At 34.9% G+C, this 115,343-nt stretch carries 110 protein-coding genes and 1 pseudogene (2 of these 111 cut by a window edge); 27 read left to right on the top strand and 84 right to left on the bottom strand.

The features are described 5' to 3' along the window. Positions 1–395 carry the 5' portion of a pyridoxamine 5'-phosphate oxidase family protein gene (locus HUW50_RS19025; RefSeq protein ID WP_066330528.1) on the bottom strand. The gene continues 64 nt to the left of window position 1, outside the view, so the window shows 395 of its 459 coding nt (coding positions 1–395); the start codon lies at positions 393–395; its stop codon lies beyond the left edge, outside the window. 298 nt (positions 396–693) lie between these two features. On the opposite strand from HUW50_RS19025, the gene HUW50_RS19020 reads away from it, so the two are divergent. After that, positions 694–894 (top strand): YlaI family protein, encoded by a 201-nt coding sequence (locus tag HUW50_RS19020; protein WP_066330531.1) that lies wholly within the window; start codon positions 694–696, stop codon positions 892–894. 450 nt (positions 895–1,344) lie between these two features. On the opposite strand, the gene HUW50_RS19015 is transcribed toward HUW50_RS19020, so the two are convergent. Together HUW50_RS19015 and typA are read right to left on the bottom strand one after the other, a co-directional pair. Beyond that, positions 1,345–1,662, bottom strand: a complete 318-nt coding sequence (locus HUW50_RS19015) for a YlaH-like family protein (RefSeq protein WP_066330534.1) — start codon at positions 1,660–1,662, stop codon at positions 1,345–1,347. 117 nt (positions 1,663–1,779) lie between these two features. Continuing rightward, on the bottom strand, positions 1,780–3,621 hold the full coding sequence (typA, locus tag HUW50_RS19010; protein ID WP_066330540.1) for a translational GTPase TypA: 1,842 nt from the start codon (positions 3,619–3,621) through the stop codon (positions 1,780–1,782). Between the two features lie 230 nt (positions 3,622–3,851). On the opposite strand from typA, the gene HUW50_RS19005 reads away from it, so the two are divergent. Then, positions 3,852–4,037: a YlaF family protein gene (locus tag HUW50_RS19005; protein WP_066330545.1), complete on the top strand. Its 186-nt coding sequence runs from the start codon at positions 3,852–3,854 to the stop codon at positions 4,035–4,037. A 108-nt stretch (positions 4,038–4,145) separates the two neighbouring features. Here HUW50_RS19005 and HUW50_RS19000 read toward each other — a convergent pair whose 3' ends face one another. The 3 genes from HUW50_RS19000 to HUW50_RS18990 form a co-directional block, all read right to left on the bottom strand. Continuing rightward, the gene (locus HUW50_RS19000; protein ID WP_185653117.1) at positions 4,146–4,610 is read right to left on the bottom strand and encodes a GNAT family N-acetyltransferase; all 465 of its coding nucleotides are present in this window, start codon (positions 4,608–4,610) and stop codon (positions 4,146–4,148) included. Further along, positions 4,610–5,398 carry an inositol monophosphatase family protein gene (locus HUW50_RS18995; RefSeq protein WP_066330551.1) on the bottom strand — a complete coding sequence of 263 codons (789 nt, stop codon included), beginning with the start codon at positions 5,396–5,398 and terminating at the stop codon, positions 4,610–4,612. The genes HUW50_RS19000 and HUW50_RS18995 overlap by 1 nt, the downstream gene beginning before the upstream one ends. A gap of 151 nt (positions 5,399–5,549) precedes the next feature. Then, a complete protein-coding gene (locus HUW50_RS18990) occupies positions 5,550–5,738 on the bottom strand; it encodes a hypothetical protein (RefSeq protein WP_066330558.1) in 189 nt (62 codons plus the stop codon). 352 nt (positions 5,739–6,090) lie between these two features. Between HUW50_RS18990 and HUW50_RS18985 the strand changes: the two genes are divergently transcribed. Beyond that, on the top strand, positions 6,091–6,729 hold the full coding sequence (locus tag HUW50_RS18985) for a YktB family protein (RefSeq protein WP_066330563.1): 639 nt from the start codon (positions 6,091–6,093) through the stop codon (positions 6,727–6,729). A 29-nt stretch (positions 6,730–6,758) separates the two neighbouring features. Here the strand turns inward: HUW50_RS18985 and HUW50_RS18980 are convergent, their stop codons facing one another. Together HUW50_RS18980 and HUW50_RS18975 are read right to left on the bottom strand one after the other, a co-directional pair. Beyond that, a complete protein-coding gene (locus HUW50_RS18980; RefSeq protein ID WP_066330567.1) occupies positions 6,759–7,028 on the bottom strand; it encodes a UPF0223 family protein in 270 nt (89 codons plus the stop codon). A gap of 54 nt (positions 7,029–7,082) precedes the next feature. After that, the gene (locus HUW50_RS18975; RefSeq protein WP_185653116.1) at positions 7,083–8,039 is read right to left on the bottom strand and encodes an NAD(P)H-dependent flavin oxidoreductase; all 957 of its coding nucleotides are present in this window, start codon (positions 8,037–8,039) and stop codon (positions 7,083–7,085) included. A 379-nt stretch (positions 8,040–8,418) separates the two neighbouring features. Here HUW50_RS18975 and HUW50_RS18970 point away from each other — a divergent pair, with 379 nt between their 5' ends. After that, positions 8,419–9,894: an aminotransferase class I/II-fold pyridoxal phosphate-dependent enzyme gene (locus HUW50_RS18970; protein WP_066331593.1), complete on the top strand. Its 1,476-nt coding sequence runs from the start codon at positions 8,419–8,421 to the stop codon at positions 9,892–9,894. Positions 9,895–10,043: 149 nt separating this feature from the next. Here HUW50_RS18970 and HUW50_RS18965 read toward each other — a convergent pair whose 3' ends face one another. Beyond that, positions 10,044–10,184: a GapA-binding peptide SR1P gene (locus HUW50_RS18965; protein WP_083964572.1), complete on the bottom strand. Its 141-nt coding sequence runs from the start codon at positions 10,182–10,184 to the stop codon at positions 10,044–10,046. Between the two features lie 274 nt (positions 10,185–10,458). Then, positions 10,459–11,277, bottom strand: coding sequence for a polysaccharide deacetylase family protein (locus tag HUW50_RS18960; protein WP_066330575.1), 819 nt, complete (start codon positions 11,275–11,277; stop codon positions 10,459–10,461). 130 nt (positions 11,278–11,407) lie between these two features. On the opposite strand from HUW50_RS18960, the gene HUW50_RS18955 reads away from it, so the two are divergent. Further along, a complete protein-coding gene (locus HUW50_RS18955; RefSeq protein WP_066330578.1) occupies positions 11,408–12,916 on the top strand; it encodes a glycine betaine uptake BCCT transporter in 1,509 nt (502 codons plus the stop codon). A 280-nt stretch (positions 12,917–13,196) separates the two neighbouring features. On the opposite strand, the gene HUW50_RS18950 is transcribed toward HUW50_RS18955, so the two are convergent. After that, a complete protein-coding gene (locus HUW50_RS18950; protein ID WP_066330580.1) occupies positions 13,197–13,439 on the bottom strand; it encodes a hypothetical protein in 243 nt (80 codons plus the stop codon). A 334-nt stretch (positions 13,440–13,773) separates the two neighbouring features. On the opposite strand from HUW50_RS18950, the gene HUW50_RS18945 reads away from it, so the two are divergent. Continuing rightward, entirely contained in the window at positions 13,774–14,154 is a 381-nt protein-coding gene (locus HUW50_RS18945) for a hypothetical protein (protein WP_083964573.1), read from the top strand. Between the two features lie 128 nt (positions 14,155–14,282). On the opposite strand, the gene lpdA is transcribed toward HUW50_RS18945, so the two are convergent. From lpdA to HUW50_RS18920, 5 genes are all read right to left on the bottom strand, one after another. Continuing rightward, complete coding sequence (lpdA, locus tag HUW50_RS18940) at positions 14,283–15,692, bottom strand: dihydrolipoyl dehydrogenase (RefSeq protein WP_066330585.1); 1,410 nt, start codon at positions 15,690–15,692, stop codon at positions 14,283–14,285. A 3-nt stretch (positions 15,693–15,695) separates the two neighbouring features. After that, positions 15,696–17,000, bottom strand: a complete 1,305-nt coding sequence (locus HUW50_RS18935; RefSeq protein ID WP_066330587.1) for a dihydrolipoamide acetyltransferase family protein — start codon at positions 16,998–17,000, stop codon at positions 15,696–15,698. A gap of 143 nt (positions 17,001–17,143) precedes the next feature. Further along, positions 17,144–18,121, bottom strand: a complete 978-nt coding sequence (locus HUW50_RS18930; protein ID WP_066330589.1) for an alpha-ketoacid dehydrogenase subunit beta — start codon at positions 18,119–18,121, stop codon at positions 17,144–17,146. A 3-nt stretch (positions 18,122–18,124) separates the two neighbouring features. Beyond that, complete coding sequence (gene pdhA, locus HUW50_RS18925) at positions 18,125–19,240, bottom strand: pyruvate dehydrogenase (acetyl-transferring) E1 component subunit alpha (RefSeq protein WP_066330592.1); 1,116 nt, start codon at positions 19,238–19,240, stop codon at positions 18,125–18,127. Between the two features lie 640 nt (positions 19,241–19,880). Next, positions 19,881–20,558, bottom strand: coding sequence for a YkyA family protein (locus HUW50_RS18920; RefSeq protein ID WP_232329010.1), 678 nt, complete (start codon positions 20,556–20,558; stop codon positions 19,881–19,883). A 306-nt stretch (positions 20,559–20,864) separates the two neighbouring features. On the opposite strand from HUW50_RS18920, the gene def reads away from it, so the two are divergent. After that, on the top strand, positions 20,865–21,419 hold the full coding sequence (def, locus tag HUW50_RS18915) for a peptide deformylase (protein ID WP_066330594.1): 555 nt from the start codon (positions 20,865–20,867) through the stop codon (positions 21,417–21,419). Between the two features lie 37 nt (positions 21,420–21,456). On the opposite strand, the gene HUW50_RS18910 is transcribed toward def, so the two are convergent. Then, the gene (locus HUW50_RS18910) at positions 21,457–22,233 is read right to left on the bottom strand and encodes a Cof-type HAD-IIB family hydrolase (protein WP_066330596.1); all 777 of its coding nucleotides are present in this window, start codon (positions 22,231–22,233) and stop codon (positions 21,457–21,459) included. A 12-nt stretch (positions 22,234–22,245) separates the two neighbouring features. Then, positions 22,246–23,163, bottom strand: coding sequence for a DMT family transporter (locus HUW50_RS18905; protein ID WP_083964574.1), 918 nt, complete (start codon positions 23,161–23,163; stop codon positions 22,246–22,248). 559 nt (positions 23,164–23,722) lie between these two features. Between HUW50_RS18905 and HUW50_RS18900 the strand changes: the two genes are divergently transcribed. Next, positions 23,723–23,932: a DNA-dependent RNA polymerase subunit epsilon gene (locus HUW50_RS18900; RefSeq protein ID WP_066330601.1), complete on the top strand. Its 210-nt coding sequence runs from the start codon at positions 23,723–23,725 to the stop codon at positions 23,930–23,932. A 5-nt stretch (positions 23,933–23,937) separates the two neighbouring features. Then, positions 23,938–25,605, top strand: coding sequence for a ribonuclease J1 (rnjA, locus tag HUW50_RS18895; RefSeq protein ID WP_066330603.1), 1,668 nt, complete (start codon positions 23,938–23,940; stop codon positions 25,603–25,605). A gap of 148 nt (positions 25,606–25,753) precedes the next feature. Here rnjA and HUW50_RS18890 read toward each other — a convergent pair whose 3' ends face one another. Further along, the gene (locus tag HUW50_RS18890) at positions 25,754–26,416 is read right to left on the bottom strand and encodes a potassium channel family protein (protein ID WP_066330605.1); all 663 of its coding nucleotides are present in this window, start codon (positions 26,414–26,416) and stop codon (positions 25,754–25,756) included. A gap of 291 nt (positions 26,417–26,707) precedes the next feature. Here HUW50_RS18890 and HUW50_RS18885 point away from each other — a divergent pair. Continuing rightward, positions 26,708–27,787: pseudogene (locus HUW50_RS18885) on the top strand (AbrB family transcriptional regulator). A 126-nt stretch (positions 27,788–27,913) separates the two neighbouring features. Here HUW50_RS18885 and recQ read toward each other — a convergent pair. Next, complete coding sequence (gene recQ, locus HUW50_RS18880; protein WP_066330607.1) at positions 27,914–30,052, bottom strand: DNA helicase RecQ; 2,139 nt, start codon at positions 30,050–30,052, stop codon at positions 27,914–27,916. 215 nt (positions 30,053–30,267) lie between these two features. Next, positions 30,268–32,610 (bottom strand): immune inhibitor A domain-containing protein, encoded by a 2,343-nt coding sequence (locus HUW50_RS18875; RefSeq protein ID WP_185654079.1) that lies wholly within the window; start codon positions 32,608–32,610, stop codon positions 30,268–30,270. Positions 32,611–33,173: 563 nt separating this feature from the next. On the opposite strand from HUW50_RS18875, the gene mreBH reads away from it, so the two are divergent. The 3 genes from mreBH (at position 33,174) to HUW50_RS18860 (ending at position 35,032) form a co-directional block, all read left to right on the top strand. After that, the gene (gene mreBH / locus HUW50_RS18870) at positions 33,174–34,181 is read left to right on the top strand and encodes a rod-share determining protein MreBH (protein ID WP_066330609.1); all 1,008 of its coding nucleotides are present in this window, start codon (positions 33,174–33,176) and stop codon (positions 34,179–34,181) included. 422 nt (positions 34,182–34,603) lie between these two features. Continuing rightward, a complete protein-coding gene (locus HUW50_RS18865) occupies positions 34,604–34,741 on the top strand; it encodes a protein YkpC (RefSeq protein WP_185653115.1) in 138 nt (45 codons plus the stop codon). 21 nt (positions 34,742–34,762) lie between these two features. After that, on the top strand, positions 34,763–35,032 hold the full coding sequence (locus tag HUW50_RS18860) for a hypothetical protein (RefSeq protein WP_066330610.1): 270 nt from the start codon (positions 34,763–34,765) through the stop codon (positions 35,030–35,032). Between the two features lie 136 nt (positions 35,033–35,168). Here the strand turns inward: HUW50_RS18860 and HUW50_RS18855 are convergent, their stop codons facing one another. Next, a complete protein-coding gene (locus tag HUW50_RS18855) occupies positions 35,169–36,332 on the bottom strand; it encodes an acyl-CoA dehydrogenase family protein (RefSeq protein WP_066330612.1) in 1,164 nt (387 codons plus the stop codon). A 169-nt stretch (positions 36,333–36,501) separates the two neighbouring features. Here HUW50_RS18855 and HUW50_RS18850 point away from each other — a divergent pair, with 169 nt between their 5' ends. From HUW50_RS18850 to HUW50_RS18835, 4 genes are all read left to right on the top strand, one after another. Continuing rightward, complete coding sequence (locus HUW50_RS18850) at positions 36,502–37,734, top strand: aminopeptidase (RefSeq protein WP_066330614.1); 1,233 nt, start codon at positions 36,502–36,504, stop codon at positions 37,732–37,734. A 98-nt stretch (positions 37,735–37,832) separates the two neighbouring features. Further along, positions 37,833–38,759, top strand: a complete 927-nt coding sequence (locus tag HUW50_RS18845; protein WP_066330615.1) for a CobW family GTP-binding protein — start codon at positions 37,833–37,835, stop codon at positions 38,757–38,759. Between the two features lie 147 nt (positions 38,760–38,906). After that, entirely contained in the window at positions 38,907–40,640 is a 1,734-nt protein-coding gene (locus tag HUW50_RS18840; RefSeq protein ID WP_066330618.1) for a sensor histidine kinase, read from the top strand. Further along, positions 40,641–41,369 carry a LytR/AlgR family response regulator transcription factor gene (locus HUW50_RS18835; RefSeq protein WP_066330620.1) on the top strand — a complete coding sequence of 243 codons (729 nt, stop codon included), beginning with the start codon at positions 40,641–40,643 and terminating at the stop codon, positions 41,367–41,369. Between the two features lie 20 nt (positions 41,370–41,389). Here HUW50_RS18835 and HUW50_RS18830 read toward each other — a convergent pair whose 3' ends face one another. Together HUW50_RS18830 and HUW50_RS18825 are read right to left on the bottom strand one after the other, a co-directional pair. Further along, positions 41,390–41,980 (bottom strand): OmpA family protein, encoded by a 591-nt coding sequence (locus HUW50_RS18830; RefSeq protein WP_066330621.1) that lies wholly within the window; start codon positions 41,978–41,980, stop codon positions 41,390–41,392. A gap of 211 nt (positions 41,981–42,191) precedes the next feature. Next, the gene (locus tag HUW50_RS18825; RefSeq protein WP_066330622.1) at positions 42,192–43,811 is read right to left on the bottom strand and encodes an ABC-F family ATP-binding cassette domain-containing protein; all 1,620 of its coding nucleotides are present in this window, start codon (positions 43,809–43,811) and stop codon (positions 42,192–42,194) included. 189 nt (positions 43,812–44,000) lie between these two features. Here HUW50_RS18825 and HUW50_RS18820 point away from each other — a divergent pair, with 189 nt between their 5' ends. Continuing rightward, positions 44,001–44,432 (top strand): hypothetical protein, encoded by a 432-nt coding sequence (locus tag HUW50_RS18820; RefSeq protein WP_066330623.1) that lies wholly within the window; start codon positions 44,001–44,003, stop codon positions 44,430–44,432. Between the two features lie 25 nt (positions 44,433–44,457). Here the strand turns inward: HUW50_RS18820 and HUW50_RS18815 are convergent, their stop codons facing one another. Then, positions 44,458–45,342, bottom strand: a complete 885-nt coding sequence (locus HUW50_RS18815) for a CPBP family intramembrane glutamic endopeptidase (protein ID WP_066330624.1) — start codon at positions 45,340–45,342, stop codon at positions 44,458–44,460. Between the two features lie 392 nt (positions 45,343–45,734). On the opposite strand from HUW50_RS18815, the gene HUW50_RS18810 reads away from it, so the two are divergent. Next, positions 45,735–47,177 carry a carbon starvation CstA family protein gene (locus HUW50_RS18810; RefSeq protein WP_066330630.1) on the top strand — a complete coding sequence of 481 codons (1,443 nt, stop codon included), beginning with the start codon at positions 45,735–45,737 and terminating at the stop codon, positions 47,175–47,177. 154 nt (positions 47,178–47,331) lie between these two features. Here HUW50_RS18810 and HUW50_RS18805 read toward each other — a convergent pair whose 3' ends face one another. Continuing rightward, positions 47,332–48,261, bottom strand: coding sequence for an aminoglycoside phosphotransferase family protein (locus tag HUW50_RS18805; protein WP_066330634.1), 930 nt, complete (start codon positions 48,259–48,261; stop codon positions 47,332–47,334). A 46-nt stretch (positions 48,262–48,307) separates the two neighbouring features. Further along, positions 48,308–48,799, bottom strand: a complete 492-nt coding sequence (locus HUW50_RS18800; protein WP_066330635.1) for a DinB family protein — start codon at positions 48,797–48,799, stop codon at positions 48,308–48,310. A gap of 272 nt (positions 48,800–49,071) precedes the next feature. On the opposite strand from HUW50_RS18800, the gene HUW50_RS18795 reads away from it, so the two are divergent. After that, a complete protein-coding gene (locus tag HUW50_RS18795; RefSeq protein WP_066330637.1) occupies positions 49,072–49,332 on the top strand; it encodes a hypothetical protein in 261 nt (86 codons plus the stop codon). A gap of 8 nt (positions 49,333–49,340) precedes the next feature. On the opposite strand, the gene HUW50_RS18790 is transcribed toward HUW50_RS18795, so the two are convergent. The 28 genes from HUW50_RS18790 to HUW50_RS18655 all read right to left on the bottom strand — a co-directional run bounded on the left by HUW50_RS18790 (position 49,341) and on the right by HUW50_RS18655 (position 82,828). Next, positions 49,341–50,288 carry a DUF4349 domain-containing protein gene (locus HUW50_RS18790; protein ID WP_185653114.1) on the bottom strand — a complete coding sequence of 316 codons (948 nt, stop codon included), beginning with the start codon at positions 50,286–50,288 and terminating at the stop codon, positions 49,341–49,343. A gap of 225 nt (positions 50,289–50,513) precedes the next feature. Beyond that, on the bottom strand, positions 50,514–51,074 hold the full coding sequence (gene lepB / locus HUW50_RS18785) for a signal peptidase I (RefSeq protein ID WP_066330643.1): 561 nt from the start codon (positions 51,072–51,074) through the stop codon (positions 50,514–50,516). Positions 51,075–51,573: 499 nt separating this feature from the next. Continuing rightward, positions 51,574–51,999, bottom strand: coding sequence for an organic hydroperoxide resistance protein (locus HUW50_RS18780; protein WP_066330648.1), 426 nt, complete (start codon positions 51,997–51,999; stop codon positions 51,574–51,576). A gap of 194 nt (positions 52,000–52,193) precedes the next feature. Beyond that, the gene (locus HUW50_RS18775; RefSeq protein WP_185653113.1) at positions 52,194–54,053 is read right to left on the bottom strand and encodes a PTS fructose transporter subunit IIABC; all 1,860 of its coding nucleotides are present in this window, start codon (positions 54,051–54,053) and stop codon (positions 52,194–52,196) included. Next, on the bottom strand, positions 54,050–54,976 hold the full coding sequence (gene pfkB, locus HUW50_RS18770) for a 1-phosphofructokinase (RefSeq protein ID WP_066330657.1): 927 nt from the start codon (positions 54,974–54,976) through the stop codon (positions 54,050–54,052). Before pfkB ends, HUW50_RS18775 begins: the two co-directional genes overlap by 4 nt. After that, positions 54,973–55,728: a DeoR/GlpR family DNA-binding transcription regulator gene (locus HUW50_RS18765; protein WP_066330658.1), complete on the bottom strand. Its 756-nt coding sequence runs from the start codon at positions 55,726–55,728 to the stop codon at positions 54,973–54,975. Before HUW50_RS18765 ends, pfkB begins: the two co-directional genes overlap by 4 nt. Before the next feature lie 293 nt (positions 55,729–56,021). Beyond that, positions 56,022–57,215 carry an ABC transporter permease gene (locus HUW50_RS18760; RefSeq protein WP_066330659.1) on the bottom strand — a complete coding sequence of 398 codons (1,194 nt, stop codon included), beginning with the start codon at positions 57,213–57,215 and terminating at the stop codon, positions 56,022–56,024. A gap of 3 nt (positions 57,216–57,218) precedes the next feature. After that, positions 57,219–57,899 (bottom strand): ABC transporter ATP-binding protein, encoded by a 681-nt coding sequence (locus HUW50_RS18755; protein ID WP_185653112.1) that lies wholly within the window; start codon positions 57,897–57,899, stop codon positions 57,219–57,221. Then, on the bottom strand, positions 57,896–59,014 hold the full coding sequence (locus HUW50_RS18750; protein WP_066330661.1) for an efflux RND transporter periplasmic adaptor subunit: 1,119 nt from the start codon (positions 59,012–59,014) through the stop codon (positions 57,896–57,898). The genes HUW50_RS18755 and HUW50_RS18750 overlap by 4 nt, the downstream gene beginning before the upstream one ends. After that, a complete protein-coding gene (locus HUW50_RS18745) occupies positions 59,014–59,682 on the bottom strand; it encodes a YknW family membrane protein (protein ID WP_066330662.1) in 669 nt (222 codons plus the stop codon). The genes HUW50_RS18750 and HUW50_RS18745 overlap by 1 nt, the downstream gene beginning before the upstream one ends. 125 nt (positions 59,683–59,807) lie before the next feature. Further along, a complete protein-coding gene (locus tag HUW50_RS18740; protein ID WP_066330663.1) occupies positions 59,808–60,731 on the bottom strand; it encodes an AEC family transporter in 924 nt (307 codons plus the stop codon). An 80-nt stretch (positions 60,732–60,811) separates the two neighbouring features. Further along, entirely contained in the window at positions 60,812–62,338 is a 1,527-nt protein-coding gene (locus HUW50_RS18735; RefSeq protein ID WP_066330664.1) for a tripartite tricarboxylate transporter permease, read from the bottom strand. Between the two features lie 16 nt (positions 62,339–62,354). Further along, positions 62,355–62,807 (bottom strand): tripartite tricarboxylate transporter TctB family protein, encoded by a 453-nt coding sequence (locus HUW50_RS18730; protein ID WP_185653111.1) that lies wholly within the window; start codon positions 62,805–62,807, stop codon positions 62,355–62,357. A gap of 57 nt (positions 62,808–62,864) precedes the next feature. Next, entirely contained in the window at positions 62,865–63,881 is a 1,017-nt protein-coding gene (locus HUW50_RS18725) for a tripartite tricarboxylate transporter substrate binding protein (protein WP_066330671.1), read from the bottom strand. Positions 63,882–64,047: 166 nt separating this feature from the next. Continuing rightward, positions 64,048–64,743 carry a response regulator gene (locus HUW50_RS18720; protein WP_066330673.1) on the bottom strand — a complete coding sequence of 232 codons (696 nt, stop codon included), beginning with the start codon at positions 64,741–64,743 and terminating at the stop codon, positions 64,048–64,050. Then, positions 64,733–66,349 carry an ATP-binding protein gene (locus tag HUW50_RS18715; protein ID WP_066330675.1) on the bottom strand — a complete coding sequence of 539 codons (1,617 nt, stop codon included), beginning with the start codon at positions 66,347–66,349 and terminating at the stop codon, positions 64,733–64,735. The genes HUW50_RS18720 and HUW50_RS18715 overlap by 11 nt, the downstream gene beginning before the upstream one ends. Positions 66,350–66,589: 240 nt before the next feature. Continuing rightward, entirely contained in the window at positions 66,590–68,035 is a 1,446-nt protein-coding gene (locus HUW50_RS18710) for an NAD-dependent malic enzyme (RefSeq protein WP_185653110.1), read from the bottom strand. Between the two features lie 275 nt (positions 68,036–68,310). Continuing rightward, on the bottom strand, positions 68,311–69,435 hold the full coding sequence (locus tag HUW50_RS18705; RefSeq protein WP_083964576.1) for an AbrB family transcriptional regulator: 1,125 nt from the start codon (positions 69,433–69,435) through the stop codon (positions 68,311–68,313). Positions 69,436–69,583: 148 nt separating this feature from the next. Further along, complete coding sequence (locus HUW50_RS18700) at positions 69,584–69,739, bottom strand: hypothetical protein (RefSeq protein ID WP_185653109.1); 156 nt, start codon at positions 69,737–69,739, stop codon at positions 69,584–69,586. Between the two features lie 201 nt (positions 69,740–69,940). Further along, positions 69,941–70,909: a tripartite tricarboxylate transporter substrate binding protein gene (locus HUW50_RS18695; RefSeq protein ID WP_185653108.1), complete on the bottom strand. Its 969-nt coding sequence runs from the start codon at positions 70,907–70,909 to the stop codon at positions 69,941–69,943. A gap of 39 nt (positions 70,910–70,948) precedes the next feature. Further along, on the bottom strand, positions 70,949–71,623 hold the full coding sequence (locus HUW50_RS18690) for a response regulator transcription factor (RefSeq protein WP_066330681.1): 675 nt from the start codon (positions 71,621–71,623) through the stop codon (positions 70,949–70,951). Positions 71,624–71,648: 25 nt separating this feature from the next. Beyond that, positions 71,649–73,244: an ATP-binding protein gene (locus HUW50_RS18685; RefSeq protein ID WP_066330684.1), complete on the bottom strand. Its 1,596-nt coding sequence runs from the start codon at positions 73,242–73,244 to the stop codon at positions 71,649–71,651. A 135-nt stretch (positions 73,245–73,379) separates the two neighbouring features. Then, positions 73,380–74,690 carry a CitMHS family transporter gene (locus HUW50_RS18680; RefSeq protein ID WP_066330686.1) on the bottom strand — a complete coding sequence of 437 codons (1,311 nt, stop codon included), beginning with the start codon at positions 74,688–74,690 and terminating at the stop codon, positions 73,380–73,382. A 295-nt stretch (positions 74,691–74,985) separates the two neighbouring features. Beyond that, complete coding sequence (locus HUW50_RS18675; RefSeq protein WP_066330688.1) at positions 74,986–76,923, bottom strand: glycoside hydrolase family 127 protein; 1,938 nt, start codon at positions 76,921–76,923, stop codon at positions 74,986–74,988. Between the two features lie 206 nt (positions 76,924–77,129). Continuing rightward, complete coding sequence (locus HUW50_RS18670) at positions 77,130–78,182, bottom strand: LacI family DNA-binding transcriptional regulator (RefSeq protein ID WP_232329011.1); 1,053 nt, start codon at positions 78,180–78,182, stop codon at positions 77,130–77,132. Between the two features lie 123 nt (positions 78,183–78,305). After that, positions 78,306–80,126, bottom strand: a complete 1,821-nt coding sequence (locus HUW50_RS18665; protein WP_066330691.1) for an ABC transporter ATP-binding protein — start codon at positions 80,124–80,126, stop codon at positions 78,306–78,308. Between the two features lie 8 nt (positions 80,127–80,134). Further along, positions 80,135–81,889: an ABC transporter ATP-binding protein gene (locus HUW50_RS18660; protein ID WP_066330692.1), complete on the bottom strand. Its 1,755-nt coding sequence runs from the start codon at positions 81,887–81,889 to the stop codon at positions 80,135–80,137. Between the two features lie 363 nt (positions 81,890–82,252). Continuing rightward, entirely contained in the window at positions 82,253–82,828 is a 576-nt protein-coding gene (locus tag HUW50_RS18655; protein ID WP_185653107.1) for a GrpB family protein, read from the bottom strand. A 165-nt stretch (positions 82,829–82,993) separates the two neighbouring features. Between HUW50_RS18655 and HUW50_RS18650 the strand changes: the two genes are divergently transcribed. Then, entirely contained in the window at positions 82,994–83,506 is a 513-nt protein-coding gene (locus tag HUW50_RS18650) for a CBO0543 family protein (RefSeq protein ID WP_066330699.1), read from the top strand. Positions 83,507–83,611: 105 nt separating this feature from the next. Here the strand turns inward: HUW50_RS18650 and HUW50_RS18645 are convergent, their stop codons facing one another. The 6 genes from HUW50_RS18645 to HUW50_RS18620 all read right to left on the bottom strand — a co-directional run bounded on the left by HUW50_RS18645 (position 83,612) and on the right by HUW50_RS18620 (position 93,422). Next, entirely contained in the window at positions 83,612–84,172 is a 561-nt protein-coding gene (locus HUW50_RS18645; RefSeq protein ID WP_066330704.1) for a hypothetical protein, read from the bottom strand. Positions 84,173–84,601: 429 nt separating this feature from the next. Further along, positions 84,602–88,408 carry a bifunctional 2',3'-cyclic-nucleotide 2'-phosphodiesterase/3'-nucleotidase gene (locus HUW50_RS18640; protein ID WP_260445542.1) on the bottom strand — a complete coding sequence of 1,269 codons (3,807 nt, stop codon included), beginning with the start codon at positions 88,406–88,408 and terminating at the stop codon, positions 84,602–84,604. Between the two features lie 242 nt (positions 88,409–88,650). Next, a complete protein-coding gene (locus HUW50_RS18635; RefSeq protein WP_066330706.1) occupies positions 88,651–89,364 on the bottom strand; it encodes an exonuclease domain-containing protein in 714 nt (237 codons plus the stop codon). Further along, positions 89,364–90,350, bottom strand: coding sequence for a DUF294 nucleotidyltransferase-like domain-containing protein (locus HUW50_RS18630; protein ID WP_066330707.1), 987 nt, complete (start codon positions 90,348–90,350; stop codon positions 89,364–89,366). Before HUW50_RS18630 ends, HUW50_RS18635 begins: the two co-directional genes overlap by 1 nt. Positions 90,351–90,405: 55 nt before the next feature. Continuing rightward, entirely contained in the window at positions 90,406–91,671 is a 1,266-nt protein-coding gene (locus HUW50_RS18625) for an ammonium transporter (protein WP_185653106.1), read from the bottom strand. Positions 91,672–91,919: 248 nt separating this feature from the next. After that, positions 91,920–93,422 (bottom strand): glycine betaine uptake BCCT transporter, encoded by a 1,503-nt coding sequence (locus HUW50_RS18620; protein ID WP_066330714.1) that lies wholly within the window; start codon positions 93,420–93,422, stop codon positions 91,920–91,922. A 283-nt stretch (positions 93,423–93,705) separates the two neighbouring features. Between HUW50_RS18620 and HUW50_RS18615 the strand changes: the two genes are divergently transcribed. Continuing rightward, the gene (locus tag HUW50_RS18615) at positions 93,706–93,993 is read left to right on the top strand and encodes a DUF6509 family protein (protein ID WP_066330715.1); all 288 of its coding nucleotides are present in this window, start codon (positions 93,706–93,708) and stop codon (positions 93,991–93,993) included. Between the two features lie 68 nt (positions 93,994–94,061). On the opposite strand, the gene HUW50_RS18610 is transcribed toward HUW50_RS18615, so the two are convergent. After that, positions 94,062–95,162 (bottom strand): phosphatidylglycerol lysyltransferase domain-containing protein, encoded by a 1,101-nt coding sequence (locus HUW50_RS18610; RefSeq protein WP_232329021.1) that lies wholly within the window; start codon positions 95,160–95,162, stop codon positions 94,062–94,064. 170 nt (positions 95,163–95,332) lie between these two features. On the opposite strand from HUW50_RS18610, the gene HUW50_RS18605 reads away from it, so the two are divergent. Further along, entirely contained in the window at positions 95,333–95,512 is a 180-nt protein-coding gene (locus tag HUW50_RS18605) for an H-type small acid-soluble spore protein (RefSeq protein ID WP_066330719.1), read from the top strand. Between the two features lie 243 nt (positions 95,513–95,755). Here the strand turns inward: HUW50_RS18605 and HUW50_RS18600 are convergent, their stop codons facing one another. From HUW50_RS18600 to HUW50_RS18555, 10 genes are all read right to left on the bottom strand, one after another. Then, positions 95,756–95,959: a cold-shock protein gene (locus HUW50_RS18600; protein WP_066330721.1), complete on the bottom strand. Its 204-nt coding sequence runs from the start codon at positions 95,957–95,959 to the stop codon at positions 95,756–95,758. 455 nt (positions 95,960–96,414) lie between these two features. Next, positions 96,415–97,080, bottom strand: a complete 666-nt coding sequence (gene modB / locus HUW50_RS18595; protein ID WP_066330723.1) for a molybdate ABC transporter permease subunit — start codon at positions 97,078–97,080, stop codon at positions 96,415–96,417. A 9-nt stretch (positions 97,081–97,089) separates the two neighbouring features. Further along, positions 97,090–97,845, bottom strand: coding sequence for a molybdate ABC transporter substrate-binding protein (gene modA / locus HUW50_RS18590; protein WP_185653105.1), 756 nt, complete (start codon positions 97,843–97,845; stop codon positions 97,090–97,092). A 4-nt stretch (positions 97,846–97,849) separates the two neighbouring features. Next, the gene (moaD, locus tag HUW50_RS18585) at positions 97,850–98,083 is read right to left on the bottom strand and encodes a molybdopterin converting factor subunit 1 (protein WP_066330730.1); all 234 of its coding nucleotides are present in this window, start codon (positions 98,081–98,083) and stop codon (positions 97,850–97,852) included. Positions 98,084–98,086: 3 nt separating this feature from the next. Further along, complete coding sequence (locus tag HUW50_RS18580) at positions 98,087–98,551, bottom strand: molybdenum cofactor biosynthesis protein MoaE (protein ID WP_066330732.1); 465 nt, start codon at positions 98,549–98,551, stop codon at positions 98,087–98,089. Further along, a complete protein-coding gene (gene mobB / locus HUW50_RS18575; RefSeq protein ID WP_083964577.1) occupies positions 98,544–99,056 on the bottom strand; it encodes a molybdopterin-guanine dinucleotide biosynthesis protein B in 513 nt (170 codons plus the stop codon). The genes HUW50_RS18580 and mobB overlap by 8 nt, the downstream gene beginning before the upstream one ends. Then, entirely contained in the window at positions 99,035–100,315 is a 1,281-nt protein-coding gene (locus HUW50_RS18570) for a molybdopterin molybdotransferase MoeA (protein WP_185653104.1), read from the bottom strand. Before HUW50_RS18570 ends, mobB begins: the two co-directional genes overlap by 22 nt. 18 nt (positions 100,316–100,333) lie before the next feature. After that, positions 100,334–100,966 (bottom strand): molybdenum cofactor guanylyltransferase, encoded by a 633-nt coding sequence (locus HUW50_RS18565; RefSeq protein ID WP_066330738.1) that lies wholly within the window; start codon positions 100,964–100,966, stop codon positions 100,334–100,336. Positions 100,967–101,130: 164 nt separating this feature from the next. Beyond that, positions 101,131–101,586 carry a TlpA family protein disulfide reductase gene (locus tag HUW50_RS18560; protein ID WP_066330750.1) on the bottom strand — a complete coding sequence of 152 codons (456 nt, stop codon included), beginning with the start codon at positions 101,584–101,586 and terminating at the stop codon, positions 101,131–101,133. A 156-nt stretch (positions 101,587–101,742) separates the two neighbouring features. Beyond that, the gene (locus HUW50_RS18555; RefSeq protein WP_066330753.1) at positions 101,743–102,285 is read right to left on the bottom strand and encodes a peroxiredoxin; all 543 of its coding nucleotides are present in this window, start codon (positions 102,283–102,285) and stop codon (positions 101,743–101,745) included. A gap of 382 nt (positions 102,286–102,667) precedes the next feature. Between HUW50_RS18555 and HUW50_RS18550 the strand changes: the two genes are divergently transcribed. Beyond that, positions 102,668–103,504: a mechanosensitive ion channel family protein gene (locus HUW50_RS18550; protein WP_185653103.1), complete on the top strand. Its 837-nt coding sequence runs from the start codon at positions 102,668–102,670 to the stop codon at positions 103,502–103,504. A 79-nt stretch (positions 103,505–103,583) separates the two neighbouring features. On the opposite strand, the gene HUW50_RS18545 is transcribed toward HUW50_RS18550, so the two are convergent. From HUW50_RS18545 to HUW50_RS18530, 4 genes are all read right to left on the bottom strand, one after another. Next, the gene (locus tag HUW50_RS18545; protein ID WP_066330760.1) at positions 103,584–103,829 is read right to left on the bottom strand and encodes a YkuS family protein; all 246 of its coding nucleotides are present in this window, start codon (positions 103,827–103,829) and stop codon (positions 103,584–103,586) included. Positions 103,830–104,140: 311 nt separating this feature from the next. Beyond that, complete coding sequence (locus tag HUW50_RS18540) at positions 104,141–105,271, bottom strand: N-acetyldiaminopimelate deacetylase (RefSeq protein ID WP_066330763.1); 1,131 nt, start codon at positions 105,269–105,271, stop codon at positions 104,141–104,143. Positions 105,272–105,322: 51 nt separating this feature from the next. Beyond that, entirely contained in the window at positions 105,323–106,033 is a 711-nt protein-coding gene (gene dapD, locus HUW50_RS18535; RefSeq protein WP_066330773.1) for a 2,3,4,5-tetrahydropyridine-2,6-dicarboxylate N-acetyltransferase, read from the bottom strand. 110 nt (positions 106,034–106,143) lie between these two features. Beyond that, on the bottom strand, positions 106,144–107,010 hold the full coding sequence (locus HUW50_RS18530; RefSeq protein ID WP_066330776.1) for a transcriptional regulator CcpC: 867 nt from the start codon (positions 107,008–107,010) through the stop codon (positions 106,144–106,146). A gap of 141 nt (positions 107,011–107,151) precedes the next feature. On the opposite strand from HUW50_RS18530, the gene HUW50_RS18525 reads away from it, so the two are divergent. After that, positions 107,152–107,520, top strand: a complete 369-nt coding sequence (locus HUW50_RS18525; protein WP_066330780.1) for a VOC family protein — start codon at positions 107,152–107,154, stop codon at positions 107,518–107,520. 61 nt (positions 107,521–107,581) lie between these two features. Here the strand turns inward: HUW50_RS18525 and HUW50_RS18520 are convergent, their stop codons facing one another. The 5 genes from HUW50_RS18520 to HUW50_RS18500 all read right to left on the bottom strand — a co-directional run bounded on the left by HUW50_RS18520 (position 107,582) and on the right by HUW50_RS18500 (position 111,518). Continuing rightward, positions 107,582–109,096 (bottom strand): MDR family MFS transporter, encoded by a 1,515-nt coding sequence (locus tag HUW50_RS18520; protein WP_185653102.1) that lies wholly within the window; start codon positions 109,094–109,096, stop codon positions 107,582–107,584. Positions 109,097–109,260: 164 nt separating this feature from the next. Beyond that, positions 109,261–109,707: a cyclic-di-AMP-binding protein CbpB gene (cbpB, locus tag HUW50_RS18515; protein WP_066330783.1), complete on the bottom strand. Its 447-nt coding sequence runs from the start codon at positions 109,705–109,707 to the stop codon at positions 109,261–109,263. A 351-nt stretch (positions 109,708–110,058) separates the two neighbouring features. After that, the gene (gene abbA, locus HUW50_RS18510; protein ID WP_066330784.1) at positions 110,059–110,247 is read right to left on the bottom strand and encodes an antirepressor AbbA; all 189 of its coding nucleotides are present in this window, start codon (positions 110,245–110,247) and stop codon (positions 110,059–110,061) included. Positions 110,248–110,320: 73 nt separating this feature from the next. After that, positions 110,321–110,839, bottom strand: a complete 519-nt coding sequence (locus HUW50_RS18505) for a ribonuclease H-like YkuK family protein (protein WP_066330787.1) — start codon at positions 110,837–110,839, stop codon at positions 110,321–110,323. 442 nt (positions 110,840–111,281) lie between these two features. Next, positions 111,282–111,518 carry a YkuJ family protein gene (locus HUW50_RS18500; protein ID WP_066330793.1) on the bottom strand — a complete coding sequence of 79 codons (237 nt, stop codon included), beginning with the start codon at positions 111,516–111,518 and terminating at the stop codon, positions 111,282–111,284. A gap of 326 nt (positions 111,519–111,844) precedes the next feature. On the opposite strand from HUW50_RS18500, the gene HUW50_RS18495 reads away from it, so the two are divergent. After that, positions 111,845–112,120: an MBL fold metallo-hydrolase gene (locus HUW50_RS18495; protein ID WP_066330796.1), complete on the top strand. Its 276-nt coding sequence runs from the start codon at positions 111,845–111,847 to the stop codon at positions 112,118–112,120. A 176-nt stretch (positions 112,121–112,296) separates the two neighbouring features. Further along, a complete protein-coding gene (locus tag HUW50_RS18490; RefSeq protein WP_185653101.1) occupies positions 112,297–112,539 on the top strand; it encodes a glutaredoxin family protein in 243 nt (80 codons plus the stop codon). 232 nt (positions 112,540–112,771) lie between these two features. Here the strand turns inward: HUW50_RS18490 and HUW50_RS18485 are convergent, their stop codons facing one another. From HUW50_RS18485 to HUW50_RS18475, 3 genes are all read right to left on the bottom strand, one after another. Further along, the gene (locus HUW50_RS18485) at positions 112,772–113,533 is read right to left on the bottom strand and encodes a DUF3993 domain-containing protein (RefSeq protein ID WP_066330808.1); all 762 of its coding nucleotides are present in this window, start codon (positions 113,531–113,533) and stop codon (positions 112,772–112,774) included. Between the two features lie 272 nt (positions 113,534–113,805). Further along, positions 113,806–114,045, bottom strand: coding sequence for a hypothetical protein (locus tag HUW50_RS18480; protein ID WP_066330811.1), 240 nt, complete (start codon positions 114,043–114,045; stop codon positions 113,806–113,808). Positions 114,046–114,130: 85 nt separating this feature from the next. Next, on the bottom strand, positions 114,131–115,343 hold the 3' portion of the coding sequence (locus tag HUW50_RS18475) for an EAL-associated domain-containing protein (RefSeq protein WP_185653100.1). Its footprint extends 5 nt past the window's final position; the window shows 1,213 of its 1,218 coding nt (coding positions 6–1,218); its start codon lies beyond the right edge, outside the window — the gene reads right to left on this strand; its stop codon occupies positions 114,131–114,133.

The raw sequence follows: 115,343 nt of genomic DNA, 5'->3' as shown, positions 1-115,343 counted from the left end.
TATGTTTTTTCATAAAGTGGTTCTGAAGATATTTTAGAACCGTAAAACATAACATCGCGAACTTCTGAAATTGTTAATTCAATTAATGCTAGTTTAAGCGGAACACCTTCAAGCCTTTCCTCTTTTATATGCGCATTTCCATTTATCGAATATGTAGATTCGTTTGCAATCATATTCAAAACAATTGCAGGATGTTGTTTGATATTTTCAACAATTCTTGAGCGTTGATCAATTGCGAAGAAAATTCGATCTCTATCGGGTGCATATACCCAAGAAATCGCACTTACATTTGGAGAATTTGTTTCATGGTCTATTGTTGCAATTGTCACGAAACGTTCTTTCTGTAGACCATTAAATAATGGTTCAATCAATTCTGTTTCAACCTTATTTGCCATTGGAATCCCTCCCTTTCCGCTTTATACTAATATCATACCCTTTTTTCTAAATTGTTCCAACTATAAGTCATTCTTGATGTGTGTTTTTCATGGAAATATGAAAGGTTACCAACTAACTTATTATTTTTATCCACTTTTGTCTTCTTAACGTATAATGTCCAAATAGGAGAAAACGCTTATATGTTCTACAAATTAGTCGGCGATTGAAAACGTCATATTTGTTTTTGTATAATACGTGATATACTAGTAAGAAAGAGCGCTATTATTAAGCTGCTACAATAATTGTTTGAGGTGAATAATGAGAGTAAAATGTGTTATTTGTGATAAGGTTGAGACGATTGAAGATGAAACGTTAATTGCGAAACGTCTAAGAAACCGTCCGATTCATACATATATGTGTAAACCATGTAATGAGAGAATTGAAGAAAAAACAAATGCTCGAATTGCTACAGGAAAATTCAGATTATATCAGGACAAAAAGTCTGAAGATTCTTGGTGAGCAAATCCATATGGAGAGGATTCTTAACTGGGGTGATTAGCGGAACTGTTTTAGGTTTGTTCTTAAAATTTATTCAATTTATTACAGAATTAAAAGTCTATACACTTTTGTTAAACATAGATTTTTTGTATAACAAACACTTACCAGAAACGCTAGAGTTCTCACTCCATTTAATTGTTTCCATTTTTATAAGCGTAGTATATTTTTACTTTTGCGAAAAGTTGAACCTTCATCTCAGGCAACAATTCGTTCTATCGTTTGTTTTTACAACCCCAACAGTTCTATTATATTTTCCACTTTCGATTTTTTCCATAAAAGAAACTCCAGCCTTAAGTAATGGACTAGCCATTTTATGGTGGATAATAGGTCATTTTCTATATGCACTACTTCTCCCACTAATGTTTAATCAAATAAAACAAAGGTTCTGACATTTGAATCAGAACCTTTGTTTTATTTAACCTCTTCTGCTTCTTGTTTCTTTGATTGATAGAGTCTTATCTTATAAATGATTAATATAAGCGAAGCAACAACCAATCCTTCTGCCACCGGTAAAAATATCCCTAAAAAGGTTAGAACTGTACAACCCAAAGCTAAAAACAAATAAATAACAGCTGATTTTAAAATAGGTAGTTTTTTCGCAAATCCCAGCTTAAAAACAAGGATGGATAAAAGGAGAATGGTTATATAAAGCATCCACATTCCTACCTTTGGGTATTCGACAACACGATATAAGCTTGGAAAAAACGAAAGCCTTTCTGTTACATCCAATTTTTCTCCTCCTAGCACAGTACCTTTCCTCAATACATGATTTTAGAATGTATAGAAAGAGGCTGAATCAAAGTGAATCAGCCCTCTTTTTTATTTTATAAAAATAATTTCTTAAGCTTAAATCCCTGCTAATTTTTTCTTTTTCGCTGATTTTTCACGCTCGTTTTTGTCAAGAATTTTCTTTCTAAGTCTGATTGATTCTGGTGTTAATTCACAATACTCATCTTCATTCAAGTATTCAAGCGCTTCTTCTAAAGACATGATACGTGGTTTTTTCATCGTGTTCGTTTGATCTTTGTTAGCTGAACGAATATTTGTTTGTTGTTTCATTTTGCAAATATTTACAACTAGATCATTTTCACGAGTATGTTCTCCAACAATCATACCTTCATAAACATCCACACCAGCTTCAATGAAGATAATACCGCGATCTTCGACTCCTTGAATACCATAAGTTGTGGATTTACCATTTTCCATGGAAACAAGTACACCTTGACGACGTCCTCCAACCTGACCCTTCTGCATTGGTTGGTAGCTATCAAAAGTATGATTAATAATACCAAAACCACGAGTTAAAGACATAAATTCTGTTGAATAACCTATTAATCCACGAGCAGGTACATTAAAGATTAATCTTACTTGACCGTTACCATTGTTGATCATATCGATCATTTCACCTTTACGGGCACCGATTGATTCCATTACTCCGCCAGTATGTTCTTCAGGTACATCGATTTGTACACGTTCAACCGGCTCACATTTTACACCATCAATTTCTTTTACGATAACCTCTGGTTTAGAAACTTGAAGTTCAAAACCTTCACGGCGCATATTTTCAATTAAGATTGAAAGATGAAGCTCTCCACGTCCAGAAACGATCCAAGCATCTGGAGAAGCAGTTGGGTCAACACGTAAGCTTACATCTGTTTGTAATTGAGACAATAAGCGTTCTTCTATTTTACGAGAAGTAACAAATTTACCTTCACGTCCTGCGAATGGACTGTTATTTACAGCAAAAGTCATTTGTAATGTTGGTTCATCAATACGAAGAATTGGTAAAGCTTCTTGATGTTCCACAGGACAAACCGTTTCACCAACGTTAATATCTTCCATTCCAGATACAGCGACTAGGTCCCCAGCTTCTGCTTGTTCAATTTCAACACGTCTTAAGCCTTGGAAGCCAAATAGTTTTGTTACACGGAAGTTCTTAATAGAACCATCGATTTTCATTAAGGATACTTGCTGGCCAACTTGCATTGTTCCACGGAATACACGTCCGATACCAATTCGTCCAACATAATCATTATAATCAAGTAACGCTACTTGGAATTGTAGTGGTTCCTCTCTATTATCGACTGGTGCTGGAATATGTTCAACAATCGAATCAAATATAGCGACCATGTTTTCCTCTTGATCTGCTGGATCTGGGCTTGTACTTGCAGTTCCATTTATTGCAGAAGCAAATACAACTGGGAAATCCAACTGATCTTCATTTGCATCAAGCTCAATAAATAAATCTAACACTTCATCAACTACTTCTGATGGACGTGCAAAATCACGGTCGATTTTATTTACCACTACAATTGGAGTTAAATTTTGCTCTAACGCTTTCTTTAAAACAAAACGCGTTTGTGGCATACAGCCTTCATAAGCATCTACAACAAGTAGAACTCCATCTACCATTTTCATGATACGTTCTACCTCTCCACCAAAGTCAGCATGGCCTGGTGTATCCATGATGTTAATACGAGTGTCTTTATAATTAATTGCTGTGTTTTTAGCTAAAATAGTAATCCCGCGTTCGCGCTCTAAATCATTTGAGTCCATTGCACGTTCTGCGACATTTTCGTTTGTACGGAATGTTCCTGATTGGTGCAAAAGTTGATCAACCAATGTTGTTTTACCATGGTCTACGTGGGCAATAATAGCTATGTTGCGAATATCGTTTCGTAATTTCACTCTTTCATCTCCTAAAAATGTATATTCAAATAGGCTCTACTAAAAGGTTTTCCATACTTTAAATAAGTAATACAGTATGACTTTTCGCAGTATTCTAATTGTTATCATTATAATTTCAAAATTACCTTCGATATTATACCATAAACAATGTAGAAAAGTGTTAAGATTTTAGTTAAACTAAAGGAAGTATAATAAAATATTTTTCTTTTCGGTTGGGAGAGGTCGGTTTTATGAGACTTGGTAAGTGGATTTTTGTCGTATTAGCTTTCTTAGCTGCAGCTTGTATGATAGGAATAGGAATTGCTGTAGGAGAGCGGAGTATACCTGGAATTCTACTAGCGATCATTGGATTAAATGCCGTTATGGCATCAGGCTTTATCATGAAAAAAAGAATGCGCGAAAAAGGACTTTTATAAGTCATCAACCATTAATAATATAGAAAGCGAAGGCTTATGCTTTGTATTAATAGCTAAAGCCTTCGTTTTTCTTATATTAAAATTCCATTTGAAAAAGAAAAGCAAAAATTATAAAGGCTTAACTGCTATCATAAACTCTTTTGATGAGTATTCATCGAACTCGACCTTAAATTGTTCAAATCCACACTTCCCCAAAAATTGAATCCATGTACCCTGTTGAATTGGACAACCAACGAATAACGCTTTATGTCCTTTTCGACTTAGTTCACTTCCAATTTCAGTTACGATACTTTTCCCAAAGCCTTTCATCCGTAATTGTGGATGAACAAGAATAGTTCCAATCCAAGGTTTCTCATTTGCTGGAGACCATTCCATTAAATAGGTCACGCCTACCTGTTTGTCACCTGATTTCCAAATTCTCCATTCACCATTGAACATTTTGTACGACAATAAATATGAATGCAAATCTTCTACTTTACATTCCTCACTTTGCCATTCGTTGCTTTCAAAAATGATTTCTTTAAAAAACTCATAATCATCTTTTTCTAAAGCACTTGAAGAGAGTGAAATCACTAGATTAAGTATTCCGTTAATATTAAGTTGTGAAGACTTTTTTCACCGACGAAGAAAGAATTCTTTGTAAGTAAATCAAGCTTCTCACCCGTAATCGTTGACATACTCCCTCCTACCTCTTCAATTAATACCAAGCCAGCTGCAAAGTCCCATGGAGCGAGTCTCATTGTCATATATGCGTCAAGACGACCTGAGGCAACATAGGCACACTCTAGGGCTGCAGAACCATATGAACGTGTCCCACGTACCTTTTTTACAATTTTGGTCATTAGATTATGATCAATCCGTGGATTTTCTAATAACCATGTAGCATTAACACTTACGATCGCTTCTTCTATCTTTACTTTGTCAAGCATCGGTAACGGGAGGTCATTCATAAATGCTCCTTCCCCTTTAAACGCATGATACAATTCATTATGTACAACATCATAAATCAACCCTATATATCCTATACCATCCCCGTATATACCTACTGAAATGGCAAAATTTCTTTGCTGGTGAACAAAGTTCATTGTTCCATCAATTGGATCAATAATCCACAATACTCCATCTAATGATGTTACTTCATCACCATAGCCTTCTTCCCCTAATATTCGATGTTCTGGGTAGGTTTCTTGAATTTTACCAATTAAAAATTGTTCAATTTCCTTATCCATATTCGTCACTAAATCGTTAGGATTAGACTTATATTGAATAGAAAGTGTGGAATCAAAGGAATTACGAATTTTTTCCCCTGCTTCTTTTACCCACTGTTTTGCCTTTTGATCAATGTCCTTCCAATTCGTCATAAAGTAACCTCATTTCTATGTAAAAAATTCACTCGTGCTATGTTAAGGATACTGTATTGAATTAAAGGAAAGCAAGTAAGATCAATCAATTATTGTTGCGCAGATAAAAACGAACCCAACGAGGTTCGTTTGTAGATTTCCTCATCTCCCGCTATGCTTGGAGCTTCATCCACTCTTTTCGTAATTTTTCTAACTTTAGCTTACATTCTGTTTTTTTCTTTGAATCTTTATTTTGCATAGCTTCATAAAGGGTGGCTAATTCGTAATCCAATTCAAGCCTTAACACCCCAATACGATTGTTAATGATTTTTTGTCCACTTGTTTTCACAATTTGTTTCATCTTTCTACCGCCCCTTTCTTCTCTTTTTCATTAAACAAGGTAACCATGAAACGATTTCAAAGATTCATTTAAGGTATTTAATAGTTTTTTTATATAATATGTGAGTCTAAAAAAAGTTGGAACTATCCGAATGAAATTGTGTATTTACCTAGTTTCTTGGCCAACTACAGCGATATACTTGCCAGAGTTTTGTTAAAGGATTACGCTATTCTAATACCACCTACACTTTATACCGAAACGTGTTATTCGTATTTCGAAAGCATATCATTGTGCTAACATGTGCTTATCCGTATATAATATAAGCTCAACATTTGAAATAGGAAATGTAGGAATAATAGGAGGATTTAGATCAATGAATTTTGATGGGTTTACTAGTAAAGATTTTGAAACATTTACTATAGATGGTTTAGAGGACCGAATGGACGCAATTCGGGAGCGTATACAGCCTAAATTTCAAATAATTGGCCAAACATTAACTGATGATTTATCATCTGTCTTACAAAATGAAATGTTTTTACATATTGCTAAGCATGCAAGAAGAACGATAAATCCACCAAAAGATACATGGTTAGCGATCGCTGCAAATAAACGCGGCTACAAACAACACCCCCATTTTCAAGTTGGTTTATTTGATGACCATCTCTTTATCTGGCTTGCCTTTATTTACGAATTACCTAATAAAGAAAACATAGCGTTAAATTTCTTAAACAATATGGATATTATTAAAAATTCAGTTCCAGATGATTTCTGTGTGTCATTAGATCATACAAAAAAAGATTCTATCCCATTCTATGTTATTGACTTAAAAAGTTCTCTAGAGCGGTTCAGAGACGTTAAGAAAGCTGAGTTTCTTATCGGTCGTCACATAAATGTGGAAAACCCAATATTGAATGACGGTGATAAGTTACTTAAAGTTATTCTTGAAACCTTTCAAACACTAATCCCTTTGTATAAACTGTCATTAGAATTAAAAAATGTCCAGTCTCTATGAGCCTGGACATTTTTTATTGATAACATTAGCTACATCTTTACAATATGTAGTTCTTCAGATGTCTTTGCTTTTTTTATAACTCGATAGGTTGAATATCCACTTACCTCTTCAAATTCATTACCAATCGATTTTTCTTCAGCTTTACTCGGAACAATCTCTTTAAACCTACGATATGCATTCATTAATTGTATACGATCAATCCCTTTTTCATATGCTTTCTCTATACACTCAAAAAAATTAATCACGTCAACAGTTTCTTCTGTACTCCAGTCCAAGGAGATCGGATATTGATAATCCATGATGTTACATTCCTCACTCTCTTTTTTAGAAGCAGCAGTCTACATAGTAACTACTTATTTCCATTCTCTACGAATAGCTTCAGCTTCTATGATCATTTTTGCTATTAGGTCATTTACAGATGGTACGTCTGAGATAAGTCCTATTACTTGACCCGCCCATGCAAAACCTTCATCTATTTTACCATCATAAATATATCTTTTGTTAGCAACACCACTAATATAATTCTTAAGATCCTCATATCCACCTGAATCTTTTTCTATTTCAAGAATTTGATCTGTCCATTTATTCGCAATCGCCCTTGCTGGAGCACCTATTGATTTTTTGATGACGACCGTATCATTTTCATCACATTCTACTAGTGCTTGCTTATAGACTTGGTGTGCATGTACACATTCCTTGGTTGCGATAAATCGTGTACCCATTTCGATTCCTTCAGCACCAAGACTTAGTGCTGCCATTAAACCTCGTCCATCACCAATACCACCAGATGCTATGACAGGTATAGATACAGCATCTACAACTTGAGGAATTAACACCAACGTCCCGACATCGCTTCTTCCTAAGTGACCCCCACCTTCCTGACCGACAACCATTACAGCATCTGCACCTAGCTCTTCAGCCTTTATAGCTTGCCGCTTTGCAGCAACTAAGACAAGTTTCATTACATCCACACCTTTTAACATATCAAAAATTGGTGCAGGATTGCCACCCGTCATTGAGATGACTGGAACCTTTTCTTCAATGGCCACCTCAACAAGCTCTTCATACCCCCGTCCATGTTGACCTATTGCAAAGTTTACACCGAATGGCTTAGAGGTTTTTTCTCGGAGTTTTTTTATTTCTGCTTTTAATGCATCTGGCGCTCCTAATGACATTGCCGTAATTTGACCTAAACCTCCTGCATTTGAGACAGCAGCTGCTAATTCAGAATATGCTAAATAAGCCAGACCTCCTTGTACAATTGGATATTGGATATTTAAAATATCAGTTACTCTTGATTTCCAATCCATCTCATAAGCCCCCTCTCCTCTAATACACTTTTCTATTCTAGACCAATAAAGAAAATCCTTCATGAATGAATGTTTAGGGGTTGCGAAGACTAACTAAAGCATTTGCAAATACAGCAAAGTTAAGCATTATTTTTATTGACTGTCATTATTGATAAAGGTATAATTCATTTGTTTTTATAAATATACAGATTTCGACATGATTCGTCTGACGGTAAAATTGATTATTTCAAAACACTAAAATAAGGCAACGGCATTATATATATTTGCGAGAGATTAACCTTTACTCAATGCTTTATCCCGTTTCCTTTTCTTCATATTTTCTCTGAAGACAGCATGTAGGATATATCAATTATTAATGAAAAAAGAAGGTGGAAAAACGTTGTCACAAAAAGAAACACCGTTGTTCACAGGTTTAATTGAACATGCAAAAAAAAATCCAATTCAATTTCATATTCCTGGTCATAAGAAAGGTGCGGGAATTGATCCTGAATTTAGAAGCTTTATCGGCGATAATGCTTTATCAATTGATTTAATTAATATTGGGCCATTAGATGACCTTCATGCCCCAAAAGGGATGATCAAGAAAGCTCAAGAGCTTGCTGCAGAGGCATTTGGAGCGGATTATACATTTTTTTCTGTACAAGGGACAAGTGGAGCGATCATGACAATGGTTATGGCTGTTTGCGGACCAGGAGATAAAATTATTGTACCTCGCAATGTTCATAAATCAGTTATGACTGCGATTGTTTTTTCAGGAGCAATACCAATTTTCATACATCCTGAAATTGATAAGAACTTAGGTATCTCACATGGAATTACAAATGATGCGGTAGAAAAGGCTCTTGAACAGCATCCCGATGCTAAAGGTGTACTTGTTATTAATCCTACTTATTTCGGAATTTCTGCTGATCTAAAAGAAATTGTTGAAATCGCTCATTCCTACAATGTTCCAGTTTTGGTAGATGAAGCACATGGGGTCCATATTCATTTCCATGAGGAATTGCCTTTAAGCGCAATGCAGGCTGGTGCAGATATGGCTGCGACAAGTGTCCATAAGCTTGGCGGATCGATGACACAAAGTTCTGTGTTAAATGTTAGAGGTTCTTTAGTGTCACCTCAGCGGGTACAATCGATATTAAGTATGATGACAACTACATCTACTTCTTATTTATTATTAGCATCACTTGACGTAGCTAGGAAGCGTTTAGCTACAGAGGGACGTGAATTAATCGATAAGACAATTGAGTTAGCTAATTATACGCGTGATAAAATTAATGCAATCGAAAATATTTATTGTATTGGCAAAGAAATTTTAGGAACAAAAGCAACCTTTGATTATGACCCTACAAAATTAATTATTCCAGTTTATGAACTAGGTTTAACGGGATATGACGTCGAAAAATGGCTTCGTGAAAAATACCAAATCGAAGTGGAATTATCTGACTTATATAATATTTTATGTATTATTACACCTGGCGATACGAAGAATGATGTAGATACCCTTATTAAAGCCCTCCAGGAGCTCTCTAGTGAGTTCCAATTAAAAAAGGATGATCAAGACGTTAAGGCTCGTATTTTACTGCCTGATATACCTGTATTAGCTCTAACACCAAGGGATGCATTTTACGCTGAGACTGAAATCGTCCCTTTTAACGAATCTGCAGGTAGAATCATCGCTGAATTTATAATGGTATACCCACCAGGAATCCCAATCTTTATTCCTGGTGAGATTGTAACTGATGATAATTTAGCATATGTTACGAAAAATCTTGAAGTAGGGTTACCAGTACAAGGACCTGAAGATCCAACTTTAAATACAATTCGCGTGATTAAAGAACACCGTGCAATTCGATAAATTTGTTACTGTGAAGTTCACTGGGCGCTAAAACTGGATGTTAAAGTGTTATCCACCGTACAAAAATTTTATAATTTGTAACAAAAATAAAGCACGCAACATAATTGTTGCGTGCTTTATTCCCCCTTAAAAACTTTATATATAACCCCTTATTTGACCTCGACAACATTTATTTTCTGATCTTCTTTGCAGCAATTATGATGATTACATTTACCATATAATGTTGTCACTTTTTCTACCTCAATATGACCGATAGTAGAGTTGCAGTTTTGACAAATGATTGTTCCCATCTCCATACCCCTTTTCAATCATGATTTTATCACTCTCAAAGTCTTATAATCTTTGAAAGCGTTTAACCTTTGTTATTATTATAATAATATGTCACAATCGATCCGTCAAGTGTTAATTTGTATAACACATTTATTATTTCCAGTGGAATATGCATCCTTTATCAGAAATTTCATTACATACCTTAGGAATAAAAGTACATTAAATACCAAACGCTTACACTTCTTAGTACATATTTAGAGCGAGTTTACAACTCCAAATACACCATTAAACAATTCACTTTATAGAAGCGGGATCAACCATTTTATATCCTTTTTCTTTTAACCTATTAACAATCCCTTCAAGGGCCGCATTTGTCCATTCTCTGTCGTGCATAAGAAGGTTTGCTCCATTTGTTAATAGCGAAGTATTCACCATTATCTCAACCAAGGCATCTTTATTCATATATTCCTTTTCCCAGTCATACCCATAAGTCCAGTTCATTAAGAGCATACCTTCTTTCGCTACTAACTTTTTACTATAGTCTGTATTGCTGCCGAATGGAGCACGAAAAAACCTTGGTTTTTCTCCAATAATTTTCTCAATTTGGGAGTTCAACTCCATAATTTCTGTATATTGCTGCTCTTCGGTTAAATCCTTCAAATTACGATGTGTCATTGTATGATTACCAATTTGAAAACCAAGATCATAGATTTCTTTTAACATTTTCTTTTTTTCATCCGTTTGAATAAAATGTCCATTTACAAAAAAAATCGCTTTAACATTTAATTTTTTTAAAGTTTTTGCCATTTCTAATGAATATTTATCAGGTGCATCATCGATAGTAAGTAAAACAACTCGTTCCTCAGTATCCTCATTTATTGGATTGACTGTCCAATTTACATCATTTAGTTCGTATAATGTTTCCAACTCGACAGGTTTTGCCACATCTATTACTTTCCCATCAACGGACTTTGCTGTATCCTCCATTTTGTCAGTAACATCTTCTAGCTTTATTTCATTTTCAGAATCTTTGTTAACCTTTTCAATAGCACATCCTGAAAGAAGGAGTAAAACTGAAAGTAGTAAAGTTACTAGATTTCGTTTCTTTAGCATACCTTTCCCCCATATTATTTAATTGATTAAGAATAGATTAAGTCTAATTGAATCACTATATACCTATGTGATGGTACACTCAAAAAACGTAAATTTTTCATAAGTATTAAAGGAGGAGTGTTATACATTTATGAAGAAGTTGACCCCTGTATTTATTATATCAGTAATTGTAACCTCACTATTTATCATTTGGGGATTAATTCCTAAGAGGTTTTTACCTAATGGAAACATTAGTGACGTTACAACAGCAATACAAGCTTTTATTATAGAAAAGTTCGGTTGGTTCTATCTTTTAACCGCAACTTTTTTCCTCATTTTTGCCATCAGCTTAATTTTTTCAAAATATGGTAATGTTAAATTAGGAAAGGACACTGATGAACCAGAGTTCTCATACTTATCATGGTTTGCTATGCTATTCAGTGCAGGTATGGGAATCGGGCTTGTGTTTTGGGGTGTTTCTGAGCCTATCTTTCATTATAGCGCGCCACCCACTGGTAATGGCTTTACAGATCAATCGGGACGCGATGCACTTAGATATTCCTTCTTTCACTGGGGATTACATCCTTGGGCAATCTACTCAACAATTGCTTTAGCTCTAGCCTATTTTACATTTAGAAAAGAGCAAAACGGAGTAGTTAGTAATATTTTACGGCCAATTTTAGGTGACAAAGTTGATGGTAAAACAGGTATTTTAATTAATTTCATTGCTGTTTTTGCTACTGTTTTCGGGGTTGCGACATCACTTGGCTTTGGAGCTGCTCAAATTGCTGGTGGTATTTCCTATCTTATAGAAGGAATCGAAAATAATTTTATAACACAATTAATTATTATCTTAATTGTGACTGTATTATTTATGCTTTCAGCACAAACTGGACTTGATAAAGGAATTAGATACTTAAGCAATCTTAACGTGATATTAGCTATTTCCTTAATGTTATTTTTACTTTTCGCAGGTCCTACAAATTTTATTATGGATCTTTTTACAACATCATTAGGAAGCTATCTACAAAACCTTCCTTCAATGAGTTTTAAAATGACACCCTTTCAAAGGGATAATACATGGGTTCAAGACTGGACAATCTTTTACTGGGCTTGGTGGATTTCGTGGGCACCCTTTGTTGGCACATTTATTGCACGTATCTCAAGAGGACGTACTATCCGTGAGTTTATAATCGGAGTGTTAGCTGTTCCCACTGTCTTTGGAGCACTTTGGTTCTCGGTGTTTGGAGGCTCTGCAATTTATTTAGATTATTTACAAAATTTACCCATTACTGAAATCGTGAACGAACAAGGGCAAGAGGTTGCATTGTTTGCAGTCCTTGACCATTTTCCACTAGGAACTTTAATGTCGATTATTGCTATCTTCTTAATTAGCTGCTTTTTCATTACTTCTGCAGATTCTGCAACATTTGTTCTTGGCATGCAGACAACAAATGGAATGCTAAATCCACCGAAAAAAATTACATTTATTTGGGGTATAATCCAATCTGCGTCAGCAGCCATTCTGTTAGCAGCTGGTGGTCTTGAAGCACTCCAAACAACAGCTGTAATTGCTGCTCTACCGTTTGCGGTCATAATGATATTAATGGTTTTTTCATTGATAAAATCATTACAAGAGGAAAAGAAGCTTACAAAATAATTACCTGAGTACCTATATGGTACTCTTTTTTTTAAGTCTTTTCTAAGAAATTGTTGCATTTAAAACAAAAACTACTTCAGGTTGATTGGAACAGATTGCGTGATACCTGCTTAGACCATCAGGGACAGGCGAGACTCATGCAAGCGTTTACGCCAAGGAGGCTCACCACCACCCGCGCCCGCGGAAAACGAGCAACTTCGATGCAGCAATCAACCACACCACATTACTTGGTAAAAAGCACAAAGTTTGGCGAGTTAGCCTTTAATTAAGATCCAAAACACTAATATACAAAAACAAAGTTGAATAGTTGTTGCCCTAACATAAAAAAGATAAGGCTTACAATAGAAATAAACATTGCTCCCTTTCTTGTTTTAAGCAGAGTAAAAGCAACCAAATAGGCCAAATAGAAAAAAACTAAAAGCAATATTGCTTTTGCAATCATACTATCCTTCTTTGAAAGCCATCCAACAACACTATAACCACTCCACAGAATAAGATGATAACAATAAACGGTTAATTTCATACCACCTTCTCCCCCTCAGCTATACCTATATAAATCTTATGCGATAAAAATAGAAATCTTCCATCTATTAAGTGTCTTTCAGCAATTAGAAATGTTGAGTGTAGCCAATTACCTACAAGAGTTCAGCAATGTACCTCGCTTCTTTGCTAGTAAATGTAGGATAAAGGATTTATTTTTCAATTATGTAACAAATAGATGACAATAGGAAGAATCTTCAATAATTATGATAAAATAGGTGTAATTTAACATAGATTATACTTTAATAGCTATTAAGTTCCTTTATATACATACGAAATTAGACCTATTCGATACTAAATAAAAGAGGTGGGCAAAGATGACAAAATCAATACTCATTGCCTTCATCATTCCAGTTATTATTCTTTCTTCATGTGAAAATGTTCTTTTTTCACAAGGTACTACCGATGAAGAATTAACAAAAGATAAGCAGCTGTTATTTTTTTCTGATGATGATAATATTGATCGTGAAGCAGTCTACTATGATGCATTACTTGATATAAAAAAGGAGTTCCCTGAAGAAATTGAAAATATGAAAGTTTTTTCTGAACATAGCGATAGTAAACAGTATGAGGTAGAGGTAGACATTTACCCATCGCTTTTAGTTATTGATAAAGATGGAGTTGTTGTTCACATCGAAGGAGCTGTTTTAACAAAGGAAGAAATTATGGAACCAATTGCTAACGCACTTTCACCCTGACATTTCGACCATGCCTTCGTTTCCCCATATAGAATCACCCCTTTTCTTGCCACGAAAAGGGGTTTCATTTTTCTCCAAAAAAAGAGGTGACTCTCAGCTGAGAGTCACCTCTTATAAGTAAAATAACATTACTTCACAATATGAATTGGACTACCAATCGCTACTTCTGCAGCTTCCATTGTGATCTCACCTAATGTTGGGTGAGCATGAATCGTCATTGCAATGTCCTCCGCTGTCATTCCAGCTTCAATCGCTAAACTTAATTCAGAAACCATATCTGAAGCACTTGGTCCAGCAATTTGTGCACCAATAACTAATCCATCCTCTTTACGAGTTACAAGCTTTAAGAAGCCATCCGTGTCATTTAGTGATAATGCACGACCATTTGCAGCAAATGGGAACTTAGCAGCGATTATCTCAATGCCATCTTCTTTAGCTCCTGCTTCTGTATAACCAACAGTTGCAAGCTCTGGCTCAGAGAATACAACAGCTGGAATACCTAAATAATCGATTTCAGCTTTTTCTCCAGCAATTGCCTCTGCAGCAATTTTCCCTTCATAAGAAGCTTTATGTGCTAATTGAGGACCTTCAACAATATCACCGATCGCATAAATGTTTGATATATTTGTGCGGCATTGCTTGTCGATTTTGATGATACCTCTATCGGTCATTTCAACACCAACTTGCTCTAAACCAAGCTCATCTGTGTTTGGACGACGTCCAACAGAAACTAACAAGTAATCAGCTTCAATTGTTTGCTCTTCACCTTTTACTTCAAATGTTACTTTTACGCCTGTTTCACTTTCTTCAACACTTTTTGCTGAAGCTTTAGTGTGAATTTCAACACCTTTTTTCTTAAGACCACGTTTAACCAATGCTGTCATTTGCTTCTCAAATCCTACTAAAATGTCATCAGCTGCTTCAATGAAAGTTACTTCAGTACCGAAATTAGCATAAACAGAACCAAGCTCAATTCCGATTACTCCTCCACCGATTACAACAAGCTTTTTAGGAATTTCTTGAAGATTTAATGCACCAGTCGAATCAATTACACGGTTAGAGTATTTGAATACTGGAATTTCAACTGGACGTGAACCAGTTGCGATAATCGCATTTTTAAACTTATATGTTTGTGAAGATGTTTCATCCATTACTTTTACCGTTTCGTTATCAACAAAATATGCTTCACCATAAACAACGTCAACTTTATTACCTTTAAGTAATCCAGCTACACCGCCAGTTAATTTTTTCACAACACCTTGTTTAAACTCTTGTACTTTTGAGAAATCAACTGTCACGTTTTCAGCTTTGATACCCATATCTTCAGAGTGCTTAGCTGTTTCATAACGGTGACCTGCAGAAATTAATGCTTTAGAAGGAATACAGCCTACGTTTAAGCAAACGCCTCCTAATGTACCTTTTTCAACTACTGTTACCTTTTGTCCTAATTGAGCAGCGCGGATCGCTGCAACGTATCCGCCTGGACCTGCTCCGATGACAAGAGTATCTGTTTCAATTGGGAAATCTCCAACTACCATCGATTACGCCTCCATTAAAATTAATTGTGGATCATTAAGTAAACGCTTGATGTGGTTAAGAGCATTTTGTGCAGTAGCACCATCGATCATTCTGTGGTCAAAGCTTAATGATAAAGCTAGAACCGGAGCTACTACAATCTCTCCATCACGAACTACAGGTTTTTCTGCAATACGTCCAATACCTAAAATTGCAACTTCAGGATGGTTGATTACTGGAGTGAACCACTGACCACCAGCAGATCCAATGTTTGAAATCGTGCAAGATGCACCTTTCATTTCATTTGGAGCAAGCTTACCATCACGCGCTTTAGTAGCAAGTCCATTAATTTCATCCGAAATTTCAAAAACAGACTTACGCTCCGCATTTTTAACAACAGGTACAAGCAGACCTTTTTCAGTGTCGGCAGCAATACCGATATTGTAATAATGCTTTTGAACAACTTCTTCTGTTTTATCATCAAGTGAAGTATTCAGAACAGGATACTTTTTCAGTGCAGAAGTAAGAGCTTTCACTACGTACGGTAAATATGTTAACTTAATACCTTGCTCCGCTGCAACATTTTTAAATTGTTTTCTGTGAGCAACTAGGTTTGTTACATCAATTTCATCCATTAATGTAACGTGTGGTGCTGTATGTTTTGAGTTAACCATTGCTTTTGCAATTGCTTTACGGATTGGACTCATTTTTTCACGAGTTTCTGGTAATTCACCTTCAGGAATCGCAATAGCTGCTGGTTTCGCTTGTTTTTCTTCTTTAGCTGCAGGTGCTTCTTCAGCTGCAGCAGGGGTAGTTGCTACACCTCCGCCTTGAACGAACGTGTCTACATCTTCTTTTAATACACGACCGTTTTTGCCGCTGCCAGATACTTGACGGATATCAATATCTTTATCACGAGCATATTTGCGTACAGATGGCATTGCGATCACACGTTTAGACGGATCTATTTCAACTTCCTCTTTTTTCACGTCTTGACCAGCTTCAGCAGTTGCTTGAACTTGTGCTTCTGTTTTTTCCTCTTTTTTAGGCTCTTCATCACCGTGATCACCTTTAAATTTCAAGTCCTCATAGCCTGGTGCATCGAACGTAATGATTGTTTGTCCAACAGTAGCTACCGTACCTTCATCAACGTTTACCTCAGTAACAGTACCTTTAACAGGTGAGGGAATTTCAACAACCGCTTTATCATTTTGTACTTCTGCTAGAACATCATCTTCTTCAACTTTGTCACCTGGTTTAACAAACCATTTAACAATTTCACCTTCATGGATACCTTCACCGATATCAGGCAGTTTAAATTCGAATGCCAAAACATTCTACCTCCTTATGGAATAAAAAATAATTGGGAAAAACTTAGCTAAGTCGCCTAAATAATTTGGCGATAGTCTAAGGTTTCCTCACGCTATCATCAAGTATCTTATTTCTATGAAAAAATAAAACGCTCGTTTTATTATTAGAAATTAACTACTTTTTTAGCAGTCTCAATAATATCTTTGTAAATTGGTAACCAAACATTCTCAGCTTCAGTAAACGCATAAACAGTGTCAGGTGCTGATACGCGAAGTACTGGTGCTTCTAAGCTTAAAATTGCACGCTCAGTAATTTCAGCTACAACGTTTGCCGCTATCCCCGCTTGTTTTTGTGCCTCTTGGACAACAACTACACGGCCAGTTTTTTCAACTGAGGCAATAATCGTTTCAATATCTAATGGGCTGATTGTACGAAGGTCAACAACTTCTACAGATACCCCTTCTTTTTCTAATTCATCAGCAGCTTTTAGTGATTCATGAACCATTGCACCGTAAGTGATGATTGATAAATCTGTTCCTTCACGTTTTACATCTGCTTTACCAATTTCAATCGTGTACTCTTCTTCAGGTACTTCTTGACGGAATGAGCGGTATAATTTCATATGCTCTAAAAAGACAACTGGATCATTATCACGAATAGCAGAAATTAAAAGTCCTTTTGCATCATAAGGAGTTGAAGGAATAACCACTTTTAACCCTGGTTGTTGTGCGACAAGACCTTCTAAGCTGTCAGCGTGAAGTTCTGGCGTATGTACGAATCCACCAAACGGAGAACGAATTGTTACTGGTGCTGTCCAATGTCCACCAGAACGATAGCGCATACGTGCTAATTGACCACTTAATGAATCCATTACTTCGTAAACGAAACCGAAGAATTGAATCTCCATTACTGGACGGAATCCAGTTAAACTAAAACCAACTGTAAGACCACCAATACCAGACTCTGCAAGAGGAGTATCAAATACGCGATCTTCGCCGAATTCTTTTTGAAGTCCTTCCGTTGCACGGAATACGCCACCGTTTACGCCAACGTCTTCTCCGTATACGAGGACGTTTTCATCATTTTTTAATTCTGTGCGTAATGCATCAGTGATGGCTTGTATCATTGTCATTTGTGCCATGGCTTATTTCGACTCCTTTGCTTTGTAAATTTCATATTGCTCTTTTAAATTATAAGGCATTTCTTCGTACATGATTTCCATCAAGTCCGTAACCTTTTGTTTTGGATATTTATCCGCTTTTTGAATTGCTTCTTTAATATCTTCTTTTGCTTGTTCTATTGTTTTATTTTCTTCCTCTTCGTTCCAGATGCCTTTTGCCTCAAGGTAAAGACGGAAGCGAACTAATGGGTCTTTTGCTTCCCACTCGTTTTCTGTTTCTTTTGTACGATAACGAGTTGGATCATCTCCAGCCATTGTGTGAGGACCATAACGGAATGTTAATGTTTCAATCAATGTTGGACCTTCACCATTAATAGCGCGTTCTCTAGCGTCGCGAACAGCTGCATAAACTGCTAATGGATCCATACCATCAACTTGTACACCTACAATACCTGCTGCAACTGCTTTTTGAGCAATTGTTTGTGCTGCAGATTGTTTTTCAACCGGTGTTGAGATTGCATAGCGGTTATTTTGAACAACGAAAATTGCAGGAGCTTTATATGCACCAGCAAAGTTAATGCCTTCATAGAAGTCACCTTGAGAAGCTCCGCCATCACCTGTATATGTGATTGCAACAGCTTGTTTACCCTTCTTCTTAAGACCAAGAGCAACACCTGCTGTTTGAATGTATTGTGCACCGATAATGATTTGAGGTGATAGGCAATTTACACCTTCAGGCATTTGGTTTCCATGGAAATGTCCACGTGAGAACAAGAATGCTTGGTACAAAGGAAGTCCATGCCAGATAATTTGTGGTACATCACGGTAACCAGGTAAAATCCAATCTTCTTTTTCCAAAGCATATTGAGAAGCAATTTGAGAAGCCTCTTGACCTGCGGTTGGAGCATAGAATCCTAAACGACCTTGACGGTTTAAAGAAATTGAACGTTGGTCCAAAATACGTGTATAAACCATTCGGCGCATAAGTTCTTTTAATTGCTCATCAGTAATGTCTGGCATAGCCGATTCATTAACGACTTTACCTTCTTCATTTAAAATTTGGAATGTTTCGAACTGCTTAGAAATAGCTTCAAACTGTTTCTTACTGTCAACAACAGTGCTTTTTGTTTTTGCAGCCATCTTATAACCTCTTCCTTTCCTTTTTAAGAGTGTTTGTTCGGACACATAATAAGCTCGGTAGACCTTAGGCAACTGATGTATGTACGGGTAGATAATAATCCGCATTGTTTAATCGTCACAAGGACTATTAGCTTTTCATGGCTTGAACTTGTTTAGTTATTAGTAAGAGAATTCCAATATGCACAGCTTTAGGTTACCCTAAAATATGATGAATGACACAATTTTTTTGAATTCAAACCTACTTAACTATTCACCACTCATGAGATTGCCTATAACTTTCTCTATGTATGGTTTAATGAACTTGTTTTGATCATTCTGTATTAGTTTTCTTTAATAGTTAACTAATACAACCTTAGTTAATTCATTAACAAGTTTACACTAATGTTTTCGAGTCCGTCAATTAGTTTGTATAAGGTTTTAAAAAAAGATTCTTCAAAAACATCCCTTTAAATTCTCCTTCTCTTTCAAGCTGTATTATTACAAAAAACAAAACTGTATTAGTGCTTTATAATACAGTTTTACTTTTTGAAAAGTCAGACAATAAACGTTGTTTTTACCTCAAATTTCATTTTTCTAATTTAGTTCCAATTTTCAACACAACGATAAAAAACCCAATCACAAGGATTGGGTTTTTATAAAGCTAACTATTCACTTCTTCAACATTTAACTCAGCATTTTTATAGAAGTCTATTTTTAACTCATTATATTCCTCAGTTAATTTATTGAATTTTTCATTTTCTTCCATTACTTTCTTATATGAATCATTGACCTTCGTTATTTGCGCTTCAAGGCTTTCAAGTGTTAAGTCCTCTTTTTGAAGCATTATATATAATTCCTTATCAAGTGAAATTGACGTTTTATATGTGTTATATAAACTTTCATAGGAAGTGTAACGATCCTCCATTTTAGCTTTTAGATCTTTAACTTTTTCTTTTAGCTTTTCGTCATCGATTTTTTCTATTTCTTCATTTACTGCAGCAAACTCTTTCTTTGAGGAGATAATACTGTCATATTCAGCCTCAATTTTTGATTCACGTTCATCTATAAGAGTAAGTGCTTCTTTAGATAGTGCCACTACCTTTTCGAATTCTTTCATTCCAAGGTTCATGATCTCATTATAAAGATCTGATTCTTTCTTCTCTAGCTCTAAAAGGGGCTGCTGTTGATCTTTAAAGGTATCCTCCAGTGTCACTACTTTTTCTAGTGTAGAATAAATATTTTCTTCTGGAGAAGGTCCCATACAGCCAGAAAGAAAGATTAATAGAGTAAAAGCTAACAAACTAACATTTAAAAAAGTGCTTTTTTTATTAGTAAACAAAAATATTCCCCCTAACGTTCAGACATTTTCTACTATAATGGGTTAAGCAGATTTTTACAATCATCATTCATCTAAACTTTTCGCATAAAAAATACTAGTATTAAAACTTTATACCATTTTATGTGCTTGTCTTTCATTTAGACCAATAAAAGATTAGTATCACTAATAGCCACGAGCAGAAAAAATAATGACGAATTCTTTTCGTTTTTAGCATCTTCCTTTATAATCTTATATATCATTAATTGATGTGCTATTTATAATACATATAAATGAAGTGGTCTTTCTATATAAAAGGAGTGTTTCATCATGATTACAATGGAGAATATTATAAGAGAAGGTCATCCTACATTAAGAAAAGTTGCAGAGGAAGTTACGCTCCCAGCATCGGAACAGGATAAAGAAACGTTATCTTTGATGATCGACTATGTTAAAAACAGCCAAGATCCTGAAGTTTCGGAAAAATATGGACTTCGTCCAGGGATAGGTCTTGCAGCACCACAAATAAATGTTGCAAAACGCATGATTGCAATTCACGTGGTTGACGAAAAAGGTGTACAGCATAGCTATGCTCTTTTTAATCCAAAAATTATGAGTCACTCTGTGGAAAAAAGTTATTTAACGAGTGGTGAAGGCTGTTTATCTGTTGATCGATCTGTACCAGGGATCGTTCCCCGCTATGCTCGTATTCGTGTAAAAGCAACAAACCTTGATGGTGAGCAAATTGATATTCGTTTACGAGGACTTTTAGCGGTCGTATTCCAACATGAGATTGATCATTTAAATGGTATCATGTTTTACGATCACATTAATGAATCTAACCCATTCCAAGAACCTGAAAATGCAATTGCGATTGAACGCTAATAAAAAAGTGAAAAAATAAGAAGGGTATGTCCCCTTCTTATTTTAATAATCCCAATTTTTCAACACCATAACGGATACCATCCTCATCAACTGGCTTTGTAATAAAGTCAGCAACTTCCTTTAAAGAAGGTACTGCGTTTCCCATAACTACTCCAGTTCCAACATATTCGATCATTTCTAAATCATTTAAACCATCGCCAAATGCATATATATTCTCTCTTTGTATATTTAATCTTTTAGCGAGCTGCTTAATACCTTCAGCTTTTGAACCATTGGCAGGTAATATATCCGCTGAAACATCATGCCAGCGAATTAGCTTTAATTCTGAATATTGATTACTATAACGCTCTTCCTCACCGATTTCACAAAACAATAAAGTTTGATAAATATTACGATCAAGATAATAATCACGTTTTTGTTTCGGTGATGCAACTTTTAAACTTCCCATACTTTGTTCAATTAAAGGATGGTCGCCTGTTGTAGACATCATATTTTCTTCACTCATAAACACAAGTGGATGATTTTCCTTATCCGCAAATTGTAAAAGATGCTCTAACGTCTCTTTTTTCAAAGGATTCTCATAAATGACCTCGTCCTCAAACACTACATATTGACCATTAAAGCTAACGAAAGAATGTATATCTAATTCCCTTCGCAAATCCTCAAACATAAATGGTGCACGCCCAGTTGCTATAGCTACATGATGCCCATGATTTTTAAGATTTTTTATAGTGTCTCTAGTTGATAATGGAATTTCTTTGTTATGGTCTAGGATTGTCCCATCAATATCAAAAAAAATAACTTTTTCGTTCATAATTAAGGCTCCTTATTCTTGTACTATAGATGAATTAATAGCACGTTTTTTATTGGCTTTTGCTGAGCTTAAATAAACCCCAGCAAAAACAAATAGTAAACCAATTACCATATTAGCGGAGATATGTTCGTCTAGCAACAGAAATCCCCAAATCATAGCAGTGATTGGTACGATATATGTTACAAGTGAAGCGAACTCAGCGCTTCCTTCTTTCACCATAAAATAATAAAAAAGGTAAGCTAATCCAGATCCAAATACACCGAGTCCAATTAGTGATAAAAATATTTCGATTGAAAAACCTGAATATCCTTTGGTATGGTTGGATACTAACATAAATGGAAAACTAATAATCATCGACATAAATAAAGTTGTAGTAGAAACAATAATGACTGGTAGATGTATTAAATATTTTCTCGCAAGCTGAGCACCTAATCCGTAACAAAATGTTGCTGCTAGCATCGTGCCCGCCCCAACAAAATTTTCATTCATAAGGCTCACAAAGTCTAAATTTAATAATAGGAGGATACCGATAAATCCTACGAAAACTCCAATCCACTGTTTCCCTCTAATAGGTACCATAAAAAAAATTGAACCAATTACAATTGTCCATATCGGCGTAGTTGCGTTAATTACAGATGCGAGACTACTCGAAATGTTCATTTCACTCATAGCAATTAACCCAAAAGGCAAAACATTATTAAAAAGTGCTACAAAAACCAAAGGGATCCAAGGCAGATTTATTAATCGCAAATGGGAAACATCTTGTTTTTTGAAAAAAAATAAGATAAGTAGTAACGTAACTGTCCCAAAAAAACAGCGCCAAAACACAACTCCCCATGGTCCTAATTCATTAACTAATAGTTTAATAAATAAAAAAGATGTTCCCCAAATCATACTCAAAGTAAATAGAGCACCGTATAATTTTTTCACTGATCCTTTCCTCCTGATGTTGTTATACGTAATATTTGAACTAGTAAGTGCAAATTTCAAGCTAATTCATTTTCAATTTATTGTCAATAATTCCGCACTCATTTTTCCACGAATCCCCATGTAAATGATCCAATCTTATTGCACATACTACCAATGAAAGTTTATAATGGACGGTTTCCCTCCGATTCAGTTTTTATAGCAAATCACTTTGCGTTTTAAAAAAATAGATAAAGGAGGTTAATATTAAGATGCTAAAAAGATTAAAAAATTCAATTAGAAAACAATGGAAAGAGCTTTTGAAACGGAAAACCATTGCTTAGTGCTCGAATTACACTAATTGGCAGTTAGAAATACATGTTATCCAAACACATATAATAAGATTTTGCTTAAGTTCAATCCAAGATATTCGGTAAGTCTTTGGGAAAAAATTCGAAATAATAGTTGTTAAAAATAAAAAGAAGATTCGACACATTCCCCTCTAGGCTTGGCTTGTTCGTAAATATCGCATATAATAGAAAAAGTTAGTCTAACATACGGAAGCTAAGGAGAGATTTGGTAAATGATTTTCAAAGTGTACTATCAAGAAAAAATTACAGAGGTGCCAGTTCGTGAAAGAACAAACACTCTATATATTGAAGCAACAACTGAAGGGGAAGTACGCTCTAAACTAAAAGACCGTCCTTATAATATCGAATTTGTTTCACTATTAGATGGAGCATTTTTAGAATATGAAAAACAAAGTGAAAACTATAAAGTATTGGAGATTTGATCGTTATGAAATTTGTTAAGAATGACCAAGTAGCCGTTTTTGCCTTAGGCGGACTCGGCGAAATTGGTAAAAACACGTACGGTGTGCAATTCCAGGATGAGATCGTCCTTATTGACGCTGGAATTAAATTCCCTGAGGACGAGTTACTAGGAATTGATTATGTCATCCCAGATTACACATATTTACAAAAAAACGAAGATAAAATCAAAGGATTATTTATTACGCACGGACATGAAGACCATATTGGCGGTATTCCATACTTACTTCGTCAAGTAAACATTCCTATTTATGGCGGGAAGCTTGCATTAGGTTTATTGAGAAACAAACTTGAAGAGCACGGATTGCTACGTCAGACAAAATTAATTGAAATCCAAGAAGAAGACATTATTAAGTTCAGAAAGACATCCGTTACATTCTTTAGAACAACACATAGTATCCCTGATGCTTATGGAATTGTGGTGAAAACACCACCAGGAAACATTGTACATACTGGTGACTTTAAATTTGATTTTACACCGGTCGGTGAACCTGCAAACTTAACGAAAATGGCAGAAATTGGTCGTGACGGTGTACTTTGTCTATTATCTGATAGCACAAATAGTGAAGTCCCTAATTTTACTATGTCAGAAAGACGAGTCGGTGAAAGCATCAATGAAATTTTCCGAAAAGTTGATGGTCGAATTATTTTCGCTACATTTGCTTCCAATATTCACCGCCTTCAACAGGTAGTAGAGTCAGCTGTTACTCATGGTCGTAAAATTGCTGTATTTGGAAGAAGTATGGAAGCTGCTATTCAGATTGGACAAGATTTAGGATATATCAACTGTCCAAAAGATACGTTTGTTGATGCACATGAAATTAATCGCATGCCTGCTCACAGAGTAGCGATTTTATGTACAGGAAGTCAAGGTGAGCCAATGGCTGCCCTTTCTCGTATTGCTAACGGCACACATAGACAAATCCAAATTATCCCAGGAGACAATGTTGTTTTCTCTTCATCACCAATACCAGGTAATACACTTAGCGTGAGTAAAACAATTAATCAGCTTTACCGTGCTGGTGCAGAAGTTATCCATGGTCCTTTGAGCGATATCCACACCTCTGGACACGGTAGCCAAGAAGAGCAAAAGCTTATGCTCCGTTTAATGAAACCTAAATATTTCATGCCGATCCACGGTGAATATCGCATGCAAAAAACGCACGCTAAAACCGCAGTAGATTGTGGTGTAGAAGCTGAAAACTGTTTTATTATGGATAACGGTGAAGTATTAGCTATTGGAGACAATGAGGTTGGTGTCGCTGGTAAAATCCCATCTGGCTCTGTTTATATTGATGGTAGTGGAATCGGTGACATTGGTAACATCGTATTACGTGACCGTAGGATACTATCTGAAGAAGGACTTGTAATTGTAGTTGTTAGCATTAATATGAAAGACTTTAAAATTGCTGCAGGTCCTGATATCATCTCTCGTGGTTTCGTATATATGCGTGAATCTGGAGATCTTATTAACGATGCTCAATCGCTTATTACTAAGCATTTAAATAAAATCATGGAACGACGTACTAGCCAATGGTCTGAGATTAAAAATGAAATTACAGACACATTAGCACCTTTCTTATATGAAAAAACAAAACGCCGTCCAATGATCCTACCGATTATTATGGAAGTATAATTTCACAAATATTACATGAACAGAGTGAGAATGACTGAAAATGTCTTTCTCACTCTGTTTTATTTAGCATAGTCCTTCTTCGCATTGTGTATTTTCATAAATTTGGCAGTTGGATTTTTATGAAAAAAGACAGTCAAATGACTGCCATTTAATCTCCTAATAACCGTTTTTCAAAACGATTTATATCTGTATCTGCGCCTATAACAATCAGGATGTCATTTTTCTTAATGATCTCATTTGCTTGCGGAGATACGATAATATCTTTGTTTCTTTTCATAGCGACAATATTAATTCCATATTTTGCTCGAATATCTAGGTCAATGATTGAATTTCCATGAAGTCGCTCATTTGCAACAATCTCAACGATACTATGCTCATCTGAAAGCTCTAAATAATCTAATACATTGTTTGAAATTATTTTGTGAGCAATACGTTTCCCCATATCTCGTTCAGGATGAACAATCCGATCTGCACCTATTTTAGATAAAACTTTTTCATGGTAATCATTCGTAGCTTTTACTGTGATATCCTTAACACCTAATTCCTTAAGAATTAATGTCGTTAATATACTTGCTTGTATATTATCACCAATTGCAACAATTACATGATCAAAATTGCGGATACCAAGACTTTTTAATACAGTTTCATCTGTGGTGTCTCCTACCACAGCATGTGAAGCAACATTCGCAAACTCATTTACTTTATCTTCGTCCATATCAATAGCCATAACTTCTAAACCCTCTTCACTAAGAGCTCTACAAATACTGCCACCAAAACGACCAAGTCCAATAACTGCAAATTCCTTTTTCATATGTATTACCTCCGCTAACTAGAAAACATAATGCCTTTTATATTACAAGACAACTGCTTTTCTTGTTTGACTATTTTATTATTATTTGAATCATTTCATGCAGAATCCAAGCTAACAAAATCGTACCATAATTTCTTTACTTTATACAGATGCCCTGCTATATACAAACAATAAAATAAAACTAATTTTTTACAGACTACATATTTTGCATACTTTAATATAGACACATCAATAAGATATTGATAAGGAGTATGGTAAAATAACAAGACAGATCATTACTGGGGGAATCCTATGTTTCAAAAACTTTACAATATCCTGTTTCCATACCTATTAGGTATTTGTGGTGGCCTTATATTTAGTATTTGTCATATTCCTCTTGCTTGGATTCTTGGTCCAATGACATTTCTTATTGTTTGGAGATCAATATTCGTTAGTCAGACTAGTCTACTTCAACCAATCTTATTAAAAAATGGATCATTTATCATTTTAGGAATTTCGTTTGGACTATCTTTTACAAAACAAACCTTTATTTCAGTGGGACCATATGTATTACCTTTCTTATTAACAACTGTCTTACTTATAATCATTAGCGTATTAAATGGTTTATTGATTAGTAGATTTGTGAATATTGATAAAAATACAAGTATCTTTGCTTCAATACCAGGAGGACTAACAGAAATGGTAGCGGCGAGTGAATCACTAAATGCGAACTCATCACTTGTAACCATCTTTCAAACTGTAAGACTACTAACCGTCGTATTTTTCGTTCCCTTTGCGATCCTTCATATGTTTGAGCCTCAGTCAGGCATTCATTTAACTCATGCTAATACAAATCAAGCAAGCATTTTTTCGTTTGGATGATTCTTTTTAGCTGGTTTTGTAGGCTGGTTATTTAGAACTAAGCTACCTGCCGCTTTTGTTATCGGGCCACTCCTTACAACTGCGATTTTGAACATTATTGGTGTTTCACTACCTATATTCCATGATGTTTTTATGGTCTTTGCACAACTGACAATAGGGATTGGCTTTGGTTTGATGATTACATTTAATGATTTGAAACAAGGTGGGAAGTATTGTGGCTTATATTTTGTGACAACAATAATTTTAATAGGAGCAAGTTTTGGTTTAGGGTATCTGTTCACGTTATTAACTGATTTAGATATAGCAACAGCAATGTTATCCTTAGCACCAGGTGGTCTTGTCGAGATGGTGTTAACAGCTTCAACTATTGGTGCAGACCCTGCTGTGGTTAGCTCTTTACAATTTATTCGATTATTATTTATTATTAGTTTTGTTCCTAGCATCTTAAAATATGGGTTAAAAAAGGTCTCTAACGAAAGACAAATCGGGGAGAAAAATCATTCAGCATAGAATCTTCTCTGAAAAAATTTCACATTTCTATTGAACATGATAACTTTAATGTTACATGTTATATAAAATAGCTAAGGGTTTAGCAATTATGTTTAACTATAGCCCCTAGCTTTTCTATTTATAAATCTATTTATAAGAAGTTTCCAATTTCAGCTTACAAACCATTGCCTTAATTTGAAAATAGTCAATATCATCTGGAAGTGCTTCTTTTAGTGGTTTTAGCATCTCCGTACCAAGCTCAAATACTTTTTCTACGATGATTGTCTCCTGCTCATTTGTAACGATCTGTGACCAATCTATTGGATTACCTTCGCTAACAGCTCTAATTAGATGATTTTGAACGGTAATTTCAGACAGTCCTCTTTCCTTACATATCTCTTTAATCGTTTGACCGTCACGATATAATTGATAACTAGTGAAATGACTTGCTGAAGTATCACTTTCAACAGTTTGGGTGTCAATGATATTTTCATGTTTTATTGGAGTTTTTCTCTCAATCTTCATGTACTTACAAATTGCTGCTATAAAGTCGTCTCCATAACGTTCTAGTTTCGTTTTCGCAACTCCCTTTACTTCTAAAAAATCTTCTTCTGTTGTCGGACACTTGCTGCTCATGTCTTTCAAACTACTATCTGAAAAAATAATATAAGGTGGAACCCCAAGATTTGATGCTAATTCTCGTCTTACCTGCTTCAACATTTCAAATAATTCATCATTTGCTTCAATAGATTCGATTGTCACTTGCTCTTTTTTAAATACCTGTTGTTTTTCTACTATTACGGTTCTTGCTTTATTACTTAACACTAAAACAGGGAATTGTGAATTCGTTAAGGCTAGATATCCTTCTGCAATAAGAAAATCGATAAAATCCACAATTTGTTTTTCTGTTTTACTTTTCATCAATCCATAAGTTGATAGCTTGCCAAAACCAAATTGGGAAATTCGTTTATTTTTTGAGCCCTTCAATACTTGTGCAACCAACGTCTTACCGAATCGCTCGTCCATCCGTTTCACACAAGAAAAGACCATTAATGCCTCATTCGTCACATCTATTTTAGACCTAGTGTCCCTGCAATTCATACATTTACCACAATCAGAGGATGGAGTAGATTCACCGAAATACTCAACAATGTACGTTTGAATACATTTTTCGGTATGACAAAGATCCACCATTTGTTGTAGCTTTTGGTATTCGTGTACCTTTTTTTCATCACTCAATGTTGTCTGCTCGATTAAAAACTTTTGCAACTGAATATCCTGGCCAGCGAACAAAATGGTACACTCGCTCTTTTCACCATCCCGACCTGCACGACCAGCCTCCTGGTAATAAGCCTCTATGTTTTTCGGTAAATTATGATGGATCACGTATCTAACATTTGACTTATTGATTCCCATTCCAAAGGCATTTGTCGCGACCATCACATTCAGCTGATCAAATAAAAATTGATCTTGTTGATCAGCTCGTTCTTGTTCAGCTAATCCTGCATGATATTTGCCTACTTTTACGCCACTCTTTTTTAAAAATTGTGATAAGTCATCAACTTCTTTTCTCGTAGCAGCATAGATAATACCCGCATGATCTCGATTCGCTTTAATATACTTCGTAATATAATCCCGCTTATTTTCACCTTTAATCACATTAAATGTTAAATTATCGCGTGCAAAACCAGTTACATACGTATTTGAAGAAGATATATTCAATAACTGACAAATATCAGTCGTAACTTCCTTTGTTGCAGTAGCTGTCAATGCTATGACGACTGGCTTTTCAACAAAATCACTTATCATCTTTTTAATACTTCGATAGCTTGGACGGAAATCATGACCCCATTGTGAGATACAGTGAGCTTCATCAACTGCGATTATTGAGACATTCATCGATAAAAGTAATGTACGAAACGATTGGGTTTCAATCCGCTCTGGAGCAATATAGAGAATTTTATATACTCCGTCCTTCACTTCTGAAATTCGTTCATTCAATTCACTAACAGATAAACTACTATTAATATAAGTTGATGGAATACCAACACTAGTAAGTGCATCAACTTGATCCTTCATTAATGAGATTAACGGTGAAATAACGATCGTAATGCCATCCATAAGTAAAGCTGGAATTTGATAGCAGATCGATTTCCCTCCACCAGTCGGCATGATTGCTAATGTATCATTTCCTTTTAAAACACTTTCTATAATTTCTTCTTGACCCTTTCTAAAAGAAGAGTACCCAAAATAATCATTTAATTGTTTTTCAGCTTGCTGTAACATGTAATCACCCTAGCTTTTTGATGGTTCTTGTAAACTTACAATTTTCATTTTCTAATTCTAGTATAACATGTTTAGATTGAAACATTTCTCTATTGATCAAATTTGAATTTTACCAAAAATGGATAAATTGAATTTAAATACATATTGATCGGTCAAAAAAAACTAACTCATTGATATCCTCTAAAAGAGAATCAAATGAGTTAGTTTTACTGATCTTACTTATGAATCCAAACGGCTCCTGCGGTATTATCTCGAGATTCACCAATTACTTCAAATTGCAATCCATATTGTGGAACAATTCGACCAGCGTCCGGAAGATCTGAGTCGATATAGGAGTTAGAATCATCAAATTTACGTGTTCCAGTTAAACTTAAAAATTCATATAATCCACGGGTTGGTGAATCAACAAGAAATTCAGGTGTTTTGTCTAATGAAAATGCAGCGTCAGCCACTTGGTAACGTGTACTCTGAGATACGGTAGCTTGTCCATTTAATGTACCGAAAACAGCCTCTGGATGTGAGTCAACAACTCCTAAGAAACCTGCTCCTGGATGTATACCCACCCAGTTATCTGTATAGCTTTCATCACCATACCAAACTACTAATCCAGTATTATAAACAGCTCCACGTGAATAGGCTAAGGCTTTGTCTGAACCAGAGTAGTTTCTCCACTCAAGGTAATAGTAGTTTTTAGCTTTAGAGTAACCATTTGACGTGATGAAACCATCTAATGTTACTTTAGCCTCTCCCTCTGCATTATCTGTGAAGATTACAGTTTCATCAGCCGTTACTGAAAGCTCATCAATTGCAAAACCTGCTGGAGCTAAACCGCCGTCTGTTACATATTCAAAGACTATTTTTACCTTTTTACCAGCAAATTGACTTAAATCATATGTGAGATTAGCCCACTTACCTAAAGTTGACTCATAGCCATCTTTTGTATTTTCCTCACCTATTACGTCTAGTTGAATCGGTTCTGCACCTTCTGATACAGCATTGACATAAACATAATCATAATCAAACTCAACTTCATAGAAAGCTTTTGCATTAAATGTAGCAGAATTTACATTAGTTAAGTCAAATTCAGGTGTTTCTAATGTTGTGTGTAGATCATCACCTTTTGTACTGTAATAATACTTGTTGCCAAATTCAGGTAATACTCCTTGAACATCCTTCTCTGGCAAATTCACTTTTACAATACCAGGATTTTTCGATTTTGTAACACTTTGATCGATAACTGAGGCAAATCCTTTTTTATCGATATCATCATAATCAACTTCTACAATATTTGCCCAATTTCCACCCATCGTTGTTTGGAAAAACTCCTTATTTTGTGGTGAAAAGCTTGTCGGAGCTGTCCCTGCAATATTTCCATTCCAGCTACCTCCGCTCATGATTGACCAGGAAGCAACAGGCTCACCATGACCAGAGTATTGTGTATCATATTCATCAGGCAATCCTAAATCATGTCCAAATTCATGGGCAAATACCCCTACAGCACCGTCTTCAGGTTGAATCGTATAATCAAATGCACCCATTCTGCCACCCCAATAGTCTACCTTAGCAGTTGACCCTTCTACAGGATAAACGCCATCCAAGGTCCAGCGGTGTGACCATACGGCATCATTACCTAATTTACCACCACCAGCCTCCTGACCTGTACCTGCATGGATAATCATTAAATGATCAACTAATCCGTCTGGTTCATTTTGATTTCCATCACCATCAAGATCATATAAATCAAATTGATCATACTCAGCTAAATCGATTCCAGATTCAACAGCTGAATTTAAAGCATCCTTTACAAGATCACGCGGGCCTTGTGGATCTAAGTTGTCGTGCCCACCTGCAGGATTATCGTCACCATATTCTCGAGCATTACCTGGGACAGTTAACCAATCTGAAACAGTTCCATCTACCGTGTAGCTCCCTCCTGATTGCTCCTCATAAAATTGTTTAAATGTTTTAACCTTTTCACCATTAAAAAGCGTAAATTCTCTATCACCAAACATTAATTTTTGATAATGCTCACGATTAAAATCACTTGCATACATATATCCGTCTTCTTGTACAACATTGTTATGTTTAAAATCTTTAAATTCTGTTAGTAACACTAGTACTTTATCAGTGCGAACACTACCATTATATTTTGCTTGTTTAGCAGAATCTACTTTTACATAGCCATTAGGTTTTCCCTTTTTATAATTTTTGTGACCTTTATTTAATTGTTTTGTTAATTTTTCCTTTTGTTTCTGTAAGAAGTCCTTCGATTTTTTATCAATCAGTTTTTCAGTTGAGTGATCATGTGAATCGACTTTCTCCTTAACACCCTGCTTTTTCTCAATATAATCTTTTACTGCCTTTTTCACTTGTGAAGCTGTTGCTTTTTTTGAAATAACTCCTTGCTCCTTCAGTGCTTCTCCAAGTCGGTCTTCAGGTACAATGTTCCAATCAATTGGAGCTGATTCCGGAAGTTCTGAAGCAGCTTGTACACTTGAAGATAACGGAAAATATGTACCGAAAAGTAATCCTCCAGCCACAACTGAACTTGCAGTCATTTTAAACACTTTGTTCCATCGTCTGTTTTTTCGTTCAATAGCCCTTTTTAATTTCCGCAAAAATAGTCCCCCTTTTCACAAATTACTTTTCTAGTAAAAATATTAGCAACTACAAATCTATTATAAATTTTATATGAATATAATAAATAGTCCGAAAATTCCATTTTTTAAAATTAAATTACATTCGTTTGTCCTATTTTTTAAACATTAAATAGGTATATGTAAGTGCTTACAAAATAAAACACATTGATATTTTTGTCGTATTTACTCTTCTCTCTTGTCAAATCCACAACTAATAATCCACTTTTTTAATTTTAAGTATTCATTCACTTAAATACTTTAAATCATTTTTTCTTTAAAGCTTTTAATAAACTAAGAAAGCTTTTCCAGAAAAAATAAATATACAATATCCATATGTGATCTGCTGTGAAATCCTGTATGTTTTATGACGTCAATATGACAATATGATGACGGTCTCTTATCAAAATGATGTCAGCCCCCAAAAAACAACAAACTTCTACAAACTCTATAAGAAAGTTAGTAGAAAAGAGGTTTGATTAATAATGTTAGCTAATAATGAACTAGGAATAGATTTGGGCACTGCAAATATATTGGTTTATAGTAAAAATAAGGGGATTATTCTTAATGAACCATCCGTTGTTGCAATTGATACAACAACAAAAAAAGTGTTGGCGGTTGGATCTGAAGCAAAAAGTATGATTGGAAAAACACCTGGAAAAATTGTCGCGGTAAGACCACTTAAAGATGGAGTCATTGCTGATTATGATATTACGACAGATATGTTACGACATATTATGAAAATTGCTTCACGTAAGCTTGGCATGTCAATGCGAAAACCTACAGTTGTCGTTTGTACACCATCAGGAGCTACATCTGTCGAAAGAAGAGCAATTGTAGATGCGATTAAGAGCTCCGGAGCAAAACAGGTCCATTTAATTGAAGAACCTGTGGCCGCTGCGATTGGTGCAGATCTACCTGTAGATGAACCGATAGCGAATGTAGTTGTTGATATTGGTGGTGGAACAACTGAAGTTGCGATTATTTCATTTGGTGGTGTTGTTTCTGTTCATTCTATTCGTATTGCCGGTGATCAATTAGACGAAGATATCATTCAATATATCCGTAAAAATTACAACCTTTTAATTGGTGAACGAACTGCAGAACAAATGAAAATGGAAATTGGCTATGCGCTAGTAAAACATGAGAAGGAAACAATGGACATACGTGGCAGAGATTTAGTGACTGGACTACCAAAAACTATTAACGTTTCCTCTTTTGAAATGCAAGATGCAATTAAAGAATCTTTATTACACATTTTAGAGGCAATACGCGCCACACTGGAAGATTGCCCCCCTGAGCTTAGTGGAGATATTGTAGATCGAGGAGTCATCTTAACAGGTGGTGGAGCTTTAATGAAAGGTATACAGGATTGGCTTAGTGAAGAAATCGTTGTTCCTGTTCACATTGCTCCAAATCCATTGGAATCAGTTGCAATCGGTACAGGTAGATCGTTAACTGTTATTAGTAAGCTCCTAAAAACTGCAAAGTAGAGTACAGTCTCACATTTTTATAAAAAATTTTTTTTAAGCTACCAGCTAAAAAATTCACTAATAAAAACACCAACTAACTAGAAATCTAAAAAGCTCATGTAGAATTATTCTTCTCCATGAGCTTTTTTATTATTATTTAAAACTCCCATCTTACTGGAAAAAATTTCTTTAAACAAAACAAATCCACATAAAAGATATCAAATTCAAGTAGTCTTTTTTATCAAAAAATCAACTTTACATAAAATTTACATAAAAAACAGCATCTTTTCCAATTTTTATGAATAAATTATGTTTGGCTTACTAGTTATGGAGTGATGGATTTTATGGTGCTATTTAAAATTTTTTTTTGAAGATTAATATGGCAATGAAACTTTTTCAGCAGCCATTTCGTCTTTTATATGAATACATTGGGAGGTTAATTTGTGAAAGATCTTAGTAGACGTATTATCATTAGTTTAACTTTAGCTGTCATCATTATGGGAGGTATGAGTGTATCCCTTGCGAATATGCCAGCGAGCCCAGCAAGCAATGATGAAATTGTCCAAGTCCAAGGAGAGTAACTAGAAAGGAAGGTAATAACATTGGATCAGAGTAATAAACAACCTACATTATTGAATTTTATCCCGTTTAGTTTCCCTACAGTTGCAGTTTTATTGTTAATAAGTGGTGGGCTTGGTCCATATACAATTCCAGTTTTTATAGGTATTCTTTTGCTTGGGTTTACCTATTCATTTATCGTTATGTTTTCAAAGAAAGGAATAATCGGAGCCATCATCAATATTTATGTGATTGGTATCTTGATGTTTGGAAGCGGTGTGATGTATTTGATGTCTATAGCATCAGGTGTATAGTGTGACATTAAATTTTGGATTACATAGGTAAGCATACAAGAATCTAAACTTGTGTGAGATTCTTGTATGCCATTTGTTTATTATAAAAATGTATGTACTTCAAGCAAATATAACAATACATTACAAAAAAGAATTTTCAGTCTCGAAATGCTCGGTCTGCTAAAATTTTCAATGTAATATCATCTGAAGGTGGGTTGTGTAGTCCAGCGCGCACATCACGATAATGTCTTTGAAGTGCATTTGACCTAAATAGACTTTGTCCTCCAACAATTCTCATTGCAAGATCAACTACTTCTACAGCTGTATTGGTCACAATTGACTTCGCTACCGCTAAATCATAAGCTAACTGTGCTCGTTCATCTGGTGCTATATCCCACTTTTCAGCAACTGAATACATAAACGTTCTTGCTGTCGTAAGCTTTAGATCTATTTCAGCAACCTTTCTACGGACCTCAGGAACATCCTTTATTGGATGAGGCAGACTTGTCGGTTGATAAGTTTTAGCGAACTCTACAGCCTCATTTCTAGCGGAAATCGCAATACCGATATAACAGGCCGGAATATGAAGAAGCCATCCTTGTGCAGCAGGTCTTACCTTTTTCTGCTTTCTTTCTACTAATGCCTCAAGTGGTACTTCAACATTGTGCAATATCAAATCATCACTTCTTGTACCACGCATTCCTAAAGTATCCCATGTTTCCTCAATTGATAAACCTATCTGTGATCGCGGAATAAGAAAATCACCGATTTCTCCTGTTTCTTCAATTGTTGCCGGTACGATGAAATAATCAAGTGCAGGTGCTAAAGAAGTAAATATCTTTTTCCCGTTTATCAACCATTTATTCTCATTTTTTTTAGCTATTGTTTCTGGCTTCCCACCTCTTGCTGGACTCCCAGAATTTGGTTCTGTCGCAGCACTATTGATTAACTTTTGATCAGTAATAATTTCCTTACAAATTTTTTCAAATGTTTTGGTATCCCAGGTTTGAGTTTCATTTAATTGCATAATTATACTTAGATGCCATCCTAGTGACAAAGCTGTAGCTGCATCACCTTGAGCGATTTTTTCTTGTACTAGTAAAAATTCATATAATGATGCACCGTCTCCCCCATATTGTTTCGGAATCGTTAACTTTAAATAACCCTCTTTCTTTAATTGATCAAAGTGTTTAAATGGAAAAGCACCTTCTTGATCATATTGTTCAGCCGTTAACGAAAATTCTTTTGCTAGCACTTCTGTTTTTACTAGCAATTCCTTTTGAGTTGTTGTTTTAATAAATTGTTCGTCTAAATAATTCACGTGATCACCCCATTACTCTCTATTGTAATTATTTTCTAGCAACACATAAAGTTATTTGGCTTATGAAAAGGCTTTATCTTTTCTTTCTCTAGATTGTTTTGATAAAATAATAATATAAAACTACCCTTAATTGGGGGATTTATTCTATACATATAAGGAGGTTAAAGTTGTGTCAAATTTTCAACTAAACTTAGAGAAATATGCAGAACTAGCTGTTCGCGTCGGTGTTAATATTCAACAAAATCAAAATTTAGTTATAAACGCTTCTACTGAGGTAGCAGAATTTGTTCGTCTTGTTGTCAAAAAAGCATATGAGGCTGGAGCAAGAAATGTGTATGTAGAATGGCATGATGATATGATTACAAGAACACGCTTTGAGCTTGCATCAGAGGACGCGTTAAGTGATTACCCTGAATGGAAAGCACAAGGATTAGAAACACTAGCGGAAAATGACGGTGCTTTTATGTCAATCATTTCATCTGACCCTGACCTATTAAGTGGGATTGATCCAAAACGAATTGCAGCATCAACAAAAGCTGCTGGAATTGCTTTAACAAAATATCGAAATTATTTACAAGCTGATAAAGCAAGCTGGACAGTCATTGCAGCTGCTTCAAAGGAATGGGCAGCAAAGGTTTTTTCCAATGAAAGTGAAGATAAACAGGTTGAAAAACTTTGGGAAGCAATCTTTAGAACAACTCGAGTGGATCAAAAAGACCCAGTAATAGCCTGGGAAGAGCATAACAACAATCTACATAAAAGAGTTTATCACTTAAATAATAAAAAATATAAAAAGCTTCATTACAAGGCAACTGGGACAGATCTAACGATTGAGCTACATGATACACATACATGGGTTGGTGCTGGTAGCGAAAATGAGAAAGGAAACTTCTTTATGGCAAATATGCCGACAGAAGAGGTATTCACTGTTCCATCTCGTAACGGTGTAAATGGTGTTGTCCAAAGTACAAAACCTCTTAGCTATAGTGGGAATTTGATAGACGATTTTACACTTACATTTGAAAATGGACGAATTGTAAATGTAAAAGCTAAAAAAGGTGAAGAAGTATTAAAACAATTGGTTGAAACTGACGAAGGATCCCATTATTTAGGAGAGATTGCATTAGTTGCACATGATTCACCAATTTCGCAATCTGGCATCCTTTTTTACAACACATTATTTGATGAAAATGCTTCAAACCATTTAGCAATCGGAAACGGCTATGCTTTCTGTGTAGAAGGTGGGAAAAAAATGTCACGTGAGGAACTGGAGAAGGTTGGCGTAAACTCTAGTATTACTCATGTTGACTTTATGATTGGTTCAGCTGATATGGATATTGATGGCGTATTAGAAGATGGAACAACAGAAGCGATATTCAGAAAAGGAACATGGGCATTTTAAGTAAAAATCTGTTAGCTCAAATCGTATAACCTGATGGGGTCAGACAATTTCTATTTAAGTCAGACCCCTTTTTATTGAATAGAAATGAGGGAATTTAAATGAAGCCTGTAGAGCTTTATATTTTATCTGGCTTTCTTGGAGCCGGCAAAACTACATTACTCCAAAACATTCTTTCTCAAGAAAAGATACTGAAACGAAAAATCGCAGTCATTATGAATGAACTTGGCGAAATATCAATTGATTCGAACGCCGTACCACAAGAAACACCATTAAAGGAGCTATTAAATGGATGTGTATGCTGTACGATCCAAGGACAGCTTGAAGTGCAGTTAGATAACATGCTAAAGGAATATGAGCTTGATGCGATTTATATTGAAACAACAGGAGTCGCACATCCAATTGAGGTTCTTGATGCCTGTATGTCTCCGCTTTTTGCTGAAAAACTTTCTGTACAAGCAATTGTTACGTTAATTGATGCAAATAGATGGCAAGACCGCTCAAGTTTAAGCATCCAATTACGAAAGCTTTTATTAGAGCAGGTTCAGCATGCTGATATTCTTTTATTAAATAAAGTTGACAGACTTTCAGAAGCTGAAAAGGCAACCCTTGTTTCAGAGATTCAGGCATTGAACAAAAATGGAAAGCTTTTAATGACTGAATTTGCAAATATTCCTTTATCACAGTTGCAGATTAACAATAGAATAGCAAAAAAACAACATGAGCAAGCACATGTTCATGATACATTACATATGCGTACAATTGTCCATACATTTTCAAAACGTATCGATGTAGAAAGATTTGAACAATTTTTAAAGGACATGCCTGATACGATCTATCGGATAAAAGGCTATATCTCCTTTACCCATTCACAGGACAATTTTCTTTTTCAATATTCCTATGGTATGCCGTTATATTTGAAGGAACAAATGAAGATGAAAAACACACTCGTATTTATTGGGGAAAATTTAGATCATCAAAAGTTAAGAGCAGAACTTGAGTCATTAGAAGAGCAAACAACAAATTAAATAAAAGAGACAGGCATTATGGGGTATAGTTCATTATGTTCTGTCTCCATCCTTCTTCCATTAATATAACAATTTTCCCACTCTTTAGTCCTATATGTATTACCTTATGCTAAAATATGATCAAATACGTACAGGGAGAAAACTTTTATGTTTGTTTTGTTGCTTACAATGCTTGAACGCCTCGGAATTATTGTGACAGTCGCTTTTCTCATGACAAGGTTACCTTTTTTCAGGCATATGATTGATCGAAATGAAATAAGTCGCAAACAACAATATTATGCGATTATCTTTTTTGGCGTGTTTGGTATTATTGGCACGTATTCTGGTATCACATTTGATACAAGTTCTTTGCAGTTTGATCGTTGGGCATATGCACTTAATTCTGAAGAAGCACTTGCCAATTCGCGTGTGATAGGCATAATCATTGCAGGACTTCTTGGCGGTTATAAAGTAGGTGTTGGTGCAGGGCTTATAGCAGGTATCCACCGCATTTCACTCGGAGGTTTTACAGGATTGTCTTGTGGTTTATCCGCTATTTTGGCGGGAATTCTATCTGGCTTCTTTTATCGAAAAGAAAAACGTCTTAATCTTTCTACAGCCTTAGTTGTAGGAGCTTTAGCAGAAGCAATGCAAATGCTTGTTATTTTAATTGTTTCTAAGCCCTTTGATCAAGCACTTAGACTAGTAGAAGCAATCGGAGTTCCAATGATTGTGGCAAATGGTGTTGGATCTGTTATCTTTTTGCTCATCATAAGAAGTGTAATATCTGAAGAAACAAAAGTTGGTGCCCTGCAAGCCCAAAAAGCTCTAAGGCTTGCTGAACAAACATTAACCTATTTAAGAAATGGACTTACGACCAAAACCGCAGAAATCGTTTGTAAGATTATTTATAACGAAGTAGATGCCTCAGCTATCTCTATAACAAATCAAGAAAAAATTCTTACACATATTGGGTTGGGTAATGATCATCATAAATCAAATCATGTTATCCAAACAGCGGTTACAAAAGACGTCCTTCATAAGGGGCACCTTATAATTGCGAAGCATCAGGATATTCACTGTAAACATCCTAACTGCCCTTTAGGTGCTGCAGTTATTGCTCCATTAAAAATTAGAGATGAAACGATAGGCACATTAAAATTTTATTTCCAATCTGAAAAGGATATCACTAATCTTGTAATTGAACTTATTCGCGGTCTTAGTTCTTTATTAAGTAATCAGCTGGAGATTTCAGAAGCAGAACAGTCAAAGCAGCTAGCAAAGGAAGCAGAAATTAAAGCCCTACAAGCCCAAATAAGCCCACACTTCCTTTTTAATACATTAAATATTATCGTATCATTAATACGAACAAATCCTGACTTAGCAAGAAAACTACTTCTATCTTTATCACAATTTTTCCGTAAAAACCTGACAGGTACAACGAAAAAATGGACAACGCTTAAAGAAGAGATTGAACATGTAAAAGCCTATTTAGCCATTGAGGAGGCACGTTTTGTTGATAAACTTACGATTGAATATGATATTGATGAATCTGCTTTGGATCGAATGGTTCCAACGTTAACATTACACCCAATTGTTGAAAACGCTATCAAGCATGGGATAAAAGATAAGGAAGCAAACTGTCTAATCAAACTCTCAATTAAACATGTACCAAATGCTATTGAGGTTAAGGTAGAGGATAATGGGAAAGGAATTGAGCAAGTTCGCCTAAAGTATATTTTAAATACGATAGTCGATTCAAAAAATGGTACAGGCTTTGGGATGTATAATGTGAATCGTCGTTTACTCTTAATGCTCGGAGATGAAAGTACATTACACATTAACTCAATCCTACATAAGGGCACATCCGTTTCCTTCAGGTTAAAAATGGGGAGAGATTAAATGAAAAAGATATCAGTATTACTTGTCGATGATGAAAGATATAGTCGAGAAGAATTAAAGCATTTATTAATGCTGCATGAGATAATTGAGATTGTTGGTGAGGCTGAATCAGGTGAAACAGCACTAATCAAAACATTACAGCTGAAGCCAGATGTTGTGTTTCTGGACATTGAAATGCCAAAAATGAATGGGATGGAGACAGCGATCGCACTTAAGGAGTTAAAACACGCTCCTCTTATTGTTTTTGCAACTGCATTTCCAAACTTTGCTGTAGATGCGTTTCGTTATGATGCGATCGATTATATCCTTAAGCCATTTGAGGAAGATCGATTAAAAGAAACGATTACTAGATTAGAAGAAAGATTGATCAGTACAACATCACAAGTGGAGTTTACACCACCATCAAAGCTAGCTGTTGAAAGCGATGAAGGCATTATCTATATTGACCCTAATGACATTCTATACTTATATCGAGATGATCGAGTGACTAAAATAGTTGGAAAAACTGCAGAATTTGAAACGAAAACACCATTAAAAGATTTTGAGGTTCGATTAAAGGATCATCGTTTTTTCAGAATTCATAAAAGCTATATTGTAAACCTGCAGGATGTGTCTAGATTAATACCATGGTTTAATGGTGCTTATCAATTAGAACTTAAAGGACATAAAGAATTCCTATCAGTAAGTAGAAATTATGTAAAAGCACTACGTTCAAGATTGGAAATCTAGAAAGAGGATGGCACCTCTTTCTAAGGTTGAATGACGAAGTCAATACGACGATTAAGTTGATGATTTTCAGCATTTCCATCATTGGGAACAATCGGCAATTCTTCACCAACTCCTAAGGCTGTAATAGTAAGATGGGATAGAGTCTCTACATCTGCAAATCGTTTTAATAAGCGGTTTGCGCGATCCTTTGTAAGCTGATGATTGAATTGGTCATTTGCTTTGTCATCTGTATGAGCCTCGATAATCACTTTACTATTTCCAGGTAACGTAGCAAACACATTCTCAAGCTCTACTAAAATATCTTCTGCTTTTTCATAGTATTCAGCTTTATCATAATTAAATATGATATCATCCCTTAATCGAACAATGATGGCATTTTCGGCTTTAATCACCTTTGCCCAATCTGGTAAATCAATGTTCAGGTTAGGCATGTTGGTTGACTGTACCTTAGAATTTGGTTCCACTACTTGCCCCTTCATTACAGGTTCACCTTGCTCTAGTTTTTTCAATGTTTGATTGCCAGGTTCTAAAGCAGTTATTGTTGCTTCCTTATTTCCACAGCCTGAAAGTATTATCACAGTTGCAATAATACCGATTGAGTACCTTTTCACCTAATTCAACTCCTATGTAATTCCTTTTACCTTTAAGATTTAACCTTAAGAAAGTTTTACTTTATTTTAATTAGGCATATTGTCTATTTTATCATCATAATGGAATAAATTGTCCGTTTTTCCAATTTTCTTGAAATTAAAAAGAGATAGCCAATGACAAATGTCATCAATGCTATCTCTTTGTTTAATTTAGTCCATGGTAATGATGCGATTACGCATATAATTCCTTTATTTGCTTCTGAACATTGGCATCTTCTAAAAACTCATCATATGTCATTTGTTTATCTACGATCCCGCTAGGTGTTACTTCGATAATTCGATTTGCGATCGTTTGAACAAATTGATGGTCATGAGATGAAAAAATCATTGCGCCTTTGTAAGTAGTTAAGCCATTATTTAAAGCTGTGATGGATTCAAGATCTAAATGGTTTGTCGGTTCTTCTAGTAAAAGAACGTTTGAACCACTAAGCATCATTTTTGAAAGCATACAACGTACTTTCTCGCCCCCGGATAAAACACTTGGCTTCTTTAATACCTCTTCACCAGAGAAAAGCATACGACCTAAGAACCCACGTAAAAAGCTCTCACTTTGATCATTTGGTGAATATTGACGTAACCAATCTACTAGCGTTGGCTCAGACCCCTTAAAATATTCACTGTTATCTTTTGGAAAGTAGGCTTGAGTTGTTGTTACTCCCCATTTGTATGAACCACTATCCGGTTCCATTTCGCCTGCTAAAATTTTAAACAGTGTTGTGATCGCAATTTCATCACGTCCTACTAATGCGATTTTATCTTCTTTGTTTAAAATAAAATGAACATTATCTAAAACTTTTACACCATCTATTGTTTTTGAAATTCCTTCAACACGTAAGACATCATTTCCTATTTCTCGATCTGGAGTGAAGTTTACATATGGATAGCGACGTGAAGATGGTTGTATGTCATCTAACGTAATTTTATCTAGTAGTTTTTTTCGTGAAGTTGCCTGCTTAGATTTAGAGGCATTTGCACTAAATCTAGCGATGAAATTTTGTAGCTCTTTTATCTTCTCTTCTTTTTTCTTATTCGCTTCTGAACCTAATTTAAGTGCTAATTGACTTGATTCATACCAGAAATCATAGTTACCAACATAAACTTTAATTTTAGAAAAGTCTAAATCCGCAATATGTGTACATACTTTATTTAAGAAGTGACGGTCATGGGATACAACAATAACAGTATTTTCAAAGTTAATTAAAAACTCTTCAAGCCAGCCGATTGCATGAATGTCCAGATGGTTTGTAGGCTCGTCTAATAGAAGGACATCAGGCTCACCAAATAAAGCTTGTGCTAAAAGAACCTTTACCTTTTCTCCACCAGTTAATTCAGCCATTTTCTTCGTATGAAGGTCTTCTGATATGCCAAGACCTTTTAATAAAATAGCTGCTTCACTTTCAGCTTCCCAACCATTTAACTCTGCGAATTCTCCCTCTAATTCAGCTGCTTTCATTCCATCTTCATCAGTAAAATCAGCCTTCATATAAATCGCATCTTTTTCTTGCATCACCTCATAAAGACGTTTATGTCCCATGATAACTGTTTTAAGAACTTCATGCTCTTCATATTCAAAGTGATTTTGCTTTAAGACTGCTAAACGCTCACCAGGTGCCATGCTTACATCACCTGATTGTGCCTCAATTTCGCCTGATAATATTTTTAGAAACGTGGATTTCCCCGCACCATTTGCACCAATTAATCCGTAACAATTCCCCGGAGTAAATTTAATATTAACATCTTCAAAAAGCTTTCGATCACCAAATCGTAAGCTAATATTCGTAACTTGAATCATGAAACATCCTCCAATACTTTAAACATCTAAACAATTATACCACTTTAAGACGGTTTTTTATACGTTATGTGAGAACATCTTTACATACATTTAAAGATTCCGTTAAGTTCAATCAGATCTAAAATATGAAAAATCTACGTATAATTCAACCCTTTATTGTAAAGTCTTTTATGGATTGGAGGTTATTCATTGTTTACGTCCCGCGGTGATGCGCATAAATTATATTTAAAATTAAAAGATACCTATGAGCGTAATCAGTCTTTAGATAAGTTGAGAGAATTAACAGAAATTGAAGAGATCCAATCGTTTTATAATAGCCTAAGAAGCTCTACACTGGAAAAAATCTATTATCGTGTGTTGAAAGAGAAAAATGGGATGGGCATCATTCCTGTTTTTGTTTCTGCTGGCCCTTGGCTTCTGTTTCTTTTTTCTAAGAAGCTTCAAGAGTTCTTATTTGCAAATGGAAGCGTACTTTTCTTCGTATTTATAACGATATATTTACTCATTCTCACAATAAGCGTAATCCTCCATTTTCGTGAGAAAGCTTGGGCTGAAGTTCATGCTAAAATTATCAAAGATATCTTGACTTATCGACCATCAAAAAGCAACCCAACTTCATAAACAGTGGGTTGCATTGATTTTTCTATTATTTCTCTTTCCTATGCTTTCTCATGACAATAAATAAAAAGATTATTCCTGTTGTAACAGTAGTAATCGCTGAGAGCATTGCATTTACATTTGTGATAACAAATAATGATGGAATATCACCAACTACTGTATCTTCCATCGTAAGAAAAATACATAAAAACATATTATTTGCTGCATGTGCACCGATAGAGTATTCTGAACTATTCGTTTTTATTGAAATATATGTCCAAATAAATCCCATTGCTAAATAATCAATCGCCACCCAAAATGCTCCATGTTCCATTTCAGGGTTGCCAAAGTGCAACCCCCCAAAGATGCTTCCAATAATAAGCATTAAGATAATTGGATTTTTTGTTATTTTACCAGCCCATTGTAATAAAAACCCTCTAAATAACAATTCTTCTGAGGTCGTTTGAATAGGAACTAATAATATTGATGCGACAACTAGCCAAGCAAAACGAGTTCCATTAAAATCATTTAAGACATAGTCATTCGGAAAAATAACATAATCTAACAATGCAAAAAGTGCAAATAAGAAAAGAGCAATGAAAAACCCATAAAAAATTTTCGACCAGTTTATTCTTTCATTTGGTGTAATAAAGGAAATTAGCTTTCTTTTCAGGATCGTTCTTGCTGCAATCCACATACCTATAACAGTCAGGATGTTAACTATATGATATAAATAAAAATCAACGAGTGGATCAGATATCATCATCTCTTCAAAATCAACAATATCTGGTTCAATAAGTGCGGTTGATAGCACTGCTATCAAATACGCAATTGTACCCACCACAAACATAAACGCTAAAATAACCAATAGTGACCAAAAATATCGCCAATGCGTGTTTTTCCCTTTAGCAATTGAAATAAAATTAGGATTCATAAAAACACTCCTCTAACAGTTTAGAAAAATTAATGAACAAATAGATTGATATCCCCAAAATAATAAAGGGTAAAATTTTATTAATCTTATTTACTATGCTACCACCACGGTAATAAACCTTTCTGTTATTCTTACATACTCCCTACCTAGTAATTTTTAACAGATTTTAACATTATAATCAATAAGAATACACCAATTTTCACAAGAAAGTAAGAATAACTTCTGATCACCCCATGATAGATTTAGAATTCAACAAGATCTTTGTATCTTGAAAGCGATTTTCTGCATCTTACTATCCATTTTCAACATGTTACACAAAAAAAGCCCCCTAGCTTATCGTTTCTTGTTAAGATTATTGTAAGCGTATTCAAAGACCTAAAGGAGGTTACTTCGTGTATACATTTATTGGTGGAATATTACTTCTTATTGTAGGTTATTTTATTTATGGCCGTTTCGTTGAGAAGGTTTTCGGAGTAAAGGAAGCTAGACAAACTCCAGCTTTTTCTAAACGAGATAATGTTGATTATTTACCTATGGGTAAAAAGCGAAACTCATTAATTCAGTTATTAAATATTGCTGGTGTTGGGCCAATTTTCGGACCAATCATGGGGGCATTGTATGGACCTGCAGCATTTATTTGGATTGTAATTGGTTGTATATTTGCTGGAGCAGTTCATGATTACTTAACAGGCATGATTTCCATTCGTAACCGCGGTGCCCATTTACCAGAGCTTGCTGGTAAATTTTTAGGGAAAACAATGAAGCACGTAGTGAATGCTTTCGCCATTTTATTATTACTTTTAGTAGGTACAGTTTTCGTAACTGCACCTGCCGATCTTTTGGCTGGTATTACTCCAGACTGGGTATCATTTGGTGTTATTATTGCAGCAATATTTATCTATTATATTTTGGCTACACTATTGCCAATCGACCAAATCATTGGCCGATTATACCCAATCTTTGGTGCATTACTATTAATCAGTGCAATTGGAGTTGGCGCATCATTAGTTATAACAGGTGCACCAATACCTGAATTAACTTTACAAAATATGCATCCTGACAAAGCGCCAATCTTCCCACTATTATTTTTAACGATTTCTTGTGGTGCTTTATCTGGTTTCCATGCAACACAAACACCAATTATTTCGCGTACAACACAAAATGAGTCACAAGGGCGTTTTATTTTCTACGGAATGATGATTGCAGAAGGGATTATTGCGATGATCTGGGCTGCAGCAGCAATGAGCTTATTTGATGGTTATAATGGCTTATCAGATATTTTAGCAAATGGTGGCCCTGCAGCAATCGTAAGTGAAGCATCTACTGCTATGCTAGGGGCAATCGGTGGTACACTCGCAGTACTTGGAGTGATCGTATTACCTATTACATCTGGTGACACCGCATTTAGAAGTGCACGGATGATTATTGCTGATTATTTAAACATCTCACAGACAAAACTAATGAGCCGATTATGGATTGCAGTACCATTGTTCATTATTTCATATGGATTAACTAATATTGACTTTACACTTTTATGGCGATATTTCTCTTGGGCAAACCAATCAACAGCAGTTATTGCATTATGGGTTGGGGCGATGTATTTATTTATCGCAAAGAAAAATTACTGGATAGCCATGATTCCTGGAATCTTTATGACAATGGCAACAACGACATATATTTTAAATGCAGCAATTGGATTTGGCTTACCAATGAACATCTCTTACATTGGCGCTAGTATTGCCACAGCATTAATTATTGCACTGTTCTACAAGGCTGCAATTAAAGCAAGAGCAAACAAATTACAGCTTGATGATGATGCGAATATTGCCGCTTAAAATTTTAAGCGACGATAAGCAAAAAAGACGAGGTTGTGTATTTGTTGAAAACTCATTTTTAAAACTCATAAATAAAAACAAGTAAAAGAGCATGGATATCCCTGTTCTTTACTTGTTTCAATTATATTTCATTACATCTCTATATAAGTTTTGTCTAAAATTCCAACGTTCTCACAGATAATTCATTATGTAATTTCTTAAATGATGTTATCACTTTTAATGTCGTATCATCAGGTACACCAAAGTCTTCAATATGCCAAAATAAACTTAAAATGGAATGACAATAACCCCACAGTAAAACTCTTTCTTTATTCAAATCTAATTGATCTACTAATATATCAATCCGTCTATCTATTACATCGGCGATTTTATCAACAGGTAATTTATTCAGGAGGAATTGAATGACATCATATTCGCGCTCACCAATTAAGCCCTTTGGATCAATTGCTACCCAAGTATTACTTTTAGCAGATAAAACATTGTAATGATGAAAATCTCCATGAAGAAGATATAGGTCTTTAATTGTACTTGTTAACCTAGAAAATATTTCTTCCGCTTCTATAAGCATCTCTTTTGATAGAGGACCTATTCCGTTTTTATGCTCTTTGCGTATTTGTTTAAAGGCCTCTTCCCTTTGAAAAATCGTTGGGATACATGAATTTACTGGAGCAATTGTCCATAAGTTCTTCATAACTTGTGACATAATAATCGTTGATTCATCGTCATTGGATAGCAAGGATAACTTTTCTCCTGGTAATACCTTTTCCAAAATCATAATCCCTTTTTCTGTTTCATAGTCAAGTAGTCGTGCTATGCCATTACCATTAAACTGTTTAAGCGCTTCAATTTCTTTTTGAAACCCTCCATCACCTAGTACCACGAGTTTAATAACAACTTGGCTTCCATCCAGTGTGATTGCTGGAGCCACAAAGTTATATGATAACTCATAGGGTGCCTGAAATTGAATACTCCATCTTTCTTCACAATACTTGACTAAATCATTAAAGTTATCCAACCACTTCTGTCCGTGTTCTCTATGAACAGATTTTATGGTTTGTACAAACTTCTCTGGCAAATATATCACTAGTGTCACCCTTACTTAAATTAGTTGGCAATGCTTTTACATGGAGTTAATACAAATCAAACATATTAATATCATGATCTAACTGCTTCAAATAGTTAAATAGCTGTGCTCGATGATGATACGTGTGGGTCACAATTTCCATTAACCATTTTATTTGTGTATGACCACCTTGTTCAAAATAAAATGGTTTTGTTATTTTATTCATTAAATCTTCATCACTCAAAGCGTGTATATAATCCTTCAACTTTTCAAAATTATGCTGCATTTGAGTTCCTAATTTCTCTTGGTCTTTTATTTCTTCTATGTTCAATTCTATTTTTCTGTATTCGTTCTCACTTTTTTCTTCCATTAAACATGTTAAATCTGAAAGTGGTATCGATACTAAGTGATGGACCAACTCTACTAAAGATCTCATATTTTCCTTCGGTCGATAATTCCATTGGCTATTTTCAATCTTCAGTATTAGATTAATCGATGTTTTAACAGCAAGTTCTAGTTCTTCAAATAATAAATCTGTCATTTTATTAATAGCATTCATCAAGGTTTACTTCCTTTCAAACTTTTTTAAAGGTTCATACGTACCTATTTCGATAATAATGATAATTATCCTTTATTCAACATTAACATTTCCTTACAATTATATTCGGACATATTGTTCTTGAATATTTACTTCCTAAAAAGAAACATATTTAAACCAATTGCTATTTTTGTGATAAAATGAGCTAACATGTACTAAAGCCCAAGCGTCCGCTTATCCATATTACAAAAAATTATTATAATTTCCTAACTACTAGAAAAGGAGCATACAACATGAAGTTACATACTCTAATCGAATATTGTTTATTAATTTTCTGTTCTGGAGCCTATTTTGCCTTTCTGGGCTTCCGTTCAAATGGTCTTACTTTTATTATTGGGGTCATTATTCTTTACATTATCATCAATTTTTCTACTAAAAAAATCCTACCACGCTATCATCTTGAAAATAAAAAAATGTCTGTTTTAATAAGTGTCCTCTCCATAATTGGAACAGTATTTATTACAATGCTTATTTTAACGATACTTGTGACATAAAATGCCGTTTACTCTTCTGGCTTTGTAGGTGGTTTTCCTTGATTGTGTTTTCGTCTTTTTCTTATAATCAGTATCATGATGAAAAAAAGGCCACCTAAAACTAGTAATACCGGTAGACTACCTATGATAAATATGATGACTGCTGAGCATGTTTTTAAGACAAAATTTACACTGTTCATAAATTGTTCCTTTGTTTTCTCCCACGTGTTTAAGTCATCATTGCCTAGTGCCGGAATATTCACTTTATCTTCTACCACATGAATCGTTACAGTAGCTAAGTCAACCTTATTGTTCAAGTAATTCATTCTACCTTTAATTTGTTCAATCTCCTCTTGAACAACGGCCAAATCTGCTGAAATTTTTAATAAATCCTCGGTTTTTTCCGCCTTTTCCATAAAATCCAATAATCGCTTCTCAACGACTTTTTTTGATGTGATCCGCGATTCCAAATCTACATATTCCTCCGTTACATCTTGACCAGAAATCGAACGATCGACTACTTTTGTACTTTCATTTTCTACAGATTTTAAAAATGAATCAAATTTATCTTGAGGAACTCGGACTGTAATTGTTCCTTCAAGGGAATCCGCCTCACCTACTGAATATGAACTTGATTCAACGATATATCCATTTGAGGATGCAAGCTGCTGTTGAACAAGGTTAAGTGTCTCCTGATAGCTTTTTACTCGAATTGAAAGATTAGCCGTATAAATAACCATGCGATCATCTGAATTACTCGAATCCTGATTCGAGGGTTTATTTGCATCTTCTTCAGTCTCAGTGACTTCTTCATTAGCTAATTCTGTAGTTTGCTCTCCTCCTTCAGCTATGCTACTTTTATTCTCAATTTCGTCTACTACTTTGTCTGCTTGTCTAGATTCTTCACCAGAACTACTACACCCACTAATAATCCCTGCAATTAAAAGTGCTATACCGATCAAAAGCAACTTTTTCATCTCGACACACCCTTTACGTTTTTTTACTATTAGGAAAGCTTTGGCTCTTTTATCTTCATGAGAGTAGTCGTTTTACAAAATAAAATGTTACATAAATATGTAAAATAGGAAAACAAATACACGCCAATTTCAATAACAAATATCATCTTTTTGCCCCATACATATAGTACCTGCTTTTTACTACATAATAAAAAGCCGACCTATTTTAGATCGACTTTTTGATGGTTATTCTATTTTACTTAAATGACTAAAAGGGAAAAAAATAAATTCCGATTTCCCCAAAATTCGATCTGACTCAATCAAACCAAGACCATTGCGGCTATCCATGCTATTAAGGCGATTATCACCCATGACAAAATAACTTCCTTCTGGGACTACTATCTCCTCAAAATCATTTGTTAGAAGCATTCCCATTTGTTCTGCATCCTCTTCGTTACTCTCTAAATAAGGCTCTTCAATCTTTTTTCCATTAACATATACACTACCATTCTCTGCACTAACTTTATCTCCAGGTAATCCGATAATTCTTTTAACATAACGAATATTTTCTTCTTTCCCATCAATAATAACAATATCCCCTTTTTCAATTTCTCCGATAAATTGTAGGGTCTTATTTACAAAAAGACGATCTCCATCCTTTAATGTTGGATCCATTGAAGATCCTTCTACGAGATATGGTTCAAATAAAAAGAAACGAATAATCATTGCAAGACCTACTGCAAGAATGATTGCTTTTGTCCATTCCCAGATCTTTGATTTTGACGTTTCTGTTTCAGTTTGCGACATGATGTGGCCTCCTATTTTATTGCTCTTTTTCCATTATACCTATTAATACTAATTATTTGCTAAAAAATAAAAAAATCCTTTATCTTTTTGCAATTAACCTTCAAAAGGGAATGAATAGTAGGAAATATAACTTATGAAAGCAGGAATAAAAATAATAGAGTATATTTTCAACGTACTGAGTGGTCTACATATTATCGGGGATTGTCGCTCTTTTCGTATTTTTTAGTTCCTAGATTATTGGTTTTTACTAACGATTTTCCTAACACCATAGATTATTAGTCTCAGCATTTATTATGGTAGAAAATTTAATAAACCTAAAACTCAAAGTTTGTATAATATAATGAGAAATAATCTCTCTAAGGTCTCACTTCATAAAAATAAGGATAACTCAAAATTGCCAGAACCAACGAAAAATAAACTTTTATATAATATCTTTATTTTTCACTAGAGACTAAAAAATGGTTTTTGAAGGGTCTGATTTTTGAGTTATCCTTTCTTCTTATTCTATTATTTCAAGTGTAACATCTATATTTCCTCTTGTTGCTTTTGAATAAGGACAGAAATCGTGTGCCTTATGGACTAGCTCTTCCAACTTTTCCTTTTCAATACCTGTCCCTTTCACTTGCAAAGAAACAGCCAATTTATACCCTTGATCTCCTTCATCTTTCAACAAACTAACATTAGCAGTAACTTCTGATTCAAATTGTACTTTGGCTTTTTTCGCCATAAGTTGTAATGCCCCATCAAAACATGCAGAATAGCCAGCTGCAAAAAGTTGTTCAGGATTAGTTGCTTCTGGTAATTCTTTTGCTCTAGGAGTTCCAGGCATTGCTATATCTAAATTAATGTTCCCATCAGAAGACTTTACACTTCCTTCTCTACCTCCAACTGCTGATACTGTTGCTGTAAATAGTGGTTTTGTCATGATATCAACCCTTTCTTCATATTTTGCTTTCATTCAATTTAGGTACACACGTCAATAAGATTTAATTCTTCATTCTATTAAACTTTACCCTTTTCCACAGTTTCTAATCCATTAAATATTTTCACATAAAAAAAGCTGACTATAACGAAGCGTTATGCTTTGTCATTAGTCAGCTTTGAAAAGTTACGATTCAGTTATTCACTAACAGTTTTTTTTAGTAATCCTAGCATGATTGCAGTGATTACAGCACCAATTACAATTGCTAATAAGTAAAGAAGTGGATTTCCTTCTACTAATGGAATTACGAATGCCCCACCGTGTGGTGCACGTAAACCATTTCCAAAGAACATTGCTAATGCACCAGCAACAGCTGAGCCTGTCACAACTGAAGGAATAACACGAGCTGGATCACTTGCTGCAAATGGAATAGCACCTTCTGTGATAAATGATGCCCCCATAATATAGCATGTAATACCTGCTTCACGCTCACGTTTTGTAAATTTACTACGGAATAATGTTGTTGCAAGAGCAATTCCTAATGGAGGTACCATCCCCCCTGCCATAACAGCAGCGTGTGGTGCAAAATTCCCCGAATCAATCATCGCAATACCAAATGTAAAGGCAGCTTTGTTAATAGGACCGCCCATATCAATTGCCATCATACCACCAAGTAACAAACCAAGAAGAACTAAATTACCTGTACCTAAACCACCTAAAAATTCACTAATTAGTCCGTTTAATGCACTTACAGGTTTATTTACAACAAAGAACATAATCATTCCAACACTAAAAATACTTAATACTGGATATAAAAGGACTGGCTTTATACCTTCCAATGATGCTGGCATACCAGATAATAGTTTCTTTAGAAGAACTACAATATAACCTGCTAAAAATCCTGCAATCAAACCACCTAAGAACCCTGCTCCACCTTGCGCTGCCATAAACCCACCGACCATACCTGGCGCTAGACCTGGGCGATCAGCAATACTTAAAGCAATAAAACCCGCTAATACTGGAATCATAAGTCCAAAAGCATTACCACCACCAATTGTGCTTAAAGCCTCAGCAAATGCATTATATGTTTCGTGATTTGGATCTGATGCATGTATACCAAACATAAATGAGATCGCAATTAATATCCCACCACCTACAACAAAGGGTAGCATATTTGAAACACCATTCATTAAATGTTTATAAAACCCTGTTCTTCCTCCATTTTGATCTTCTTTTCTTCCCTCACCACTACCTTGATAAATAGTGGCATCTTGTTTTAGCGCACGTTCTATTAATTCTTTCGGTTTTCTAATTCCCTCTGCAACTGGAACAATAATGACATGTTTGCCTTTAAATCGTTCCATTTCTACTTGCTTGTCCGCTGCAACAATGATCGCTGTGGCTTCTTCAATTTCAGCAGCAGTTAAGACATTTTTCGCCCCGCCTGAACCATTAGTTTCAACCTTAATAGAAACATTCATTTCTTTTGCTTTTTCTTTTAACGAATCTGCTGCCATATAGGTATGAGCAATTCCTGTTGGACATGCAGTTACCGCTAAGATATTGCCCGCTATTGAGCCTTTTACTTCTTCAGCTTCATCCTGTACATCATATTGATCTATAACTGCTAAAACTTCATCTGCCGAATTTGCAGTTAATAGTTTTTCTCTTACTTCCTGTTTCATCAAAATAGATGAAAGTTTAGATAAAGCTTCCAAATGTGTATTATTAGCACCTTCTGATGCTGCTATCATAAAAAACAAATAACTTGGTTGACCATCAAGTGCTTCATAATCAACACCTGCTTTTGATCGTCCGAAGACAATTGCTGGATGCTTTACTGCATTCGTCTTGGCATGTGGAATTGCAATTCCATCACCAATCCCAGTGGTACTTTGCTGTTCACGATCTAAGACTGCACGCTCGTAAGCTGCTTTGTCTGAAAGCTTACCAGCTCTATCTAATACATCAACTAACTCTGAAACAGCATTCCCTTTTGATGTTGCCAGAAGTTCTAGCTTAATGGTTTCTTTTGTTAATAGCTCTGTAATCCTCATCTTTCTTCCCCCTTTACCTCATTAACTTCAATATAAGGTAATAACTCTTCTATCTTTTGTTTTGTACAAAGCTCCATTGAAAATGCAGTTGCACTTCCCGCTGCTACTCCAATTTTGAACGCTTCTTCTATAGAATAATCTTTTGAAATAGCACTAATGAATCCGCCAACAACCGAATCTCCTGCGCCAACTGAATTTAATACCTTACCTTTAGGTACATTTGCTACATAGCTATTATTTTCTGTGATAAGCAATGCACCCTTTTCAGCAAGCGAAACAATCACATGCTTTACACCTTGTTTTACTAGTTTCTTTCCATAAACAAGAGCTTCTTCTACAGATTGAATTTCTGTATTGAACAGTTCTCCAAGCTCATGGTGATTAGGTTTAATAAGATACGGCTTTTCAGAAATAACCTCTTTAAGAGCATCACCGGAAACATCAGCCACAACTTTAATCTCTTTTTCTTTGCAGACTGCAATTATCTCTTTATAAATGGATGAAGGTAATGTTCCAGGAATACTTCCAGCCAACACGACAATGTCTTCCCTCGTCATCTTTTGAAAAATTTCAAAGAATTCAGTTAGTTGGTCCTCAGAAATATTCGGACCTAAACCATTGATCTCACTTTCCACTTCAGTCTTTAATTTAATATTAATTCGTGTATCACCAGAAACCTTTACGAAATTACTGGGAATTTTTTCAAGATTTAAAAAATCCTCAACAAACTTACCTGTAAAGCCTCCGATAAAACCTAATGCGTTTGACTCGACTGCTAATCGTTTCATTACGCGTGATACATTAATCCCTTTCCCACCAGGAAACTTTGTATCTGCAACTGTTCGGTTCAAAGAACCTAGTTCGAATTGTTCAACTTCTACGATGTAATCAACTGATGGGTTTAATGTCACGGTATAAATCATTCTTTCACGACCTTTATTGCTGTATTTTTTCCATATTGATGTAGTACGTCTTCATCCACATAACCTGTTATAATTTTCGCTTCAGATAGATGTGCTATTTTTGAAAAAGCAATCTCTCCAAATTTTGTATGATCAGCTAATACATATTTTTCACGTGATAAGCGAAGAGCTGTCAATTTCAATGCTGCTTCCTCTGGATCTGGGGTTGTATAACCTAATTCATGATGAATTCCATTTACACCCAAAAAACATTTATCAAAGCGGTATTGTTCTAATGATGTTAATGCACCACGACCAATCATGGCACCTGTTATTGGTTTTAAGAAACCGCCAATTAAGTAGGTTTTTAATCCTTTTTTCATAAGTGGTTCAATAATTGTAAGCCCATTTGTTACAACGACAAGTTCCTTTTCAGTTGGAAGATATTCAACCATTTGTAAAGTAGTTGTCCCTGCATCCAAGAAAATGCAATCACCTTCTTCAATGGATGAAGCGGCTTCTTTTGCAATTAATTTCTTTTGATGAAGGTTTTTGGCTGATTTCTCAATAATATTTGGTTCACTAAGCTTACCTTGCAGCAGTGCTGCTCCACCATGAATTCTTTTTAAATATTTTTCTTCCTCTAATTGAGTTAAATCACGTCTAATCGTTGATTCAGAAGAGTTTGTCAGATCGACAAGTTCCTGAATTTTCACTGATTGTTTATCTTTTAATACATCCAAAATAATTCGATGACGTTCAGGAGTTAACAATACTTATCACCTCCTACCGATTGTAAGCGAATACAAGTTGCCTTACACACTTATTATACTGTCGATTTTAGTCAAAATCAATCACAAAATTTCAAAATCTATCAAAATCCAGTCATATATAACTATTTTTCTTTTAATTCCTACTTTTTAGCTTGTTAATAACTTCTATTTTTTATAGAAGCAAAAATATTGTTCAATTTTCCTTATCAAAAATATCCTGTATATAAAAAATCTCCTCTCAGATTCAACTACTTAAAAATTAGTTGATCCAAAAGGAGATTTCCTTTCCATCTTTATTCATATCTTAAGGATTCAATCGGACTCAAGCGAGCAGCTTTATTTGCAGGAAGCAAGCCAAACACAACACCGATTAGCATGGAGAATAATAATCCCCCAACAACAACTTGCCATGAAATAAGCGGTGGCCAACCTGCAAATATTGAAACGATATTTGCAGCAACAGCACCAAGAATAATACCAAATACTCCACCTATTAATGTTAAAGTAACGGATTCAATAAGAAATTGAGTTAAAATTTGTCTCTTTGTTGCCCCTAATGCTTTTCTTATGCCAATCTCCCTTGTTCGTTCTGTAACAGATACAAGCATGATGTTCATGACACCAATACCACCAACAACCAGGGAAATTCCAGCTATTGAACCGATAATTAATGTCATAATCGTTGTAATTTGGCTAATTCCTGCTGCCATTTCTTCCATATTAAATACCTTATAGGACTCATCAGTATTATGTGAGGCATTTAAAAGTTGAGTTGCTTTTTCTCCGGCTTCCTTCATAACATCTGCATTAATTGCTTGAAGAGTGATTTGATTATAATCATTTTTACCGAAGGATGCACGAAACGTATTCCAAGGTATATATACTTCCATTGCTCCAAAGGCGAATAAACCTGTTGGCTTATCTAACACGCCAACTATTTCAATTGGCTGGCCTTTGATCCAAATAACTTCTCCTACTGGATTTTTTTCGGCAAACATTTCTTTCTTCAATTCATCACTAATAACCCCTACACGTGTACCACCTATAAAATCAGCTTCCATAAGATTTCTACCTGACTTTATCCTTAATTCATTCACTTCTATATAAGCTTGGTTAACACCATATAAACTTGTTTCTAATGTTTCCTCACGGTAACGTGTAGGGAAAAATTCAGTTGATGAAGCCACAACTTTTTTCACTTCAGGTATACTGCTTAATGAATTGACATCCTCCTGAGAAAAAACAGCGTTCATATAAGCATTTGGGTTTGACATTATTTCCTCTTCACTAGGTTCATAGTAAACCTCAATTGTGTTGCCAGGCCCTGTAATCGATGTTTTTAATAATTGCTCTCCACCCTGACCAATGGCTACAACCAATATGACTGATGCCACTCCAATAATAATCCCTAACATCGTCAGGATCGATCTCAATTTATGAGCTAACACAGAGCTAAGGGCCATCTTCATATTTTCTAGTAAACTCATATCTTATCTCCCCCGCTCTTCATCGGAGAGAATGCTTCCATCCCTAACCGTTATAATTCGCTTGGCATAATCAGCTACCTCTTGCTCATGTGTAACAAGAATAACTGTTGTGCCTTCCTTATTTAACTCTGTAAATTGCTCCATAATGGAAATACTTGTTTTACTATCTAGTGCACCTGTTGGCTCGTCAGCTAAAATAATTTTGGGTTCATTTACGATTGATCTTGCTATGGCAACACGTTGTTTTTGTCCTCCTGATAGCTCATTAGGTAAATGATTTATTCTATCAGATAAACCAACCTTATCAAGTGCATGTTTTGCTCTTTCTTCACGTTCCTTCCTTCCTAAGCCTGCATAGATCATTGGAAGCTCCACATTTTTCAATGCTGTTAAACGAGGTAATAACTGAAATTGCTGAAAGACAAACCCAATTGATAGATTTCGAACTTTTGCTAATTCCTCATCCTTGTAGGTAGAAATGTCTTCGTTACTAAGTAAATATGTACCGGATGTAGGATTATCTAGACAACCAATCACGTTCATTAAGGTTGATTTCCCCGATCCTGAAGGCCCCATTATTGCCACAAACTCTCCATTATGGATTGTTAGGTTTATATCTTTTAATACAACTAATGTTTCAACACCAACTTTGTAGCTTTTCGTGATAGTAGTAAGCTCGATCATTTTACACTCACTTCCATATCATTTTGAAGCTGATCCGGAGGATTGATAATAACCTCTTCTCCTTTTTCTAGACCTGATTTTAGCTCCATAAATTCTTCACTTGTCACTCCCATTTTCACTTCTTTACGGATAGCTTTTCCATCTTTGACAACAAACACATAATACTCTTCACCATCCTGCTTCACAGCTTCTAAAGGAATTGCTTGTACATGACGTTTTTCTGTTTCAATTTCCATAATCAGCTTAAATCCAGGCTTTGCTTCAATATCCTTAGCTTCAATAGATACTTCAATTGGATATTGGACAGCTGCATCCTCAGTTCCCATTCCATTTTCAGTCTGTTCAGGCAATAGACTTACTTTTGTAACTGTACCCTTCCATTCTTTATCAGGAATGACGTCAGATCTGAGTATAACTGGTTGTTTTTCGTCAGTTTTTAATGAATCGTATTCTGAAATAAACCCTTTTACAACATATTCATCTGTTTTTCCAATGTGTAAAATTGGCGTTTGTGTTATACCCTTAACAGCATTCTCATCTATCGATAGCACAGTTCCAGCCATTTCACTTTTTACCTCTAACAGGTTTAACTTCTTTTCAAGCGTTTCTTTTTGAAGAAGAACCTGCCTTGCTTCAATATCAGCAACTTTTAAATCAATTTCTAATTGATCTCGTTCAGCATCAATCTGTTTTTTTGCTTCTTTCTTGCCGACCTGTTTTTCCAAGTCGTCCTCTTTATCATCTAAGTCATCAATTTGTTCTTTTATTTGATTTATTCGTAAATATGATGATTCAATTGAAAGCGCATTTTGCTCTTTTTCTAATTGCAGTTGCTCATTTTCATATCGTAACAGAGGGGTTCCTTCTTCTACCTTATCCCCTGCTTTTACAAGAATCTCTGACACTTCACCATTTTCAGGATCTAAGTATACAAAGTCTTCCTGACTTAAAGAAAGAGTTCCGGGAACCATAACATTCCCGGTTATTTCACGTTCCTCAACACTCACTGTTTCAACTGCGAGATTTTCTTTATTCAAGGCTTTAATAACATTTACTCCAACTAATACAAGAATTAATAGAATGACACCTATTGAGATCCAGACTTTTTTCTTCATTATAATTGTGTCATTCCTTCAAATGCTCCACCGACTGCAGCAAAGATGAGCCCTAGAATAAAGAAGACAATTGTAATGATCGTTGCAGCTGGTTTAGATAGCTTTCCTACTATAACAAGACCCATTGTTAAAAGAATATAATACCAAATTGTAAAAACTTCAATTGTACTAAGAACTGCCCCTAAGATTCCATCTGCTCCTACAAAGCTGTTTACACTTGTCAGCATAATTGTTGGATCGCCATCAATTACCAAGATAATCAGTTGATTAAGTATCTGACCAATTATCGAAATAAACCCAATGAAAATCGAGAAAGAGAGCATTTGCTTAAATGTAGCATCCGACTTTGCGATCTTAGCAATCGCCCAAAAAATTAAAGCAAAAAACAGATAAGTTATAGGTGTAACGAAAAATCCAACTACTGCTGCCCCAGCAATTCCGAAGATTTTAGCCATTTCCAGTTCTTCTGGGGACATTTCCATTCCAGGTACTGCTGTATAATCAACATTTAATGCAGTGATTGCTGTTACAATTGTCATTAGTACTGTAAAAAGAATTAAAGGAACCCAAATAACCGGCTTCTCTCTTATTCTCTCAAATTGTACACCTGGACTAAAAATCATACCGAATATTGACGGCTTTTTCTTTTGAATAGTTTCTTGTTCCATAGTAATCAACCTCCATATTATGTATTCATTTACTTATACGTAAAAGAATGGAAATAGTTTCGTAAATTATTATTTTTAAATAAAAAAAGACATTATCCTCTCGGGTAACATCCTTAGGTAAACCTTTAAAATAAAATTTTTGCTAAATAAACAACAACAGTTACTGTAATACTACTAAATAACGTTGACAATAAAACAGACTGTGCAGCATATTCTGGATGGTTTTTATATTCAAGCGCAAAAAGTGCACTGTTTCTTGAGCTTGGAAAGGAACTTGCAATGAATAGTGCTTGTGCTGTCGTACCTTCTAAATTTAATACGATGATAATGATAAATGCGATGATTGGAGAGAAGACTAATCGGCCAATTAGACTTAAAATTAGCTGTAACGAAAATTTTGTTATTTTCAAGAAAGCACTTTGAGCCCCAAGTGTGATAAGGGCAATAGCAAGGAATGCATTCGAAATATCGTCAATTGGGCGCCATATAAAAAAGGGGATTTTGATGGTTAATGCATTAAAAATCATTCCCAAGAGCAAAGCATAAATAATTGGATTTTTGAAAAATTCCTTCATTGCCCCTAGTCCTTTTGTATTTACAGAAACTGAGGTCATAAGGCCGTATGTATACGTTATGAAGTTTTGGAAGATCGTCACAACTACTTGAATAGATGTACCGAGAGGATTTTCCTGAAACACAAGCTGGCTAACTGGTAAACCGAAGTTTCCCGAATTATTAAGCACAACACTATTTTTAAATGTTGCTGAAAGACTCCGATCAAACTTGAAAACTTTTGCAAGCAGGGCACTTAATAGCATTAATATCAGGTTTTGAATCGTTAAAAAGCCAATAATTCGAACAAGAATTTCACCCTTCAAACTAGTTTCATAGATGTTCACAAAACTCAAAGTAGGCAAGAGTAAAAAAGTATTTAATTTTGATAATGTATGCATATCAAAGGAAAATTTCCGATGTAAAAAAGCACCTAGTCCTATTAATATAAACACAGGTAAAATAACATTTAATATGATTAAATATAAAGTATCCACCTGAATACACCTCCTTGATGTATTTGTAAAAACACAGAAAAAGACCGATTAAATATCAGCCTTCTTCTACATCATTCTATTTAAGCCTCTTCATTAATCACAACGTTACGACCTTTCATTTTTAAAATAATCGGTATTGTCATCCATAAAAGGGCAATAAGTATAAAGATAAGTGATATTGGTTTTTCTATAAAAATCATAAAATCACCATTAGATGTTGTTAACGCTCTTCTCATATTATTTTCAATCATTGGACCTAAAACTAATCCTAATACAAGAGGTGCTACAGGATAGTCATTCTTCGTTAAGAAATAACCGATAACACCACATCCTATTAATAATAATAAATCAAAAACAGTAAATTGGACAGCGTAAACACCAAATATAGAGATTGCGATAATGATTGGTAATAAATATTTTGTCGGCGTCTCGATAATTTTTGCGAAAATTTTCACAAGAGGTAAGTTTAAAATAAGTAGCATGACATTTCCGATAAACATACTTGCAATCAATCCCCATGCAACTTGAGGATGATCTGTAAAAAATAATGGACCTGGTTGAATATTATACATGATAAGTGCACCCATCAAGATCGCAGTTGTCCCAGAACCCGGAATCCCTAACGTTAACAATGGGATCATCGCTCCTCCAGAAGCTCCATTGTTTGCTGCCTCAGGTGCTGCAACACCTTCAATAGCCCCTTGTCCAAATTTACTTGGATTTTTACTAATTTTCTTTTCCATAATATATGAAAAGAAAGAGGCTAGTGTTGCACCTGCACCAGGTAGAATCCCAATAAAAAATCCTAATAAAGATCCCCTAACGATAGGTCCAGAGCTATCTTTCATATCCTGTTTTGTAGGTAAGATCCGCTCGACCCTTGCTATTGTGCCATCAGTCTTTTCATTTTCAAGGATAGTTTTAAATACTTCTCCAAGGGCAAAAAGTCCGACTGCCACTGTTAAAAACTCAATACCCGAATATAATACAGGAATTTCATAAGTAAACCGTGCAACACCAGAAACATTATCCATACCGATTGTCGCAATTAATAGTCCAACAACTGTCATAATTAACGCTTTTGTTCTAGATTTTCCTGCAAGTCCACTAACCGCGCATAGTCCTAAAATCATTAATGAAAAATACTCTGCTGGACCAAATGACAACGCAACGCTAGATAGTGGTTCTGCTAATAATGTTAGGCCTATTAGTGCAACGATTCCTGCAAAAAATGAACCAATTGCTGAAATAGATAACGCTGCACCTGCTCTCCCTTGTTTCGCCATTTGGTAGCCGTCTAATGCAGTTACAACAGATGAAGATTCCCCTGGTGTATTTAATAAAATAGATGTTGTAGAGCCACCGTACATCGCTCCATAGTACACACCAGCTAATAATATTATCGAGCTTGCTGCTGCAGATTCAGGATCAAGGCCTGAAGTAAGTGTTGCTGTAACAGGAATTAATAAAGCTACTCCACTCATAGGACCTATACCAGGTAGAACGCCAACCGCCGTACCAATCAATACCCCAACAAATGCAAATAATAAATTATGCCATTGTAATGCCTCTGCAAACCCATGTGTAAGAAATTGAAATGTATCCAATTATGCCACCTCCTCGTTAAAACCAAATTGGGAATCCTGGTAAAGGCCCTTCTAAAACCTCTACAAATAAATAATAGACACCACCTGAAAAACATGCTGATAGAATGATAGATTTTATAAGATTTTTTCTGTCCATTACTTGAAAACTAATTAATAAGAAGAGAAAAGTTGTGAGAATAAATCCTAAACTTTCAATAAACAACGCATATGCTACCGCCGAAGTTAAAATAATGAGGAGCCGTTTATAATCTAATGTTTCCTTTCCCTTATCCTGATCGACATATTGAAAAGTCTCATAAAACAACCTTAGACTTAGTAATATTAAAGCAGCTCCCAAAATTGTTGGAAAAATATCTGAACCAACATTACTTCCATAAGCGCTTTCAGAAATCTCCCTACTTTCAAAGATAAAAAAAACGCCAATGATCATATAGATCAAACTAGAATAACGATCAAATGTTTTATTCATCACACATCACCTCCAATGAAAAGTACAGGGAGGAGATTCTCCCCTTTTTACAAGTTATTATTTCTCCATACCTAATGCTGTTAATAATTCTTGTACTACTACATTTTGATCGTCTAAAAATGATTTAAAATCAGTTGCATTTTTATAATCGCTTTCCCAGCCGTTTGTCTCTAATTCTTCTTTCCAAGCTTCACTTTCGGATAAATCTTTCAATGTTTTTTCCCAATAAACTAATTCATCTTCATTCATTTCTTTAGGTCCAAAAATGCCTCTCCAAATCGTAAAATCGGCATCTATTCCTGCTTGTTTAAATGTAGGTACTTCTGCTAATTCTCCAGTTAATCGTTCTGTAGAACTAACTGCTAATACTCTTACTTTTCCTGATTTAACATATTCACCAATTGTTGATGCGTCTGTAGCAATTAAGTCTGCATTACCACCAAGTAGTGCTGCAATTGCTTCTCCACCACCGTCATATGAAACATATTTCACTGATTTTGGATCAATTCCATATTTAAAAGCTGGTAATACGGCTACTAAATGATCCATTGAACCTGGTGCAGACCCACCAGCAACTGTTACTTTAGTTGGATCAGCTTTTATTGCCTCTAATGCAGACGGTAAATCGGCAAAAGGTGAGTCTTTTTTTACAACGATCGCCCCATAATCCCTCGTTAATTGAGCAAGTGGAGTTGTATCCTCATATCCATAAGGACTGTTTCCTTCTTTTTTCTCATGATTTATTAAAATAGGAGGTGAGCTGACCATTAGTTTATATGGGTTATTTTTTTCTTGTGTTGCAAATTCAGCCATATAAACAGCTCCGCCACCACCAGGTTTGTTTTCCACAGTCATTGTTTCACTAACTAGTTTCGTTTCACTTAAGATCTTTGCTAAGGAACGAGCCGTTAAATCCCAGCCCCCACCTGCACCAGAAGGAGCTACGACTGTAATTGGTTTTTTAGGATAATCTGAAGCGTTACCATCTCCACCACTTGCCTCCTGCTTTCCACCACATGCTGCCAACATAAATGTTAATAATCCTACTACGATCCACATCGATATTCTCTTCATTTTTATGCCCCCTTAATTCATTGCAATAGAAAAGACAGCGTTTGTAAGCGCTGTCTTAAAGTTAACAGAATTTTTATTTTTATAAAATCTTAACATCATAAGTTCAATTAAACCTAAATAGATCTTTTTGTTCATAAAATTCACAACAAGAATTTTTTCATAAACGTCATAAATGTTTTGTACGAAAATATCGTCTTTCTGGCCTTCCTACATTTCCATATACTAAATCTGCATATATTTTTTTTTGTGAGATTAAATACTCTAAATAACGCCTTGCTGTCGAACGACTAACACCTGATTCTTTACTAAGCATTTCTGAAGTAATCCCTTCTTCTTTAACTTGTGGAAGGTAATGGAGGATTTTATTTAATGTTAATGGATCAATGCCCTTTGGTGCCTCTTCTTCTACTACAAATGAATTTTCTTGTTGAGAATTGCGCCAAAGACTTGTAATTTCATCTTGAGATAAATTTTCATTAAAATTCAATTTCTCTAGCTTTTTTTGATAGTTTTCTAGACTGTTCTTAAACCTATCAAAGGTTACTGGCTTTACAATATAGTCAGATACTCCACTTCTAAGTGAGTGACCAACGATGTCTACTTCAGAAGCTGCAGTAATCATGATAATATCAATTTCAGGATTCGATTGACGAATGCTCTTAATTAATTCAGTTCCCTTCATATCAGGTAAATATACATCTAATAGCACAAGTTGTGGTTGAATTATTTCTAATAGTTCAATGGCCTGCTCTCCAGTTGTTGCGATCGCAATAACTTCAAACCCTGCAACCTTTTTCGTGAATCGACTATTTATTTCTGCTATTCTAGTATCATCTTCTATGATCATGACTTCAATATTCATTAAACATTACTCCTTCCTTTGGAATGGCCACAATGAATAAAGCACCACCAAATTCCCCTTTTTCAACCGCTATACTGCCATGCATCTCACCAACTAATTCAGTTACTCGAGATAATCCTAGCCCTCTATTTCCCCCCTCCTTCGTTGAGAATCCTTTTCGAAAAATGTGGGACATCTGATGGTCCTCAATTCCTGGTCCTGCATCCTCAATTTCAAATAAAAGATCGTTACCGATATCAGTTATAAATAACCTTACTTTTTTATCATGATTTTTAAGCTTCTCCATCGCTTCAAAAGCGTTCATCATTACATTACCTAAAATCGATACAAGGTAACTATTATCTATATGTTTTGGCAACTTTTCGATACTACTTTCTCTATCAAATTCAAAGGTTATCTTTAATTCCTTAGCACGATTATAAAAACCTAAAATGATTCCACCTAGCCAAGGATCTTTGATTTTCTTCATTAAAAATTGAACAAAATCTTTCTGATTTTCAGTTTCTTTGTGTATTAGTTCCAGCGCTTCATCATTTGATCCCAATTGAATTAATCCCGAAATCGTGTAAAGGAGATTATTAAACTCGTGTGTTTGTGCCCGCAATGCTTCAGTATAGCGTTTAACCTGTGAAAGTTCTTCTGTTAATTGGTCAATATCCGATTTTAACCGAAAGCTAGAGACAACACCAATAACTTCGTTTCCCGACTTGACAGGCAATCGGTTTGCGATAATTTGCTTGTTATTTAATTCCATTTGTCGATCAAATTGTTCTTCACCGGTTTCAAGTACTTCTACTAACGAAGTATTTGGAATAATATCTAAAACAGCTTCCCCTACAACTTGTTTTTCACTATCTAATGAGAGGATTTCATATGCAGCTTGGTTTATGATTACAATTTTCCCCTGATTATTGATCACCATAATTCCTTCTCTAACAGACTCGATAACTGCGTTTCTTTGCTTTAATAACATTGAAATCTCATCAGGTTCAAGCCCAAACATGATTCTTTTAATGCTATTAGCAAGTATGATCGATCCAATAGTACCAATAATTAAAACAATAATTGCAATCCAAATAACTGGTTTAGCATAGTCTATTATTAAATCATGTACATCTTCTATTAGAAATCCAACAGAGACGACACCTAAAATCTCTCCATTTCCCCCAATAACAGGTACTTTCCCTCTTAAAGAAGGCCCTAATGAACCTGTCGCTTTTGAAACATAGGATTTTCCATCCTTTAATGCTCTTTCGTTATCTCCACCTACCATCTTCTTTCCAATTCTTTCAGACAATGGATGTGAATAGCGAATTCCTTTTTTATTTCCTACAACAATATACTCAGCATCTATCTGAATCCTAATGTTTTCAACGATGGGCTGAATAACAACTGACGGATCGTTCATATAAAATGCATGTTGTATTTCAGGCATTGAAGCAATTGTTGTTGCCACATGTAATGCCCTTTTACTTAATTGTTTTTCAACAGTAGTAGATAGAGTATGATAATATAGCAAACTGCATAGCACAACAATAAATATGATAAGACTCACTGCAAAAATAATGATCCGTTCTTGAAGCTTGACTCTTTGGAATTTTTTCATTGCATCTCCTTAAAATCAAAATAAGTAATCGCTTACAAAATCAGTTCGGAATTATTACTATTTTATAATAATAATCCGTTATTGTCTTTGACTTTCTGATTAATATAGTCATTCGTGCTTATTAAAAAACTCTTAAGCAATGTCTATCTCCAACTACTACTAAATAGATTTAAAATCTACAATTTAGTAATAATGGTTATCTAAGACACTAGACACTTAAGAGTTATCCATAAAGCTTTATTAACTTGTTATGAATTCCTTACTATTCTCATCTTTTAATAAATCCTTCCGCGCTACTCCGGTTTCATATGCAGCTTTTACAACTGCCTCCCGGACCTTTTCAACAACTTTTTGATTAAATACACTTGGTACAATGTACGTTTCACTTAATTCATCATTTGAAACAACATCTGCAATTGCTTTGGCGGTAGCTATCTTCATCTCTTCATTAATCTCAGAAGCACGGCAGTCTAGTGCACCACGGAAAATTCCTGGAAAGCAGAGGACATTATTAATCTGATTAGGGTAATCCGATCTTCCTGTCGCCATTACCCTTACATACGGTTCTGCTAGATCGGGATTTATTTCAGGGTCTGGATTTGCTAATGCAAAGACAATAGGATCAGCTGCCATCATTTTTAAATGACTCACATTTAGGATTCCTGGTGCTGATACACCAATAAATACATCTGCTCCTATCAGACAATCAGATAAAGATCCACTTATATTATCAGGATTGGTGATGTTTGCAAATGTTGTCCAATTAGGATTATCATATGTTTCATTCCGGTGAATTGCGCCTGCACGATCCACACCTATAATATTCCGTACACCAGCTGCTACTAACATTTTTGCACATGCTGTACCAGCAGCACCTACTCCATTTAAGACAACCTTAATCGATTCAATTTTCTTACCTGTAAGTTTTAAGGCATTATAAAGTCCTGCTAGTAAAACAACCGCAGTCCCATGTTGATCATCGTGAAAAACAGGGATATCTAACTCTTGTTTCAATCTTTCCTCAATTTCAAAACATCTTGGTGAAGAAATATCCTCTAAATTTATTCCACCAAAAGCAGGTGCAATAGCTTCCGTAATCCGGATGATTTCCTCAGGATCCTTCGTATCTAAGCAGATAGGAAAGGCATCAACACCAGCCATTTGTTTAAACAGCATCGCCTTCCCTTCCATGACAGGCATAGCAGCAAGCGGACCGATATCACCAAGGCCTAATACAGCGGTTCCATCTGAAATAACAGCAACAGTATTTCTTTTAATCGTTAATGAATGAGCTTTTACTGGCTCATCAGCTATGGCATGACAAACCTGTGCTACACCTGGAGTATAAACACGTGATAAATCATCTCGATTTTTTATCGGATTTTTCGGTGTGATTTCAATTTTCCCACCAATATGTAATAGAAACGTCCGATCTGAAACTGAAATGACTTTTGCTCCTTCAAGGACACTAATCGAATCCATCACTAATTGACCATGCTGCTGATTTTTAACTGTAATAGTAATATCTCGAATGGTTTGTGTTTTACCTGTCGAGATCACATCTATCCCAATAATATCACCGCCAGTTTCTCCAATAACCTTTGCAATATCACTAAACGATACTAGATTTTTTTGAATATGTAGCCTAATGATAATATTCATGCTAGCTTTGCTTAATTGAGACATTCGTTACCTCCAAAAGCTTTTATAAGATAATTGGGGATATTAGAACTACTAATCTATTTTTTGTACGTAGCGAAAGACCAAAAGCAATAGCTACTTATTGGGTGCGCTAAAAATAAATTAGGTATTTAAATTGGAAGCGTTTTAATATCCTGTCAACTATTCTATTACAGCTTTCATCTCTTGTAACTGTTTACAAAATTTATTGCTTTAAAACCTTTATGTGTATTAAATTCTTTTTGTTCATGTTGATTAATAAGTTTGATAGAAGTCTCTCTTTATACCGTATTAACTGTTTTTTGAACATCGTCATGCATACCAAATATTCGTCTCAAGAAAATCGGGACGATAAACAAGATAAAAAAAACACGAAACAACTGATAAGCAGCAACCATTGATACATCTGCTTGAACAGTATGAGCTGTAACACCCATTTCTGGTAAGCCCCCTGGTGCTATACACAAAAAGGCTGTTGTCATTGTAATTGGGTACAAAATATGTAACCCATACGCTAAAACAAGAGCAAACCCCACTATCAATATTCCAGTAATAAATGAAAGCGGGAGGAGTTTTCTCCAATTACCTAACATATTCACTTTTATCCCTAAGCCTAAATAAACACCAAGGCATAGTTGTGCTATTACTGTAAAAATCGATGGTAGATGTGGCGTTTCAAATCCACTTATTGATAAAATTGCAGAGGTGAGCAGTGGCCCAATAATCCATGGTGTTGGACATTTAATGCGAAGCGCTATACTTGTAACGAGCAAAACAATTAAAATGATCAAAGTAAACTCAATGAAGTTCCCATTTTCCATTTGCGCGTTCATATCAATCGAAGATACTTTTTTTCCAGTACTTTCACTTGATAAAGCATGAATCGATAGAGTTGGTACGATGAAAATAACCGTTAACATTCTAATTGTTTGCATGAACGTAACAATTGTTGGCTCCGCTCCTTTAATATCTTCACTTAAGACAACCATTTGTGATAATCCACCGGGTGTCGTCCCCATCACAGCACTTGGATGATTGATACCAGTTATCCGAGAAACAAAATAAGATAAGACTACCCCAAATCCTACCATAAGAATCGTAATAATAGCCATTGAAGGTAATTGATGTACAATCTGTCTAGCACTCTCAATCGTAAATGATAGCCCCATGCTATAACCTAATAACATCTGCCCTCCATTTCTGAAACTAACTGGCCAAAATAAATCGCGATTTGATAAAAGCTTCCAACTGAATACAACTGTTAAAGGTCCTAACATCCATGCCAAAGGGAGGTGTAGGAGCGTAAATAAAACACCACCCATTATGCCAATTAATAATGTTTCATAGAATTGAAATTGAATTTGTTTTCTTCTTGTTGTCAACTTTGTTATTGATGAAAAAGTCATGCTGTACCCCCTTTTTACTTACATGATATCTTTTAATAAAGTCAATAAGAGGCTGACTCATCTGTCAAATACTCATTACCATCACTAAATATACGATGGTATAGATCTTTGACAGAATCTTAAGTCAGCCTCGTCATAAACTATTCTTTTAACTAACAGCTTCGATAAATTGATCGTTATAGTAAACAATATGTGAGAGAATTTTATGTCCTTTTATCTTTCGAATCAATTCTTTTGCCTCTTTCTCATCTTCAAATTCAAACATTTTAATACTTTCACCTAAATAAACCGTTATTACCCACATTATGCGTTCCCCCATTAATAAATTTAAAAGTAACGATGTAGAAACAGTAGTTTGACAACTAGATACTTTAATCTATTCTTTTTTAGTAGAAGTGTGTACTTTTGCCATTATCTTAAATCTAATAGATTAAGAAGTAAATAATACAACTAATTATTTTTTTATATTCAATTACGTTAATTAGTTTATTTTGTTCATTGATTACTAATTTTCCATATCTACGCCCATTAATACTTCATACATCTTGCTCTGTTCTTCAAGATACTTAGACGTTTCACTACTATTTTTATAAAAATCCTTCCACAAGTATTTTTTTAGGGTTTGTTTCCATTTTTCAGTCCTCACCATTTTTTCAATCGTCATGTCCCAAAATTCAATTTCATCCTTTGTCATATTAGGTGGCCCCATTATACCGCGCCAATGTTCAAAAACTAACTCAATGCCTTCTTCAGACCATGTTGGAATTTCTGGAAGTTCTTTTAATCTTTTGTCAGCCGAGATGACGAGTAGTTTTACCTGATTCGAATCATAATATTTTTTAGCCTCTGATAAAGACATTGTGGCAACATCTATTTGGTTTTTTACTAATGCACTGACAACTTGATCACTATTTTCGTAGACATAAAAATCAAGCTCTTCTGGTTGTATATCAACTTGTTTGCTCCCTAATACAAATGAGAGTTGATCATCATTTCCTAACCTAGGAGAGACCCCAATTTTATAGGCTGAAGGTGTTTTTTTCAGGCTATTCATTAAGCTTTTGGCACTGCTAATGCTTGAATCCTTTGAAACAATCACAACTTCCCATTCGGTAGCCAATGTGGCGATCGGTGTAAAATCATTATAGGTAATACTACTTTGACCTAATAAGTGGTTTGTTATTAGAAGACTTGAATTCATTGCTAAAACATTATCTTCTTGCTGCATAACATATTTCCACCCTAACTCACCACCAGCACCAATTTTATTGACAACACGGATATTTTTATTAATAAGCTCTTCACTCATTAATATGTCTTTCAGTGCTCTTGCCGTTAAGTCCCAACCACCACCTTCGGAACTTGGAGCAATAATCGTTACATCTTTTGTTACTGTTTCCTGCTTCTCATTTTGCGAGCAACCAATGCAAAAAATGACAAAAAGTGTAAAAATAAAGTATGGTATTTTTTTCATTGTGCATACCTCTTTACCTTATTAAATCGAAATTTTTTATTATACAAGATAGTACTTTCTCTCAGGTCTTCCGACAATTCCATAATCATGCTTTGCCATACAGAAATTTATTGAAACGAGATATTCTAAATACCTTCTTGCGGTTGTCCTGGATGCCCCCATCTTTTCACCCATTTCCTCAATAGATACACCACCATTTAGTTCTGCTATAACATCTTTAACTTTCTGTAATGTCAGTCGATCTACACCCGATGGGAGATCCTTTTGACTTATTGCTGATTGCTTTGAGGTTCCGAAATACCGATCAATCAATGACTGATCCACCTCATCAAAGCTATTAAGTAATTTCTTTTTCTTTTTATAGTCTTCTATTGTTTCAACAAATTTCTCCATTGTTACTGGCTTTAATAAATAATTGAATACGCCATTTCGGATCGAAGTCTCTAGCATTTCTCTTTCAGTTGCAGCAGTCACCATTATGATATCAACAGATGGATGGTTTTCTCTAATTTTAGGTAATAAATCTGTACCTAGTTCATCAGGCATATAAATATCTAATAAAAGCAAGTCAACCTCTTTTACAGCGAGAATCCCCATTGTTTCTTTTGCATTAAGAGCCTTTCCAACTAGTTTGACCCCTGATACCTTATGCAAAAATTGCTCCTGTACTTGGGCAATTCTAAAGTCGTCTTCTGCTATTACAACCTTAATCATTTTGTTCCTCTCCTTACTTCTTTTCCTAAACCTTTTTGGGAAGGTATACAGTAAAAATAGCTCCTCCATTTTTTTCATTCGTCACTTCAATTGTTCCAGCCAATGATTCAACAATGTGTTTAACATTGAATAAGCCATAGCCTCTATCTTCACCTTTAGACGAGAACCCTAAAGAAAACAAGGAGTCGATTTTATCCTCAGTTACTCCTTTTCCGTTATCCGTTACTTCAATAATAATATCGTTACCAAGACTCGTAATCGAAAAAGTCACTTTTTTCTCTGCCTGATGAGCAACTGCATCAAACGCATTATCAATTAGATTACCGATGATTGTAATAATATCTGCTACTTCTATATGTTTAGGTAAGAGATCTACATAACTATCAGGATCGATTTCAAGAATCATTTTCTTTTCTGAGGCTTTTCCAAGTTTTCCCAACAGAATCGCTTGTACATTAGGATCATGAATTTGATTAAATATTATCCTGTTCCGATGGTGATGGATGGTAGATTCTTTTTGAATAAATTCAAATGCATCTTGATAACGTTCTAATTGCAGGTATCCTGATAATAAGTATAATTTATTTGAATATTCATGAGTTTGCGCCCTAAGCCCTTCTGAATAATCGCGAACCTCAGTTATTGTATCGATTAACTTTTTTAATTCCGTTTTATCACGGAAACTTGACACAACTCCAACAACCTGACTATTTTCAATGATTGGGATTAAATTAAAGATAAACATTTTATCATTAATTGTAACCTCGATATTATGAAGGGTTTTTCCAGATCTTAATACTTCATCTATTTTCACATTTGGCAGGACATTTTGAATATGTTGACCTATATAGTCATCTTCATAAAAATTCAACATCATTTTTGCAGAATGATTGATCAGCGTTAATAACCCTTTTTGATCAATTGCAATAATACCTTCTTTAATTGATAAGAGAATTGCACTTCTTTCTCTATATAATGACGAAATCTCATGTGGTTCAAGTCCCAGAGTATCTTTTCTAATACTTTTTGTTAGGTAAATACCACCGATTATTCCTAAAATTAAAACAAGCATAGATGCTGTTATAATAGTTTTGATTCTGCTCACTATATTTTTATAAATATCTTTTTCCAAAAACTCAACTGATACTGTTCCAATAACACGAGTGTAATCTCCATAGTCTCCGATAATAGGTACCTTACCACTTAAAATCGAACCACTTTCTCGATAAACTTCAAAATTGTTTGATCCTCCAAAAATTAACGCGTGATAATTTGTATGGTCTAAACTTTTCTCACCAACCTGACTCGGATCTGCATGGGAATAGATGATTTCCTTACGATTTTCGATAATGATATTGTCCGCATGGACTTGATCTTTTACTTGCTCAGCGATCGGGCGAAAATGAGCTTCAAGGTCATTTTTTTCTATCGCAACTTTAAGTTCTGGCATTAGTGAAATTGTTTTTGCAGATTGTAAGGCTAATTGTTCAACTTGATCTCTCGTATCAACCGATTGTAGATAAGCAAATATGCTTGCTAGAAGTATGATAATTAACAGAATTAATGTACTGATTAAACCTAATACTTTTGTTTGAAGTGTGATCTTTTTAAATTTGTGCATTGTATAAATCCTTTATGTTGTACTTTTTTTTATACTAATATATAGAGTACACCATTCCCTTTTACTTAAAAAGAGGCTAACTCAGGACCAAGTGTTCCATCCCTTATGAGTCAGCCTCAATTTCATTACCATGATTTATATAGAGACCACACCGAAAACAATCGAGACAGCTAACATAACAAGTGATGTTCCAACGGTCCATTTTATCGTGAATTTTTGAAACTCGCCAAAATCGACTTTCGACATCCCGACCAATAAATAGGTAGATGCAACTAATGGGCTTAATAAATGAACAGGCTGACCTACGAGTGATGCTCGAGCTATCTCAACAGGGTCGATTCCATATGCTGTTGCTGCTTCCGCGATGATTGGGAGCATCCCAAAATAATAAGCATCATTTGACATAAAAAATGTAAACGGCATGCTCGTAATACCAGTAATCACCGGCAAATATGAACCAAGAGCATCAGGTATTAAAGAAACTAAGCTATTTGCCATCGCATCCACCATTTCTGTACCAGATAGGATTCCAGTGAAGGCACCTGCTGCGAACACTAGAGATACAACAGATAATACATTACCTGCATGTGCTTTAATTCTTTCCTTCTGATCGTCTAAATTAGGGTAGTTTATCAAAATAGCAACTGCAAATCCGATCATAAATAATGCTGGTAATGGCATAACACCCATTATTAATCCAGTTAAAAGGAGAACAGTTAATCCAAAATTTACCCATAAAAGTTTTGGACGCTTTTCCTCTTGCATTTCAACTGTTGCTGCTTGTTGCGAAGCTACCATTAGTTGTTGTTTAGGTAATTTTGACATTTCCAAAATCCCAACTCGTTTTCTCTCCTTTAAGCCGAATAAATAAGCAACAAAAATAACCCATATAGCCCCACCAATCATTGCAGGAACAAGTGGTACAAAAACTTCTGACATATCTAATTTTAACGCACTAACTGCTCTTGCAGTCGGACCACCCCATGGAGTAAGATTTGTCACACCAACTCCCATAATTGCGATACAAGGTAACATTAAAGGATTCATTCCAAGCCTTTGATAGAGTGGAAGCATTGCAGAAATTGTAATCATATAGGTTGTCGTTCCATCACCATCTAATGATACGACTAACGCCAAAACAGCAGTTCCTACGATAATTTTTAGCGGATCACCTTTTACTGCTTTTAGAATGGCACCTACTACAGGATCAAATAAACCTGCATCAATCATTATTCCAAAATACAAGATAGCAAACATGAGCATTACACCAGTAGGTGCCAATTGATTAATTCCATCAATTAACATAGGTCCTAAATCTGATGCAAAACCTCCAATTACTGCAAATAGCACAGGTATTACGATTAAAGCAATTAATGCCGAAAGTCTCCCAGTCATAATTAAAAACATAAACACAAAAACCATTAAAAAGCCTAGTAATGCTAACATTTAAAGTCCTCCTTATGTTGAACACGCTTACAAAATGTAATAATTTGATAATTTAAAATATTAATTACTACTATAAATGACGTATGAAGGAGGGTAAATATTTTGGTATATTAATGCTTTAAAAACAATATGAGTATATTATTCTTTTAATAAATAAAAGATATTTTGTTCATTTTGTTTATTGATAGAAACAAAAGCTCAAGCGCCTGGACAGTAAAAAAGGCCATAGAAAAAACGCCTCATAGGCGCTTTTTCCTTCAATACTTTAGGGCAGTTAGTTTATAAGAATATAAAATTATCTCTTCTCATTCACCCAAACAATCATTTCACCTGGTTGACGATTACACCATGCATAGTAAGGGACTGCTTTAATTTCTACCTTACGTGTGTGATCATCTACAGGTCGATATAATTTATCTTCCCAACCAGCCTCCTCTATTCGTTCAGCTTGACCTGAAATGATCACAATTCCTTCGAGTAAATCCTCTTCAAATTTTGCTTTTAATTCGGCATCTCTTGGAAGGAAGATACTAGGTAAGTTTTTTCCGTTATCAACTTCCTCTAGACAGTAGACAATAGGGCCACGTTGAAGAGCTACTTTTCCATTATTATTGCGAACAAGTGGATTAGCTTGGATCCGTTCTATGACCATTTGGAGTGCTAATTCTACTTGATCGTTTTCACTCCAAATACGATTAATATAGACATAGCCATTTTTCATTAACGGCTCATGATCGACAATTTCTCCATTTACTTTTACAACTGCGCCTTTTGACCAGCCAGGAATACGAAGTGATATGGTGAATTGTTGATCAGATTTAGGAGAAACATTGATTGATATATTACCATCCCAAGGATAGTTTGTTTTTTGAACAATACCTATTTGATTGCCTGCTATGTCGATTTGTGTTTCATGTCCCATATATAAATGGACGAATAGTTCATTTTCTTTTTGAGTGTATATATAATGTCCAATTGACGCTACTAATCTCGCAATATTTGGAGGACAGCAAGCACAGCCGAACCATTTTTGACGGACAGGCTTAATATGCCTCTTGTCGTTTCGTTTTTCACTAGCGTCTGGCTGAACTTCTAATGGGTTCACATAAAAGAATTTCTTCCCATCTAATTCCATTCCACTTATTGTTCCGTTATATAAAGCTGTTTCTAGGACATCAGCATATTTACGATTTATCTCAAGATTAAGCATACGATTTGCCCAAAAAACAAGACCGATAGAAGCACATGTTTCAGTATAAGAAAGATCATTTGGTAAGTCATAATCAAATGAGAACGCCTCACCAAATACCATTGAACCAATTCCTGCTGTTATATACATTTGCTTTTGAGTCACGTTATCCCATAAGGCCTCACACGCTTTTTTCAAGGATTCATCATTGGTTTTAGATGCAAGATCTGCCATTGCTGTGTACATATATACCGCTCGAACAGCATGACCAACTGCTTCTTTTTGCTCTCTCACTGGCTTATGTGCTTGATGGTAGGCATAGTCATCATTGAACCAAAATGGTTTGGTTTCATTTCTTTCATTTTTCTCAAGATCAAAATAATGTGGCTGTTTTCCACGTTCATCAATGAAATATTTACTTAAATTTAAGTAGTTTTCGTTAGCTGTCACATCATATAATTTAACAAGAGCTAATTCAATCTCTTGATGTCCCGGGTATCCTTTTAGTTTATGCTCTTCAGGTCCAAATACCGAAGCAATATGGTCAGCATATTGACACACAATATCTAAAAATTCCCTTTTGCCAGTTGCCTGATAATAAGCAACTGCTGCTTCAATTAAGTGACCTGCACAATATAATTCATGATTATCACGTAAATTTGTCCAGCGGTTTTTTGGTTCTTTCACTTGATAATACGTGTTTAAGTATCCGTTTTCATCTTGGGCTCTTCCTAATAAAGCAACAACTTCATCAACGATTTGCTCAAGCTCCTCGTTCGGTTCATTTTCTAAGCTAAACGCAACAGCTTCAATCCATTTTGCAACATCACTATCTTGGAACACCATCCCAAAAAATTCACCTTCAACTTCCCCAGCAACAAGACGGAAATTCTCAATTGCATGACTCGGAGCTGTGTCAGGAATACGATCGTTTAGAGCTTCCCATTGATAAGGAATGACATGGTCGCGAATAACCTCAAGACGTTTTTTCCAAAAGCTATCAGTGATTTTAACATTTGATTTTCCTTTTTGTTCGATTTTCATTTTAAATCCTCCTCGATTATTTAATCTATTTATTAATAAAAACGATAACGCTTACAAATCTGTTTTTTATTAAACGTTTTCTTCCTCCTCTTCATAATCATGTTATTTCAAGTAAACTCGAGAACTTTTAAACTATTTTTTGAGCTCGAATCCTACTTTCAATCAATTTAAACGTTTAAGTAATTTTCAACCTTATCTAACGAATACTATGAGAGACCATTAGGTGGGCAGACTGAATCTCTTTCAATTAATTCACAGCTTAAGGTGGTTTTTAATTTGTTACTATCCGTTGGACTTCCACTAATTAAATGATTAATCGTTTCAATAGCTAATAATCCCATTCTTCGTAGGGGAAGACTCATTGTTGTAAGTTTAGGAGAATAGTAAGCACCAAATTCTCTGTTATCAAATCCGATGATTGAAATATCATCTGGAACTCTATAACCTAAATCATTGCAAGCACGGATCGCACCTATTGCCATCTGATCATTCATCGCAAGAATAGCTGTTGGGAGATCTTTTGTTTCAAGCAGTTCTTTTGTCAAGGAATATCCTGAATCAAATCGCCAATCCCCTGTCTTTATATAGGTAGGGTTAAATAAGAGATTATGTTTTTTGATTGATTTATAGTAACCTGAATACCTTGAATGAGAAGACATCGAGTCAATATGACCACTAATTAAGGCTATTTTTTTATGACCCTTTGAAACAAAGTAATTCGTCGCTTCATAGGCTGCTTGCTCATCATTATAATTGATTGAGCAATGCTCTTGTTTTTTTGTATAACAGTATGTAAACAATATAGGAATATCTGTTTCTGGAATACTTTCAGTTACATCTCTTGGATGCAGGCCAACATAAATGATTCCATCCACTTTTTTACTCACCAATTCATCCATTATTTTTTTTATGATCTGTTTCACTAGATCTGGATCATTTTGGTTATTGCTTACTCGCTTTTCTAAACGCATATTTGTTAATAAAATGGAAAGACCAAGTTTTTCGGCATTTTCATTTATTCCATCGATTATATTAGGGGCATTGAAAACTGTTATATCTTCAACAATAACTCCAATTGTATTTGTTTTTTTCATTTTTAAGCTTTTGGCAATTAGGTTCGGACGATAATTTAATTCCTTTATAACTTCTAACACTTTCTTTTTGGTATCCTCCCCTACGTTACCGCTTTCATTAAGAACGTATGAAACAGTAGCTATCGAAACCTTTGCTCGTTCAGCAATATCCTTCATTGTTATCATTAACATCGCCTCTTCTGTTTAATCGTTTAAGTTAATTTGATCATAAACTACTAAAAGAAAAAAAACAATAACGTTTTCTGAATTTTCTCTCTACAAAAAATAGAGATGGTAAAGTTCCATCTCTTATCCAACCTCAAGCATATTAAACTGGGCTTTAACAAGCTCATAATAAATCCCTCTTTGTTCCATTAACTCATCGTGATTTCCTTGTTCCATGATATTTCCATGATCGAGCACAATAATATTATCTGCCTCCCGAATTGTTGAAAGGCGATGGGCAATCATGATCGCTGTGCGCCCTTTTAATAATGTTTTCATCGCATTTTGGATTTTAATTTCTGTCTCTGTATCAATGCTCGCTGTTGCTTCATCTAATATGATAATCGTTGGATTAGCAAGCAACGCCCTTGCGAATGAAATCAACTGGCGTTCACCTACAGATAAAACATTCCCTCTTTCCTCAACCTCTGTTAAGTATCCATTCGATAGGTTTTGAATAAAATCGTCTGCGCCTACTGCTTTTGCAGCTTCAACAACTTCTTGGTCCGTAGCTGTTGGACGACCGAATCTAATATTATCAATAATCGTACCTGAGAAAATAAATGTATCCTGTAGAACAACACTAATCTGTGCTCTCAGTTCTTCAATTGAAAGGTCCTTAATCGGAATCCCGTCAACTTTCACCACACCACCAGTCGCATCATAAAAACGGCTAATTAAGTTTGCAATTGTTGTTTTTCCCGAACCTGTATGACCAACTAATGCTACAGTTTGCCCGGCTTCGATCGTAAGTGAGATATCGTTAAGTGCCTTTCTTGATGCATCATATGCAAATTCAACTGACTCAAACTCAATTTGGCCTTTCATATCAGACAAGAAAATTGGGTTTTTTGATTCTGCGACAAGCGGTTTTTCATCGATAAATTCGAATATTCTCTCTGATGAAGCCATCCCCATTAATAGCTGATTATACACCTGACCAAGTCTTGAAATTGGTTCCCAAAACATTCCTAAGTAAAAAGCAAAGGAAACAAATGTCCCGATCGTCAATGACCCGTCTGCAATGAGCGTAGCTCCGTACCAGATTAAAATTGCTGTACCAATTGCATTGGTCATCTCCACCATAGGCGTAAACATCGCATTTCTTTTAGTCGCATTTCTCCATGATTGAAAATTTTCCGTATTAACTCCATCAAAGAATTCGATGTTTTCTGCTTCTTGGGTGAAGGATTGTGTAACACGTATACCTTGGATGGACTCATTTAAATGAGAGTTTAGCTTAGACTGCTTTAGTCTTACTGTCTGCCACGAGCGACGAATCTTTTTTCTTAAGCTAGTCGAAATAAAAAACATAACCGGAACGATAACCAAGATTGCTAGTGTTAGCTCTGGACTCAAAGTAAACAATAGCACAACAACCCCAATGAGCAAGAAAAAGTCCATTAATAAATTAATTACTCCACTAGTAAACAGTTCTTGTAATGAGTTTATATCGTTCATAATGCGAACTAAAATTGATCCTGCAGATCGTTGATCAAAAAAACGGTGAGACAGAGATTGAACATGAGTAAATAAATGTCTCCTAATATCATAAATAACATTTTGTCCAAGCAAATTCATCCACTTAATTCGAAACCTGTTTGCAATATAGGATAAAATGTACATTGCTGCAATCGTTATGACGAGTATCGTTAATAGATTCATATCATTATTCTTAATTGCATGGTCAAGCGTATATTTTCCTATTAATATAGGAGCTGTTAATCGTACAACAGCCGATACAATAACGGCAAGAAAAGCTAATGGTAACACGTTTTTTGAATAAGGCTTTAAATAACTTAAAAGCCTCCACATCTGCTTCCAGTTAAAGGGCTTTTCGATGATTGTATCAGTCGAATATTGAAACCTTTCCTTAATAAGTACCTTCTTATCTTGATTTCCCATGATCACACCTACCCCACAGTAGACTGAAGTACAGCCTTCTGGTCCTTGTATTGTATATCAAAGATTCTCTTATAATAGCCTTGCTTCGTCACTAACTCATCATGTGTTCCTCTTTCAACAATTGAGCCATTTTCAAGAACGAGTATTTCGTCAGCATGCTTTAACGATGAAATTCGATGAGCAATTATGAAAGTTGTTCTTCCCTTCATGACTTCTTTTAACTCTTTTTGTATATTAAACTCTGTCGTCATATCAACAGCACTTGTAGAATCATCTAAGATTAAAATGCTGGGATTCATACAAATTGCCCGAGCAATGGCGATTCGTTGCTTTTGTCCTCCTGATAAACCCATACCTCGTTCACCAAGCATTGTATCGTAACCATCAGGAAGTTCCATAATAAATTCATGTGCTTGAGCTCTTTTTGCTGCATCAATTATTGTTTCCATTGTTGAGTCTGGTCTGCCATAGGAAATATTTGCTCTAATCGTTGATGAAAATAAAAACGATTCCTGTAACACAACTCCCACATTAGAACGTAGTGTTTTTAAGGGATAATCGGTTATATCCCTACCATCAATAAAAATCTCTCCAGTAGTCGGAGTATAAAACCTTGTCATTAATTGAGTTAAACTAGTTTTTCCTGATCCCGTTGCTCCTATAAGCCCGATCGTTTTACCAGAGCATGCTGTAAATGACACATTATTAAGTGCTAAGGCGTCTTCTTTTTGATAGCGAAGACTAACATTCTTAAACGATACATGACCTTCTAATGCTGGAACCGTGACAGTATTCTCCTTGTTTCTTATCGTTTCATCTGCTTCAAGAATCTCTAGTAAGCGCTCACCAGAAGCCTTTGATTGCGAAAACAGGTTTATTACAAAACCAAGGTGCATGATAGGCATCATCAAATACCAAACCAAACTAAAAAACGCGACAAGTTCACCTGGTTGTAGTCCTCCCCTCATGACGAGAACGCTTCCATAAGCCAATAAAGCTACTACACAAATATTACCTATTAACTCCATTAGTGGAAAATACTTCGCCCATACTAATGAAGTGGACAAATTCTTTTCTTTATAATGACCATTTGCATCATTAAATTTTGATATTTCGAAATTTTCTCGCGAAAGTGCCTTAACCGTTTGTATACCACTAATATTTTCTTGCACATTCGTATTTAATTTACCAAAAGACTCTCTTATTTTTCGAAAAGCAGGATGCACTCTTTTGTCAAATTGGTAAACGGCTATTGCTAAAAATGGTAAGGCTGCTATCGTAACCAATGTTAATGGAACAGAGTAGATAAACATAACAGTTAATGTTCCACAGATTAATAAAAGAAACCGAACAAGCTCAGAGAAACCAAATGATAAGAAAAAGCGGAACCCCTCTACATCTGCAGTAAGCCTTGACATTAAATCTCCCGTTTTTGCATTGTCATAATACATAAAAGGTAATCGCTGTAATTTTTCATATAATTCATTACGTAGCCTATAGACCGATTGAATTCCAAACATATCCCCTAAGTACTGATGAAAAAATGCGGACACTCCTTTTATTGCCATTAAGGATAAAAAACCAGCAACAATCCATGGAATATATTCATATTGCTCTTTTAATACAATTTCATCAATTGTTAGCTGTAGAACAATTGGATAAATAACAGTAATCGTTGTTATAAATAAAACAAAAAACAATGACCATAGGAAATACTTTTTATAAGGCAAATAAAAGGATTTCAACTTTTTAAAGGTATCCATATATACTCCTCCCAACCCAGAAACTAATTTGTTGATTTTTACATTATCTATACTTATAGTGGCATACCTCTAAATATATCGGGAATCGAAATAATTTTCTAGTTATTTATTTCATTTTTCTAAAAAATCGAACCATTTGATGAATACACCTCCATCTTCTTGATGAACGATCTACTACTTTAGGATGAGAAGAATAAAAGTACACTACATGATCTAGCTTTGGCTTTTTTTTAAGTGAATCAATAGGTAATAATGGTTTATTTTCTTATCATCCAAAAAAAAGCAACCCTCAAAGCATTTTTTTCCATACCTGTTATCGATATGCAAATACCGCTTTTTTATGAGTTGCTTTTTTGGATGCTGTTATTTTGTTTTTTCTCTACGTGCTTTTTCTAATATTGATTGAATACAGCTTGTTTTTGCACTAGCATATTCATTTCCATTTTCCCAATTCTTTAACGATAGCTCTTGTTTGACTTTTTCATATAATTGACGATCAACAACTGAATTCCTTAAAAAATCTCGGAATAAAAGATGATCATTCCACCAATCACTGTTAATGGGTACAACATGTATATGCGACTTTCGTTCTCCATGTGGAATTTCAATAAAATTTCCCTTTGTCAAAACGCTAGGAAATTCTATATTTACAGTTTTCAATCCAATTAAAAATCTGCGAAATGGTAGCTGTTCATTATAAATCGGCAAATAAACAAATGCCCCCTGGGCCATCCTTGACGCAACAGTATCAAGCAGCGACTCTTCTCTTATGCCGATCATGATATCGAGAATCGGTTTCGCCGATAATCCACGAATTGATGTACTTCCGATATGTTCAATCAATGGATCTAAGTCTCCAATAACACCTGATAGTTCCTTTTTTTCTAGTTCAAAATCTAATGGCCATTTCGGATCATAGCTAGATAATGTGATTTTCATACTTCCTCCAATACTTTTGCATTTTTTACAAACTAAAAAACCTGATCTTTGCGATTAATACGTTATATAATGAACCATTCTATGGGTGTAACTTTTACACCTTATGTATTAAGTTACATTTTCAGGAGATAATTAATAGGACTATATAAATAAATGAGGACTTATATGTATTTATTATTAGCTGGGACATTTTTCATCATAATTGCTATTTATTTTGTAGATTGGGCAATGTGGAAAGAATTTTATCCAACAATTCAATTCTACATTATCTGTAACCTGCTATATAATTTTATTTTTTATCATCATACATTATGGTCTTACGATACATCCTCCAAAGTATGGTTAAAGCATACGTTTATTGAAATCTTATTTTCATTTATTATCATACCAGTCATCATCATGATTTATCTTCGTTTTATTCCTTCTGGCCGGAAAGGTATAATTTATATAGTTTTATGGATTTTCTGCTTTTGGCTTACTGAAGTAATGTTTAAAAAAATGGGGTATTTTGTTTATAATAATGAATGGAATGAATGGTGGTCACTCCTTTTTAACATGATTATGTTCCCAATCTTAAGATTACATAGTAAGAAACCTTTAATAGCCATCATTATATCTGTACCTATCATCTTAATTTTGTTGTTGTTTTTTCATCCTTCCCTAAATGAGATAAAATGACTAGGGCACATTAAACCATTATCGTTAAAATTAAAAGTTAAAAAAAGAGGCTGGACTTCTTTAAAAGTGTCGGCCTCCATTCTGAGATTCTTTTCTAAGACTATTTCAAATAACTCTAACACCTTTATACTCAGTAACTCCAAATGTGTCGTCTTTTGAGTATCCATTAAAATAAATATCTAAGTCATGGAACAATCGGTGCAGTTTAATCATTGCGTCACGGTCTTCTGATTCAATCACTTGTTTTGCAGTATTTTCGATGCTGATAAAATCCTCGGATAATCGTTTATCCTTTATTTTTATCCCTTTAAATGCTTCAACGATACGTAAGGCCTTTTCTTGTTGATCTTTATAATCTGCAGTTTCAACACGCTCCCAACATAAGGTAGTATTATAAAAATCATGAAACACCTCTATAAAATCATGTCCGTTTTCAAAGTCACTTTCTGAAAATACTACGATTTCCTCTTTTACGGGTTTATTTACAATCTCTTCTGAGAAATCCTCACTTTTTTCTTCTATTTTTGTTCCAGGATTAGAGGATGTATTAGAATTTATTGGTTCAGCTGAATTTCCAGATGAAAACAGCGTCCAACTCACCCAACCTGCAAAAACAAAAATTAAGCATATTATGCTAGACAACAGAATCCATTTTTTATGTTTCATGTTCATTTCCTCCCTTAATGTCATCCTAATCACGGGAGCCTAAGTATTTCTAATACACCCTTCTCTTTCGAAAATAATTCATGAAAGTAAAAATGATAATGTAAAAAAATATATATAAGACATTAGATCTCCATACGTAAAACAAATTTCATTGCAAAATCAGACTTTAATAAAAATATGTATCAATGAATCTAACTATTATCTATGTTTTCCTACCCTTAATAGGAAATTATACCAAAAACTCCTAATATAAATCCACAAAAAAAGTAAGTCGTTGACTCAAATCAAAGAGTCATACACCTCCAAACATAATATATAGTCTCTCGATGATTTGAAAGATACTATATACAAGTACATTTGGATGGGTCAGACGTTTTCTGAGTCAACCTCTTACTTTTCACTATTTCAGCCTATTTCTTTAAGTAACAATTAAGATTGTGCTTGCTTTTGCTTGCGTCTAATTAAATAGATTACACCACCACAAGCAACTAAAATAAAACCAATTGTCATCATATTAAACATATTTGTTGCTGTGCTTGGTAAAAAATTTCCAGATGAGCCGGAGTTAGAATTAGAATTACTATTTGAACCGTTACCAGAATCAGAGTTAATTACATCTTCATCTAAACTGTCATCATTATTCGTCGTATCATCACCTGGATCTTCATTTGGGTTTTCACCTGGGTTTTCACCTGGGTTTTCACCTGGGTTTTCACCTGGGTTTTCACCTGGGTTTTCATCCGGTTCTGCTCCAATTGTAATTCTACCTTCAACTTGAGTTTCAACTATGCCTAATTCAGTTAAATATTCTTGGAAAACATCATAGTCTGGTATAAACAATTCAGTCATACGACCATCGTCTTTTGCAGCCTTGAAAGAAGTATATCCATCTCCACCGTCTGCAATGTATGCGTTTGTAGCAACTGTGTAACTCTCGTCTAGTTTAATTTGTTCAAAGCCTGATTCGGTTTTGACTTCAACACTGTGAACACGGCTACCAGTTGGTTTATTAGGATCATATCCAAATTTTAAGCCTGCTACTTGTGGGAAGCGTCCAGCAATATCCTCAACTTGACTAACACCATTTTCTAATGCCTCAATTATTTCTTGACCTGTTAGATCTAGTGTTACTAATGTATTAGCAAATGGGAGTACCGTTAAGACTTCACCTAGAGAAATTTCACCTTGGTCAATTGAAGCCCGAATTCCTCCAGCATTTTGGATTGCAATTGTTGCACCAGTATTTTGTTCTTGTGCTCTCCAAAGCATTCCATCTGCGATCAAGTTACCTAAGTTAGTTTCTTTCGTACGAACATCATCGCGTTCTCCATTTAAAAACACCGAGGATTCACCAACGATTACATTTTTCAACTCTTCAATCGGCTCTGCTAATTGTGCTAAACGTTCAGATGCTGCATTATTCTCTTCTATTAAATAATTTCCATTTTCATCTTGGGCATCCAGATCAATAAGATTTTGATCCCATGATGTTAGAACACCATCTTTATCAAACGTTACATCAGCATTTCCTAAGAAGTAACTATATTCTTGCGCTGATAAAATAATGGTTGGCTCAGCATCCTCATTATAAACAATAGGTTCTTCAAGTAATGTATGACTGTGCCCACCAACAATCACATCAATACCTTCCACTTCTTCTGCCAAAACCTTATCATAGTTATAACCAATATGTGTTAAGGCAATAACTTTGTTAATTCCAGCATTTTCAAGCATTTCAATTGTTTCTTCTGCTTTTTCAATGTAGTTCTCAAACACTATGTTTTTACCTGGATTTGCAAGAATCGATGTGTCTTCAGTCGTTAAACCGAATACCCCCACCTTTTGACCATTTACTTCTAAAATTGTTGCAGGATAGATATTTCCGTTTTCACCTGGATCTCCAATTTCATCTTTAAAAAGATTCTTTATACTTGTGTCCTTTGAATAATCAATATTTGCACTTACAATTGGAAATTCAGCTTTTTTGATAAAATCTGCAAAAACACTTGGCCCTTTATCAAATTCATGATTACCAGGAACCATAGCATCATATTTCATCATGTTCATAAACTCTAGATCCGCTTGTCCTAAATACTGATTAAAGAATAATGTACCAGAAAATACATCACCTGCATCAAGCAGGATTGAATTGTCAGTTGCCTCACGAACCTGCTCAACTGCTGTTACACGACGGGCAACATTATCTAAATGTGCATGTGTGTCATTTGTATGCATGATGGTAAGATTCCAATTATCGGTACTAACGTCCAAATCATATTTACTAAATCCAGTATCTAAAGTTTCAACAAATTTAATGTTATCTGATTGATCAGCAAACGATTTAGCAGATGGTGAAGATTCAAATGTTACATTAACATCACCAAAGATCGGAGCAATTGACCAGTTGTTATCTGCTGAAGGATTAACCTCACCTTTTTCCATAATATAATTCATAACAGCCTGACGATTTTCATCTGGATATTGCTCAATAATTTTAGATGAAAGGTTACCTGGGAAATTCCCGCCACCAGACGCACGATAGTTATTTGTTACGACTAAAAATTCTTGATCTAAGTCGATCGGCTTCCCATCATACATTAAGTCTTTTATACGAGATGAGTCACTATTAACAACCGTACCGTTTGTACTATACTTTGCAGGCTTTGTTACATCGATTTGATATGTAACACCATCAATGACATCATAGTTATATGTCGGAAACTCTGTATTCACTATATTTTGTTCTTCTTGAGAAGTAGGATCAATTTGATTAAATTGACCAGCCGACATTTCCAACCACTCTTTTACATCAGCACCTGTTATTTTAACGATTTGCACGGTATTATCATAAAGATAGAGATCCCCAACATTTTTAATAGCTAAATCACCTTGAGGGATGTTCGTAAAATAATCAGCCCCATTACGCCCACCTGCTTTAAATGGTGCACCAACAGATAATAACGGCATTCCTTCATATTCTGTACCCTTTAGCTTTTCTTTTGCATACCATTTTTGGGCATCTGTCACGATTTGAATAGATGGATCATCTTGTACAAGGGAAAAGAAACTGTTAATAGGAGCTGACGTCGTACCAACACTTTTTCTTACATAGTCCAGAGTAGATTCATGCGCATTCTTAACTGCAGCAACCATCTCTTGATTTTGTTCAGTTACACCTGAAATCGACTCTGCTTTCGACTGAGAATCTACTACTTCCCATTCTTCGTCACCCTCAATGACAGCAGTTCGTTTTAATTCAAGATCAATCAAGCCTAAGTGACTACCCCAGTTTTTCGGCATAACAACTGGTACCCCATTAACTGTACCTTTTACATTATCAATATTTGCAACAGCATTAAATCTTGCATCACCTGGGAAAAGATTATGCTGGTGTCCAGATACAACTGCATCAATATCAGAAACCTGCTTTGTTAAATCAAAAACAGCGTTTTCTGCTCCAGAAATACCCTCACTTGAATCTACACCTGTATGTGCAATAACAATTATTAAATCTGCTCCTTGCTCCTTCATTTCAGGAATGATCTTTTTCGCAGATTCAACAATATCCTTAGTGACAACTTTGCCGTCTAAATGCTTTTTATCCCATACATTAATTTGCGGTGGAACAAATCCAGTAAACCCAACCTTAACTGTGTGAGTTTCACCATTATCATCAACGAATTCTTTTTCTACGATTTCATATGGTTTAAAATAATAGTCCTCCTGATTACCAGCATGAAACACATTAGCGTTTACAACCGGGTATTCAGCATCATCCATTGTTTCATTTAAAAAGTCTAATCCATAGTTAAATTCATGGTTTCCCAAAGTTGCAGCATCATAATCTAATAGATTCATTGCAGAGATAATTGGGTGAACTTGTCCATCACTCAAACCTTGCTTATTCACATATTCTCCCAATGGATTCCCTTGAATTAAATCACCATTATCAACTAAAATGCTATTTTCCACTTCAGCCTGGCGCTGCTTTAATAATGTAGAGGTTCGAACTAATCCAAAGTTCGTAACCGACTTGTCTCCATAATAATCATAATCCATAATATGTGCATGAATATCAGTCGTTTCCAAGAGTCTCACTTTCATTGTTACAGGTGACCCTTCAGCATTCGCAATGCTAGTTATTGATGAGAATGGTAATACACTAATTGCTAGAGTTGTCGCTAAAGCACCGTGGAATAATTTTCGCTTCATTATTCGCCTAATTCTTCTCCTCAAAACATTTCCACCTTTCGAATCTTTTTTATTATTTCCCTAATACTTTCCTACTACAAAATTATTTTACTAATTTAATGTAAAGAAACTTGTAATTTTATGTACATTTTTTGTAAACTCTTGGAAGCTTGTGTAATATTTTGATATATATTTACGAAAAGCACAAGAGTCTTTCACACTAATAAAAAGAAAAGAAGGATGATAAAAAGTGTTCTAATACACTTTTTATCATCCTTCTATACTATTTATACTTTTGTATACCGTTCGTAAAGATCATTTAATGTTTCACAGCCTTTTTGATGAAGCTTATTCACATAAATACTCCAAAGTTTTGCTGTTAATTTCGCATCATTTAACGCATGATGTCTACCATTTACTGTGATTCCGTTATATTCACAGCACTCCTCTAGTGTTATTAGCTTTGCATCAGGTTCTGCAATCCGATACAAAAAAGACATGTCAACTAATCGATGCTTAAATGGTGCACGATATAACTTCCAAGAGGCTTGCTGTAAAAATATTTTTTCATGATTTGCATGATGAGCGACAAGTGTATAGTCTTGAGTAAATTGAAAAAATTGAAAAAGAACCTCAGATAATGGAGGAGCATTTTGTAACTGTGTATCATAAAGACCAGTTAATTGACTAATCTCTTCTGATACATTTTTTTCCGCTTTAACTAAAGAATAGAATGTCTCATTCTCAATTATCTTTTCACCTTTTACCTTAATGGCTCCAATTGAAATAATTTGATCTCCTTGATCTGGATAAAAACCTGTTGTTTCTATATCAAAAACAATGACGTTTAATTCAGTAAGAGGAATGTTTAATGTTTCTTCCACTCTCATTTCACGCTGTAACTGCCTTAAATATGCTACTTGTTGCTGACTTTGTCCACCTTGAGATGCACCAATTTTACCTTGGATGCCTTTCATAAAAAAAAACGGGTCAAATGTCATTATAAACACCCTTTTTCAATAATCCCTTGAACATATTGATGTAGCTTTTTACCACCCTTCAATATGTTTTTTATTTCTTTTCGTTCATATTTTGCTAAATTCCTTATATTCAAGTAGTGAACATCATCATAAGATTTGGCATTTGCAAACAAAAGTAGCCTATACTCAAGAAGCTTTTCAAAGTTATGTTTATAAGGAATTAGTTCCTTACAATAGGTATCATTTTTACAGAGAATATCGATTCGTTTCAGCGTTGATGTCTCACTCAAACCCTCTTTTATTGCTAAAAGTCTAATCGCATTTACGTATGGAAGAAATGCAGCCTTTTTTATATCAATGCAGCCTTCATATTTCCCACTAGGCTCAACGTATATCTGACCGAGTGGACCAACCGATTGCTTAATATGCTGAATATTATCCAAAAACCGTTGTAATAGCTGATGATTTTGTACTTGATAAGAAAAAATAAATTGTTTTAGCTCATCCACATAATCACTTTCACCTATGAGACTGCGAGAATCATAGAAAATTTGCAAATAACGAATGGATTCCCAGCTTTTCTCTTCCATCCACTTAAAAAGCTGTTTCTTCCAATCAATAATTGATTTACACCATAAGGGATTTGAACTCATAATTTTCCCCTCACAATATGGATATCCAATATGATGTAGCCCTCTTGAAAGTTCTTCACCCAATTTTTCAAAATAATCGCATGCTTTTTGACTGTGATCCTTGTAGATTAGCCCATGATCCTGATCACTTATAATCCCTTGTTCTACACGGCCTCCACTCCCCATTACAAACCATGAAAATTCACATGGAGGTAAACCGTACGATTTTTCAAGATGAAAGAGTGCTAATTTACTAGCACTCCTCATCATCTCATCATGAAAATTATTTAGTCCTTTTGTATCGAATTCAAATTGATGGATATGTTCATCTTTCCACTTTTTTATTGAATCATACGAATCAAATTCACCATGCATGAGAGACACTCCCTCACCATTTATCAGGTTGTACGTTCTAGACCAAGCTTCTTGCTTATGAGCCAACATTTTGATCTTTAGTTACAAACAACTCAGGATAACCATAACTGCCATGTTCACTTATATCTAATCCCATAATCTCTTCTTCTTCTGAAACACGTAATCCGTTCATAAGTTTTTTCGCAATCGCTAATATCACAAACGATACAACAAATGCGTATGCTCCAGAAGCTGCTACTCCCATAAATTGTACGCCAAGTTGTGTAAATCCACCACCATAAAATAGTCCTGGTAAGCCAACAGTTGCTAGTTCAGGTGTTGCAAAGAAACCAGTTGATAAAGTTCCCCAAACACCAGCAACACCATGCACTGATAATGCATAGATTGGATCATCAATTTTTCTCTTCTCAAAGAATCTAGCACTATAGAATACAAGGATTCCAGCTATAAAACCAATCACTACTGCTGCCCATGTATCAACAAATGCACAAGATGCCGTTATTGCTACCAATCCTGCTAAGGCTCCATTTAACATTGTTGGAATATCTGATTTACCTAATACCATCCAAGAAATAATAAGTGCTGATACTGCTCCTGCTCCTGCTGCTAAGTTCGTATTTAGAGCAACAAATCCAAAGAATCCATCATCAACAGCTACAGTACTACCTGCATTAAATCCAAACCAACCAATCCATAAAATTAGGACACCTAAAGCAGTAAACACTTGGTTATGACCTTGAATATTATTTGCCGAACCATCTTTATTGTATTTACCAATACGCGGTTTTAAAAGAATTGTCGCTGCAAATGCCGCCATTGCACCAGTTAGATGGACAACTGTAGAACCAGCAAAGTCCTGTTTACCATGTTCCGCTAACCAACCGCCACCCCAAATCCAATGTGCAATGACCGGATAAATGAGAGCAGAGAATAAAACAGTAAAGACTAAGTAAACTGAGAGCTTAGCACGTTCTGCAAATCCACCTAAAGCTATTGTGATTGAAATACCTGCAAAAGCTAATTGGAATACGAAAAATACAGATGTTGCTAATCCCATATCTTCCACTTGGTAACCTGAGTAAAAGAAATCTGATAAACCAACTAAGAAATTTCCATTACTACCAAAAATAAATCCATAACCTATAGCCCAGAATACTAATGAAGCAAGACCAAAAGTGAAAATGGTTTTCCCTGCAATGTGTCCAGCATTTTTCATTCGAGTTGAACCAGCCTCAAGTAATATAAATCCACCTAACATAAAAATTACTAAAATTGCACCTAGCATGACCCACAAACTATTCATTAAAAACAATGTATCCATTGAACTTCCTCCTCTGTGCAGTTTCTTAACTTGAGATGTAAGAAAATATAACATCTCGTTCTTATTTACTATTTTATACGATATCAGCAAAGTGTCAACCCGTTTTCAGAAGTTTTTAAAAATTCTATGTTAGAAAATCTAACATAAATTTATGAATAATCTTATTTTCTCGCTCAACATCATCTAAATAAAAGGTTTTATAACATAAAAAAAGCATCCTATCTGTAAGATGCTTAAACTATTTACAATTATTTTGATTTAATCTTCAATTTCTTATTGTATTTCATCTCTATATTAAAGTCCTTTAAAATCGAGAAGGACATTGCAATTAAAACAAACGTTAGTGGGAACGCACTTACAATAATTGCAGTTTGCATCGTATTCAAACCACCAGAAAGCATTAGCACCACTGCAGAAGCTGACAAGAAAAAACCCCATGTCACCTTAACAAATAAAGGTGGATCAAGACTCCCATGTGCAGTTTGCATACCTAAAACAAAGGTTGCTGAATCTGCTGATGTAACAAAAAATGTTGTAATCAACATCAATGTAACAATAATTAACAAACCAGTTAACGGAAGCTGTTGATAAACAAAAAACAAGACTGTCTCTAAACTTTGCCCGCTAACATCCAACCCTTCAAAGAATTCAAAATAGATTCCTGTCCCACCAAAGACCGCAAACCAGAAAGCACAAACGAGCGTCGGAATAATTAAAACCGCTATCATAAATTCTCTAACAGTTCTCCCTTTAGAAACACGTGCAATAAACGTCCCAACAAAAGGAGCCCACGCAATCCACCATGCCCAATAAAAAATTGTCCAGTTTTGAATCCATAAAGCATTTTCATCATTAAAAGGAGCTAGTCTTAACCCCATACTAGGAAGGTTTTGAATATAACTACCTAGTGTAGTTGTAAATAAGTCTAACACGAAGCGTGTTGGCCCAATAAACAAAAACAAAATCAGGAGAATAACAGCTAATACTAAATTCGCATTACTTAGAAACTTAATTCCTTTTTGGAGCCCAGTTCCCGCAGATAGGATAAATAGTACAGTTACAATTGCAATAATAATTAACTGTACGGAAAAATCATTTGGAATATTAGAAATATAACTGAGACCGCTATTAATCTGTGCAGCCCCTAACCCAAGTGATGCTGCGACTCCAAAAATCGTAGCAAACACAGCTACTACATCAATAATTGTACCGATTATCCCAGTTGATCGTTTCCCTAATAACGGAGTTAACGTCACACTCATCAAACCTGGTTGTTTTTTTCTAAATTTATAATAAGCCAACACTAATGCAATTACAGCGTAAATCGCCCATGCATGAAACCCCCAATGCAAATAGGTATATCGCATAGCAACCTTCGCTGCTTCTCCTGTCCCCCCCTCCCCAATAGGTGGACTCGCAAAGTGAGAGATAGGCTCTGATACACCAAAAAACAAAAGACCAATCCCCATTCCTGCACTAAACAGCATCGCAAACCATGTGGTCCTATTGAAATCAGGCTTATCATCATCGGCACCTAATCTAATTCTTCCATATTTACTAAAGATTAAAAAGATTGCAAAGATTAAAAAGAATGTTGCCGATAACTGATAAAACCAACCAAAGCTACTTAAGAAAAAAACTTTCGTTTTGTCCATAATTTCTCCGAGTTGATCAGGAGCAACAACTCCCCAACCCACAAATACCGTAGCCATCACGATCGATATCCAAAATACCTTTGAAACTTTTTCCATGAATCAAACTCCTTTAAGTGAAAATGACAAGAAAGTGTAATCATTGATTAATGTTTTTACCTTAAGGTGAAATTCAACAAATAATCGGTAGGATAATTTAGTTTGCTTCAAATAATCATAATTATAGCTACTATTCAACAATTCTTTTATAGGTCACCCAATTCCATTTGGATTGCATTACTAAAAAGGCTATAATTACAATGAATAGGATGTAATGCTTTTGATATGTAGCAATTTGTTTTAATGCATCCAAAAGGTTAACAAGAAAAGAGGTAATTGAGAAATGAACATCATCGATTCAACAATTGAAAAACTAGAAGATCCATTCAGTATCCTTACTGGAGATCGATATGAAATCTTCCTTACATTAGATATAGATGAGGAAGATGAGCTTTATAGCGAGAATGGCATTAGACTCAAGCTAATATTTGCAGTCGAAGCCGAAAAAACTAAAATTGCGCAATATGATTTTATCGAAAAAACAACTGATCGTTTCTTAGACTTTGCATTGGAAGAGGAAGAAGAAAAGGAAGTTGAGCAGTATTGTCAGCAGCTAGTTGAACAATTGTAGGAATTACATAAGAAAAGGACTAACTTTATTAAAATCACTTAATAAAGTTAGTCCTTTTTCTCATTTAATTAGATTGCCTTTTTTACATTAATAAGCTTTTTTACGAGAGACATTTGATTCTGTTTGGGCTGTTTTCTAACAATTAATATCAATTGAAAAACTAATAAAAATAAAAATGATTTCTTATAAACAAGATAGCGTGGCTTCCAATCTGTAGCAAATTTAGCCTTGTAGCTTCGTAATCCTTTAAAATTGTAAAATTTACAACCGTTTATAAAAGCGTACTTTGCCATTCTCTCTCGCCATGGTGCCCCCTTTTGTGTTCCTACATTCGATAATGGCGACATCCCTAAACTACAAGATACATACCCTTTTTCCTTCGCCCACAAAATCGTAGAAAGAAACACCATATCCATTGCTCCGGATGGACTATCGTTCGTATACCTCATCAGATCAATACTTAGCGTCTCTGATTCTTTATAATCAGAAGGTAAAGTCGCAAAAGCAATAAGGCGTCCCGCTTGGTCTCTCAAGGTCGAAACTGGAAAAAGCGCAATATAGCCCTCCTGAAACGAACTAACAGAAAAGCTTTTTTCCTTTCGATCAGCTAACCATTCATCTGAAACTGCTTTTAACTCATTTACAAACTCTGAACTAAACGGAGGATACTTAACAGAAAAAACATATCCCTCTCTTTTGAATTTATTTTTCGTTGTACGCATCTTCGCGTTCTTCTTTCCTTCGATTGAAAAGTTTTCAAAACTAACTTTGGCTTCTTCACCAACTTTAAAGAAATAATAGCCGCGATCATGATAGAATGACATAAAACGATCGCTCGCTTGATAAAAAACAGGAGTTACTCTTTGATCACTAGCAAATTGAATGAATTCGTCTAGAGCTGCTTCAAATTGAACCTCATCTCCAATCGGATCACCAAGTACAATATATTTATTACCTCTTTTTCTATAGGAAATCAATACAGAGTCATTTTGAGCAGAAAAAACTTGTTTATCCTGCAGAAAAAAGAGATGTGACAACGTGTTCCCACCATATTTTTTTATAAACGAGAGCGCAAAGGTATCATCGAATGTTTTTTCATTTCCTTGTTTTCGGTTATTCACCATTAAAATGTAAAAACAAGAGCTGATACAAAGCAAGAAAATGAGCATGTTCAACAAATAACTATCCTCCTTAAAACTTTCTATTTATACAAGATACCATAAGAATCACATTGAACAAATAAGTTTTTCTTACCTATTCTATGTTCTCCTCGAATAGTTTCACCGAAATCGGACATCGTAAAAGTAGACGTAGGTAACGTGAAAGGAGGAGAGAATAAATGAATGTTAATAGAGCAAAAGAAATTTCACAATTAGGTGATATGGTGAATGTAACATACCAAAATGAAGGTATTTACATACAATCTGTTGATGAAGAACTAGGTTCTGCTAGGATTTATCCACTTAATAACCCTCAAGCAGAAAAGAGTGTACCTGTCGATCATTTGATTGAAGGATAAATCGAGACTTCCACCAGTGGGTATCTGGTGGATAGAAGACTTATCGTACCTTTAAGGTGCGGCAAAGGAAACTCTAAGAGCGCAAGCGTTCGATGTTGACTTTGCGTATAAGGGGTGTGTAGCTCACAAGTGGTTGGGCGATTGAGCTGGATGTCATAGCGTTATACACAGTACAAGAATTTTATAATTTTCTAACAATAAAAAGAGGCTATCCACTAATTAGGATAACCTCTTATATGCTTATTATAATTTTACTACGTCTTCAGCTTGAGGACCACGGTTACCTTCAACGATGTTGAATTCAACTTTTTGTCCTTCTTCTAACGTTTTGAAACCTTCACCAGTGATAGCACTGAAGTGAACGAATACATCGTTTCCTTCTGCAACTTCGATAAATCCGAAACCTTTTTCTGAATTAAACCATTTTACAGTACCTGTAGTTTTCATGAGAGAAACCTCCAAAGATTTTTTAATATGTTACTTATATATTTACTCGGTAAATAAAATTCACATATTATAGAGAATATCAAAGTAAGGAGTAGATAATCTCTATAATATGTGAATTATATAGCTCCATATTTGGTAATTTGAAATAAACATACAATCTATTTATTTTTATCATTAATTATTGAAATTGCAAAACCTCAAAACAACGAAAGCCCTACCTCTCTTTCGTCCTTACGGCTCCTAGTCCGCGCCAGTGTGAATTGATAAATACGAATCTGTGACTTTTTTAAAGACCTTTATAGGTCACATCCAGAAACCATAGTATTCACATAGCACTATAAATAGTGAAGCATTAAAAATAAGCACTTCTATTATTCTATACGATTTATCATTACTTGTCAATGTAAACACTTTTTTTGTAAAATACTTTTGAGGGTTCTATTTATTTTAGTAACCTAATAACCTTTTTTATTTAGTATTTGCACAAAGAATAATAAACTCGCAGAAATAAATATCATCGATCCTACCCATAGCCAAGCCATCTTCATATTTCCACTATCAATTGCTACATAGATAGCAGTAGAAACGGTTTGCGTTTTACCAGGAATATTGCCCGCAAACATAAGAGTTGCACCAAATTCTCCTAAAGCCCTTGTAAAACTTAATACAAAACCTGTAATGATATATTTTATTGTTAGAGGTAATGAAATGTAATAGAAAACTGATGATTCACCTGCGCCATCTACCCGTGCAGCATCTTCTATTCCTGAATCAACATGCTCAAACCCCGCTTTCGTCACTTGGTACATAAGTGGAAAAGCCACGACAACTGAGGCAATTACACCCGCCCACCACGTAAATATAATTGGTCCATTAAATAGATCTTGTATCACATGTCCAATCGGACTATTTGTTCCAAATATGACAATTAAGAAGAATCCGACAACAGATGGTGGTAAAACTAACGGTAAAATAAGAATTGTCTCGATTAACATCTTTCCAAAGAAGTTGCTTTTTGCCATAAATCTCCCAATAAAAGTACCTAGGACCATAACAACGACACTCGCGATTATTGCTATTCTAAGTGATAATAAAATAGGATCCCAAAACTCAATATTCATCTTTACCCCTCAATCTATTACGGTAAACCCAAATTTTTCAAAAATACTCATTGCATTTTCATCTTGCAGGAAATGATAAAAATCAATTGCTTCATTTTTATGTTTCGATGTTTGGATCACACCAATTGGATAAACAATTGGTGTGTGTAAAGAAGAATCTATTGTTGAAATTCTTTTAATCTTATCCGATATGTAAGCGTCTGTTTTATAAACGACTCCTGCAGAAACATTACCTGTTTCAACATATGATAAAACTTGGCGAACATCTTTAGCAAAAATAACACTATTTTCAATTTGTTTCCATATCTCTAGATTTATCAAGGCTTCTTTTGCATATCTACCAGCTGGTACCGTTTCTGGGATCCCTAACGCTATTTTATCTACCGTTTTTACATCTTCGATAGAAGTTAATTTAGAACCTTTAGGCGCTATTAATACAAGCTCATTTTTTAAGAAATTAATAGCTTCGTCTTCATGTATAAGATGTTTATTCACTAAATTTGTAAACGTTTCTTCATCCGCGGAAAGAAATACATCTACTGGTGCACCTTGCTCGATTTGCTTCCCCAATGTTCCAGATGCTGCAAGATTAAGAAGAAGATTAACCTCATTTTGTTGTTCGTATTGTTTCTCTATTTCTTCTAAAGCGTCCTTTAGACTTGCGGCTGCTGAAATCGTTAACTCAACTTTTGGTTTTTCAGTTGAAGAACACCCCAGGGTAAAAAGAAAGCATACAAAACAAAGAAGATAACTTTTTATTTTCATCCAATCACCCACCACTAACTGGGGGTATCAATGCGACAACATCACCTGGTTGAATGGTATCTTGATCAAGTGCATATTCTTCATTTACAGCAACCATAACGTGTTCTAAAGAGCCCAACTCATAATTTGTTTCCATCATTTTCTTTAATTCTTTTACTGTTAAAGATGAGTCCTCGATTTGTAATATATCCCGACCTGCTTTTTCCTGTAAATGAGCAAACAATAATACTTTAATCATTCGTTACACCCCCTTAATTGGTTTCCCTTCTGGATAGTATGTTTTTTCTAGTTGATCACCAATCCATGATTCTCCATCTTCCCATACTTCTTTTTTCCAGATTGGAACGATTTGTTTAATTCGTTCAATCGCATATTCGTTTGCTTCATATGCATCTTTCCGATGTGGTGTTGATACTGCAATAACAACAGCAATTTCTGAGATTTCTAATTTGCCTATTCTATGGGATATGGCAACCTTTGCTCCATTCCACTTGTCATTTATTTCTTTACCAATCTGCTCTAGCATTTTCACAGCCATTTTTTCATATGCTTGGTATTCTAAAGATATTGTTCGTTTTCCGTATGTAAATTCCCGAACAGTTCCAACAAAGGTGGTAATAGCACCTGCTTCATTTCGAATAACCTTATTCGTTATTTTTTCAATTGAAATTGGATCCTTTACGATCTCAAACAAAGACTCATTCAATGAGTTCACCTACTTTATTTGTTAATAACCACTCAATACTATCTTTCGTATTATTAAAGATTTTGTATTTTTTTGTTATATCAATAGGAAGTTCAATACTTGTAATGACACAACAGATATTCTCGAGACTATAAAGGATAGACAAATCTTCAATTGATCTTATTAGCACGACCTTTGGATAATCTGCTGACTTGTACCCTTCAATAACTATGATATCTAATTGGAACAGACGATACATGAAAACCAACTGCTTGAGTGTCAAAGACATTTTTTCAGAAGTCATTACAAAGGAACCATTTCCTTCAACAACAGATACTTGAGCACCAGCATGACGATGCAGTCCTGAGTCTTTTTTGTAATCATCAATCTTAACTGAACCTTGATGGCCATGATGTTTAATCGTGCCTACTTTTAGACCTCGTTTGTCAGCTACTTGAATGTATTCAACAACAAAGGTTGTTTTTCCACTATTTTGATAACCAACTACTTGAATGACTCTGCCCATGAGAATTCACTTCCTGTTTGATCATCAATTAGCAAAACATCTATATTATCCCCCGTCTTATATCCCCTAGTTCCACCAGGTAATACGATAAATGCATTTGCATCAGCAAGTGATGTAACAACATTTGATTTGTCTAATCCAATAGGAGAAGCGACCACTTTCCCAGCGGTTAATGAAATCCGCCCTCTAACAAAGCGAGTAAATGGATTAGGCTTTAAAAAGTCCTCTTCTAAAATAGCAGTAACTCTCTGGAGATGAGCACGTTCAGAATTTAGAAACGTTCGAATGATCGGTCTAACAAATAACTCAAATCCAACAAAGCAAGCTGATGGGTTACCTGAAAGACCAAACAATAATTTACCGTTCACCTCAGCAACTGTTGTAACACTGCCAGGGCGCATCGCTACTTTATTAAATAATACATTGGCACCTAATCGTTTATATATTTCTGGCAAATAATCAAAATCACCTACAGATACACCACCTGTAGTGATTAGAAAATCAACGTTTTCCAATGCGACTTTTACTGCTTCATAGCATTTTTCAAGATCATCTACAAGCTTTCCTAAATAAACAGGTTCTGCACCACTTCTCCTTGCTTGTGCATCAATCATATATGAATTACTATTTCTTATCTTCCCAGGTACTAGTGGTTCATCCACATCTAGCAGCTCACTACCCGTTGCAATAATTCCTATTTGTGGTTTTTTCACAACTGCTACTTTCGCATATCCAAAGGTCGCAAGCAGGGCAATAATGCCAGGTGAGATATATGCCCCTTTTTTCACTAATATATTGCCATATTGTGTATCCTCGCCTTTAAAAGAAATATTATCTCCTTTATTGAAGGACCTTTTCAAAGACATATAATCACGACCAGCCTTTTGAAATACTTTGGTTAACTCTAGCATCACAACAGCATCACAACCACTTGGTATTTGTGCACCAGTCATAATTCGTACAGCTTGCATTTCCCCAATGGTAAACTCACTAACACTCCCTGCGCCAATCTCGTCGATGACTTCAAAATCAACAGGATGATCTGTGCTAGCATATTTTGTATCAATTGAACGGATTGCAAATCCATCATATGGTGAGCGGTCAAAGGGAGGAACAGGATGATCTGCAATAATATCAACAGCTAAAAACCTTCCGTAACTTTGTTGCAAATCAACTTGTTCACTTTCTCCATGTACCGAATACTTTAATACTCTCTCAATTGCTTCCTTAACAGCTAATGGTTTCCTTTTCTCTACCATCCAATCACTCCGGTCTTATCATTGGTAATCTAGATCTATTAGTTTAGATTCTGATATTTTATCATTAGTTAGTAGCTGTTTGTAATCTTCTTGTGAATTAATGTTACTGAAAATATTCCTATCAACACCAATTTCTTTTTCAGATACATACAAAACTTCGATTTTATCAAGGAGAGATACGATTTTGTACTCTTGTTTAGTCAACTGCTTTTCAACAAACGGAAAAACAGAATGATGATAAACACCTATTAACGGATGGAGCTTCCCGTTCACTTTGGGAATAACTGCTTTAATAGTCGGATGTCTCAAGTCAAGCAAGCTACGAATTAGGTGATTCGTTATTAAAGGAACATCACAAGATAAGATAAAATACCATACGGCTTTTTCATGGTTCATCGCTGTATAAATACCAGCTAAAGGCCCTTTACCTTTTACTTCAACATTATCCTTAATTACCTGACAGGTTGCTGTTTCTTTCATTCTGTCTACTAAATCAGTTCTACTAATGATTAATTGCTGATCTGTTTCAGCTTTCAACACTTCATATGAATGTTCCCAAAACGATCTCCCTCTATATTTTGCAAATGCCTTAGGCTGACCAAATCTTGAAGATTCTCCTCCGGCTAATAACACACCAACTGTTTCATACAAATTCGCATCCACCCTTTTACTTTTATTTTACCTTTTATTAGCATTTGAAGATGTGACAATTTACACAATAGTTCCGAACTGGACTGACAAATGCGATGTATTGCAAAAAAGCCAGTTACCTTAAATTGGCAACCGACTTTTTCAATCATCCACTACATCATTATTTATTCAGCGTTTTCAAGCTCAGATAAAACACGATTCACACGCTTTTCTAGCATCTTCATTCCACTTCCACCAGCCTGAAAGTGACGAAGCTTTCCTTCTTTATCAAAAACATAGTAAGCGGGTACATATTGATTTTCTAATGAATCGGTAAACTTATGCTCACTGTCAACAAAGATTGGTTGACTGATATTATGCTCAGCTGCAACTTTTTTAATTTCATCAATATTTAAATCATCTTCAGAACGAGGCATATGAACAGCAACAACATTTAATTTATCTTTATACTGATCTCGGAATTCATTCACTTGTGGCATTGCTTCTTTACATAAATGACAGCTAATTGACCAAAAATGAATTAGAGTAGGCTTTTCTCCAATTAATTGCTCTCTTGTAACCTCACCATTTAACCATTCAGTAGCACCTGTTAACTCTGGCATTGGCTCACGTAATTTCATAGTCTTCCCTCCATATTTCAAAAAAGCGGCAACGCCCTGTCTTACCATTTGAGGTGACTTGGCGCTACTGCTAGATTTTAAAAATAAATACATTTAAAAAAGGGGCTGACATTCTCTTTTGCCAGCCTCTTTCTAATAATTTTTGTATGCTACTTTTTATAGTGTAGCTTGTCCAGGTTTCCAGTTCGCTGGGCAAAGTCCACCAGTTTGAAGCGCTTGAAGTACACGAAGTGTTTCGTCTACGTCACGACCGATATTATTGTGATTAACTACTGAATATTGTAATTCACCTTCTGGATTAATAATAAATAAACCACGAAGGGCAATTCCTTCTTCTTCAATTAAAACACCATAATCGCGAGAAACGGTATGGTTTGTGTCAGCAGCTAATGGATATTTTAAATCTCCTAAACCATTGTCTTTACGATCTGTTTTGATCCAAGCTAAATGAGTATGAATTGTATCTGTAGATACACCGATTACTTCTGCATCCAAATCCTCAAATTCGTCATAACGATCTGATAATGCAGTAATTTCAGTAGGACAAACGAATGTGAAGTCCATTGGATAGAAGAATAGCACTGTCCATTTGTCATTTTTCATGTTTTCTTCTAAACTTACCTTACCAAATTCTTTGTTTGCAAATACTGCTTCCATTTCAAAGCGTGGTGCTTGTTTTCCTACCATACGTTCTGCCATTATGTATCCCTCCAAATGTTTTTTCAAGTTTCAGGGTTTCTAATTGAGAATAAATGATTGATTCTTAAGACAAATTTTTCTTGTCTAATACAGTGACCATTATAGGACAAGCATCCTTTTCAGTCAATATTAGATAATAGTAATTTTAAAAATGTACACTTTCAAAATTCTCTTTAACAAAATACATTATTCCCTATCCTCTATGTTAAATTCAATTAATTTACTTTGAGATTATGCGCTTATACTTATAATAAGTCAATTCCCTTCATTTTTGTCTATTTTATGTTTAACCTATTAGATAAAGGGTATATAAAATGGGGCTTTCTTTAGAAATATTGAAGATATTTTTGAAGGAACTCTTAAGTAAGAAAGGATGTTGTATATGGGTCTTCTTGAAGGCATAGATTGGTCATACCTTTTAACTAATGCTGGAATTATCATTTTAAAGTTAGTAGGAATTATCATAGCCTTTTTAATTGTAAAGGCAGTAGGAAGCAGAATTGTAAAAAAAATGTTTCAACGTATACAAGAGCGTGATAACATATCAGCTGGTCGAGCCTTAACACTTCAAAGCTTATCGTTGAACATTTTGTCTTATGTACTTATCTTTATGTTTGTTGTGATGGTATTTGAAGTCTTTAATTATGATGCTACAGCCTTATTAGCAGGTGCTGGAGTTATTGGACTTGCGATCGGGTTTGGTGCACAGGGTCTAGTTAGCGATGTGGTAACAGGTTTTTTCCTTTTATTAGAAAAGCAAATCGATGTTGAAGACTATGTTACAATAGCTGGTTTTGATGGAATTGTCGAGCAGGTTGGTCTTCGAACAACACAAATAAGAGGCTTTGATGGAACACTTCATTATGTACCAAACAGGGAAATTACAAATGTAAGTAACCATTCAAGAGGTAACATGAGAGCTCTAGTTGATATAGGGATATCATATGATGATGACATTGATCAGGCAATTGCGGTTTTGCAGGCTGTTTGCGATAAATTTGCGGCAGTTGATGCGAGTATTGTCGATGGTCCAAATGTACTTGGTGTACAAGCACTTGGAGCATCAGATGTCGTCATTCGCGTTCTTGCAAAAACGGAAAACATGAAGCAATGGGAGGTTGAACGAAACCTTCGCAAGGCAATGAAGGAAGCTTTAGAGGCAAATGGAATAGAAATTCCCTTTCCACATCAAGTTTATGTTGAGAAAAAAAGTCAATAATAAACGCACTATACATTAGCTAACAAGTACTAATAAAAAGCGAAAAGAGCACTCCTAGGTGCTCTTTTTCGTATGCAGCTTAGCGATTTATTTTGCTTTCAACTTGTTGGCAAATTTCATCAGCCGATAAGCCACTTGCTGAAATAACTGATCCAGCAGTCACTGCATTGCTAATCCCCATCACATTTGCATCTTGTCCAGTAATTACACAACAGTCACAACCTTGTGCATCACTTTCATTGTTTAATTGGACAACATCATAGCCTTTTTGTTGCAGGGCAGCTGTTACGTCAGATAAAGATTGTTCTACACCGATTTTTGGCATTGTTTATCCACCTCCTACATGTATTGTGTACATGGATGGATAATATATACATCATTTATTTTGGCTGTTTTCGCAAACTTTGTTGCTTTTAAAATAGTATTGGGTAGGTTGATTGGCGCTCCAGGATGCTCGCTTTCCGTGGGGCGGGCGATGAGCCTCCTCAGCGCGAAGCGCCTGCGGGGTCTCATCTGTCCCGCTACTCCCACAGGAGTCTCGCATATCCGTTCCAATCACCCTAATCAGTTTTGTTCAAAAACAACAATCTTTTAGAAAAGAGCCTTGTTTTAAAAGTACCTCTTAGAAAAGAGCCTTTATTTTTGAGTTGCCTTAAATGTTATATACTTACTCATCAATTCGACAGCTACATGTATAGCTTCTTCATCAGGCATTAACTTTGCATGATGTAGACCGTATGAAGAATCAACGCCAAGCCAAAACATAAAGCCAGGAATTTGCTCAACCATATAACCGAAATCTTCTCCAGTCATTGCTTCTTTACATTCTTGAACAGTGAAATCAGTATTCGCAGAAATGAATTCCATAAATTCCATTGTTAACGTCTCTTCATTAAAAACTTGGTGATACATAGAACCATAATCAATCGTCGCTTTACATGAGTAGCCGATCTCAACACCTCTAACTAGCGCTTCAATTCGCTCTTTCACTTTATCCATTGATTGTACTGACAGAGTTCGAATTGTTCCTTCTAGTCTAGCATTCTCTGCAATGATATTTTGAACGGTTCCACCCGTAATTTTTCCAATTGTAATGACTGCACTATCAAGTGGGTCTACATTTCGCGCTACAACTGTTTGGAGCTGGGTGACAAGCGAACATGCCGCAACAACCATATCATTCGTTGTATGTGGATATGCTGCATGACCACCTTTCCCTTTAAGGTCAATAAATAATTCAGATGTATTTGCGAAAAGCAAACCTGGTTTAGTCGCAACAGTCCCAACAGGAAGTTCTGGTGATATATGAAGGGCTGTAACGATGTCAGGTTTCCAATCTTTGGCGACCTCACTATTTAGCATTGGCTCCGCACCACCAGGACCTTCTTCAGCTGGCTGAAATAAAAACAAAACATGATCATCAACTGGATTTTCAACAAAGTGAGATAGAATTCCTAAAGCAATAGTCATGTGAAAATCATGTCCGCATGCATGCATGTATCCAGGGTGCTCTGATTGAAAATCATAGTCTGTTTCCTCTGTAATTGGCAATCCATCAATATCAGCTCGATACCCAATCGTTTTCGTTGGATTTATCCCGTTCACTAAAACAAATATTCCTGTTTTCCACGTCTTGATTTCAATTCTTTCATTAGGAAATTGGCTTAAGACATTTAATAAATATTGTTGTGTTTTAAATTCTTGAAACCCAATTTCAGGTATTCGATGAAGATCTCGACGAATTTGACCTAGTTTTTCTTTTATCATACTATCACCGCCGTATACAGAAGGCGTGGATTTCCATCCACGCCTTTGGTATTATAGTTGTCTTAACTCTTGCATAATTTCTGTTTTTGATTTTGTTTTATCATCAATATCTTTAATTTTTCGTGCCGGTGCTCCATAAACAACTGTATAAGGTTCTACATCTTTCGTAACAATTGAACCTGCACCTACTACAGCACCTTTACCTACTGTAACTCCTTCAAGAACTACTACGTTAGCACCAATCATTACATCATCTTCGATTACAACAGGTTTTGCAGAAGGTGGCTCAATTACGCCAGCTAAAACAGATCCAGCACCAACGTGACAATTCTTACCAACTGTAGCTCGTCCACCAAGAGTAGCATTCATATCAATCATTGTACCTTCGCCAATTACTGAACCAATATTAATTGAAGCACCCATCATAATAACTGCATTATCCCCAATTTCAACTTGATCACGAATAATCGCACCAGGCTCAATGCGTGCTTTTATATTTTTAAGGTCAAGTAATGGAATCGCAGAATTACGACGATCATTTTCAACCACATAATCTTCGATCATTGCTTTATTCGTTTCAATTGCATCTTGAATTTCAGCCCACTCACCAAACACTACACCAGAGTTCCCTGTTATAAACGTTTGTGCTGACTCTCCAAAGTTAATACCTTCTAGGTTTCCTTTTACATAAACCTTTACAGGTGTAGATTTTGTACTGTTTTGTATAAATGAGATAATCTCATTTGCATCCATCATTTTCATATGTATGTTTCCTCCTTATACTAAATATTAATCATTCCTTACTGTATCAAAGGATCATACACTTGACAAGCAATGAATTTTAGAATTTTTAAACATATTAATCCTAATATCTATTTATGCTCTTTGACAATGTCTAAAAATGCTTTAACCTGTTTCAATTCAAACGACGATTCAATTCCAAGTAGCCAAGTATCTCGTTCTATCGGTTTGTTATTCTCATCAAGTAATGGAATTTTGAAAACATCTTGTTCATCCTCCTTTAATGTTACAGAAGGTAAGATCGCATAGCCTATCCCATTGAACGCCATTTGTTTACACGTTTCAATTTGATCAACAACAATTGTCCGCTTTGGGGAAGTTTGGAATTGATTATGCCACCAGTCTTGAATTTCTTGATAATAGGTTGAGTCACTTTTAAATTGAATAAATGGCCTTTCTGTATGTAAAACATCCTCTATTTTACTAATCTCAGTATCGACTAAGTATAGTGTGTCAGTGAGAAGGTGTTCTTTAATCCCTTTCCATTCTGGATTTCCTCTGATTATTCCAATATGAACATGATCTTCAAACATACTTTTTAAAATTTCGCTACTCCACCCCGTAATTAGTGATATTTTTGCATGAGGATATTTATTAACATATTTTTTTAGTACTTCTGGCAACCAATGCTGACCTATAATTGATGCAACAGCAAGCTTTAATGTTCCATGTACCTCACCCTCTAATTCAGAAATTTGTTCTCTAAGCATTTCTTCTTTATTTACAACCTCACGAGCAAATGAAATAACCTTTTCTCCCGCCGGTGTTAATGTAAGACCCTTTTGTGAGCGAATAAAAATTTGGAATCCCCATGATTTCTCTATTGTTTGTAAGCGCTGTGATAAAGCTGGCTGTGAAACAAATAAACGTTCAGACGCTTTTCTCATATTCATTTCCTCTGATAAAACGACCAACATACGAAGTTCGGACGTTTGCATACCTATACACCTGCTTTTTAATAAGTTTTACTTATATGCTTTATATAATTTTTATTAATTTTTTTATGACCTTTTACAATGTATGATAAGGATAAAGGTTTGTTTTGTAAATAATAATGTTCAAAAATGGGAGGGATTTTCATGAGTATAGAAATCATTGGGCTAGACCATATTCAGATTTGTGTCCCCATTGGTGAGGAGTCAATTGCACGTCACTTTTATCTTGATCTGCTCCAATTCACTGAAATCGAAAAGCCTGAAAACTTAAAGAAAAATGGTGGTTTTTGGTGTAAGGCTGGTACAATATCTGTCCATATTGGGGTTGAAAAAATAGAAAAGTCAAAAAGCAAACGTCATCCAGCCTTTATCGTAAGTGATATTGAAGCAACTAGACGCTATTTTGAAGAAAACAATGTTACTATAAAAGAAGAAATACCTATTCCAGGTGTAAGCCGTTTTTCATGCTTCGATCCTTTTTTAAATCGAATTGAATTTCTAGAATATATATAAAATGTAACTTCCATCAGAGAATCAATCCTTACAGTTTAATCTCAAAGAAAAAAGGCTAATTTTATATATCAGCCTTTTCTTTCTTCGGTAAAAACAGGATCAGTATAAAACTTAATAGTGCAAAACTAAAAACAACCCAATAAACATCATGCAATGCATACTCAAGACCCTGCTTGAGCAGCTGCCTTGATTCATCATTTAAACTACTACGCTCGCTATTATTAAGTAAGGTTGTTGCAGAATCCAGGTTCATTTCTTCACCAGCATCATGACTTGATAAATAGCTAAGAAGCCTGCTGTTTAATATTCCTCCTAGTAATGCTGCACCAATTGTACTCCCGACATTTCTCATAAACATATTTGTTGCTGTAGCCACACCTCTTTTATTCCAAGCGACTGTACTTTGTATTGATACAATAAAAGCTGTTGTGGTTAAGCCCATTCCAATCCCAATTAAAAATGAACCAGAAGCAGCAAAAAGTGGGCTACCGCTTCCTGAGAGCATGACAAAGATAATACTTCCGCAAATTAATGAGATTCCACCTAATATAGAGGTCGTTCGAAAACCTATTGATAAGATAGATCGTCCTGATATCATCGCGGCAATAGGCCAACCAATTGACATTGTTGTTAATGTTAAGCCTGCTACGATCGGTTTTTCCTCCATAACACCTTGTACAAAAGTAGGTAAAAAGGTTGAAAGGCCGATTAATATTACACCAGTTGTTAATGAGGTAAGGTTTGCAATTAAAATCGACCGTTCACTCCAGAGTTCAAAAGGCATCATTGGTTCCTCTACCTTTCGCTCATATAAAACAAATCCAATTAAGCTAAACAGAGCTAAACCACCTAATAAAAAGATTGGCATTGATACCCATTCATATCGGACTCCACCCTCAACGAGAATAAACATAAATAACGTTACTGATAATGTAAGGAGAATCGCTCCGATATAATCAATTTGTGGCTTTCTTTTTTCAATTTCCTCATGGAGAAACAGATATAAACCTATGATTGCAAGAATTCCTAACGGGATGTTGATCCAAAAAACAAATCTCCAGCTAACAAACTCGACAAGCAGTCCTCCGATAGCTGGACCCATAATGGCTGAAATCCCCCAAACACTTGATAAATATCCTTGTATTTTTGCTCGTTCCTCTTTTGTGTATATATCACCAACAATTGTGGATGCGATTGGCATAACTGCACCTGCACCAAATCCTTGGACAAACCGCGCGACAATGAGCCACTCCATAGTTGAAGCAAGACCACAAAGAATAGACCCTATTAAAAAAATTATGATACCAATTGTTAATACAGGCTTTCTGCCAAATAAATCAGATAATTTACCATAAATCAGTACTGTTACTGCATTCATCAAAAGGTAAGAAGAAAATACCCAACTATATAATGAAAAATCTCCTAACTCAGCAACAACAGCAGGCATAGCTGTTGCAACAATAGTAGCTTCAATTGCTGCCATAAACATCGCAAGCATGACTGTAGCTAGTACATATGGTCTTTTGGTTTTACTTGACCTCACCTTTGAATCTTTATGTACCATTGCCTGTCCCATTGCAAATACACCGCCTTAAAAAACCTTGAAATTTAATACTTTTCAATAGTATTAGTATAAAGATGTAATACAATTTAAAGATAATGTGCATATGCACTCGAAAAGAAAACGATGCAATGAATACTGCTTTCCATTTACACCGTTTCTAAAAAACTTACTTGTTATCAACTTTTGTTTAAGTTATTCTTATGATTTTTTAATTGTTTTAATATTGCTCTTCTTGTAAATATCCCCTCAAAGAGATTTTCTTCATTTTGAACACATACAAACGAATGATTCACAACAAGATCAAGTCCCTTTTCTAAGTTGTCATCTAAATAGAGTCTAGGGATGTCAGTATTCATAACCTCTTCAACCTTCATATTTTCCAACTTTTCGAATTCAATCCGTTCTAGTCCAAAAATATTATCCATAATTAAATTCATACCAATTAAGCCATGTAGCTTAAAGGTTGGGTCCAAAACTGGGATGGCTGTATAGCCTGTTTTTGTTAGGACAAGTAGTGCATGCTCTAAATTATTGCCAAGTTGAACATGAGCAACTTTATCCGCTGGAATCATTAAATCTTGAACCTTTACATCCTTAAAATCAGTGGTTTCTATACGTATCATCAGTTTGTTCTTCCTCTCTAAAAAACTTTGTCTAAGCCCGCTTACTGTTTAAAGAGGTCTTGAAATATCCTATTCTATCATAACATATAGATTGCATGTATTTCCCTTAAAAAGCAACTCATTCTATACAAAAGGGACAGTTTCAAACTTGCAACTGTCCCTTTTGTATAGAATATAGACTTAATTAGACAGACTTGACAAGTCCGCATGCTTTTATTAAGTGAACTTTTTCTTATGTATCAAAATTAAGATCACAATTTGAATGTATAAAAAAATGATACCCTTTATGAGTATCTTGTTAAACTTTTTTAGAAGAAATTTTTTGTATTTCTCACTCTTTATGTAGTCTTTTTATTTTATTCTCAGCAAATCGAAAAGGGAGACCAAGCGATTGTATGTTACTTCATCTGTGCTCTTAGCCCCTACTTCAATATCATTCAATTCACTACTTACAATTTCAATTGCATATTGTTGACGAATTAAAATTTCTACTAATAATTTTTGATCTTCAGATGTTAGTTTTTTCAATGTCGTTTCCATACTAACCCCCTACTGCATAATTCAATTTATCGTGAATATTTTATTTTCTACATCAATTTTCATTGGTGAAAATCTACTTTGTATAACGATTTGCATAGCTAAATGCAGTATAAGACTCAGGTTTAATTTTTGCTTCAACCCCCATTGCTTCAATTCTTCCAGTCATTTCTTGAATTAATTCCTTTGTTATTCCCTTACGTCCAATATCGAGATGGATTTCAAATAATAAATCGGCACCTTCATCAGCAAATGGGATTAAGACGTCTGTTAAATCAACTAAATATTTCGTAGTAAATGAATAAGCCACTTCTTGACTTAGTGCAGTTTCCATTGAGATTTTTTCACGAACACTAACTATTGGGCGTTTTACACTATACGTCTTTAAACAGCCCCATGCTCCTTTTCCGATGCGATGAAGATGTATAGCTGTAATAAATTTTGTCTCATTTTGATGAACATGTGAATCCGAACCAATTGACAGTACATACTCCGAACGTGGATCTTTAAGCATAAATCCTTTTATACGCTCAATTACTGTTTGGAAAGACATTTGTTTTTCTGAGACATTATAAAAGGTGAATGATTCGTTCATGTCACATCTCCTCGTCAATAGTCTCTTTGGATTCCGAATGAGCTTTCAACAACATCTAAAGCCTCCTTTTAAAATATATGCCTTATACAAACTGAAATATGAACATTAATGCATAAAAAAATAGTCATACCTGTAGGCATGACTATTCTCCCTTACTCGTCTCAATGTTTGGTATCGTTTCATGGCAGCGAGCGCACGTAAAGATAACATTTTGATTAGATTGTGCTGTTAATGATTTGGTCAGTGGCTGCTGATCTTGACAAACCGGGCAAATAACTGTTGGTTCTTTTCTCATATTGCCTCCTTAACACACATTAACTGGCAGTAATTCCTTACTTAACCTTAGTTTGGATCATAATTGGTTTTTCTATTATGAAAACTGCCAGTAAATGTCCGATAAGTTCAACTAATCATCAATAAAATCCACTGATGGTAATTTCAACTATTGAAGTAGATCAAAGATTTCCATTGCGATCATATCAATATTGTCAAATTGATATGATTGAGGTTTATCTCCTTTTTGATAAACCTCTAATTCGAACGTGTTGCTCTTATCGAAGTATTTTACACTGCAACGCTTTTCTCCTTCAACTTCGAAAAAACGTTGTAAAGGTTCACCAGAACCCGCATTTTCTTGTAAATTTTGTAGTCTTGTAATAATACCTAATAGTTGTGACACTAGATATCCCCCTTCCGGAAGAGTTAACGTATAACTGATTCCTAATATTTAATATTGTCTTACTCTACCATACATTCTATCCACTAAACAACGATTCAATAATCTGTATCTTTACTTTGTGCCTTATCAATTTTACACTATGTATGATGGGATTACCAAAGGAATTCCCACAATCATCCTTGTTTAACTGTAAAATGTAATCTTCTATGTCAAAACATTAAAGAATACACTAGTTAATGAGGTTAACGAAGGCATACATAATGTTGATGAAAGAAAATCAATTATTGGTTGCTTCGTATTAGAAATGCAAGGTTGAACAAGTAGCTATGGTCTTTTTAGAAGAACAGAATATCCTCTTTGAATCATCAGCAAATCCCTCTATATCAAATATAATAGAAGGTTTAGCAGCGTTCAACATTCCCTTAGAGAAAATAGCCTTTATTATTGTAACACATATTCAATTAGATCATGCCGGTTGCGAAAGATTACTTTTAGAAAAATGTCAAAATGCTAAATTAGTCGTTCTTCTAAAAAAAACAAAATATAGGACGCGTCCAGCAAGATTTAACCAAAGCAGTATAGTAGTTAACATGTTTTATTGAGCTCAGTAAGCAAACTATTTCAAAAGATACTCATCTTTATGATATGTTACCTATTGACTTAGCAGTTTGTGCTATGGGGGACTAGCCAATTATTCATAAAGGTAGGCAAGATTATTGTGGACCTTAGCGTTTGAGATAACATTTACAAATAAATAGATGTTGGGAGAGAGTTCTTAATGAAAAAAGTGGTCATAGTCTATTCACAACCAAGTTGTCCACCCTGCCAAGTTGTGAAACAATTTTTAAATCATCACAACGTTTCATATATTGAGGAAGACATCAGCGTTGATACAGATGCTCGCGATAAATTAGTTAATGAGCTTCTATCAACCTCAACTCCTACAATTACTGTCGATGATCAAGTTGTGGCAGGCTTTGATTTAAAAAAGCTTGAAGAGCTTTTAGACCTTCGAGAATAAGGAAAAAAATGCAGAAAAAAAGCTTGGTGACCAGCCAAGCTTTTTCTGTTCTATTAAAAGGGGTTTGGGGAAAATCGAGAGTTTTATGACTAATCAAATTCCTTATGAACAAGAACTTAATTGATTATCTTTCTCATTTATAATGATAATGATTATCAGTTTCAATGTCAACTGTTTTTAGTATTTATTTTTAAAAATTTATTTTATTTGACTTTATTTTTTGTTAAGCAATTTAAAAAGAACTAGAAAATTCATCATTCTCCATCATTTTATATTCATTTGAAACATTTTTAGTTTGCATGTAATACCAGCTAAAAAAAGATATGCTTTTTAATTCTTTAATATACTGATTAAAAAATGTTACTGTATTTTCTATATCAAACTGATTTAATATCTTTAATTGATTGCTTGTATTCTTATTTCTTAATTGATGTTCTGTACTTGTCGTTTGTATTACATCATTCTCCACTTTGTCATCAATTGGAGTTTTTTGATCTTCTATCAAAACAGGTTCATTTGTTTCATTTTCAATCGAATATATCTTCCAGCCTTCATTTGTTTTATGCATTTTCACTACTTCATAATGGTCATCATATCCAACTGGTCCTTCTATAGAAGCAGGGAAAAATTCATAGATGATACGCTCATCTCCTTGTTCTATTACTTTCGTTTTTACACCATACGTAAAAAAAGGAATTGTATAGATTGGGAAGTCTGTTCCATACACGATAAATTGACCATCTAGCGGATGAACATTTTCATTTATATATTTTTCAATCAATTCATCCTCGAAATAAGTTGATAAAATTTGTTCGATTTCCTGTTTTGACCTAATTTTTTCAGTTAGTGAGATTTGTGCATCAAATGCATTTTGGAGGTAAATCAGTACCTCATCTCGAGATGATCCTTCAAGTTTTTCAGCTAATGTTTGTTGAGAAAATGGAAAAATGCCAATAAAAAGGACAATACAACAGAGCAATCGATTTAGTCTCAAAGAACTCATCCTTTCTTTATTTACAACTTAGGACAACCATTTCTTCATCTTTATTCATTTTAACAATTATTTTCAATAAAATGCTGAGCAACCGTTCGTAAAATAATCTAAAAAAGCGACAATATTTGTAGGCTCCAGAAATTCTCCATCCAGTTCTCTATTATTTATCTACCCAATAAGACGATTTACTAATCTGTGTTGTTTCAAATTCTTACAAATTAGTTGTATAAATATTCTTTTTAAGCAACAAAAAACAGCGGACATGTCCGCTGTTACCAAGAAATCGAATAGGCTAAATAAAAAATATAGGCTAATGAAACTAATCCTGCGATTACATATGCAAAAAAAACTGGGTTACGCATATATGGATGATCTTGAATTTTCTCATTAATTTGTGTATCCAAATTTGATTTCCTCACACTAACAAGCCTTCCTACCCTAAATGTATAGATTAAACTTATAGCTAAAACCAATAAAGCAATTACACCAAGAACCATCGTAAAATAGCTCATCTTCGTGTCACCCCTTTTATTTATAGGATGACTCAAAAAACTGCAAATATGCTTTTGGTTTACTTTACCGATTTTCTTCTAAATATTAAAGTAAACCCTCTTGGTCATATAAAAACTCATAGGATAAATCTATAAAAAGATAATGATCCTTGTTTAATGGATACGAAAAGGTACGGATCAAATCTCCTTTTTCAATATCACTATACACATCACTTAGAAAGCCCTTTTTATTAAAGCGCATCTTCATAATATTTGCTAAAAAATACGGACGCCAGCTCCAATTATTCAAATAGTATTGGGGTTGAATTTCCCAGCCATTTTTTTTATAAATATTCACCGATTGCTGGAAGCCATCCTCATCACATATATAGATTCTAAAACAGCAATCATCTAATTGAATGGAAAGTTCCTTCAGCAATTGATTATAATCGTCATATTGCTTTCCTATTTTCGATAAAAGCTGATGAATTCTTTGATGGAAGTTTTCTGTAAAATGATAAAGTCTTTCAAGCTTCTTTTTTTCAGCAGAAATATAATATTGAAATTCTTGTTTCAACCTGTCTTTACATTCATCTCGATTAATAAAATGACTCTTTGGCTTATTTAAAAAATACCCTTGATAATACCTACCACCATTTTTCCATGCATATTGTAGCTGAAAATTAACTTCTACATCCTCATATAAAAGGGTAGCACCAATTTTTCTCGCTAAAATTGAAATTGAATAAAGTACATCATAATAAGATTGGGAAGGTGATGTTAATCTTAATGGCTGTAAATCAATTTTTAAAATATCCGGAGACAGCATACCAATTCGATCTAAGTTGCTACTTGCCTTTCCAATATTATCAATCGCAATTTTTATTCCGTATGTTCTGTAATATGTTAAAAGGTGATATAATTGTTCCGTATCACCTTTAAAATTATGCTCGGTAATTTCAAGAACTATTTGCTTTAGTTTTAATCCAGAATCTTGCATTTCTAATAATATTTGAAGGAAGCTTTCACCATGATCAATCATCAGTAAATTTGCGTCGCGATTAATAAAAAGCAGAAGTTCAGGGTCCCTCAACATTAAAAATTCATCAATCGCAGTATGTACTATATAGTCGTCAATTTCAATCCGATATTCATCTGGAACATTTTCATCTTGAAAAAATGGTCCTAAACTGTGAATTTTTCCATTATCCTCGATTCTTCCTAACACTTCATAGCCGATTACTCGTTGTTCATCCGCACTGAAAATTGCTTGGTAATATGGTATAACCTTATCTAAATTCGTCAATACATCTAATGGA

Source organism: Metabacillus sp. KUDC1714, from assembly GCF_014217835.1.
Lineage (GTDB): Bacteria > Bacillota > Bacilli > Bacillales > Bacillaceae > Metabacillus > Metabacillus rhizosphaerae.
The sequence above is the reverse complement of the archived record's forward strand: the minus strand, read 5'-3'. Positions and strand labels throughout refer to the sequence as shown.

Bases quoted from the DNA above. Each gene is read 5' to 3' on its own strand.
- HUW50_RS19020 (WP_066330531.1), top strand. From the start codon at position 694: ATGAGAGTAAAATGTGTTATTTGTGATAAGGTTGAGACGATTGAAGAT.
- HUW50_RS19005 (WP_066330545.1), top strand. From the start codon at position 3,852: ATGAGACTTGGTAAGTGGATTTTTGTCGTATTAGCTTTCTTAGCTGCA.
- HUW50_RS18995 (WP_066330551.1), bottom strand. From the start codon at position 5,398: ATGACGAATTGGAAGGACATTGATCAAAAGGCAAAACAGTGGGTAAAA.
- HUW50_RS18990 (WP_066330558.1), bottom strand. From the start codon at position 5,738: ATGAAACAAATTGTGAAAACAAGTGGACAAAAAATCATTAACAATCGT.
- HUW50_RS18985 (WP_066330563.1), top strand. From the start codon at position 6,091: ATGAATTTTGATGGGTTTACTAGTAAAGATTTTGAAACATTTACTATA.
- HUW50_RS18980 (WP_066330567.1), bottom strand. From the start codon at position 7,028: ATGGATTATCAATATCCGATCTCCTTGGACTGGAGTACAGAAGAAACT.
- HUW50_RS18975 (WP_185653116.1), bottom strand. From the start codon at position 8,039: ATGGATTGGAAATCAAGAGTAACTGATATTTTAAATATCCAATATCCA.
- HUW50_RS18965 (WP_083964572.1), bottom strand. From the start codon at position 10,184: ATGGGAACAATCATTTGTCAAAACTGCAACTCTACTATCGGTCATATT.
- HUW50_RS18960 (WP_066330575.1), bottom strand. From the start codon at position 11,277: ATGCTAAAGAAACGAAATCTAGTAACTTTACTACTTTCAGTTTTACTC.
- HUW50_RS18955 (WP_066330578.1), top strand. From the start codon at position 11,408: ATGAAGAAGTTGACCCCTGTATTTATTATATCAGTAATTGTAACCTCA.
- HUW50_RS18950 (WP_066330580.1), bottom strand. From the start codon at position 13,439: ATGAAATTAACCGTTTATTGTTATCATCTTATTCTGTGGAGTGGTTAT.
- HUW50_RS18945 (WP_083964573.1), top strand. From the start codon at position 13,774: ATGACAAAATCAATACTCATTGCCTTCATCATTCCAGTTATTATTCTT.
- lpdA (WP_066330585.1), bottom strand. From the start codon at position 15,692: ATGGTAGTTGGAGATTTCCCAATTGAAACAGATACTCTTGTCATCGGA.
- HUW50_RS18930 (WP_066330589.1), bottom strand. From the start codon at position 18,121: ATGGCACAAATGACAATGATACAAGCCATCACTGATGCATTACGCACA.
- pdhA (WP_066330592.1), bottom strand. From the start codon at position 19,240: ATGGCTGCAAAAACAAAAAGCACTGTTGTTGACAGTAAGAAACAGTTT.
- def (WP_066330594.1), top strand. From the start codon at position 20,865: ATGATTACAATGGAGAATATTATAAGAGAAGGTCATCCTACATTAAGA.
- HUW50_RS18910 (WP_066330596.1), bottom strand. From the start codon at position 22,233: ATGAACGAAAAAGTTATTTTTTTTGATATTGATGGGACAATCCTAGAC.
- HUW50_RS18900 (WP_066330601.1), top strand. From the start codon at position 23,723: ATGATTTTCAAAGTGTACTATCAAGAAAAAATTACAGAGGTGCCAGTT.
- rnjA (WP_066330603.1), top strand. From the start codon at position 23,938: ATGAAATTTGTTAAGAATGACCAAGTAGCCGTTTTTGCCTTAGGCGGA.
- HUW50_RS18890 (WP_066330605.1), bottom strand. From the start codon at position 26,416: ATGAAAAAGGAATTTGCAGTTATTGGACTTGGTCGTTTTGGTGGCAGT.
- recQ (WP_066330607.1), bottom strand. From the start codon at position 30,052: ATGTTACAGCAAGCTGAAAAACAATTAAATGATTATTTTGGGTACTCT.
- HUW50_RS18875 (WP_185654079.1), bottom strand. From the start codon at position 32,610: ATGACTGCAAGTTCAGTTGTGGCTGGAGGATTACTTTTCGGTACATAT.
- mreBH (WP_066330609.1), top strand. From the start codon at position 33,174: ATGTTAGCTAATAATGAACTAGGAATAGATTTGGGCACTGCAAATATA.
- HUW50_RS18845 (WP_066330615.1), top strand. From the start codon at position 37,833: ATGAAGCCTGTAGAGCTTTATATTTTATCTGGCTTTCTTGGAGCCGGC.
- HUW50_RS18840 (WP_066330618.1), top strand. From the start codon at position 38,907: ATGTTTGTTTTGTTGCTTACAATGCTTGAACGCCTCGGAATTATTGTG.
- HUW50_RS18835 (WP_066330620.1), top strand. From the start codon at position 40,641: ATGAAAAAGATATCAGTATTACTTGTCGATGATGAAAGATATAGTCGA.
- HUW50_RS18825 (WP_066330622.1), bottom strand. From the start codon at position 43,811: ATGATTCAAGTTACGAATATTAGCTTACGATTTGGTGATCGAAAGCTT.
- HUW50_RS18815 (WP_066330624.1), bottom strand. From the start codon at position 45,342: ATGAATCCTAATTTTATTTCAATTGCTAAAGGGAAAAACACGCATTGG.
- HUW50_RS18800 (WP_066330635.1), bottom strand. From the start codon at position 48,799: ATGAATGCTATTAATAAAATGACAGATTTATTATTTGAAGAACTAGAA.
- HUW50_RS18795 (WP_066330637.1), top strand. From the start codon at position 49,072: ATGAAGTTACATACTCTAATCGAATATTGTTTATTAATTTTCTGTTCT.
- HUW50_RS18790 (WP_185653114.1), bottom strand. From the start codon at position 50,288: ATGAAAAAGTTGCTTTTGATCGGTATAGCACTTTTAATTGCAGGGATT.
- lepB (WP_066330643.1), bottom strand. From the start codon at position 51,074: ATGTCGCAAACTGAAACAGAAACGTCAAAATCAAAGATCTGGGAATGG.
- HUW50_RS18780 (WP_066330648.1), bottom strand. From the start codon at position 51,999: ATGACAAAACCACTATTTACAGCAACAGTATCAGCAGTTGGAGGTAGA.
- HUW50_RS18775 (WP_185653113.1), bottom strand. From the start codon at position 54,053: ATGAGGATTACAGAGCTATTAACAAAAGAAACCATTAAGCTAGAACTT.
- pfkB (WP_066330657.1), bottom strand. From the start codon at position 54,976: ATGATTTATACCGTGACATTAAACCCATCAGTTGATTACATCGTAGAA.
- HUW50_RS18760 (WP_066330659.1), bottom strand. From the start codon at position 57,215: ATGAGTTTACTAGAAAATATGAAGATGGCCCTTAGCTCTGTGTTAGCT.
- HUW50_RS18755 (WP_185653112.1), bottom strand. From the start codon at position 57,899: ATGATCGAGCTTACTACTATCACGAAAAGCTACAAAGTTGGTGTTGAA.
- HUW50_RS18750 (WP_066330661.1), bottom strand. From the start codon at position 59,014: ATGAAGAAAAAAGTCTGGATCTCAATAGGTGTCATTCTATTAATTCTT.
- HUW50_RS18745 (WP_066330662.1), bottom strand. From the start codon at position 59,682: ATGGAACAAGAAACTATTCAAAAGAAAAAGCCGTCAATATTCGGTATG.
- HUW50_RS18730 (WP_185653111.1), bottom strand. From the start codon at position 62,807: ATGAATAAAACATTTGATCGTTATTCTAGTTTGATCTATATGATCATT.
- HUW50_RS18725 (WP_066330671.1), bottom strand. From the start codon at position 63,881: ATGAAGAGAATATCGATGTGGATCGTAGTAGGATTATTAACATTTATG.
- HUW50_RS18720 (WP_066330673.1), bottom strand. From the start codon at position 64,743: ATGAATATTGAAGTCATGATCATAGAAGATGATACTAGAATAGCAGAA.
- HUW50_RS18715 (WP_066330675.1), bottom strand. From the start codon at position 66,349: ATGAAAAAATTCCAAAGAGTCAAGCTTCAAGAACGGATCATTATTTTT.
- HUW50_RS18710 (WP_185653110.1), bottom strand. From the start codon at position 68,035: ATGTCTCAATTAAGCAAAGCTAGCATGAATATTATCATTAGGCTACAT.
- HUW50_RS18705 (WP_083964576.1), bottom strand. From the start codon at position 69,435: ATGACTTTTTCATCAATAACAAAGTTGACAACAAGAAGAAAACAAATT.
- HUW50_RS18700 (WP_185653109.1), bottom strand. From the start codon at position 69,739: ATGTGGGTAATAACGGTTTATTTAGGTGAAAGTATTAAAATGTTTGAA.
- HUW50_RS18695 (WP_185653108.1), bottom strand. From the start codon at position 70,909: ATGAAAAAAATACCATACTTTATTTTTACACTTTTTGTCATTTTTTGC.
- HUW50_RS18690 (WP_066330681.1), bottom strand. From the start codon at position 71,623: ATGATTAAGGTTGTAATAGCAGAAGACGACTTTAGAATTGCCCAAGTA.
- HUW50_RS18685 (WP_066330684.1), bottom strand. From the start codon at position 73,244: ATGCACAAATTTAAAAAGATCACACTTCAAACAAAAGTATTAGGTTTA.
- HUW50_RS18680 (WP_066330686.1), bottom strand. From the start codon at position 74,690: ATGTTAGCATTACTAGGCTTTTTAATGGTTTTTGTGTTTATGTTTTTA.
- HUW50_RS18675 (WP_066330688.1), bottom strand. From the start codon at position 76,923: ATGAAAATCGAACAAAAAGGAAAATCAAATGTTAAAATCACTGATAGC.
- HUW50_RS18670 (WP_232329011.1), bottom strand. From the start codon at position 78,182: ATGATAACAATGAAGGATATTGCTGAACGAGCAAAGGTTTCGATAGCT.
- HUW50_RS18665 (WP_066330691.1), bottom strand. From the start codon at position 80,126: ATGGGAAATCAAGATAAGAAGGTACTTATTAAGGAAAGGTTTCAATAT.
- HUW50_RS18660 (WP_066330692.1), bottom strand. From the start codon at position 81,889: ATGGATACCTTTAAAAAGTTGAAATCCTTTTATTTGCCTTATAAAAAG.
- HUW50_RS18655 (WP_185653107.1), bottom strand. From the start codon at position 82,828: ATGAAAATCACATTATCTAGCTATGATCCGAAATGGCCATTAGATTTT.
- HUW50_RS18650 (WP_066330699.1), top strand. From the start codon at position 82,994: ATGTATTTATTATTAGCTGGGACATTTTTCATCATAATTGCTATTTAT.
- HUW50_RS18645 (WP_066330704.1), bottom strand. From the start codon at position 84,172: ATGAAACATAAAAAATGGATTCTGTTGTCTAGCATAATATGCTTAATT.
- HUW50_RS18635 (WP_066330706.1), bottom strand. From the start codon at position 89,364: ATGACATTTGACCCGTTTTTTTTTATGAAAGGCATCCAAGGTAAAATT.
- HUW50_RS18630 (WP_066330707.1), bottom strand. From the start codon at position 90,350: ATGCATGGTGAATTTGATTCGTATGATTCAATAAAAAAGTGGAAAGAT.
- HUW50_RS18625 (WP_185653106.1), bottom strand. From the start codon at position 91,671: ATGGATACATTGTTTTTAATGAATAGTTTGTGGGTCATGCTAGGTGCA.
- HUW50_RS18620 (WP_066330714.1), bottom strand. From the start codon at position 93,422: ATGGAAAAAGTTTCAAAGGTATTTTGGATATCGATCGTGATGGCTACG.
- HUW50_RS18615 (WP_066330715.1), top strand. From the start codon at position 93,706: ATGAACATCATCGATTCAACAATTGAAAAACTAGAAGATCCATTCAGT.
- HUW50_RS18610 (WP_232329021.1), bottom strand. From the start codon at position 95,162: ATGCTCATTTTCTTGCTTTGTATCAGCTCTTGTTTTTACATTTTAATG.
- HUW50_RS18605 (WP_066330719.1), top strand. From the start codon at position 95,333: ATGAATGTTAATAGAGCAAAAGAAATTTCACAATTAGGTGATATGGTG.
- HUW50_RS18600 (WP_066330721.1), bottom strand. From the start codon at position 95,959: ATGAAAACTACAGGTACTGTAAAATGGTTTAATTCAGAAAAAGGTTTC.
- modB (WP_066330723.1), bottom strand. From the start codon at position 97,080: ATGAATATTGAGTTTTGGGATCCTATTTTATTATCACTTAGAATAGCA.
- modA (WP_185653105.1), bottom strand. From the start codon at position 97,845: ATGAAAATAAAAAGTTATCTTCTTTGTTTTGTATGCTTTCTTTTTACC.
- moaD (WP_066330730.1), bottom strand. From the start codon at position 98,083: ATGATTAAAGTATTATTGTTTGCTCATTTACAGGAAAAAGCAGGTCGG.
- mobB (WP_083964577.1), bottom strand. From the start codon at position 99,056: ATGGGCAGAGTCATTCAAGTAGTTGGTTATCAAAATAGTGGAAAAACA.
- HUW50_RS18570 (WP_185653104.1), bottom strand. From the start codon at position 100,315: ATGGTAGAGAAAAGGAAACCATTAGCTGTTAAGGAAGCAATTGAGAGA.
- HUW50_RS18560 (WP_066330750.1), bottom strand. From the start codon at position 101,586: ATGAAATTACGTGAGCCAATGCCAGAGTTAACAGGTGCTACTGAATGG.
- HUW50_RS18555 (WP_066330753.1), bottom strand. From the start codon at position 102,285: ATGGCAGAACGTATGGTAGGAAAACAAGCACCACGCTTTGAAATGGAA.
- HUW50_RS18550 (WP_185653103.1), top strand. From the start codon at position 102,668: ATGGGTCTTCTTGAAGGCATAGATTGGTCATACCTTTTAACTAATGCT.
- HUW50_RS18545 (WP_066330760.1), bottom strand. From the start codon at position 103,829: ATGCCAAAAATCGGTGTAGAACAATCTTTATCTGACGTAACAGCTGCC.
- HUW50_RS18540 (WP_066330763.1), bottom strand. From the start codon at position 105,271: ATGATAAAAGAAAAACTAGGTCAAATTCGTCGAGATCTTCATCGAATA.
- dapD (WP_066330773.1), bottom strand. From the start codon at position 106,033: ATGAAAATGATGGATGCAAATGAGATTATCTCATTTATACAAAACAGT.
- HUW50_RS18530 (WP_066330776.1), bottom strand. From the start codon at position 107,010: ATGCAAACGTCCGAACTTCGTATGTTGGTCGTTTTATCAGAGGAAATG.
- HUW50_RS18525 (WP_066330780.1), top strand. From the start codon at position 107,152: ATGAGTATAGAAATCATTGGGCTAGACCATATTCAGATTTGTGTCCCC.
- HUW50_RS18520 (WP_185653102.1), bottom strand. From the start codon at position 109,096: ATGGGACAGGCAATGGTACATAAAGATTCAAAGGTGAGGTCAAGTAAA.
- cbpB (WP_066330783.1), bottom strand. From the start codon at position 109,707: ATGATACGTATAGAAACCACTGATTTTAAGGATGTAAAGGTTCAAGAT.
- abbA (WP_066330784.1), bottom strand. From the start codon at position 110,247: ATGGAAACGACATTGAAAAAACTAACATCTGAAGATCAAAAATTATTA.
- HUW50_RS18505 (WP_066330787.1), bottom strand. From the start codon at position 110,839: ATGAACGAATCATTCACCTTTTATAATGTCTCAGAAAAACAAATGTCT.
- HUW50_RS18495 (WP_066330796.1), top strand. From the start codon at position 111,845: ATGGTCTTTTTAGAAGAACAGAATATCCTCTTTGAATCATCAGCAAAT.
- HUW50_RS18490 (WP_185653101.1), top strand. From the start codon at position 112,297: ATGAAAAAAGTGGTCATAGTCTATTCACAACCAAGTTGTCCACCCTGC.
- HUW50_RS18480 (WP_066330811.1), bottom strand. From the start codon at position 114,045: ATGAGCTATTTTACGATGGTTCTTGGTGTAATTGCTTTATTGGTTTTA.